We start from the raw sequence: 115,343 nt of genomic DNA, 5'->3' as shown, positions 1-115,343 counted from the left end.
TTCGCGCTTGCCCGGCCCCGCCTTGTCGCCGGCCTCCATATAGCCGTGGGTTTCGATATTGGCTTCGTCGAGCACGTACATGCCGTATTCGTCGGCCAGGTCGTACCAGCGCGGATCGTTCGGATAGTGCGAGGTGCGCACCGCGTTGACGTTGGCCTGCTTCATCAGCTCCATGTCCTTGCGCATGGACTCCATCGACATCACGCGGTAGGTGACGGGGTCGTGCTCGTGCCGGTTCATGCCCTTGATCATCACGCGCTTGCCGTTCACGCGCACTTCGCCGTCCTTCACTTCCACCGTGCGGAAGCCGATGCGGCTGGACGTGGCCGACAGCAGCGCGCCGTCCGCGCCCTTGTACTCCACCACCAGGCGGTACAGGTTCGGGGTCTCGGCCGACCACGGCTTGACGTTCCTGATCACGCCCGTGATGGGCGCGGCGCGGCCGTCGGCGACGGCGCCCTTCCCGGCCAGCACGGCGCGTTCGCCGTCGTACACGGTGACGGCGATTTCGCCCTTGGCAGGCAGGCCGGCCATGTCGGCCTGGAAGGCGAATTCGCCGTCCGCGTAGCGCTGCTTGTCGAGCAGCGCCGTCACGCTGTAGTCGCGCAGGCGCGACTTCGGCTCCGCATAGGCATACACGCTGCGCTCGATGCCGGACACGCGCCAGAAGTCCTGGTCTTCCAGGTAGGAGCCGTCCGCCCAGCGGTACACTTCGATGGCGATGGTGTTCCTGCCCGGCTTGACGTAGCGGCTCAGCTCAAATTCGGACGGCAGCTTGGAGTCTTCCGAATAGCCCACCTTCTGGCCGTTGACCCACACGTAGTAGGCCGCGCCGGCCGCGCCGATGTGCAGGAACACGTCGCGCCCGTCCCAGTTGGCCGGCACCTCGAAGTCGCGCCGGTAGGAGCCCACCTCGTTCATGCCGTGCGGGATGAAGGGCTCGTTCATCGGGAACGGGTACTGGATGTTGGTGAACACCGGCAGGCCGTAACCCTGCGCCTGTATCATGCCGGGCACCTGGATCGACTTCCAGCCGCTGACATCGTAGCCCGGCTCGTAGAAGCGCACCGGGCGCGCTTCCGGCGTGGGCGAGTAGGCGAACGACCAGGCGCCGTCCAGCGAGCGGTAGTACTTCGAAGCCGCCATGTCCCCCTTGATCGCCTGCTCCCGGGTTTCGAAGTTGAAGAAGGTGGTCTTCATCGGTTCGCGGTTCACGGCGAAGACTTCGGGCTGCTCCCACTCGGCTAGGGGCTGCTGCGCTGCTGCATGCGGCGCCAGGGTGGAACACAGCATCAAAACGGCTAAGGCGATCGGGCTAAGTTGCTTGGACATGGGCGTCTTATTCAAAGAGTTCGATGGACGATCAAACTTATGATCAAATTTTTGATCAAATTCATGATCAAATTGGACAAATGGATGGAGGGCCGAAGCCGTCCATCCATTTGTGCGTTTAGACTACCAGATATTACTGGCCAAATTTGTAACGCAGCGCCAGGCTGTAGGTACGGCCGTTGCCGTAGTGCTGCAGCTCGATGCCGGTCTTGTGGGCCGGCTCGCCGATGTAGCGGTGCAGCGCCTTGTTGGTGATGTTGTTGGCGTTGAACGACAGCGTCACGTTGTCGGCGATTTCGTAGTTGATCGAACCATCCAGGATGCCGTAGGCGTCGATGGAACGGCTGTCGATCGGGTTGACCGCCACGTCGTTAAACAGGGACATCGAACGCCACGTGTAGACCAGGCGCCCCGACAGCTTGTTGTCCTCGTACATGCCGGACAGGCTGTAGTTGTGCTTGGACTGGAACGGCTGCGGCATGCTCACCACGCGCGGCGCTGCGGCGGTGCCGAAGTTGAGCGGGTTGGAGGTCTTCACATAGGTGTACGAACCGGCCACGCCGAAGTTCTGCAGGAAGCCTGCCGAGCTGTCGAAGAAGTACTGGCCCGCCACTTCCACGCCGCGTGCGTAGCCTTTTTCAGCGTTGACGCGCTTGCTGACGGAATATTGGCCGCCCGTGCAGCCGTTGCTCGGGGCGGTTGCCGGGTAAGGCGCGGCGACGGCAGCGTCCAGCGTCTGGCACGAGATCAGGGAGTTGAAGAAGCCATCGATCTCCTTGTCGAACACCGCAACCGACGCATAGTTGGTCTTGTTGAAGTAGTGTTCCAGCGACAGGTCGAAGCTGTCCGCTACCAGCGGACGCAGTTCCGGATTGCCGACGTTGGCCGTGCCGTTGGCGGTGTTCACGCCGCTGATGGACGGGTTCAGGTCGCCGATGCCGGCGCGGGTCATGCCGCGGCCATAAGCGAAGCGCACCAGCTGTTCCTTGGTGATGTCGTAAGTGGCGTTAAACGACGGCAGAGCGTTGGTGTAGCGGGTCTTGCCCACCACGTCCACCAGCGAGCCGTTCAAGCCCATCACGCGCGCCACGGCCTCGCCGGAAGTGCGCACCACGCGCACGCCGACATTACCTTTGAGGCGGTCGTCCATCGCCGAGAATTCGCCCACCAGGTAGCCGGCCAGGGTGTCTTCTTCAACGTAGCGGCGGTCGCCGGCCAGTTCAGGATAGGCGCCGTCCTGCGCAATGCCCGCATTCGGGAAGGCGGTCCGCACACCGTTGCCCAGCAGGGCGTCCGGCGAATAGACCGCGAAGCCGCCCGCATAGCCGGCATCGCCGCTCATGAAGTTGGTCGGTGCGCGCTGGATCACGCCGGGCATGGACGAGGCGTAGATGGCATTCGAACGGTTGGCCGTCAGGGCCAGGCCGTCGGTGGTCAGCGGCCTGCCGGCGAAGCGGTAGTTCTTGTACAGGCTATCCATGTGGGCGTAGCGGGTGCCGAACTTGAGCTTGTTGAACGGGCCAACGTCCAGGCTGTAGGCGCCGCTCAAGGCGGTGGCGTGGCCGCTGTCGTCCCAGCTCTGGTTGGTGCCGTTGTCGTACGAACGGAATACGAAGTTGGCTGGATCGCCCAGGTCCGGACCGTTGAAGGTCAGCTGGTGCGGCGCGCCGTCGGCGATGCGGTTGGTGGACCACAGCTTGCCCGGCGCCGAATCCATCATCACGGAGCGGTTGTCCTGAGTCTTGTCGGATTTGATGTAGGAGAAGTCGGCCTTCAGCGACAGGTCCGCCGTCGGGCTCCATTCGGCGCCGGCGGCGCCTACCCAAGTGGTGTATGGCGTGTGCTCGTCGCCACCCAGGCTGGTCACTGCTGAGTTGAGGAAAGTGCCGCTCAGCAGGCGCTTGCTCACCAGGACATCGTTGCTGCCGCCGTTGATGTTGCGGTTGGCCAGCGATTCGGTGTAGTTGAACGGCGTGGTCTGCAGGTTCTGCACGTTGGCGCCGTCCACCGAGTTCAGGCCGCGGTAGTTCTGGTGGTACAGGTAATAAACGTAGTTCGCCTCGGCGTAGAAGCGCAAGGTGTTGCTGACGCGGTAATCGCCCGCCAGGTTCAAGCCTTTACGCTCGCGCATAATGGTTTCCTGGAACACGTTGCTGGTCACGCCGGTGGCCGACATCACGTTGCTGATCTGGTCCGCGCTCAGGCCGGCCAGGTCGGGCATGTTCGCGCCGGTCGTACCCACATTCTTCAGGAAGCTGACGTCGCTGCGGCCCACATAGGCGGACATCGGCAGGAATGGGCTGTTGGCCGTGTTCTTGGCGGCCTCGGTTGCGTATTCGGCGCTGTCGCCGCGGATTGCGCGTTTCAGGCTGCCGCCGCGGTTGGCCGGGTTGTTGTCGGAACGGCCGGTGCTCTTCTGGTAGACCGCCGCGCCCATCACGCCGATGCGGCTGCCGCCGCCCAAGTCGAAGCGGTTGGCGCCCATGACGAACAGCTCGGGATCGGTCTTCTTGGCCAGGTCGTTGTTGCGCGCGCTGATCGACGCTGCGAAGGTCGGGCCCTTGAAGTCGCTCGGGTTGCGGTTGCGGATGTTAACCAGGCCGCCGATGCCGCCCTCGATATGTTCCGCCGACGGATTCTTGTAGACGTCGACGCCGGCGATCATGCCGGGAATCGCGCTCTCGATATTGAACTCACGGCCGCCGGCGGTGTTGAAGGAGCGGCCGTTGATTTGCGAAGCAGTCTGGTTGCTCAGGCCACGGATGGTCAGGCCGGAACCCGCGCCCACCGGCGAGGCGCCCTCGGCGCCGTAACGGTAGCCCTGCACGCCCGGAACGCGGGTCAGCGTCTCGGCCACGTTCAGGTCGGGCAGCTTGCCGATGTCTTCGGCGGTGATGGAATCGACCACCTCCATCGTGTCGCGCTTGATGGCCACCGACGAACGGGCGCTGGCGCGGATGCCGGTCACCACCACGGTGTTGTCCTGCGCCAGCGCGCACGGCGCCACAAACAGGCCTTGTGCCACTGCCAGCGCCATGGCGGAAATAGGCAGCGAGTGCTTCAGTTGCTTGTTCATTTCTGTCTCCAATTATTCTAATTTCGCGCTTTACAGCGCGTGTTTGCTTTGTTCAACCCCTTGCTACCGCGCATTCAAGTTATCGATAACAGAAATGATGGTAGCACAGAAAATTTTGGGCTGCTATGCCAAATCGGTATGCATTTTTTGTGAAATGCTATACGTGTTTGTGCCGGCGCCTGCCTAGAATGATTTCGCACATCTTATTGTGCCACGGGATGTTATCGATAACAAATTAAATGGAGACAGACAGATGACAGCGTTAAAATCGGAGCACATGCAGCAAATGGAACAGCAGTCGGCCGACCTCTCGCGCCGCAGTTTCCTCTATAGCCTGGGCGCCTTGGCCCTGGCCGGCTGCGGCGGTTCGGCCTTCGATGCGCGGCAGCCGGCGATGCAGTCGCCGCGCCTGCTGGGTGCGGAGGCCGCCGGCTTCACGCACCCCGGCCTGCTGCACACCCAGGCGGACTTCAACCGGATGATGCAAAAGTACAACACGCAGCCGTGGAAAGGCAGCTGGGACAAGCTGATCGCCAACTCCCACGCCCAGCTGTCGTACGTCGCCTCCCCCCAGGCGGTGGTCTACCGTGGCGACGACGGCGTGCACCCGCAGAACTACAGCAAGCTGTTCAACGACGTGGCCGCCGCCTACGCCTGCGCCCTGCGCTGGAAAATCTCCGGCGACAGCGCCTACGCGGACAAGGCGGTGCAGATCATGAACGGCTGGTCGTCCACGCTCACCGCCATCAGCGGCACCACGGACTCCCAGCTGGCGGCCGGCATCTACGGCTACGAATTCGCCAACGCCGGCGAAATCATGCGCAACTACAGTGGCTGGGCGGCGGCGGACTTCACCCGCTTCCAGGGCATGATGCGCAACATCTTCTACCCGATCAACCACGACTTCCTGATCCGCCACAACAACACCGAAGCCACGCACTACTGGGCCAACTGGGACGTGTGCAACATGGCCTCCATCATGGCCATCGGCGTACTGTGCGACGAGCAGGCGCTGTTCGACGAAGCCGTCACCTACTTCAAGAGCGGCGCGGGCAACGGCGCCATCGGCCAGGCGGTGTACTACGTGCACCCCGGCTATCTGGGCCAATGGCAGGAGTCCGGCCGCGACCAGGGCCACAACACGCTCGGCATCGCGCTGATGGGAGCGCTGTGCGAGATGGCCTGGAACCAGGGCGTGGACCTGTACGGCTACGACAACAACCGCTTCCTGATGGCAGCCGAATACGTGGCCAAGGCCAACCTGATCGAGTCCGGCACCACCTATTACACCGTGCCTTACGTTACGTACAACAACGTGGACAACGTGAACCAGACCGGCTTCTCCACCGCCGGCATCGGCAACACGCGTCCGTGCTGGGCGCTGGTGTACAACCATTACGTGAACCGCAAGGGCCTGGCGGCGCCCTGGTCCAAACAGTTCGCGCTGCTGATCCAGCCCGAGGGCGGCGGTTCCGGCTCCACCAGCGGCGGCTACGACCAGCTGGGCTACGGCACGCTGACCTGCGGCCTGGACCCCATCGCCAGCGGCGCCGCGCCCAGCGGGCTCACGGCCTACATCAGCGGCGGCGCGGTGGTGCTGTCCTGGTGGGGCAGCGCCTACGCCACCGGCTACACGGTCAAGCGCGCCACGGTGGCGGGCGGCCCGTACGCCACCGTGGCCAGCGGCATCAGCGGCCTGCTCACCTGGACCGACAGCGGCCTGGCCGCCGGCACCTATTACTACGTGGTGACCGCGTCCACGCCGTCGGGCACCACCGCCGCGTCGAACGAGGCGCGCGCCGTCACCGGCACGCCGTTGCACACCTACCTGCCCTTCGACGCCGCCAGCGGCACCGGCGCGGCGGACGCCAGCGGCAACGGCCACCCGGGCACGCTGAACGGCGGCGCCAGCTGGCTGGCGGGCAAGAAGGCCAACGCCGTCTCGCTCAACGGCAGCACCGGCTACGTCAGCCTGCCGGCGGACCTGATGACGGACGTGGGCGACTTCACCATCGCCGCCTGGGTCTACTGGAACGCGGCCCGCAACTGGGAGCGCATCTTCGACTTCGGCTCCGGCACCGGCGACTACATGATGCTGACGGCGCGCTCGAACACCGGCGTGCTGCGCTTCGCCATGACCGTCAACGGCGGCTCCGGCGAACGCTCCGTCAACGGCAGCGCCGCGCTGCCCACCGGGCAATGGGTGCACGTGGCGGTCACGCTGTCGGGCAAAAACGCCACGCTGTATGTGAACGGCGCGGCGGCCGGCAGCAACGCCGACATGTTCCTGGCGCCGTTCCGGCTGGGAGCGACGAGCCAGAACTGGATCGGCCGCTCGCAGTACCCCGACCCTTATTTCAACGGCAAGATCGACGAATTCCGCATCTACCGGGGCGCGCTCAGCGCCGCGGCGGTGGCGGCGCTGATGACCGCCTGACGGGGCAGCGTTATCGATAACTGATAAATATGTGTTGCAGGCTGTTAAAAATGGCATACGTCAGGCCTGCAACAATTGGATAGAATTGGCGAGAATCCTAGTTATCGATAACAGATGACATCCACGGATTCGTTGCACCACACAACAACTTATAAAAGAGACAGGGAAGCAAAATGAAGAGAATCGCCTCGCGAGGCACGCGCACGCCCACCCGTATTGCCGCGCTGCTCGTCGCGCTCGGCCTCATGGGGCCACTGCTGCCGCACAGCGCAACTGCGGCGGACACCATAGCAACGCTGGCCACCGCCTACCAGCCCACCATCAACGAGACCATCGATGCGAACGGCTTCAAGCACCCCGGCGTCGGGCTGACCAGGGAAATGCTGGAGAATGTGCGGGCCCAGGTGCTGGCGCAGAAGGAGCCGTGGAACACGCACTTCAACGCCATGCTGCTGTCGCCCAACGCGTCCAGGACCGTCAACTCCAGCAACCAGGGCGCGGACCCCACCAAGCCGGGCAGCCTGGCCTTCAGCAGCCAGGGCTTCAATGGCAAATTCATCGCCGATGGCCAGAAGGCCTACACGCAGGCGCTGCTGTACTACATCACCGGCGACGAGGCCTACCGCGCCAACGCCATGCGCATCATCCGCATCTGGGCCCAGATGGACCCGGCGCAGTATGTGTACTTCGTCGATTCGCACATCCACACCGGCATCCCGCTCAGCCGCATGGTGGCCGCCGCCGAGATCATGCGCTACACCAGCTGCCAGACGGCGGCGCTGGAGTGGACCGAACAGGATACCGTCAACTTCTCCAAGAACCTGGTCACGCCGGTCATCGAGACCTTCCAGCACACCAATTACCGCTTCATGAACCAGCACCTGTATCCGCTGCTGGGCGCGATGTCGGGCTATATCTTCACCGGCAACCGCGCGCGCTACAACGAGGGCGTGGAGTGGTTCACCGTGAACCGGACGGCCGAGGACCAGGGCCAGAACGGCGCCATCAAGGCGCTGTTCCGCCTGGTGGAAAAGAACGACCTGACCGGCGAGGCCGTCACGCCGGTGGTTCAGCACGTTGAAATGGGCCGCGACCAGGCGCACGGCGGCGGCGACATCACCAACGCCGGCATCCTGGCGCGCCTGCTGAACGCGCAGGACACCAAGGTCGATCCGGTCGACGGCACCGCCTCCACCGCGCCGAACGCCGTCGGTCCCTATGAATTCCTGAACGACCGCATCCTCGACGCGTCCGACTTCTTCGGCCGCTACATGACCGGCTACGACACGCCGTGGGTGCCCACCGCCTCGCACACCGACGCCAACGGCGTGCCCACCGTGGTCTACCGCAAACTGGCGGGCGGCTACCGGGGCCGCATGTTTTCCAGCCTGTGGGAACCCTACTATTACTACAAGTACGTCAAGGGCGTCGACATCGCGCAGCGGGCGCCGTACTACAGCCACATGTTCGCGCTGCGCACCAGCTACAACTGGGACGGCGTGGATGGCGGCGGCGACTACTGGCTGTTCATCCCGCCGGCGGCGGCCGATGCCGAAGGCGGCCAGCTGCTGATGAAGCCCATCGCCGATCCCTACCGCGAAGTGGAAGACCGCTTCTCGGTGCTGGACGGCGACGTGACGGCCATGCAGGATGAAAGCGCGTCCTTCCTGCAGATTAATACCACGGCCGCCGGCGCCAGACTGGCCGTGGTCGGCTACGGCCATGGATCGAAAAACATCTCCTTCAAGATCCGCACCAACGGCGTGGCCACGCTCGAAGCGTTCGATGAATCGGTTGCGCTGCCAAACACCAACGGCCAATGGCGCTACGTGAACTACGCGCTGGACGCCTACCATGGCCTGGGCGACGTGCTGTTCCTGACCGTCAGGGGCGCCGGCACCCGGGTCGACATCGATCACATCAACGTGCAGGGCAGCAGCTTCACCACGCCCGTGTTCACCGGCGGCGACGCGGACCTGAGCCTGGTGACCTACGCCAGCTCCAGCGCCGCCATCGACCACAGCTTCGCGGCCACCGACGCCGGCGCCGGCGACGTGCTGACCTACCAGGTGGACAACCTGCCAGCCGGCGCCACCTTCAACACCGCCACCGGCGCGTTCTCGTGGCTGCCGGCGCAGGCGGGCACCTATTCCTTCGTGGTCACCACGTCGGACGGCACCACCATCACCAGCAAACTGGTGAAGATCACCGTGGCCGGCGACCGCCAAGGCGCCATCGCCGCCGTCAACGCCGGCTATAAACAGGGCACGCTGTACGTGGTGTCCACGCTGGAGACCTACAACGCGGCTTACACGGACATCGTCAATGCGGCGGGCAGCGCCAGCGACGCGCTGTTCCAGCAGAAGCTGGCGGCCCTGAACAGCGCCGTGCAGGGCCTGCAGGAACTGACCCCGCTGCTGGCCGACGGCAGCATGAACTACCGCAACATGTTCAAGACCTCCACCTTCGGCACCGCCGTGCCGCTGTTGATGGACAATACGCCGACCAGCTGGTCCACCGCGCCGGGCACCTACGCGCCCAACCTGGCGCACATCATGGACTTCGGCCCGGACTTCAAGGCCTCGGCATCGAGCTTCCAGATGCAAGTGCGCGCCAGCTTCCCCGAGCGCATCGGCGGCGTGGCGATGTTCGGCTCCGACGACAACGAGAACTGGACCCAGCTGACCACCGACCTGACCGTGATCTCGGACGACATGCAGACCGTGCACGTGCAAGACAGCCTGAAGAACCAGCGCTACCGCTTCTTCAAGATGCAGATGGTGCAGCCGACCTACGCGATCTTCGAAGTGGGCGAATTCCGCATCTTCGGCCAGCGCTATGAGACCGTCAACAAGATCGCCTCCGTTTCCATCTCTTCGGCGCAAAGCCTGAAGAAGCGCATCGTTGCCGGCAACACGGTGAAGGTGACGTTCCAGTCCCGGGAAGCGATCAACAACGTCAATGTGCTGGTGCAGGGCCAGCCAGCCACGGTCGCCACCACCGACAACCTGAACTGGACCGCCACCTGGATTGCGGCCGCCAGCGCCCCGGCCGGCAACGTCAAGTTCGTCATCAACTACAAGACGGCGGCGGGCATCGACGCCGAACCGACGCTGTTCACCACCGACGACACCTCGCTGTTCATCTCCGACCAGGCCGGCTTGATCAACCCGATCGGCCTGGCCACGTTGAGCGACTCCAGCGGCAGGAACCAGGCCGACGTGCTGGCGCAAACCAACCTGCTGCTCGACAGCAATCTCGGCACCTTCACCGACTTCCGCGTCAACGGTTCGGGCAACGGCGGCTGGCTCAAGTTCGACTTCAAGGGCGGCGGACTGGCCACGCTGAACCGCGTGGAAGTGATCGGACGGCAGGACCAGTTCTCGGGCCGCATCAACGGCACCGTGGTGCAGGGCTCCAACGACAACGCGATCTGGGACACCATCTCCCCTGCCGCATCCGGCTCGGCGGACTGGCAGACGCTGAAGATCAACAGCCTCACGCCGTACCGCTACATCCGCGTGGTCAACGGCAATGCGTGGTTCGGCAATATGGCCGAAGTACGGCTGTACGGCGCGGTGGAATCGGTGAACCTGATCTCGAGCGCGTCGATCTCGTCGGCGCAGGCGCTGCGCACCCGCATCGTGCCGGGCAACACCGTCAAGGTGGCGTTCACGGCCAAGGAAGCCATCAACAGCGTCAGCGCCACCATCCAGGGCGTGCCGGCCACCGTGGCCAGCGCCGACAACGTCAACTTCACCGCCACCGCCGTGCTGCCGCAGGGCACGGCGGCCGGCGCGGTGAGCTTCGCCATCAACTACAAGACGCAGAACGGCAAGGACGGCTACCCCAACACGGCAACCACCGACGGCACCCTGCTGACGCTGGTGGACGAGGCGGACGTGATCAAGAACGTCACCGGCATCGCCACCCTGATCGACTCCACCGTGAACCGGCCGGCCGCCACCACGCTGTCCATCACGAACTCGCTGTTCGACGCCAACCTGGGCACCAGCTCCGACTACCGCACCGGCAGCAGCAATCTCGGCGCCGGCAGCTACATCACGTTCGACTTCAAGTCCGGCAACCAGGCCACGCTGACCGGCGTGGAGCTGGCTGCGCGCCAAGACCAGGCCGCGCGCGCCAAAGGCACCGTGGTCCAGGGCTCGAACGACAACGCCAGCTGGACCACCCTGACCGCAGCGGCGGTGACGACGCAGGACTGGCAAACCCTGCCCGTAGCCGGCGGCGTGCCGTTCCGCTATATCCGCGTCTTCAACGGCAACAACTGGTTCGGCAACCTGTCCGAAGTGCGCTTCCACGGCACCGTGCGGATCGGCCCGCAGGACGTGAGCGCCAGCGTGAAGATGACGCAGCAAGGCGCCCTGCTCAACCGCGCCACCGGCAAGTACAGCGGCAGCGTCACGGTGACCAACACCAGTGGCGCGGCGCTGACAGGCCCGCTGCAGCTGAAGCTGAACGGCCTGACCGCCGGACTCACGCTGGACAATGCCAGCGGCACCGACGCCGGCGCGCCCTACGTCACCGTGGCCGGTCCGTTGAACGCGGGAGCCACCATCAGCGTGCCGCTGACCTTCACCAATCCGGGCCGCAGCGTGGTCGCTTACACGCCCGCGCTCTACAAAGGCAATTTCTAAGGAGACCCAGCATGAACTTCACTATCCAACACAAGCTCCGCGCCCTGCTGCGCCGGGCCACGCGGCCGCTCGCGCTGGCGCTGGCGATGGCATTGACTCTGGCGGCCGGCAGCGGCACGGCCGGCGCCGCCACCATCCACGTCGCCATCGACACGTCCACCTTCGGCGCGGCCAGCGGCTACCTGGACATGCAGCTCAGCGCCAGCGCCGGCGTGCCGCTGGCGACCGCCGTGGTCAGCAACATGGCCGGCTTCGGCGCCATGGACCTGAACTACGGCTGGACGGCGGTGCCCGGCGGCTTCCAGCTCCGCAACGACACCTCCAACTACCTGTCGCACACCGCCACCTTTGGCGGCGTGCTGTCCTTCGACCTGACCTTCGACGGCGACTACGATCCGCTCACCAGCTACGTATCGCACTTCCTGGTGTCCGCCTTCGACGACAGCATCACGCCGCTGGGAGCGTACCACCCGGTCAGCCTGGCCCTGGCCGACTTCAGCTGGACGCCTGCGCTGGCGGCGGGCGGCAACGGCAGCATCGGCGCGCTGGTCTCCGACCCCGGCGTGACGGTGGTGCCGGAACCCGCCGGCCTGCTGCTGCTCGGCATAGGCCTGGCCGGCATGGCGCTGGCCATGCGGCGCAGGACAGGCGGCCAGCGCTGATGTGGACCGCCCCGCCTCCAAGCCGGGGCGCTTCCCCTGCCCGCCTGTTGCTTTTATCTTGAAATTTCCAATAATCATGATTGACCGTCAATTGACGGCTGACTAAGATCGGTTGCCATACGCCTCATTCGCGGGCGCTTCGATCAATCTTTCAGCCATGGGACGACAACATGTTCTTAGCCAAAAACAGCAAGTCAAGCGCCGTATTCGCACTGGGCCTGATGGCCGCCGCCGTCAGCGCCAGTGCGGCCGCCGCCGCGCAGCCGGATAGTGTGCGCGTCATCGTCGCCTTCAAGAAGGGTGCGCAGCAGAACGGCAAAGCCGCCATCGCCGCCGCCAGGGGCAGCATCAAGGAAGACTTGCCGTCCATCGACGCCGCCGCCGCCGAAGTGCCGTCCAAGGCACTGGGCGATCTGCGCAACAGCCCGCACATCGAGTTTGTCGAGGAAGACGGCCGGCGCAAGCTGCTTGCCCGCAGCCGCGCCACCGTGCCGGCCAGCAGCACGCCGTCGACTGGCGCGCCCTATCTGGCAGGCCAGCTGGTGCCCTACGGAATACCGATGGTGCAGGCCGACCAGCTGCCCGACACTTATGCCGGCAACCGCACCGTCTGCATCATCGACTCCGGCATCGACCGCGCGCACGAGGACCTGGCGGACAACCGCCTGAGCGGCCACACCAACCCCGGCACCGGCCCCTGGTACACCGACGAAAACCATCACGGCACCCACGTGGCGGGCACCATCGCGGCAGTCAACAACGCCGGCACCGGCGTGGTGGGCGTGGCCCCCAACCGCCAGATCAACCTGCACATCATCAAGGTATTCGGTCCGGAAGAATGGACCTATACGTCGACACTGATCGCGGCCGCCAACAAATGCGGCGAGGCCGGCGCCAACATCATCAGCATGTCGCTGGGCGGAGAGGTGCCCAGCCGGGGCGAGGAACGCGCCTTCAACGCGCTGGCGCAGCGCGGCGTGCTGTCCATCGCCGCCGCCGGCAACGACGGCAACAACGCCCAGTCCTACCCGGCCGGCTACGCCAGCGTGATGTCGGTGGCGGCGCTGGACGAAAACAAGCAGGTAGCGGACTTCTCGCAGTTCACGCCCAAGGTGGAAATCGCCGCGCCCGGCGTCTCGGTGCTGTCGACCGTGCCGATGGGCCAGGGCCGCGTCTCGTCGCTGAAGGTGGGCGCCACCGTCTACGCGCCGGGCAGCATGGACGGCACCCCGGCCGGCACCGTCACCGCGCCGCTGGCAGCGTTCGGCCTGGGCGACCAGGTGAATCCGGCGGTGGCGGGCAAGGTGTGCCTGATCGCGCGCGGCAGCATCACTTTCGGCCAGAAGGTCGCCAACTGCCAGGCCAGCGGCGGCGTGGGCGCGGTGGTCTACAACAACGCGCCTGAAGGGTTCAGCGGCACGCTGGGCGGCGTTGCCACCACCATTCCTTCTGTGACGGCATCCGGCGTGGAGGGCGCGGCGCTGCAGAACCAGCTGGGCCAGAGCGCGACGATCGACATCAAGGCCGTCAACTACGCCTTGTACGACGGCACGTCGATGGCCACGCCGCACGTATCGGCCGTGGCGGCGCTGGTGTGGAGCTACTTCCCAGCCTGCACGGCGGAGCAGATCCGCAGCACGCTGGACAAGTCCGCGCTGGACCTGGGCGCGCCGGGCCGCGACGTCTACTACGGCTACGGCCTGGTCCAGGCCAAGGCCGCGTATGACCGCATCCGCACCAGGGGCTGCGCCAACTAAACGGTCCAGTCTTCCGTCTTCAGCCTGGGGACCAGGCTGAAGACGGATATCCTGTCAAACCGGGCCCTATCGGATCACGCCATGCGCCCCAGCAACCACAGCAACGCGCTGAGCGTGGCAAAGGAACCGACGGTGGCCAGCACCAGCGCCGCGGCGCCGCGGCCGGCGAAACCGTAGGGCAGCGCCAGGATGGGGTAGATGCTCATCATCGGCATGGCGGCCATCAGGATGGCGGCGTTGCGCAGCTCCGGCTCCAGCGGCGCCATGCCGATCAACGGCAGGCAGGCCACGGCCAGCGCCACCGCCAGCGGATGCATCACCAGCTTGCCCAGCGCGATCGGCGCCACCTTCAGCGCGACGCCGCGCATCGGCAGTCCCACCAGCGTGCCGCCGATGACGAACACCGCCAGCGCGCCGCTGGTCTGCGCGAACATGGTGATGCTGCGGCCCAGCGGCGCCGGCAGCGGCAGCTCCAGCAAGGACACGGCCAGCCCGGCCAGCAGCGCCACAACCAGCGGATTGCGCGCCAGCTGCCACAAGGTGGTCTTCAGCGCGCCGCGCCAGCCGCCCTTGCCCTCCCCCGCCCGCCTTACGCTGGTCTCCAGCAGGACCAGCAGCAGCGGCAGTATCACCACGTTTTCCACCACCACGTTCAGCGCCAGCGAGGCCGTGGCCACCGACGGCAGCGCCAGCAACAGGATGGGATAGCCGATAAAGCTGCTGTTCGAGCTGCACATGCCCATCGCGTGCAGCAGCGCCTGCTGGTGGCCCAGCCCCGCAGCCTTGCGGCCCACGGCGTAGGCGCCGCCCAGCATGGCCAGCGCGCCGGCGGTGTAGGCCAGCAGATAGCCGGGAACGATGATGTCGGCGATATGGCGCTGCGCGACCGCGTTGAACACCAGCGCCGGCAGCGCCAGCTTGATGACGAATTTCCCGAACGTGAGCAGCTCGCCCTTGCCGAACAGCCCCGCGCGCGTGGTGGCGTAGCCGAGGAAAATGATGATGTAGATCGGACTGACGATGGCAAGGATGTCGAGCATGCGGAGGCGATGGTATCGGTGGGCAGCCGGCCATTATCCCACGCGGCCGCCAACCCTGCAGGCGGGGGCTGGAACATCGCCATCGCATGCGTTATGCTGTCTGCCCGCCTGGCTTAGCCAAGGACAGCAAAGAAAAGATGGTGAAGTCGATGTCAAAAGAGAAAAAACTGCCGCCGCTGGAAGCGTCGCGGCCTACCCGGCCGGAGGATGCCGCCGCCCGGAAGCTGGCGCGCGAGCAGAGGGACGCGCTGGTGCGCGGCGTCACGTCGATCGAAGAGATGCGGCAGGCGATCCGGCGCGCCGCGCGCAGCCTGCCCGCCATGGCCGAAGTGCCGCGCCTGGGCATGCTCGATGCGGCCGCGTTCCGCGCGCGGGCCGCGCAAGGCCTGCCCTTCCTGATCACGGGACTGGTCAGCAAGTGGCCGCTGACCGCGCTGCCGCCGGAAACGCTGCGCGAGCGCTACAGCCACCTGCCGGTGCGAGCGCGGGTGGGCGACTATATCAACACCGCCTTCGCGCCCGACCGCGCCATGCAGGACATGACCATGCTGGAGTACCTGGAGCTGGTGCAGGCCGGCACGCACGCGCTGCCGCCCTACCTGGGCAACCTGGAGCTGCGCGAATTGAACCGCCTGTGCCACTGGCCCGGCTACCTGGAGAAAATGGGGCCGCCCCGTTTCTGGATCGGCCCCGCCGGCACCGTGACGCCGCTGCATTGCGACTACGACGACAACATCTTCGCGCAGATCTGGGGCACCAAGCGCATCTTCCTGTCGCCGCCCCACCACGACGAATTCCTCTACCCCAGCGAGGCCAACGCCATCCTGTTCGGCTCTCCGTTCGACCCGGAAGCGCCGGACTTCGACAAGTTCCCGCTGGCGCGCCAGGCCGCCATGGTCGAGGTGATCGTCAACCCGGGCGACATGCTGTACGTGCCAGCCGGCTGGTACCACCAGGTGCGCGCGCTGACGTTCTCGCTGTCGTCCAACCGCTGGGCGCGCGGCGTGCCGTTCGCGCTGAAAGGCGACGCTTCCCTGTTGCGCCCCGCTTAGCCGCCGTCAGGAGAAGGCCTGCAGGCCGGTGATGGCACGCCCGAGGATCAGCGCGTGCACGTCGTGCGTGCCTTCGTAGGTGTTCACCACTTCCAGGTTGAGCAGGTGGCGGATCACGCCGAACTCGTCGCTGATGCCGTTCCCGCCCATCATGTCGCGCGCCATGCGGGCGATGTCGAGCGCCTTGCCGCAGCTGTTGCGCTTCATGATGGAGGTCAGCTCCACCGCCGCCGTGCCCTCGTCCTTCATGCGGCCCAGGCGCAGGCAACCCTGCAGGCCCATGGCGATCTCGGTCAGCATGTCGGCCAGCTTCTTCTGTATCAGCTGGTTGGCGGCCAGCGGGCGGCCGAACTGCTTGCGGTCCAGCGTGTACTGGCGCGCCTTCTCGAAGCAGTCCTCGGCCGCGCCCAGCGCGCCCCAGGCGATGCCGTAGCGGGCGCTGTTCAGGCAGGTGAACGGGCCTTTCAGGCCGCGCACGTCGGGGAAGGCGTTCTCCTCGGGGCAGAACACATTGTCCATCACGATCTCGCCGGTGATGCTGGCGCGCAGGCCCATCTTGCCGTGGATGGCGGGCGCGCTCAGGCCCTGCCAGCCCTTCTCCAGCACGAAGCCGCGGATTGCGCCCTCGTCATCCTTGGCCCACACCACGAACACGTCCGCGATCGGGCTGTTGGTGATCCACATCTTGGCGCCGGTGAGCAGGTAGCCGCCGTCGGTCTTGCGGGCGCGGGTGACCATGGAGCCGGGGTCGGAACCGTGATCCGGCTCGGTCAGGCCGAAGCAGCCGATCGATTCGCCGCTGGCCAGCCTGGGCAGGTACTTCCGGCGCGTGGCCTCGTTGCCGAATTCATAAATGGGCACCATCACCAGCGAGGACTGCACGCTCATCATCGAGCGGTAGCCGGAGTCGACGCGCTCCACCTCGCGCGCCGCCAGGCCGTAGCAGACGTAGTTCAGGCCCGTGCCGCCGTAGGCCTCCGGAATGGTCACGCCCAGCAGGCCCAGTTCGCCCATCTCGCGGAAGATGGAAGCGTCGGTCTTCTCGTGGCGGAAATTTTCCAGCACGCGCCCGGCCAGGCGGCCCTGGCTATACTCGCGCGCGGCGTCGCGCACGGCGCGTTCCTCGGCGTGCAGCTGCTCGTCCAGCAGCAGGGGGGAACTCCAGTTGAATGCGGTCTTGGTCATTTCGGCCTCGGGGTGCTCAGTACGTGGGGTGGAAGGATGGCCCGATATTAGTGGCGCCCCACCTTCCCGGCAAACGATTTATACTCATCCAGATATGAACAACGCTCATAACACGCCATGACACGCAAGATCCCCATGCTGCAATCGCTGACCTGCTTCGAGGCGGCGGCCCGGCACGAGAGCTATACCAACGCCGCGCGGGAACTGTCGCTGACCCAGGGCGCCGTGTCGCGCCAAGTGGCGGCGCTGGAAGACTTCCTCGGCGTGCGCCTGTTCCAGCGCACCCGCCACGGCGTGGCGCTCACGCCGGCCGGCACGGCCTACGCGCGCCAGGTGGCGCTGCGGCTGGCGGGCCTGGAGCGCGACACGCTGGACGCCATGGCCCGGCAAGGCGCCGGCGGCACCATCAGGCTGGCCTCCGTGCCCACTTTCGCCACCCGCTGGCTGCTGCCGCGCCTGGCCGACCTGCACGCCGGGCATCCGGACATCGTGGTGCACGTGGACGCCCGCACGCGCCCCTTCATGTTCGCCGAGGCCGAGTTCGACGCCGCGCTGTACGCCGGCAGCCCGGAGCAGATCGCCAACTGGGCCGGCACGCGCGCGGTGATGCTAATGCCGGAAACGGTGCTGCCGGTGGCCAGCCCGCGGCTGCTGGCCGGGCGCAAGCGCTGGGGGCCGCAGGACATTGCGCGCCTGCCGCTGCTGCAGCAGAGCACCCGTCCCGACGCCTGGCGCCAGTGGTTCGACGCCATGGGGGTGGAGACCGAGCTGGCCATGCACGGGCCGCGCTACGAACTGTTTTCGATGCAGGCGGTGGCCGCCGCGCACGGCCTGGGCGTGGCGCTGCTGCCGCGCATGCTGGTGGAGGCCGAACTGCTGCGGGGCGAGCTGCAGGTGGTGTGCAACAAGCCGCTGGGCGGGCAGCGCGCCTACTACCTGGTGACGCCCGAGACGGCGCCGGACACGCCCGCGCTGGAGCAGTTCCGGCTCTGGCTGTTGCACCAGGCGCAGCGGGCACTTGTCATCCCGGGCTGAAAGGACTACTGTGGTTTCAGCTCATAGCCACATTCACTGAATTACCGGCAGCCCAACGCCGGCCCAACTTGAAAGTGAGAAGAGATGAAAACCACAGCCCTTATCGCGGCCGCAGCCCTGTTCCTTGCATCGTTAACGTCAACCGCCATGGCGGAAAGCGGCGTCACCGCCACGGAAATCAAGATCGGCATGGCCAACGCCCTGAGCGGGCCGACCGCCGGGCTGGGCCTCGGCATCAAGTCCGGCAGCGAAGCTTACTTCAAGAAAGTCAATGCGGCGGGCGGCGTGAACGGGCGCAAGATCACCCTGGTCAGCGAAGACGACGGCTACGACCCGCCCCGCACCGCCAGCGCGACCGAGAAACTGATCAAGAAAGACAACGTGTTCGCCCTGTTCGGCTACGTCGGCACGCCCACCAGCAAGGCCGCCCTGCCGCTGGCCGTGGACAACGGCGTGCCGTTCTTCGCACCGTTCACCGGCGCCGAATTCCTGCGCGCGCCGGTCAACAAATTCGTGTTCAATATCCGCTCGTCCTACTTTAACGAGATCGAGATGCAGGTCGACCGGTTGATCACCGACGCCGGCGCCACCAAGTTCGGCCTGTTCTACCAGGAGGACACCTATGGCAAGGTGGGCAAGGAAGGCCTGCTGCTGGCGCTCCAGAAGCGCAAGATGAACATCGCGGCCGAAGGCCACTACATGCGCAACACCGAGGACGTCGACGCCGGCCTGGCGGCGCTGCTGGCGGTCAAGCCGGAAGCGGTTCTGATGGTGGGCACCTACAAGGCTTGCGCCGCGCTGGTGCAGAAGGCCCACGCCGCCGGCTACAAGCCGAAGTTCTTCAACCTGTCCTTTGTCGGCACGGCCAATTTCATCAAGGCCGCCGGCGATGCGGCCGAAGGCGTCTACATCACCCAGGTGGTGCCGTCGCCGTTCGACGACTCCATCCCCATCGTCAAGCAATACCAGGCCGACATGAAGGCCGCCGGCGTGAGCGAATACGACTACACCTCGCTTGAAGGCTACATCGACGCGGTGGCGCTGGTGGAAGGCTTGAAGAAGGCCGGGCCCGACCTGACCCGCGCCGGCTTCCTGGCCGCGCTGGAGAAAATGAGCGTCAACCTGGGCGGACTCGATATCGCCTTCGGCCCGCAGGACCACCAGGGCTTGAACAAGGTCTACCTGACCAAGGTCCAGAAAGGCAAGCCGGTTCCGGCCAGCAAACTTTGAGCGGCCTACTTGCCGCGCGCCATAACGGTTTCAGTGTCGCGCCAGCGCGCAAACGACCGGTCCAGCTCCCCCGCCGTCTCCAGCGCGGCATAGGCGGCGGAGCAGATGTGCGAGTGGATGCGCTTCAGGTCGCGCAGGATGTCGATGTGCAGCGAACTGGTTTCGATGCTCTCGATCCGCCCTTCCTTCAGGCGCGCGATGTGGTTCTCGGAAGCGGCGAACTCCAGCTCCCGGATGCGCGATTTCTCGCTCAGCAGGCGGCGCGCCGATTTCAGGTCTGCGGACAGGAAGACGGCCATGGCGACCCTGAGATTGTCGCGCACCACGCGGTGGAATTCCTGCAGCTCGCGCGCGCCCTCGGCGGAGAACTGCAGCTGGCGCTTGATCTTCTTGCTGGCCAGTTCCATCAGGTTCTTGTCGATGATGTCGCCGATGTGTTCCAGGTTGATCGCCAGGCTCAATACCTCCACGGCGCGCCGCGCGTCCGCCTCGTCCAGCGAGCCGTGCGTCACATTGATCACGTACAGCTTCACCGCCTCGTGCAGGCGGTCCACCGCGTTGTCCTTCTGGCTCACTTCGTAGACCAGCTTGCGGTCGTTGGTCAGGATCGCCGTCATGGCCTGCTCCAGCATGGTGTCGACGATGTCGCCCATGCGCAGCGTTTCGCGCGCGGCGCACGCCAGCGCCACCGAAGGCGTGTCGTTCACGCTTGCGCCGAGGTACAGCGGCACCGACAAATCGCTGCCGCTCTTCACGTCCGGCAGCATTCGTTCCAGCAGCCGCGCGAACGCCCCCAGCGGCAGGATGAACAGCAGCGCCATGACCAGGTTGAACAACGCATGGAAATCGGCCGCCAGCCGCACCGGGTTGGGGTCGATGGCCTGGATCAGCTGGACAATGGGGCCGAGCAGCGGCAGGAACAGCACGCAGCCTGCCACCCGGTTGATCAGGTTGCCGACCGGCAGGCGGCGGTCGGCGGGGTTGCTGCTGGCGGCGCCTTCCACCAGCGGATTGAGCGCGCTGCCGAGATTCGCGCCCAGCACCAGGGCCAGGGCGGCCACCGGGGACACGAAGTTCGACGCGGCCAGCGACATCGTCAGCAGGATGATGGCCACGCTGGAATGCGCCGCCCAGGTCAGCGCCGCGCCGATCAGCAGCGCCAGCAGCGGTTCGCCGGTAATGGCCGCAAACAGCGCGCGCACGGCGGGAGCATGTTCGGCCGGCGACAGGCTGTCGAGCAGCAGGTGCAGCGACAGCAGCACCAACCCCAGGCCGATGGCGACGCGGCCCAGGTCCTTGACGACGGTGCGGCTGCCCCGCTTGAACGCGGCCACGCCGCCTATCAGCAGCACCGGCGCGAAAGCGGAGGAATCGAACGACAGCAGCTGGACGATGAGCGTGGTGCCCACGTTCGCCCCCAGCATGACCGCCAGCGCGGGCACCAGCCCCACCAGGCCGGACGCGGCGAATGAACTGAGCATCAGCGCGGTGGCGGTGCTGCTTTGCAGCACGGCGGTCACCCCGACGCCGGCCGCGAAGGCCCGGTATCGGCTTTGCAGTATCAGTCCCAGGAAACGCCGTATTTTGCTGCCGAACGCGCGCACGATACCGCTGTGCACCATGTGCAGGCCCCACAGCAGCAGGGCCACGCCTCCCAGCAGGTCCAGCAGGACTTTCGTTCCCATCCTTGCCTCCGCTATACGCTATGCGGTGCCATCAGAGCAGCGTCACCTCGTTCGGCAGCTCGTCAGCCCCGCCGCCGCCGCGCGGCAAGTGGCGCCGCAGTTCGGCCGTCACGGCGGCGACGCCACGCAGCGCGCCGGCCCCGTAATCGCCCGCAGCGAAGGCGGTTTCCATGTCCGCCGCGATGCGCTCCCAAGCCGGCCTGCCGGCGGCGGCATGGATGCCCCGGTCGGCCACGATCTCGATGGCGTGGTCGGCGAACAGCACATAAATCAGCACGCCGCTGTTCTCTTCAGTATCCCACACCCGCAGCTCGGAGAAAACCTCCAGAGCCCGCTCGCGCGGCGCCATCCCTGCCATCAGCTGCCCCGGCTCCAGCGCCGGCTCGATGACGAAGCGGATCTCGCCCCGGTGGCCGCGCTCGGACTCGGCGATCGCAGCCTCGATGGCCTGCAGCGACGCCGGCGGAAAGTGCCGCCTGACCGCCGCGCGGGTGGTAAGCAAATGCCGCAGGAAGCGCCGGATATCCATGGCTACCACCTTCCCGACGCACCGCCGCCGCCAAAGCCGCCGCCACCACCGCCCCAGCCGCCGCCGCCGAAACCGCCACCGCCGCCCAGGCCGCCCAAACCGCCGGCGATCCCGCCGCCGTGGCCGCGCCGCGACGCCATGCCGCCCAGCCCCGAGTGCCCCCCGCCCAGCAGCGTAAACAGGAAGGCGATGCCGCCCGCCAGCGCTGCGGCCAGCACGCCCGCCATCAGGAACGCGCCGACGCCGATCACGCCGCCGGTGATCGCCGCTCCGGCGAAACGTCCCAGCACTGCGCGCAGCACGCCGCCCAGCACCACGGCCGCCACCAGCGCCACCGGCAGCATCTGCCCGATGCCCCCGGAGAAGCCGAACTGCCCTGATTGCCCCGCCCGCCCCGCCTGTCCGGCCCGGGGAGCAGGCGGCGGCAGCGGCTCGCCGTCTATCACCTTCATCATGCTATCCAGGCCGGCGGCGATGCCGCCATAGAAATCCCCGGCGCGGAAACGCGGCGTGATGGCCTCCTCGATAATGCGCTTGCTGGTGGCGTCGTTGAGCGCGCCTTCCAGCCCATAACCCACTTCGATGCGCAAGGCCCGGTCTTCCTTGGCGACGATCAGGATCGCCCCGTCATCGACCTTTTTCCTGCCGATTTTCCATTGTTCCGCCAGCCGGATGGCAAACTGCTCGATAGCCTCCGGTTTGGTGCTCTTCACGATCAGCACCGCGATCTGGCTGCCCTTGCGCTGCTCGAAGGCGCGCAGGCTTTCCTCCAGCCGGGCGGTTTGCGCGGCGTCCAGCGTGGCCGTCAGGTCCGTGACGGGCCGGTTCAGCACCGGGACGGCGGCCGGCTCCTGCGCGCCTGCGCCGTGCAGGCACTGCGCGCACGCCAGCAGCAATCCCAGCAGCCAGAACCTGAGGGCGGCCATGTCACTTCCCGGGCTGCGGCTGGGGCGGTGTGTCGAAATTGACCGCCGGCGGCTTGGAAATGGCCTTCTCGTTCTCCACCGAGAAGTTGGGCTTCACGCCGTGGCCGAACATCATCGCCACCAGGTTGGTGGGGAAGGAGCGCACCGTCACGTTATAGTCCTGCACCGACTTGATATAGCGGTTGCGCGCCACCGCGATGCGGTTCTCCGTGCCTTCAAGCTGCGCCTGCAGGTCGCGGAAGCCGGCGTCCGCCTTCAGCTGCGGATAGTTTTCGCTCACCGCAATGAGCCTCGACAGCGCGCCGGACAGCTGGCCCTGCGCCTCCTGGAAGCGCGCGAACGCCGCCGGATCGTTCAGCAGCTCCGGCGTCACCTGGATCGCGCCGGCCCTGGAGCGCGCCTCGGCCACCTGCGTCAGCACTTCCTTCTCGTGCGCCGCGTAGCCCTTCACCGTGTTCACCAGGTTCGGCACCAGGTCCGCCCGGCGCTGGTACTGGTTCACCACCTCGGACCAGTTGGCCTTCACCTGCTCGTCGCCCGCCTGCAGCGTGTTGTAGCCGCACCCGCCCAGCAGCATCGTGGCCGCCAGCATTACCAGTATTCCGAACCTGCGCATATGTCCTCCCAACTGATCCATGGTCGGCTCCAGTCTATACGCATGTGGCGCCCAGCGGCGCATGACAGGGCCGCTGGCGCGAATACAACGGCTTTGCTCGACTTGTTGAGCGATTGCATCCCGGCCCTCCCCGCATGAACATTATGCAAACTTTTTCCAGTACCTTTGGCAACGCAGGCGCAAAAAAACAATCCACTCAAGGGAGACAAAACCATGCTTCGGAAAGCAACAGCCTCGTACCTTCTACTCGCACTGATGGCCATGGCCGGCAGTGCGAACGCCGTCATCACCTCGCCCGGCAAGCAGATCGAAAACCTGAATCGCGGCGCGGTCGCCATCAAGTCCGCGGCCGGCGTGTTCGTCAGCTGGCGCCAGCTGGCCGGCGACGCGGCAGGCACCACCTTCAATGTATACCGCGGCGCCACCAAGCTGAACGCCACCCCGCTGGACGCGCTCAACTACACGGATGCCGCCGGCACCGCAGCCAGCAGCTACTCGGTGCGCGCGGTGGTGGACGGCGTGGAACAGCCGGGCTTCGAGGCCGGCGCCACCTGGGCCACCCCCTATAAATCCATTCCCGTGCAGGCGCCCGCCGCCGGCACCACGCCCACCGGCGAAGCCTACACCTACGAGATCAACGACGGCTCGACAGCCGACCTGGATGGCGACGGCAGCTATGAAATCATCATCAAGTGGCAGCCCACCAACGCCAAGGACAATTCGCAGTCCGGCTACACCGGCAACACCTACCTGGACGCCTACAAGCTGGATGGCACCCGCATGTGGCGCATCGACCTGGGCAAGAACATCCGCGCCGGCGCCCACTACACCACCTTCCTGGCCTACGACTTCGACGGCGACGGCCAGGCCGAAGTGATGGCCAAGACTGCCGACGGCACCGTGGACGGCGTGGGCACGGTGATCGGCTCGGCCAGCGCAGACCACCGCAACAGCGCCGGCTACATCCTGAGCGGCCCGGAATTCCTCACCGTGTTCAACGGCCTGACCGGCGCCGCCATGAAGACCGCCAACTACCTGCCCGCGCGCGGCACCGTGTCCTCCTGGGGCGACAACTACGGCAACCGGGTCGACCGCTTCCTGGGCGGCGTGGCCAACGTGGACGGCAGCCGCCCCAGCGCGATCTTCTCGCGCGGCTACTACACGCGCGCCGTGATCGCGGCATGGGACTGGCGCGACGGCGCGCTCACCAGCCGCTGGGTGTTCGACACCAATGAATCCGGCGCCGCCGCGCGCGGCCAGGGCGCGCACTGGTTCGCCACCGGCGACGCCGACGGCGACGGCAAGGACGACATCGTCTACGGCGCCGCCACCATCGACAGCTACGGCCAGTTCAAGTACGCCACCGGCCTGGGCCATGGCGACGCGCTGCACTTCGGTAAATTCGACCCGAACCGCCCCGGCTTGCAGGTGTACATGATCCACGAAACGCCGGCAGCCTACGGCGCCACCGGCTCCGGCATGCACGACGCGGCCACCGGCGCGCTGATCTGGGGCGCCAGCGGCTCCAACGCGGACGTGGGGCGCGGCGTGTGCTTCGACGTCGACCCCAACTACGCGGGCGAGGAATGCTGGGCCAGCCGTGGCGGCTTCCGCACCGCCACCGGCGCGCTGATCAACACCACCGCGCCCACCGCCTACATGAACTTCGCGGCCTGGTGGGACGGCGACCTGCTGCGCGAACCCATGGGCGGCACCTCGATCGACAAGTTCGACCCCGTCACCCGCACCGGCAGCAAGATCGTCGACGCCGCCCTCAACGGCGCCGCCTCCAACAACGGCACCAAGGCCACGCCGGTGCTGACGGCCGACCTGTTCGGCGACTGGCGCGAGGAAGTCATCTGGCGCAACAGCAGCAACACCGAGCTGCAGATCTACAGCACCGCCATCCCCACCGCCACCCGCATCAACACCCTGATGCACAACCCGCAGTACCGCAGCCAGGTGGCGGCGCAGAACGCCGGCTACAACCAGCCGCCGCACCCGAGCTTCTTCCTCGGCCACGGCGCCACCTCCTTCCCGCAGGAGCCGGTGCACATCCCGTATGACGGCAGCGGCACGGTGCAGGCGGAAACCGCCATCGTAGGCGGCGGCACGGCCGCCAGGACGGACCGCGCCGGCTACCGCCACACCGGCTTCCTGAGCTTCCCGGCCAGCGGCGGCAGCGCGGAGTTCGGCCGCATCAACGGCGGCGCCGGCGGCGCCAAGACCATCACCATCCGCTACGCCAACGGCAACCCGACGCCGCGCACCGGCGTGCTGAAAGTGAACGGCGTTTCACAGGCCATCACTTTCAAGATCACCGGCAGCTGGACCGCCTGGACCACCATGACCGCCACCGTCAACCTGGCTGCCGGCAGCAACAACACGCTGCGCTTCGAGTCCACCGGCCAAAGCCTGGCCAACATCGACGAACTGCTCGTGCCATAACAGGGAGACCAAATGAAAAAGTTGCACGCACTTTGCGCATGGGGCGCGCTGGCGCTAAGCCTGTTCTCGCCATCGGCGCTGGCCGCTCACATGGGCTGGTACCAGTTCGACGCCACCTGGCGCGACGGCCGGTTCAGCGGCCAGTTCCACTACGACGGCGCCTCGCCCTACGGCATCACGCAGGTCACCGGCACGCTGGTGGACCTGGCGCAGACCACCGCCATCAACAAGGTGTGGAACCTGGAGAACGCGCAGCCCGAATCGTGGCTGTTCCTCGCCAACACCAACCCGGCCGACATGGGCGGCCATGACGCCGGCTTCTACCTCACGCTGGTGGACATGGGCGCCACGCTGACGCTGGACACCTCGGCCGGCAACGGCTTGTTCGACTGGAGCAACGACGCGTTCTACAATCCGGCGCAGTTGGACGACTCGCCGCTGCAGTCCTTCGCCATCAACGCCATCCCGGTCCCGGGTACGGCGGTGCTGCTGGTGGCGGGCTTGCTGGCCATGCGTTCATCGCGCAGGACCAGGCAGCAGGCGGCGTAAACAACGCCGCGCAATGGCGGCGGCACGTGCCTGCCGCCGCCTAAGCTTGCGCCAGCCAGCTCACCATCAGCGACGCGATCGCCGCCGCAGCAGCGCCTGCGGCAACGCGGCCGCGCTGCATCTCCCTGGTAATCGCTTCCGCTGCGCCGATAATGCCCACGCATCGCAGGCGCAGCTCCTTCTTCGGCAGGCCGCAATACGGCGCGAAGACGTCGCAATAGATATCGACATAACTGTCGATCAGCTCCTGCTGGAATGCCTCCATCTGCTCGTCGCCTTTCAGCGCGGCCGAAATGGCGTGCCACTCCGGCCCCATCGACTTGTAGCAATCCACATAAGCACCACCGAGCAGCGCCGCCACGTCCTTCAGCTGCTTCGGCGTGCGCTTCAACGCCTCGTGCAGCGCCACCGCCTGCTGGTCGTCGAAGTGCTTGTACAGCGCGATGAGCAAGCCCGAGCGCGTCTCGAAATGCTCGTACGCGATCGGCTTGCTGACCCCCGCGCGCTCGGCCAGGTAGCCCAGCGTCAGCAGATCGGTTCCCTCTTCCCGCACGATACGGCGTGCCGTTTCCAGCAACTGCTCGCGCCGCATTTCCTTCGACAGCCGCTTCGATGGCGTAGTGCTCATTGAGTTTCTCCGTTAGTTCTCCGGTTCTTGACAGCCGATTATAACGTGCTATGCTACGCTTCGTAACCTACGATTAGTAACTTAACTTCAGTAGGTTGCTGCAGGTAATTTAAACATCAAGGAGCCAGCATGACGCACACACCAGTTCTCATCATCGGCGGTTCGGGCATCGTCGGCGCACACGCCGCCCGCGCACTGCGCCGCCTGCATCCCGCGCTGCCCATCGCCATCGGCGGCCGCGACATGACCAAGGCAAACCGGATCGCCGCCGAAATCGGCAACGCCATCGCCGTCGCGGTCGACCTCACCCGGCCCGGCCTGGGCATCCCAGGCGCAGACCGGTTCAGCGCCGTGGCCACCTTCCTCAAGGACGATACCCTTAACTCGCTGAAGTTTGCCCAGGCGCGCGCCATCCCCTACCTGAGCGTCTCCAGCGGCACCTTCGAGATGGCGCCCGAAGTGGCGCAATACATCCACCACCCGGACCGCTCGGCGGTGCTGATGGCCAGCCACTGGCTGGCCGGCGCCGCCGTTTTCCCTGTCCTGCACTTCGCCAAGGAGTTCGCTTCGCTCGACACCATCCGCATCGGCGTGGTGCTGGACGACGAAGACATGGGCGGCCCAGCCGCCTACGCGGACTACGAGCGCATCACCACCACCGCGCCCAACGCGCTGGTACTTGAACAAGGCCGCTTCGAATGGCTGCCGCAGGCGGACGGCGCCGGCACGCTCACCAGCATCGACGGCGTGGCGATGCCCTCGCAGGCCTACTCCCCGTTCGACATCGTCGGCCTGGCAGCGGCCACCAGGGCCAACAACATCCGGCTCGACCTGGCGATGGGCGCCTCCGCCAGCCGCCGCCGTGGCGAGCCCTTCTCGACCGAGATCATCATCGAATTGAGCGGCACCCGGCAGGACGGCGGCAGCGCCAGCGTGCGCCACGAAATCGTCCATCCCCAAGGGCAGGCGCCGCTGACCGCGCTGGGCGTGGCGCTGGGCCTGGAACGCCTGTTGGGCCTGGCCGGCGGCGCGCCGGTGCAACCCGGTCTCTACCTGCCCGAGGTGCTGATCGCCCCCAGCTACGCCGTGCACCGCATGGAAGAATTCGGCGCCCGCCTGGTCCGCAAGGCCGGAGGTGCGCAATGATGGCCGCCGCACGCCATCCCATCCTGCTGCTCGGCGGCTCGGGCAGCCTGGGCGGCAAGCTCGCGCGCACGCTGCGCCGCATGCACCCGCAGCTGCCCATCGCCATTGCCGCGCGCAATGCGGAAAAAGCCGGCCTGCTGGCCAGGGAACTGGGCAATGCAACGGTGATCCAGGTGGACATGCAGCGCGGGGACCTGGGCATTGCGCCGGGCACGCTGTTCAGCGCAGTGGTGGCCTGCCTCAAGGACCACGCGCTCAACGCCATGAAGTACGCGCAAGCGAACCGTTTCGCCTACGTCGCCCTGTCCGAGGCGGCATTCGAAATCGGTCCCATCGTTGCGCGCTACGTCCACCAGCCGGCCAGCGCCCCGGTTCTGCTGCTTGGCCACTCGATCGGCGCCGCGCCCATGCTCGCGGCCCTGCACTTCGCCGGCGGGTTCCGCAGCATTGAATCGGTCGAAATCGGCCTCGTGTTCGACCCTGACGATACGGCAGGCGCCATGACCGTGGCCGACATGGAGCGCATCGGCGCCATCGCCACGGCGCCCTTGCTGCTGCAGGACGGCCGCTGGGTGTGGCAAAGCGGCGGCGCGGCGCAGCGCCGCTTCACCAGCGTGGACGGCATCGCACGCGAAGGCGCGGCCGTCGCGCTGGTCGACACCCTGGGCATAGCCAACGCCACCGGCGCGCGCTCGGTGCGGCTCGACATTGCCGAAGGCCGCAGCGCCGGCAGCCTGCGGGGCGGGCCGGCCTCGCATGAAGTGATCATCGAAATCGTCGGCGAACGCAAGGACGGCAACACCGGCCGCTTCCGCTACGAGCTGGTCGACGACGCCGGCTACGCGGCCATGAGCGCGCGCGGCATCGCGCTGGCGGTCGAGCGCCTGCTGGGCCTCGATGGCGGCGCCCCGGCGCCGGCGGGCCTGTACCTGCCCGAGGTGCTGCTTACACCGGAAGCGATGATCAGGCAGCTAACCGCGTTCGGCGTACGCATGAGCGGGCCCGACCCGGCGACCTGAATCAACTCTGCGCAGCGCTTACTGCCAGCTATTCAGCGCAAGGTGAAGGCCGTCCCGCATGGCAAAGGCCTGGGCGTCATTTACTGGGAACCGCAAGGCGCCCGCAGCTGGAGCAAATACGCCCTCAGCGCCTGGAGCGACGAAGGCCGTCCGACCAAGGCAATGGACGCGTTCCTGGCCGAATGAGCAGAGGGCGGCGAAGCCGGGCCAGGTCCGGCATCACGCCAACTGACCCGGTGCCTGACTATTTCCGGTACACGCCGCTCAGCACGAAATAGTCGTCCATGCGCTCCAGGTACACCGAGCGGGGCTCCATTTTTTTGCTCACCGGGTTGACCCATTCGAATTCCACCCAGCCGCTGCCCTTGGTCCTGGCCACCTCCACCTGTTCGCGCACGAAAGCTTTGCCGTGCACGTCCTTGATGTCCAGCAGCGACTTGCCAACCAGCTTGGGATTGACGCCGTGCGCCAGCATCACGCCGTTCAGGTCCAGCACGGCAATGTACAGCTCACGGTCAACGAACGGCCCTTGCGGCTTGCTGAACTCCGCCAGCGCCTTGTCCTTGCCGTGCTGGCGGATGTAGCCCAGCGCCTTCTTGACGATGGCAACCGCCTCCTCCTTGGTGGCCTGCTGTTCGGCCGCCGCCGCGCTGTAGAACATGGCCATGGCAAGCAGTGCAAAGACGAATTTGAGCAATGGTGAACGCATATCAGATCCTTTTCCTGGATTGCGGCTGTGTTCAGAACGCATGGCGGACGCCGGCCGACACGCCCGACTGGCTCAGCCCCTGTCCCACCGTGCCGCCTGCGTCGAGCGAGATCGCCGCCAGGCCGGCGTTCTTCATGTGGCCGATGGAACTGTAGACGGCGGTGCGCTTGGACAGGAAATAGGTCAGGCGCAGCGCGGTCAGCGTGGAGTCGTTGGCGCTGCCTTTCACGTCGTGCCGGGCCACTTGCGCGTCCAGCGTGAGCGCCGGCGTCAGCGGGTAGCTGGCGCCCAGGTAGTACAGGTCCGTTTCGAGGTCGTTGGCGCGCGTGGCGGCCACCTTCTTGCGCGCCATGACGCCGGCGCCGATGCGCCAGTCGCCCGCCATCGCGTAGCCATTCAGCGTGGTGCGGCGGTCGCTGCTGTCGCTGGTGGTCAGCCCGGCCGCCGCGCCGGTGTTGCCGTACATGATGTCGTACGTGGCGGTGACGCCGAAGCGCTTGTTGTCGTAGCCCAGCAAGGCGGTCGCCTGGCGGCAGGCCTTCGAGTTGCCCGCCGTCTCGCCCGGACAGCCGGTGGCGGCCGGGCCGCCGGCAGTGGAGGCGTCGCGCCCGAAGCTGTAGGTGGCGCCCAGCGTGAAGTCCGAGAAAGTGCCGAAGTAGCCGATGGCGTTGTCGCTGCGCGCGTTCGGGATATACGGGTCGATGCTGGACATGCTGAACAGGTTGGGGCCCAGCACGTCCGACTTGACCGAGGCCAGGAAGGTCATGTTGATCTGCCGGCCCAGCATCAGCGTGCCGTACGCGCCCTTCAAGCCCACGTAGGCCTGGCGCCCAAACAGGCGGTTGCCCTGTCCCACCGTACCGGTGTCGACGCCGACGCCGCTCTCCAGCACGAACACGGCCTGCAGGCCGCCGCCCAGGTCCTCCGTGCCCCGGAAGCCGAGCCGCGACGGCACGCTGCCGGTCAGGCTGGGCACCTTGACGATGGAGTCGCCGGCCGCGTTGGCATGGGTGGTGTACACCACGCCGCTGTCCAGGATGCCATAGATATTCACGCTGCTTTGCGCCATGGCTGCGCCGGTGGCGAGGCTGCCGAGGCAGGCGATGGCGCAGGCGATTACTGTCTTCTTCATTACTTGGTCTCCATTATTGTAGTGGGGGGTGGTACAGGTTTTATTCGCTGTCCGGCTGGCGCGCGGGATGCGCCTGCTGGAAAGCGGGCAGTTCCAGGCAGGCCGCCTCGACGGCCAGCAAGGTTGGGAACGGCGACATGTCCATGCTGAAACGGCGCGCGGCGAACAGCTGCGGCACCAGGCAACAGTCGGCCATGGTGGGCGCGTCGCCGACGCAGTAGCGGCCCCGGTGCGCGTCGCGCGCCAGGTCCGCCTCCAGCGCGGCCAGGCCGATGCCGTGCCAGTGGCTGATCCACGCGCTCTTGGCCGCTTCGTCCAGGCCCATGGGGCCGGTGAGATACTTCAGCACGCGCAGGTTGTTGAGCGGATGGATGTCGCACGCCATGGCCAGCGACAGCTGGCGCACCCGCGCCCGTTCGCGCGCGGTGGCGGGCAGCAGCGGCGCAGCGGGATACACGTCGTCCAGGTACTCGATGATGGCCAGCGACTGGCTGATGTCGGCCGGGCCGTCGCTCAGCAGCGGCACCAGCTGCTGCGGATTGCGCCGGCTGAACGCCGGCTGGAACTGTTCGCCGCCATCGCGGTTCAAATGCACGGATACGTATTGGAACGGCAGGCCTTTCAGGCCCAGCGCAATGCGCACGCGGTAGGCGGACGAGCTGCGGAAATAGTTGTGCAGTACCAGGTGCGCGCCGTTCTGCGGCGTTGATGATGGCATTATGAGACTCCCATATATTGCTGAACAATGGCCGGATCGGCGCGCAATGCGTCCGAACTCCCCTGCCAGACCACTTTGCCCTTTTCCAGCACGAAGTGCCGGTCGGCGAACTTGAGCAGGGCGCCGACGTTCTTGTCGATGACGATCTGCGACAGCCCCTCCGCCTTGAGCGCCGCCAGCGCCGCCCAGATCTCGGCGCGGATGATGGGCGCCAGGCCCTCGGTGGCCTCGTCCAGCACCAGCAGCTGCGGATTGGTCATCAGCGCGCGGCCGATGGCCAGCATCTGCTGTTCGCCGCCGGACAGCTGCCAGCCGTGGTTGCCGCTGCGCTCCTTCAGGCGCGGGAAGAAGCGGTAGACGCGTTCCAGGGTCCACGGCTGCAGCTGCGGCTGGCCGTGGCGCGGCGCGCGCGCCGTGGCCACCAGGTTTTCCTCCACCGACAGGTTGGGGAACACCTGCCGCCCTTCCGGCACCAGCCCCAGGCCCAGGCGCGCAATGTGGTGCGAGGCCAGCCTGGCCAGCGGCTGCCCGCCGAAGGCGATGGCGCCGGACTTCAGCGGCAGCATGCCGAACAGGCATTTGATGGTGGTGGAACGCCCCATGCCGTTGCGGCCCAGCAGGGTCACCACCTCGCCGGCCCGCACGTCGAAACTGACGCCGAACAACGCCTGCGCGTGGCCGTACGATGCGTGCACGTCGTGCACTTCCAGCAGTGTGGTCATGCCACGCCCTCCTCTTCGCCCAGGTAGACGGCGCGTACCTCGGGATGGTTGCGAATTTCGTCCGGCGTACCGCAGAACAGCACCTTGCCGTACACCAGGACGGTGATGCGGTCCGCCAGCGCGAACACCGCGTCCATGTCGTGCTCGATCAGCAGGATGGAGTAGCGGCCCTTCAGGCGCGCCAGCATGGCCACCACGGCGGCCGATTCCTGCACGCTCATGCCCGCCATCGGCTCGTCCAGCAGCAGGAACTTGGGCCGGGCGGCCAGCGCCATGGCCAGCTCCAGCTGGCGGCGCTCGCCGTAGCCCAGGTCCGCGGCGGGCACGTCGGCGCGCGCGGCCAGGCCGCAGTCGCGCAAGGCTTCGTCGGCCGCGCCCACCTGCGCGCTGCGCGCCATCATCGGCTGCCAGAAGCGCCAGCCGTGTTCGCGCGCGCCGATGGCCGCCAGCACGGCGTTTTCGCGCACCGTGAAGTCCTCGAAGATGGAGGTGATCTGGTAGGAGCGCAGCAGGCCGCGCCGTGCCCGCGCATGGATAGGCAGGCCGGTGACGTCCTCGCCGTCGTACCAGACCTTGCCCTCGTTGGAGGCCAGCTCGCCGGACAGCTGGTTGATCAGCGTGGTCTTGCCGGCGCCGTTGGGCCCGATGATGGCGTGCAGCTCGCCGGGGCGGATATCGATCGACACCGAATCGGTGACCAGGATGCCGCCGTAGCGCTTGACCAGCGCCTCGGTTCTCAGGATGCTCATGCGTGTTCTCCCAGGACGCGGCCGGCCGGGGCGGCCGGGGTTGCAGGTGCAGCTGATGCAGTCGGTGCTGCAGGAACCGGGGCAGCGGCCGCAGGCGGCGGCTTGCGCGCCCCCAGTTTCTCCAGCAAACCCGCCAGGCCCGCCGTGCGCAGCAGCGCCACCGCGAAGATCACCAGGCCGAAGATGGCCGGCCAGAACTCGGTGGCCATCTTCAGCAACTCCTCCGCCCCCATGAAGGCGACCGCGCCCAGCAAGGGGCCGGACACCGTGCCCAGGCCGCCGAGCACGATCATGACGATCAAGTCGCCGGACACGATCCAGCTCAGGGTGGCCGGCGAGGCGAACGCTGTCAGGTTGGCCAAGAGCATGCCCGCCAGGCCGCACAGGATGGCCGACATGGTGTAGGCCGCCAGCTGGTAGCGCCGGGCGCGGAAGCCCACCGCATTGATGCGGCGCGCATTCTGGCGCGCGCCGCGCAGCACCATGCCGAACGGCGACACCCGCAGCCGCGCCGTCCACCACAGCACCAGGCAGAGCAAGGCAAAGGCCGCGCCGTACGCAATGGCGGGCTGGCCAAGGTCGTGACCGAAAAAGCGGCTGGTGGCGGTGATGGGCGTGCCGTCGTCGCCGCCGTACTGCTTCAGGCTGACGAACACGAAGTAGCCCATCTGCGCAAACGCCAGCGTGATCATGATGAAGCCGATGCCGGTGGTGCGCAGGCTGATGGCGCCGGTGAACAGCCCCACCACGCCGCAGGATGCGATGCAGACGGCCAGGTGCACCCAGCCGCTGTCGATGCCGTGGTAGGCCGGAATCGCCACGCTGTAGGCGCCCATGCCGAGGAACAGCGCGTGGCCCAGGCTCACCAGGCCACCGAAGCCCAGCGCCACGTTGAGCGCGCTGGCGGCGATGGCGTAGATCATGATGCGGGCGAAGAACACCACGTAGAAAGGCTGGTCGGCCAGGCTGGCGGCGAACGGCACCACGGCCAGCGCAAGGAGCAGCAGCAGCGGCAACAACGTGGCCGGCTTGCGCATGGATTCAAACAATGTCATCACGTCCTCCCGGCGGGAAACAGGCCTTGCGGGCGCAATGCCAGCACCAGGGCCATGAGCAGGTACACCAGCATCGACGCCAGCGCCGGTCCGGCGGCGTTGGCGGTGTCGCGGCTGGCCAGTTCGCGCAGCAGCGTGGGCAGGAAGGCGCGCCCCAGCGTGTCGGCGATGCCGACGATCAGCGCCGCGTAGAAGGCGCCGCTGACCGAGCCGATGCCGCCGATGACGATCACCACCAGCGCCGTGATCAGCACCGGTTCGCCCATGCCGGTCTGGATCGAGTTGATCGGACCGGCCATCACGCCGGCCAGCGCCGCCAGCGCGGCGCCCAGCGAGAACAGCACCGCGTTGAGCAGCTTGATGTCCACGCCCAGCGCCGACACCATGGCGGGGTTGACGGCGCCGGCGCGGATCAGCATGCCCAGGCGCGTCTTGTGCATCAGCAGGTGGGCGCCGACCGCCACCGCCAGGCCGACCACGATGATGGCGAAGCGGTAGCTGGGGTAGCTGATGCCGAGCAGGTCCACCGTGCTTTCCAGGAAGGCCGGCAGCGGCAGGAAGTACGGCTGCGGGCCCCAGATGATGCGCGTGACCTCGTTGAAGAACAGCACCAGGCCGAACGTGGCCAGCACATGGTCCAGGTGGTCGCGCCCGTACAGGCGCGAGATCGCCACCCGTTCCAGCACGAAGCCGAGCGCCACGCAGCCGGCGACGGCGGCCAGCAGCGCCAGGCCGAAGGAGCCGGTGTGCTGGTAGGCGGTGGCGGCGAAGTAGGCGCCCAGCATGTACAGCGAGCCGTGCGCCAGGTTCACGAAGCTCATGATGCCGAACACCAGCGTCAGCCCGGCGGCCAGCAGGAACAGCAGCACGCCGAACTGCAGGCCGTTCAGCAGCTGCGTGAGCAGGAGGTTGAGGGTCATGCCGTTCTACCTCAGCGCAGCGCGCACTTGGGCTGGTAGCTGTCGGCGTGCGCCGTCAGCGGCGTGCCGAGCAGCTTCACGGCGGGCTGGCCGCCGGCACTGGCCACCTGGAAGGCGTAGTAGTTCTGCACCGGCATATTGTTCTTGTTGAACTGGAACGGGCCGCGCACCGACTTGAACTCCGCACCAGCCGCCTTCACGGCGGCGGCCAGCGCGCGCTTGTCGCCCGCCTGCGCGCCGGCCTTGCGCAGCGCCACGTCGAGCAGGCGGCCCGCGTCGTAGCCGGTGGCGGCGTACTCGCTGGGCACGCGCTTGTATTTTGCGCTGAAGGCGGCCACGAAGGCGCGGTTCTCCGGCGTGTCCAGCGCGGCGTCCCACATGGCGCCGAAGGTAGTGCCGACGGCGGCGCCTTGCAGCGCCGGCATGGTGGTGCCGTCCACCGTGAAGACCGAGAAGTTGGGCAGCTTGGCCAGCATGCCGGCCTGGCTCAGCTGGCGGATGTAGTTCACGCCCATGCCGCCCGGGTAGAAGGCGAACACCGCGTCCGGCTTGGCCGCCTGCAGCTGCGCGATCTCGGCCGAATAGTCGGACTGGCCCACCTGGGTGTACACCTCGTCAACCACTTCGCCCTTGAAGTAGCGCTTGAAGCCCTGCAGCATGTCCTTGCCGGCCTGGTAGTTGGGCGCCATCAGGTAGACCCGCTTGTAGCCCTTCTCCTGCATGAACTTGCCCATGCTTTCGGCCGAGCCGTCGTTCTGCCAGGCCACCGAGAACACATTGGCCGCGCACAGCGCGCCGGCCACCGGCGACGGGCCGGCGTTGGTGGCGATGGCCACGGTGCCGGAATCGGCGATCACCTTGTGGCTGGCCATCATCACGTTGGAGAAGCCCAGGCCGACGATGGCGTGCACGCGCTCCTTGTCGATGAATTTGCGCGCGATCTGGTTGCCCACTTCCGGCTTGAGCTGGTCGTCTTCCTTCAGCACCGTCACGGCCTGCCCGCCGAGCTTGCCGGCGCCCTGCTCCAGCGCCAGCATGAAGCCGTCGTACTGGTCCTGGCCCACCACGGCCACCGGGCCGGACAAGGGGGCCGAGAAGCCGATCTTGACCTGGGCCCGGGCCAGGCTTGCGAATTGGGTTGTGGCCAGCAGCAAGGCGCATCCGGCGGCGATATGTTTTTTGTTCATGTCTGTCTCCTGGTTATTGTGTTTGATCAGCCCAAGTCCACGTAGACCCGGCCGTTTTCGATCTTGACGGGATAGGTGCGCACCGCCTCGGTGGCGGGCTCGCAGCTGGCGCGCCCGTCGCGGATGTCGAACTTCCCCTGGTGCAGCGGGCATTCGATCTCGTGCCCGTCCAGGAAGCCGTCGCACAGGCGCGCATTGCCGTGGGTGCACAGGTTGGCGGTGGCGTAGACCTCGCCCGCCACGCCGTACAGCGCCAGCTCCACGCCGCCCGCCGCGACGGAAGTCACGTCGTCGTCCGGCACGTCGGCCTCGGCGGCCGCGTCGATCCAGTTGTTTGCCATGGTTGTCTCCTCAAGCGTGCTCAGATTGGATAGATCAGCGAATTGGCGATCATCTCGGTGTCGTAAATGCAGTGGCGCTGCTCGAAGCGCAGCCCTGCGGGCGTGATGCGGATGCGGTCCAGGTAGCGTCCCACGTTGAACACCGTGCTTTCCTGCGACAGCTTGGTGCGGAACACGGCGTAGTTGGCCTGCGCCACGATCACGCCGCCTTCCACCTTGTCCACCAGCGGCGCGCCGGTGACGTGGCGCTGGTAGTAGGGATCGTGGAACAGCGTTTCCTTGATGCCGTAGGCGCGGTCGCGCAGCATGCCCTTGCTCAGCAAGGCCAGCGTGGCCAGCGGGAAGCCGCGCTCGTGGTTCTCGCGCGGCTGCACGCGGTAGTCGCAATCGTCCACGAACAGGTCTATCCATTTGTCCCAGTCGGCGCTGTCCACCGCCGCCGCGTAGTCCGCGTACAGGCGGTTGAGCGCGAGCCAGGTATCGAAGTCCAGGGCGTTCATACGTCCATCACCTTTCGCCAGTAGTTGTACATGCCGCGTATCAGCGTCTCGGTCACCATGTGGTCGGTGTTCTCGGCGCCGTAGCCGCCCAGTTCCGCCACCGTGCGGTGGCTGGGCTTTTGCTCGAAACCGTTCTGCGACAGCTCGATCACCTCGCCGTCGTCGGCCGACACGAAACCGGCCGGGCCGAACAGGTTGGCCTGGATCAGGCGGCGTTCGGTCATTTCGGGCGTGTCGTCCTCGAAGCCGAAGTGGGTCCAGACGAAATCGAAGGAGCCCTTGCCGTTCGGCTGGATATGGCGCGTCGATACGCTGTTGACCTGCTGCTGGAAGATCACGCTGGGGAACACCGTCATCATCACGGCGGTCGGCCCCTTCCACCACGCTTCAGGCACGATGTCGAGCAGGCGCTTGTCGCTCACTTCCATGCCGGCCTTGAAGCTGGTGACGCCGGCCGTCACCTCGCTGGTGGCCGCCTGCTGGCTGCGGGTGGAGATCATGGCCGCGTGGCGGTAGTGCGCGTCCATCTTCAGTTCCGACTTGTTATCGGCGCGCCACAGGCCGTAGGTGACGAACCAGGTGTGCAGCAGGCCCGGATGGTAAGGGTCCTTGATGTTCTCCTGCATCAGCTTCCAGTTGCCCGGGATGCGCTGGCGGTTGTAGCCCAGGATGGTGAGCTTGCGGCCGTTGAACAGGCGGTCGAAGTAGCCGCACATGTCCGGGCCGAGGAAGTCCTCCAGCGATTCCACCTCATGGTCGAACGAGGCGAACACCACGCCGCCGCGCACCGCCACCTTGAGCTGGTTCAGGCCGTGGTCCCTGGTGTCGAATTCCTTCGGCATGCCGCCGTTGACCTTGCCGTCCTGCTTCACGCCGCGCCGGAACGGCACGCCCTGCAGGTCGCCCTTGAGCGTGTAGCTCCACTGGTGGTAGGGGCAGACGAATTCCTTCTTGTTGCCGTGGCGCTCGCGGCAGAACTGCATGCCGCGGTGCGCGCACACGTTCTCCACCACGTTCACGCTGCCGTCGGCGGAGCGCGTGAGGATCACCGAGCGTTCGCCGATGACGGTGCGCTTGAAGTCGCCCGGGTTGGGAATCTCCGCTTCCAGGCCCACGTAGCACCAGTGGCCCTGGTAAAACAGGCGTTCCAGCTCGCGCTTGTAGAGCGACTCGTCGGTGTAGGCCCAGAACGGGATGCGGCTCGATCCCGGCTGCTCCCACACTGGCTTGATCGGAAACACGGCGGCCATGATTACGCTCCCCGGGCTTGGACGCGCACCGTGATCGGCGCCAGGCCTGCCACTTCGCCCACCATCACGTCGCCCGCCACCACGGCGTTCACGCCTTCCGGCGTGCCGGTCATGATGACGTCGCCCGGCTCCAGCGCCTCGTACTCGGACAGGTAGGCGATCGATTCGGCCACCGACCAGATCAGCTTGGAGATGTCCGAATCCTGGCGCGGCGCGCCGTTGACGCTGACGGCGATGCGGCCCTCGGCCAGGTGCCCGACTTGCGCCACGGTCGAAATCGGGCCGATGGGCGCGGACTTGGCGAACGACTTGCCGAACTCCCATGGGCGGCCCTTGTCGCGCGCCTCCAGCTGGATGTCGCGGCGCGTCATGTCCAGGCCCACCGCGTAGCCGAAGACGTGCTCCAGCGCCTGCTCCACCGGGATGTCGGCGCCGCCCTTGCCGATCACGGCCACCAGTTCAATCTCGTGGTGGAAATTGGCGGTCTTGGGCGGATACGGGATGGTCACCTCGGCGGCGCCGGCCTGCACCGTGGCGTTGGCCGGCTTCATGAAGAAGAACGGCTTCTCGCGGTCCGGGTCGCGGCCCATTTCGCGCGCGTGGGCGGCATAGTTGCGGCCCACGCAGAAGATACGGTTGACGGGAAAACGTTCGTCGCTGCCGGCGATGGCGAGGCTGAACACGGGAGCTGGATCGACTGCGTATTTCATGGTGGTCTCCGAAAGTAGTTTGGGATGGGTCGTCAGGCCGCGCTTTTTTCTTCCCGCCACAGGCCCAGCGCCTGCTGGATGGGACGGTCCGAGAAGCTGAACAGGATGGTGTCGCCGCCGGCGCGCAGGCGCAGCGCCTGCCAGGACGGCACCACGAAGACGTCGTTCAGCGCAAAATCGAACTGCACGCCGCCGATATCGGCGCTGCCCGAGCCTTCCAGGCAGACGTAGATGGTGCTGTCGGTGGCGCGGTACGGCAGCGTTTCGAAGCCGGCCGGCAGATACTGCGCGAACGCGCCTATGGTGGGCATGGGCGAAGCGCCGGTGGCCGGGTTCACGTAGCGCAGCTTGTAGCCGAAGTGGGCGTCGATGGCGCCGCGCGCAATGCCCAGCAGGGACTCGCGGGTCTTGGCGAACGGGTAGACGAACACCTTGGTGGGCTGCGCCGCCGTCTGCATGAAATCGACCGGCAGCATGTTGTTGCCGTAGCGGGCCAGCGCGTCGCCTTCCGGCCGCGCGGCTTCCTGCGTGGCCTGCGCGCCATGCTCGGCGAAGCCGGCGTCGAAGAAGCGCACGGTGGGAATATCCAGCCCGTCCAGCCACACCACGGGCTGGTCGCCCAGGTTGCCGTGGTCGTGCCAGGTCCAGGACGGCGTGATGATGAAGTCGCCGCGCCGCATGGTGGTACGCTCGCCGTCCACCGCCGTGTAGGCGCCCTCGCCGTCCAGCACCAGGCGCAGCGCGGACTGCGCATGGCGGTGCGCCGGCGCAACTTCGCCCGGCATGATCAGCTGCAGCCCGGCGTACAGCGACTGCGTGATCGACGAGTTGCCGCGCAGCGCGGGGTTTTCCATGATCAGCACGCGGCGCTCGGCCTCGGCGGCGGTGATCAGGCGGCCCGCCTCCATCACGTGCCCGCGCACGTCGGCGTAGCGCCACAGCGCCGCCTGCAGCGGGCTGGCGGGCTGCTTCGGCACCAGCGCGCCCAGCACTTCCCACAAAGGGGTCATGTGGTGCTGGTCTATGCGCCGGTAGAAATCCTGGCGGGCGCCGTTGTCCTTGCTCATATCGGGTCTCCTCTGTTGGCTATTGGTGGTGTTCAGATTGCGCTGGCGTAGAAGGCGTCCGCATACACGTGCTCGGGCAGCACGCCCTTGCGCTTGGCCAGCATGGCGGCCGCCTCCACCATGGGCGGCGCGCCGCACAGGTAGGCGCGCCAGCCGGCCAGGCTGCTCCAGTCGCGGCCCACGGCGTCGGTCACCACGCCGCTGCGCCACTGCGGATCGTCGTTGCCGGTGCTGACCACCACGTGCAGGTGCAGGTTGGCGTGCCGCGCGCGCAGCTGTTCCAGCCACGCCAGGCCATAGATGTCGCGCTGGGTGCGCACGCCGAAGTACAGGTGGATGGGCTGGCTCATGCCGGCCGCCAGCGCGGCGCGCACGATGGACAGCACCGGCGCCAGGCCGGTGCCCCCGGCCACGCACAGCATCGGGCCTTCGTGCTTGCGGCGCAGGTAGGCGGTGCCCATCGGGCCGCTGACGCGCACCGCGTCGCCCACCGCCAGCGCCCGCTCGATATGGCCGGTGACGCGGCCGTCCGGCACCAGGCGCACGTGGAATTCCAGCTCCTCGTCGCCGGGCACGTTCGCCATCGAATAGGGGCGGACCAGTTCCGGTCCGAACTGCAGGGTGGCGTACTGGCCGGGCGAAAAGTCCAGCGGCTTGGCCGGCTTGAGGCGCAGGCGGCGGATATCGTGCGTCATGTGCTCGACCGCCAGCACCGTGGCCTTGATGATGCGCGCCGGGTGGGTCACCACCTCGTCCGGCTCGGGCACTTCCACCACGCAGTTGGCGGTCACGCTGCTCATGCAGGCCAGCACGTAGCCCTCGTCGTTGGGACCGGTGATCTTCGCTTCGCGGCCCATCTCGTGCACCTCGCCCTGCAGCACTTTGCAGCGGCAGGTGCCGCAGCGGCCGGCGGTGCAGCTATAGGAAATGGGAACCTGGTGCTCGCGCAGCGCGGTCAGCAAATTGGCGCCGGCCTCCACGTGCAGGGTGCGTCCCAACGGTTGCACGACTAGTTCCATGACTGCTGTCCCCATCTGTCTTATTGATGGGCAAAGTATAGAAACGCGAGTAATATAAATAAATAGCATTCCGTGAATGCATAAAATCACTACCAGCAATATTACTCACGCCATGGAACTGAAAGACGTCGACCTCAACCTTCTGCTCGTGTTCAACCAGCTGCTCGCCGAGCGGCGCGTATCGAAAGTGGCGGAGGCGCTGGGCATGACCCAGCCCGGCGTCAGCAACGCCCTCAAGCGCATGCGGGTGCTGCTGGGGGATGAACTGTTCGTGCGCACCGCGCGCGGCATGGAGCCCACGCCCTACGCGCTGCGGCTGGCCGAACCGATCGGCTATGCGCTGTCGACCATCTACGATTCGCTCAACGAGGTGGCGCATTTCGATCCGGCCACCAGCAAGCGCAAGTTCACGCTCGGCATGACCGACATCGGCGAGGTCTACTTCCTGCCGCGCCTGATGAAGGTGCTGCGCCAGCATGCGCCGGGCGTCACGGTGAGCACGGTGCGCAACACGGCGGTCAATCTGCAGGATGAAATGGAGGCCGGCCACGTGGACCTGGCGATGGGACTGCTGCCCCAGCTCAAAACGGGCTACTTCCAGCGCCGCCTGTTCCGGCAGCGCTACGTGTGCATGTTCCGCAAGGGGCACCCGCTGGACAAGGAGTCGATCACCATCGATGAGTTCAGGGACGCCGACCACGTGACGGTGGTGTCGGCCGGCACCGGCCACGCCATCGCGGACGTGGCGATCGAGCGCCACGGCATCAGGCGCAACATCGGCCTGACGGTGCCGCACTTCGTGGCAGTGGGCCACATCCTGTCCAACAGCACCATGATCGCCACCGTGCCGGAGCGCTACGCCATGGCCTGCGTGGAGCCGTTCGGCCTGCGCTACGTCGCCCACCCGCTGGAGCTGCCGGAGATTAACATCAACGTGTTCTGGCACGCCAAGTTCAACAAGGACCCGGCCAACAAATGGCTGCGCAGCCTGATCTTCGACAACTTCGCGGACGGCGGCGCAAGCCCGTAGGCAAGCCTGGTCACGGCCCTGTCACATCGGCCGCCTATACTCGGGCGACTATCATCAAGCGACTGCCTGCGCCCCTTATGGACATCCAACTGAGAGACTTGACCGCACGCGTGCGCAAAGACATCGTCGACAGCTACGACGAGGAACTGGAACTGGAGCTGGACGACCGCGAGCTCGACGCCGACACCCTGCTGCCGCAGCAGGGCCGCAGCGAACAGGAAAAAGAAGCGCGCCGGGTCTATTTCCGCGAACTGTTCCGCATGCAGGCCGAACTGGTCAAGCTGCAGGACTGGGTGGTGCACACCGGCCACAAGGTGGTGATCCTGTTCGAAGGCCGCGACGCCGCCGGCAAGGGCGGCGTGATCAAGCGCATCGTGCAGCGCCTGAACCCGCGCGTGTGCCGCGTGGCGGCGCTGCCCGCCCCCAACGACCGCGAACGCACGCAGTGGTATTTCCAGCGCTACGTGGCCCACCTGCCGGCCGCCGGCGAGATCGTGCTGTTCGACCGCAGCTGGTACAACCGCGCCGGCATCGAGCGCGTGATGGGCTTCTGCACCAACGAGCAGTACGAAGAGTTCTTCCAGTCGGTGCCGGAATTCGAGCGCATGCTGGTGCGCTCCGGCATCCAGGTGATCAAGTACTGGTTCTCCATCTCGGACGAGGAACAGAACGCGCGCTTCCTGAGCCGCATCCACGACCCGCTCAAGCAGTGGAAGCTCAGCCCCATGGACCTCGAATCGCGCCGCCGCTGGGAGGAATACACCAAGGCCAAGGAGATCATGCTGGAGCGCACCCACATCGAAGAGGCCAAATGGTGGGTGGTGCAAGGCGTGGACAAGAAAAAGGCGCGCCTGAACTGCATCCACCACCTGCTGCAGCAGATGCCCTACGTGGAAGTGGAGCGTCCGCTGATCCAGCTGCCAGAGCGCGAGTACAACGACGACTACGTGCGCCGCCCGGTGCCGCAGGAAATCGTGGTCCCGGAATTCTACTAGCCTGCCCCGGGGCGGCCCTCACGCCGTCCCATCGCCGCCCCCCGCCCCGTTCCCGCCTCCCCCGGCATTCCGCCAATCCCGGCAATGAATTTGCAGCAAAACTGCGGTTTTGTTTGACATGATGAAAAGTCTCTCGGTATCATGAAAACGTTTTCATGAAATGTGAAAACGTTTTCAAGCCACCGGTAAAATAAGCTGCGAGCAGCAACGGAGACAAGCAATGCCATCGACCCGCCCCACCACCTCGCCGCTGCTATGGGTGCCCACCGGTTACTTCACCATGGCCCTCGCCTATGTGATGCTGACCAGCGTCAGTTCCATCATGTTCAAGAACCTGGGCATGGACAACGGCCAGGCCGCCGGCTATTCCAGCCTGCTGATCTTCGCCTACACCGTCAAGCCGCTGTTCGCCCCCTTCGTCGACATGTACCGCACCAAGAAATTCTTCGTGCTGGCCACCCAGCTGCTGCTGGCGCTCGGCTTCGGCGCCATCGCGCTGGCCATGGCGATCCCGAACGCGCTGGTGCTGCTGATGGTGATGTTCGTGCTGATGTCCTTCATCGGCGCCACCCAGGACATCGCCAGCGACGGCGTGTACGTCACCTCGCTCGATTCGCGCAGCCAGTCGCTGTATTGCGGCATCCAGAGCCTGTCCTGGAACGTGGGCCCCATCGTCGCCTCGGGCGGCCTGGTGTACCTGTCCGGCCGCCTGCACGCCGACGTGTTCGGGCATGATCCCAAGACCTTCGGCCCGGAGTGGATGGACGCCTGGCGCATCATCTTCATCATCGTTGCCGTGCTCACGCTGGTGATGATGGCCTGGCACATGCGCGTGATGCCGGACGGCGCGCGCGCCCCGGACACGCCCTCCTCCCCGGCCGAAGCGCGCCGCATCCTGCTGGACGCCTTCCGCACCTTGTTCGCCAAGCGCGACGTGTGGCTGATGATCGCCTTCGCCTTCCTGTTCCGCCTCAGCGTCGGCTTCCTGGAAAAGATCGGCCCCTTCTTCATGGTCGACCCGGTGAGCAAGGGAGGCCTGGGCCTGTCCAACGAGCAGCTGGGCATCATCTACGGCACCTACGGCCTGGCCGCGGTGCTGCTGGGTTCCCTGCTGGGCGGCTGGTTCGTGGCGCGGCGCGGCCTGAAATCCGCCCTGTTCACGCTGTGCTGCGCCATCAACATCCCCAACGCCACCTTCCTGGTGATGAGCGTCTACCAGCCGGACAGCGTGTTCGCCATCGCCTCCGGGGTGGTGATCGAGAAGTTCTTCTTCGGCTTCGGCGCGGTCGGCTTCATGATCTACCTGATGCAGCAGCTGGCTCCCGGCAAGTACGCCACCACCCACTACGCCTTCGGCACCGGCCTGATGGGCCTGTGCGGCATGGTCACCGGCGTGCTGAGCGGCTACCTGCAGGAGATGATGGGCTACGTGATCTACTTCGTGTTCGTGATGGTGGCCACCATCCCATCGTTTATCGTGTGCTGGAAGGCGCCCTTCCACCATGACGACGGCACGACCGAACCGGCCAGCGCGCCGCAGACCGCCGCCACCTGACGCGCCCCCATCCGGCATGCATGGCGCCACCCGGGAGCGGTGGCGTCAATTGGGCCAGAGAAGGCAATAACTCTGGCTATTCGTCAAATTAATATTTTGGCTATATATAAATCCATTTTTAAAAGCCGACTTATAACCGCTCGCCGCGCAATTCGTGTGCACCCAGTCGATACCATGGCTGGCGACCGTCTCGTTGAGCGCGTAGGGCACTTTGGACGGATTGCCGCTGCATAAATAGATCGTGCTGTTTGCGGTCAGGCTTTTCGCATAGGATGGCGGCACCACCGCCTGGTTGGGGTCATAATCCGGAGCGAACACGTTGTCTATGGCAATATCATAAATTTGACCGTCGATGCCTGACGTTATCTCGATATGCGTGTGGGTCAACGGAATCCCTTTCAGCTTTCCACCATTCTTGAAGTTCGTCACCGCCGGATAGTCGCTATCGTTTGGCGTATTAATAGTCCCGTATTGAAAGTAGCCGCCGCTGGCGGTGCACATCTGCTGATAGGTCTGCAAGTCGCTTGCCGCTCCCTGTGCGGCCGCCCCTTGGGACAGGCAAAGCAGCACTGCGGTGAAGCTTGCGCAAGACAGTGTCGATTTCAAGTTCATCTGGAGCCCCGGGAAGATTGATTAAGAAATGAAAGCCGCCGAGCCGGCACGCCCATTTCCATCGACCTCTCAATATATTCAAAAATTGGAGAATCCAGCCCGGGAATTTTCATCCATTCCCAAATTAACAACAGCTGCGGCCGCCGTTCCCGCGGCAGATAATTTTAACCTCGGGCGATTGATTTGCCATTAGCCTTCTGCTAAGGTTCTCCCGATCGCCGGCACGCGCCACGGCTTGTAAAGCGATAACTTCAAACATAGAACAGGAATTCACCATGCCCGACAGCCACAGCGTTTCCGGCGTTAGTGCCGACTTGGTATTTTATTTGAACGGCAAGCGCGTCCAGCGCCACAACGTGGACCCGAAAATGCTGTTGGCCGACTATTTGCGCTCACCCGACGTCGGCCTGACCGGCACCAAGATCGGCTGCAAACAGGGCGGCTGCGGCGCCTGCACCGTGCTGCTGTCGGAATGGGACGAGGCCACGCAAACCGTCAGGAATTCCTCCATCAACTCGTGCATGCGGCCGCTGGCGGCGCTGGACGGGATGATGGTCACCACGGTCGAAGGCACCGGTAGCGTGAAGTCCGAGGCCATCAGCACCGTCCAGAAGTGTTTGGCCGAAAACAACGGCACCCAGTGCGGTTTCTGCACGCCCGGCTGGGTCATGAACATGACGGCGGCCATCGCCGAACGCGGCCCCAAGCCCGGCACCAAGGCCGAGATCGAAGGCCTGTTCGACGGCAACATCTGCCGCTGCACCGGCTACCGCCCCATCCTGTACGGCTTCAAGAAGGAATTCGCCTCCGACTGGAATCCCGCGGTCGATGAACAAGGCAGCATGGCCTGCATCATCGATCCGGCCGAGGCGGTCGGCAAGGCGGTGCCGTTCGCGCTCGCCTTCCCGGACGAACTGCGCCGCCGCGCACGCGCGCTGGCGTTCGAGGCGCCGGCCGGCCGCTGGTTCCGCCCCACCACGCTGGACGAAGCGCTGGCCCTGCTTGGCCGGTACCCGGACCGCCAAAATGTGCGCCTGGTCGGCGGCAACACCTCGATCGGCATCTATCCGGCAACCGTGGAGGATCCGCACGTCTTCATCGACCTGGGCCAGGTGCGCGAACTGCGCGACAGCCGGGCCGCGCACGGCAGCCTGCGCCTCGGCGCCGGCATGCGCTACAGCGAACTGCTGGAACTGCTCGACCGCCAGATCGCCGACACCCCGGCCGGTGCCGCCGCCTTGCCCGGCTTGCTGGCCCTGCGCTATATGGCCGGCCGCACCGCCGGCACCATCGTGCGCAACGCCGCCACCCTGGCGGGCAACACCATGCTGGTCGTGCGGCACGGCGAACAAGGCGTGCCGTTTCCGTCCGACTGCTTCACCGCCCTGGCCGCGCTCGGAACCGACGTGCTCGCCATTGCACCCGGCTGGGAGGGCGAGCGCCGCTTCGGCCTGCTGGACTTCGCCGCGCAGTGGAACAGCTCGGCGGAGCTGGACGGCGGCTGCGTGCTGCTGCGCTACGAAGTGCCGGCCACGCGCGAAAACGAATACGCGCAGACCTACAAGACCGCCCAGCGCATCGTCAACGCCCATTCCATCGTCAATGGCGGCTTGCGGGTGCGGCTGGACGCGGACCAGCGCGTGACCGAAGCGGTGCTGGTGCTCGGCGGCATCGCGCCGGTGGCGTGCCGCTTGCCGCTGTGCGAAGCCGCGCTGCTGGGCCAGCCCTGGACCGAGGCCACGCTCGGCCTGGCGCTGGACGCGATGGGGGCCGAAGTGGACGCCATCATGCGGCGCCACGCCGCGCACTACGCGGAACTGCCGGACGAGGGATACTCCAGCGGCTACAAGCGGGCGCTGAGCCTGTCCTACCTGTACAAGTTCTTCATCGAGGTGGCGCAATGGCGCGGCCTGCCGGTGCCGGAGGCGGTGCGCTCGGCCGCGCAGCGCAGCCAGCCGCAAGAGACACGCGGCACCCAGGCCTACCAGCAGGAACCGTCGGAATACCCGGCCAACCTGCCCTACATCAAAATCGGCGCCTACCTGCAAGCCACCGGCGAAGCCCAGTACGTGCACGACATTCCGCTGCCCCGGCGCGGCCTGAACGGCGCCCCGGTGCAAAGCACCATCGCGCTCGGCACCTGCACCTACCGCGTGCCGGGCGTGGACGGCCCCGCCAGTCCGGCCCAGGTGCTCGAGGCGCTGCGCCTGCGCTTCCCCGGCGTGGTCGACTACGTGACCGCGATCGACGTGCCGGCGGCGGCGGTGATCGGCATCGGCGCCGACGAGCCGCTGTTCGCCATCAGCATCGAGCCGTCCGACTGCCCGCACGGCAGGCTGCCGGCCGGCTATGACGCCTGCGCGCCGCTGCTGTTGACCGGCTTCGGCCAATCCATCGGCATGGTGCTGGCCGAGGACGAACAGGAAGCGCAGGCCGCCGCCTGGCACCTGCAGACCGAACTGTGCCTGTTCGCGCCCGATCCGGACACGCCGCCCCTGCTCGACCTGCCCGACAGCAAGGCGGAACGCGAGAAAATCGTGTTCCCCGACCTGCTGCCCTTCCCCACCCATATCTGGCAGATCACGCGCGAAGGCAGCACGCTGCAGTGGCTGCCGCAGGCCGACACCAGCCTGCCCGATCCCAGCGAGCCGGTGGTGGCCCACGGCGTTGCCGTGCCGGGGCTGGGCACGCAGGTCGCCTGCACGCGCGTGTCGTCGAAGCAGAAAGTCGGCAGCCAGATCCACTTTTACATGGAGACCCAGTCCTGCGTGGCGGAAGTGCTGGGCGACCGCCAGCTGCGGCTGCATCCGTCCACCCAAAGTCCGGCCTCGGTGCAGAGCGCGGCGTGCAGCGTGATCGGGCTGGCGTCGAACCAGGTCAGCGTGCAGGTGCGGCGCACCGGCGGCGGCTACGGCGGCAAGTGCAATATCTCCGCGTACGCCTCCAGCATGGCCGCGGTGGCGGCCTGGAAGCAGAACCGCACGGTGCGGCTGGCCCTGCTGCGCCAGGTCGACAGCGCCATGTTCGGCCACCGCCATCCGGTGCTGGGCAATTACAACATCGCCGTCGGCGACGCGTCCAACCCCGCCACGCACGGCAAACTGCTGGGCTTCCAGGCCGACTACTGGCTGGACGGCGGCCGCACCTACGAATGTTCGCCCATCGTCAGCGACTGCCTGGCGCTGCGCAGCGATACCGCCTACAACATCCCGAACTGGAACTGCGCGGCCGACGTCTGTCGCACCAACAAGACCAGCAACACCTCGATGCGCACCATGGGCATGCTGCAGGCGGTGCTGATCGTGGAAGACGCGGTCGAGGCCGCCGCGCACAGCGTCGGCCTGCCGGCCCACACGGTGCGGGAAAAGAATCTGTACGTCCCGGGCGACAGCACGCCCTACGGCGAACCGCTGGAGTCCTGCTATATGCGCGAAGTGTGGGACTACACGATCGAGAAGTCCGATTTCCATGCCCGGCAGCGGGCGGTTGACGAATTCAACGCCAACAACCGCTGGCGCAAGCGCGGCATTTCCCTGCTGCCGGTCAAATACGGCTCCGGCTTCAATCTGACTGCGCTGGAACAGGGCGGCGCCCTGATCGAGGTCTACTCGCCGGACGGCGCGGTGCTGGTGCGCCACGGCGGTGTGGAAATGGGACAAGGGCTGGACACCAAGGTGGCGCAGGTGGTGGCGCTGACGCTGAACGTGCCGATGGCCTCCATCCGCGTGGCCGAGTGCGATACGGCCGTGGTCCCCAACCCGGAAGGGACCGGCGCTTCGACCGGCACCTCCTTCAACGGCGGCGCGGCCCAGCAGGCCTGCCAGGCGCTGCGGCAACGGCTGGAGGAGTATTGCCGCCAGCTGCAGCAGCAGCATGGCGACGCCTGGTGCGTAAGCAAGCAAATCAACTTCTGGGATTTCCCGGAAGGCTGGCGCGCCATGATGCCCCAAGCTAACGGCGCGCCGCCAAAGCTGATGTGGGCCATCATCGTCGACAGCGCCTTCAACGCCCGCGTCAACCTGTCGGCACAGGCGCGCATCGCGGTGCCGGGCGGCGACAAGCCCGACACCGGCCTGACCTTCAAGCAGGTCAGGAACGCGCAGGGTGAACTGGTGACGGCGAGCGAAGAGGTGGACTATTTCAACGGCTACACCTTCAGCGCAGCCTGCACCGAGGTCGAGATCGACGTGCTGACGGGCGAAACCACGGTGTTGCGGGCCGACGTGGTGTACGACGCGGGGGTCAGTTTGAACCCCGCCATCGACGTCGGGCAGGTGGAAGGCGGGTTCGTGCAGGGCCTGGGCTATGTGCTGAGCGAGGAGCTGACCTACCAGCCGGCCACCTCCCCGATCACGGCCTCGGCCACCCGTCCGGCGCCGGGCGCGCTGTACACGGTCAACACCTGGGAATACAAACCGCCCGCAGCGCAGTCCATTCCGCTGGAGCTGAACGTGATCCTGTTCCCGCGCAACCTGGCGCCGCAAGCGCCGGACGCAAGCGAGCTGCTGTCGTCCAAGGAGATCGGCGAGCCGCCGATGACGCTGGCGGCCACCGCCTTCTTCGCGGTCAAAAAGGCGGTCCAGGCGGCCCGCGCCGACCGTGGCCATGACGGGTGGTTCCAGATGGAATCGCCCGCCACCGTGGAACGGGTGCGCGAAGCCTGCCTGGTGCAGGGGAAGGACATGGCGACCGGCTTCTGATTCAGGCAGCCAGCGGCGGCACGGACGCCGCGCCGGCCAGCCTGCCGACGTAGTCGCCGTGGTCCGGCATGGCGTGGACGGCCCGCGCGATGGTGTTGCGCACCCGGTCGAAATGGGTGCGCAGCGCCTGCAGGTCCATCAGGTCGATCAGCGGATCGCAGGTCTTGGGCGTGATGCCCAGCCCGGCCATGATGGAAATGTGGGACGAGACCTGGAAGCCTTCCGGATCGTAGATGGCGACGCGGCCGGTTTCCCGGAACAGCTCGATCTGGTGCCGCAGCGTGTCCGGAACCGGCATGTTGGCGCAATAGCGCCAGAACTCCGAATCGTCCCGCTGCGTGATCTTGTAGTGCATGACGATGAAGTCGCGCACATACTCGTAGCGCCGCGACACCAGGCGGTTGAATTCGTCGGCCAGCTGCGGGCGGAACGCGCGGTCGGGGAAGTGCTGCAGCAGCCAGCCGACCGAATTTTCGATGATGTTGATGCTGGTCGATTCGAGCGGCTCCAGGAAGCCGCTGGACAGGCCGATGGCCACGCAGTTCCTGATCCAGGACTTGCGGCGGCGCCCCGTAGTGAAGCGCAGCTGGCGCGGGTCGTCGAGCGCCTTGGCGTCCAGGCCGGCCAGCAACACGCGCGAGGCCTCCTCGTCCGACGTGAAGCCATTGCAGTACACATGGCCGTTGCCGGTGCGATGCTGCAGCGGAATGCGCCAGGTCCAGCCGGCGCTTTGCGCGGTCGAGCGTGTGTACGGCGTGAGCGGCTCCACCCTGGCGCACGGCACCGCCTGCGCGCTGTTACACGGCAGCATGGCGCTCCAGTCGTCGTAGCCGGCCTGGTACACGCCTTCGATCAGCAAACCCCGGAAGCCGGAGCAGTCGATAAACAGGTCGCCCTCGACCCGGCTGCCGTCGCGCAGCTTGACGGCGGTGATGAAGCCGGTCTCGGGATGCTGCTCCACCGCAGTGATCATGCCTTCGATGCGCGTCACACCCCGCTGCACGGCGTAGTCGCGCAGATAGGCCGCGTACAGCCCGGCGTCGAAGTGGTAGGCGTAGCTGAAGGCGTTGGTGACGGAGGGCTGGTCGCCGTAGGGCTCCATGAAGCGGTTGGACCGGCCCATCGCCGTGGCCACCGACCACTCCTCGTACGACGGCATGTCCTTGAACTCGCGCGCCAGCCGCCGCCAGTACATATACGGCGAACGGTTCTCGATGGCGGGGCCGAAGTCGCCGAAGCCGTGAAAGAAGCGGTTGCCGATATGGCCCCAGTCCCTGAACTCGATGCCGAGCTTGAAGGTGGCCTTGGTCTTGCTAGCGAAATCGGCCGGGTCCAGGCCGAGTGCGCGGTTGTAGTAGGCGATGGTGGGCAGCGTCGCCTCGCCCACGCCGACGGTGCCGATTTCCGGCGACTCCACCAGCACGATCTCGCAGGCCTTGCCCAGCCTGAGCGCCAGCGGCGCGGCCGTCATCCAGCCGGCCGTGCCGCCGCCGACAATCACGATCTTCCGGATAGCGCCGCTGTTCATGCTTTTTTCCCCCGTACAGTGATGGCCTTGCCGTTGTAGCTGACCACGTGGTCGGCATCATCCAGAGCTTGCGAAGTGGACATGCCCGGCTTGATGAAGCGAATGCGGAACTCGCGCTTGGCCACCATGCCCTTGTATTGCCCGCTGCGCGCGCCGATGGTCACGGCGCCGGTCTTGTCGTTGTAGCTCAGCGGGATGCGGCTGAACTCACCCTTGGCATAGGCGTTGGTCACGCCGTCGTCCTCGTACAGGCTGAAGCTGCCGTCCGCGCCGGTGTAGATGTTCAGCGTGATGGGCGCATCCGGACGCTCGTCCACGTACTGCATCACCGGCCCCATCGGCAGGATGGCGCCGGCCTTCACCAGCACCGGAATGCGGCCGTACGGCGCCTTCACGGTGACGGACGAACCGCCCTGGTGCACTTCACCGGTGTCGAAGTCGTACCACGAGGCGCCCTTGGGCATGTACACGCCGCGCTCGCGCGCGCCGTACACGTGCACCGGCGCCACCATCAGGTTGTGGCCGAACAGGTACTGGTCCTTGATGTCCTTCACCTGGTCGTCGGCCGGGAAGTCCATCACCAGGCCGCGCATGATGGTGCCGGAATTGTGGTGCGTGTCCGACGCGGTGGCGTAGATGTAGGGCATCAGGCGGTAGCGCAGCTTGTCGTACCAGACCATGGAGTCGCGCATCTCCGAACCCTCCGGCGAAATGACGTGGATTTCGCGCTTGACCACTTCGCCGTGCGAGCGGAACAGCGGGCTGAAGGCGCCGAACTGGAACCAGCGCAGGTTCAGCTCCTGCCATTCCTTGAGGTCCTCCGGCTTGATCTGCACCGCGCCGGTGCTGCGGTTCTCCTGCGCCGAGCCGACGTCGCCGCTCTGGAAGCGCTCTTCCTGCGCGTAGCCGCCGATATCGTGCGTCCAGTTCGGAATGCCGGACATGGAGAAGTTCACGCCCGCCGATATCTGGTCGAACAGGTTGTTCCAGCGCGCCACCGTGTCGCCGCTCCATACCGCCACCGAGTTGCGCTGGATGCCGGCGAAACCCGAGCGCGACAGGATGAACTGGCGCTTGTCCGGCTGGTCGCGCCGCAGGCCGTCTATCATGGCCTGCGAATGCACCAGGCTGTAGGGATTGAAGGTGACTTCGCCCGCGCCGTACACGGTGGGCCCGATTAGTTGCTTGAAGTCTTCCAGCCGCGAGTTGGACAGCACGTCGGCCTCGCTGTTGTCCATCCACCATGCGTCGAAGCCCAGGTCCACCAGCTTGGTCTTGAGCTGCCGGTAGTAGATGTCGCGCGCCTCCCGGGTATAAGGATCGTAGTGGCTGTTCTTGTAGCCGGGGCCAACCCAGTCCAGCGCGCCGTCCTCGACGTTCTTGGTCCACATGTGGCCCTTGGCGGCGAACTCCTTGTAGTTGTCGGTGTCCGCGTAGAACTTGCCCCAGATGGACAGCATGATGCGGGCGTTGTTCTTGTGAACCTCGTCCACCATGGCCTTGGGGTTGGGGAAGCGCGCCTTGTCGAAGTCGTGCGAGCCCCAGCCATTCTCGGGCCAGTAGAACCAGTCCTGCACGATGGCGTCCAGCGGCCAGCCGCGCTTGCGGTACTCGCGCACCACGTCGAGCAGCTGTTCCTGGGTCTCGTAGCGCTGGCGCGACTGCCAGAAGCCGTAGGTCCATTTCGGCATCATCGGCGCCTGGCCCGTCAGGTGGCGGTAGCCGGCGATCACCTGGTCGATGCTGTCGGCGCTGATCACGTGGTAGTTGACCGCTTCCGCCACTTCGGACGACATGGTCAGAGAATGGCGTTCGGCGGCGGGCAGCGGATCGTTGTGGGTGATGGCCACCATGCCGCTGGCCGGCTTCCATTCCAGGTGCAGCTTCACCGGCGTGTCCTTGGCGAAGTTGACCTCGAAGTTGTGATACCAGGGATTCCAGCCCTGGCGCCACACATCCAGCACCTGCTTGCCGTCCACCGTCAGCGTGGCGTAGTCGGACGAGTACAACTGCATCTTGTGCACGCCGGGCTTGTCGCTGCTGAGGGTCACGTCCCACACCACCTTCACGTCCTTCAGTTCCTTCAGGTTGCCGAGCTCCTTGGGCCAGTTCTCGGCCACGTCCTTCAGGTACTGGTAGGCGATGTCCTTCTCATGGCGCGTGAGCACCAGCTTGCCGCCGACGTAGTAGCGGGCCGTCAGTCCACCCGGCTTGCCCTCGTCGTCCACCAGCTTCAGGTCGCGCACCATGGGGCCGTATGGTTTCGGGTCGCCGAAGCGGGAGATCGCGTTGTTGTCCCACAAAACGCCGTAGTTCTTGTCCGAGACCACGAAGGGCACGGCCACGTCCATATTGTGCTGCGCCAGCAGCACGTCCTCGCCGTTCAGGTTCATCTGCCCGTTCTGGTGCTGGCCCAGGCCGTAGTAGGCGTCCCTGGTGCCGTGGTTGAAGCCTTCGGTGATGGCGACGAAGGGCTTGCCGCCCACCGTCACGGGCGCGATGCTTCCCGCCGCCTGCTTGAGGAACACTTTGCCCTTGCCGTCGGCGAACTGCACCCGGCCGTCGGCCAGCGACACCGTGGCGGAGATCTTGCCCGCCTTGAGCGTGACGGCCTGGCCTTTCGCGGCCACCGTGAACTTGCAGGCGCACGGCGCGGCCACCGTCATCAGCGACGGCGTCAGGCGCTTGCCGGGCTGGTCCAACTTGACCACGTGGATGATATTGTCCCTCATAACCTCCAGCAGCACTTCCTTCGCCGGTCCCTGGTCGGGCCGGACCACCACGCCGGTGGCGGTCTTTTCAAAGCTGGCCGCGTGGGCCTGGCTGCTGGCGGCCAGCGCCAGCCATACAACTACAGTCATCGGTTTGATATGCATGATTTCCTCAGTAAGTACCCATGGTGATCCGCAGGACCACCGGTTTTCCGGTCAGGTTCAGGCCATGGTCGGCCTGGTCGCCATTCCAGTTGCGCGTCATGATCCATTTGCCCTGTGCGTCGAACTGCCCTTCCTCCACGCGCGCGTACATGGATGGCTTGCCAGCGTTGGCGCCGGCGCCGGCAAAGCGCAACCGGACGTGCTGTCCGATCACGATGAACTCGTTCTCGCCCAGCTGCGCCACCGCCACGCCGCCCGAGGGCGACTCGGTGCCCGGCGGCGCGTCCTTGCCGCTGGCCTTGTCGGCCTCGGAGCGCTCGCCGAACTGCCATTCGCGGAAGGAGGCGGTCAGGCTCCAGTTCTTGAGCGCCACCATCTGCGGCGTGCGCGCGTCGCTTTCCGCAATGCCGGCGGTGCGGCCTTCGAGCGCCCAGCCCGCCCACAGCTGCGCCATCGGCCGGAATGCCGCGTAGATCCTGCCGAACGGTTCAGCCATGCTCTTGTCCTTCAGCTTGGAACCCAGCGGATAGTTGCTGTAGTCGGCATAGTCGACGCCGAACGGCGCCACGCCGATGGCGCCGCGTCCGAGGATCTGGTAGATGTACCGCGCGTAGTTGGCCGAGTTGCCCATCTCCGGCATGAACAGCGCGTTGTCCGGGCGCTGGAACAGCTCCAGCGTGGCCGACACCTTGTTCGACTCCGGGGCGTACTGGTCGGGCGCGGCGATATCGATGTGCGGGGCGGCGGCCTTGTAGATGTCGATCACGTCAAAGGTCGGGCCGCCGCTGGCGAAATTGCCTTTCCAAGGCGCCATCGGCTCGATCGGATCGCGCAGCGCATTATTGACGAACATGGGCAGGTCGTAGACGGCGCGGCCGGCCTTGGCGATCTGTTCGATGTAGCTGGCGATGGCGTAGGCGTGGAAATACTCGTCCGCGTATGGGCCGTAGACCTCGCTCCACGAGCCGCTTGCCGCGCCGGGCTGCGGCGCCTTTTTGCGCGCCAGCACCGCCGGCGGCACCGGCTGGCGGAACGCCGCTTCCGCCTTCGGCGCAAAGTCGCGCACGGTGCCGTAGGTGCCAACCTCATTCTGGACCTGCACCATGATGACGGTGCGTTGCGCCTCGTCGATCTTCTTCAGGTGCGCCATGAAGGCGACGAAGGCGCGCTTGTCGGCCTTCAGTGTTTCCTCGCCGTGCGGCGACAGGCAATAGATCTGCTTGCCGTCCCGGTCCAGCATGCGCGGGAAGCGCGCATTGTTGAACTTCACCCATCCCGGCGTGTATGCCGGGCTGGTGTTCTTCCAGGTGCCGAACCACAGCAGCACCAGGCGCACCTTGTTCTGGCGCGCCTGCGCCACCAGCGTGTCGACGTAGCTGAAATCGTACTTGCCTTCGATGGGCTCGACCTGTTCCCAGGCCACCGGAATCTCCAGCGTGTTCGCCTGCGCGTCCCGTACGCCGGCCCAAACCTCCGGCAGCGCCGCCGGATAATTGCTCGAGTTGTGCGCCTGCACGGCCAGCATGGTGTAAGGCTTGCCGTCGACGATCAGGGCGTGGCGCCCGTCTTTCTGGAGCAAGTGGGGAATCGGGGCGGCGGCGCCGGCCTGGCCCGTGGACAAGGCCAGCGCGCACAGGACGGCAAGAAGGTGGGCTGTTTTGTTCATGTACTCATGCAAAGTGAAGGAACGAGCGGAATAAGCGGAATAAGCGAACAGGCCTCCCGTAACCTGCGGGGTCGCGGGAGGCCCTGCTGCGGAGTGCTTACATTCAGAACGAGTAGCGCGCCTGCAGCGTGAAGCGGCGGCCGGTGAAGAACGCCGAGCGGTCTTTCAGGCCGATACCCTGCTGCATGTACTGCTTGTACAGCGCGTTGTTCAGGTTCTGGGCCTCGAACGCCACGCTCAGATTGTCGGTCGCCTTGTAGTGAATGCCCATGTCAAGCTGGCCGTACGCGCCGCCCCAGGTCGGCAAGGCGTAGTTCACCGAGTAGGCCTGGCCGAAGTTCGGGCTGTCCGGGTTGCGGTCGATGCCGTCGTTGCTGGCCGTGCCGTAAGCGTTGGCCGCCTGCAGGTACTTTCCGCGCCAGCTGTAGGCCAGGCGGGTGGACAGCGGGCCATGGTCGTACAGCAGCGCCAGGTTGTAGGCGTTCTTCGACATGCCCACCATCGGCAGGCCGCCCAGCACGTGGCCGTCCGTGTCGCAGCCGGCCAGGTCGCGCGCCAGGTTGGCGTCCATGGTGTCCTTCGGCGTGCACCAGCTGCGGGTCACCGGAGAGCCCAGGTTCATGCGGCTGTCGATGTAGGTGTAGTTGGCGGACACGCCCAGGCCGGACAGCAGGCCGGGCAGCTTGTCGAAGTACTGCTGATAGCCGATCTCCGCGCCGCGCGCACGGCCTGTTGCGCCGTTCACCTGCGACGTGATCAGGAAGTCATGCGGCTGGCCAGCCGTGTCGTTCAGACGGTAGGTCGAGGTCTGGCCGATGATGATGTCCTTCAGGCGCTTGTTGAACAGCGACACGGTGAACGAGCTGCTGCGGCCAAAGTAGTACTCGCCGGTCAGGTCGAAGTTGTTCGACAGCACCGGGCGCAGCATCGGATTGCCCCGCGCGGAACCAAGATAGGCGACCGAATCGAGCACCGGCAGACCGGTCGCAGCGTCCTGGTGGGAGTTGACTTTCTGCTCCAGCGTGGTGTAAGCCTGCATCTGGTAGAAGTCCGGCCGCGTCATCCCTTTCGAGAAGGCGGTACGGAACTGCAGCTCGTTGCTGACCTTCATGCGCAGGTTCAGGCTGGGCAGCGTGTTGGTGTAGCTGTTGTCGAAGGTCTGCTTGTCCGACTGCTTCGGAATCGAAGGCACGCCCGGCAGTAAGGTGGTCGGCGGGTTGAACAGCGTGTAGCCGTCCGCCGACGAGGTGGTGCGCACCACGCGCACGCCCACGTTGCCGTCCACCGGATAGGGCAGTAGGTTTTCGAATGAGAAGCGCAGCTGGGCGAACGCCGCCTTGGTCTTTTCATGCTGCAGGTTCAAGCCCTTGTCATCGCCATACGGCGCATAATTCCAGGATTGCGTACACGGCGATTTGCAGACCATCTGCGTATAGCTGTGCAGCTTCTCAAAGCCCGCCGGCGGCGAGCCCTGCGACCAGGACAGGTCCGGCGCCACCACTTGCGGCGGGGTCGGCATTTTGCCGTTGAAGAAATTGTTGAACGTCAGCGGCGTGGTGCCGCCGGCAAAACGCGGATCGCTCAGGTAGGCAAGCTGGCTCAATGGCTGCCACGAATCGCCGACCGCCCAAGGCTGCGTGATCTGCGCCCATTCGGTGTCGTGGGTGGAGCGCGTTTGCGCCTCGCGGTCGGTGAAGCGCACGCCAAAACGCAGGTCCTGCAGCACGGGGCTGTCGAAAATGTACTTGGCGTCCAGGCGGGCCGCGGTCTGGGTCGCCTTGGCCGTGTCGCGGTGCTCCTGGGCGAAGCCCCAGTAATAATTGTTGGGATTGGCCAGGTGGGCGCGGTCCGCATCGTCAAAGATGAAGCGCGGCGGCGACTGGCTCAGGTCCAGCGTTTCCTTGGGGATGTAGCCGCCCAGGCCTACGGTGTTGTCGAAGCCGGTGGTGGTGGCCTTGATGTGCTGCAGGTCCGAGCGGAACACCCACTGGTCGCTGGCGCGCCAGGTCAGGTTCCAGGCCACGTCTCGGGTATCGGCTTCGCGGCCCACGGCCCGCGTGTTGGTGCCATGGCCCACGCCGGGCTCGGTCGGTGCGCGCAGCGTCCCTTTGAGCAGCGCGCCTTTTTCGTCGAAGGTGGCGCCCGCATCCAGCTTGATGGTGGCCGGATTGGCCGACTGGAACAGCGATCCTTCCGTGGTGTCCATTTCGTACTTCGACTTGAAGTAGGTCAGCGAGGAAGCCCACGCATCCTTCTTCCACTGCAGCGCGCCGTACATGCCCTGGCGGTCGCGGTCGAAATCGCTGCGGTTCCAGGAGCCGCCGGCCGGAATCCAGCGCAGCTTGCCGCTGGTGTCGCCGACCACGGCGTCGGTGCGGGGAATGTAGGGCGAAACCGACAGGCCGTCGCTGCGCGTCTTGATGCGAGAACCCGCCACGTCGATCAGCGCGCCGATCTGGCCTATACCGGTTTCCCAGCGGTCCGACAGCAGGGCGGAGAAGGAAGGCGCGACCTTGCCGCGCAGTTGCGAGCGGGTGGCTTCCACCGAAATGGCGCCCTTGCGGCCCTTGTAGTCGAACGGCATGGCGGTGCGCAGGTTCACCAGGCCGCCGACGGCGCCTTCGATCTGCTCAGCGGAAGGACTCTTGTAGACATCCACGCCCGCCATCAGTTCCGGCGGTACGTCCTCGAAGCTCAGCGAGCGGCCGCCGTTGGCGGAGAAGGAGTCGCGGCCATTCAGCTCGGAACGCACATAGCTCATGCCGCGGATCGAAACGCCGGTACCTTCGGCGGCAAAGCGCATGATGCCGTCGCCCACGCCCTGCTGCGGGTCGGAGCGGTTCATGGTGCGGTCGATAGTCACGCCCGGCATGCGCTGCAGCACCTCGGTCACCGACTTGTCCGGCAGTTTGCCCATGTCGTCGGCGACGATCGAATCGACGATTTCGTCCGCGTCCTGCTTGCGCTTCTGGGCCGACTCCAGCGCTGCGCGCTGGCCGACCACGAACACGGTGCTGCCGTTGCCATTGTTGGCCGCCGGGGCGGTTTGCGCCAGCGCGGCGCCGCTCGCCATCAGGGCAATCTGGGCCACGCCCATGGCGATCGCGGTTTTTCTAAAATTTTTCAATTTACTCGTCCCCATTTATTTTTTAGCATCAGATCGCCATGGCGCCGGTCCCTGGACCGTGATGGCGATGAGTTCATTGTGCGGCTTGGCCAATGCAGCCGCAATTGCGAAAATCACCAATGCAACAAACAAAAACTCCGCTCGGATCTTCAGGTGATCTTCAATGCGCTGGCATAAGCCAGCGCCGGCCTGCCGGCCGGCAGCGTCACCTGCAGGCCCTCGCCGGTCTGGCGGAAGGCCAGCGCCTGCCCGCTCCCCACCAGCTCCACGCGCCCCACGCGCCCTGCCAGATGCGGGCTGCCGCTGCGCATGGACTTGATCGACACCGTACCCGCTTCCGGCCAGCCCATGACGAAGGCGTACACCGCCTCGCCCTTGGCGGTGAAGCGGATGTCGGCCGCCGAGAACGGCTTGCCCTTGCCCTCGTTGAAGCCCGCGCCCGACAGTGGCGCGCCCGCCTCGGCCGCCACCGGCCCTTCGCCGAACATGCGCCACGGCCGGGTGTCGTAAATAGCCTCGCCGTTGACGTCCATCCAGCGGCCGATTTCCTCGACGATGGCGCGCTCCTGCTCGTCGATGGTGCCGTTGCCGCGCACCGGTACGCTGAGCAGCAGGTTGCCGTTCTTGCTGACCACATCGATCAGCGTGTGCACCACTGTCTGCGCGCTCTTGTAGCTCTTGTTGTCATACACACGCCGGTCGTAGTGCCAGCTGCCGATGCAGGTGCAGGTCTGCCACGGCAGCTCTTCGATCTTGTTGCTCTGGCCGCGCTCGATATCGAGCACCAGGCTGCGGCGCTGCTGCGCATTGAGGATTTTGCCGTTGACGACCGCTTCCAGCTTCCCCTTGGTGGCAATGCTGCGGTTGTACATGTGCGCCGCCAGGCGCAGGCCGACGTCGCTAAATGGCCACAGTGGCAGCACGGTGTCGTCGTAATACACCATGTCAGGGTCGTAGGAGTCGATCAGGTCGCGCGTGCGGTTGAAGAAGTTGTCGCAGTAGGCCTGGTTCGGAATGGAGGCGCCGCCGCCCCAGTGCCACTGCTCGTGATGCACGCCGCCGTCGCCGTCGGCCTTGCTCAGCGGATGGTTCTGCGCATACAGCGCCTGGGGATCGAGCCCTTCCCACCACTGGCCCTTGCCGTCCGCCCTGGTCAGCTTGCCGTCGTAGGGAACGCCGGCGTACGGGCCGCTCTTGTCGGCGCGCTGCGCCGTCTCGTACCAGGTCCACGCGTGCGCGGCGTGCACGCTGACGCCGAAGCGCATGCCGTTGGCGCGCGCGGCCTTGCTCCAGCCGGCGACCAGGTCCTTGCGTGGCCCCATGGCAGTTGAATTCCACTGCGGCTGGTGGCGGCTGCGGTAGAGGTCGAAGTTGTCATGGTGGTTGGCCAGGGCCATGAAGTACCTGGCGCCGGCCTGCTTGTACAAGGCCATCAGCTCGCCGGGATTCCATTGCTCGGCCTTCCACTGGCGGATCACGTCCTTGAAGCCGAACTTCGACGGATGGCCATATTTCTGCACGTGGTAGCGGTAGACGTCGCTGCCCTCCTCGTACATGATGCGGCCATACCAGTCGCCGAACTCCGGTTCGCATTGCGGCCCCCAATGCGCCCAGATGCCGAACTTGGCGTTGCGGAACCAGTCCGGCGTCTGGTACTTCTCCAGCGAATTCCAGTCCGGCGTAAACGGGCCGGGGGCAATGGCTCCCGATGGAGCCTGCGCCAGTGCGTCGGCCGCGTGCGCCACGCCGGACAGGGCGGCTGCGGGAATCGCCGCGCCCATGGACTTCAGTAAATCTCTACGCCTCATTTTGTCTCCTTTAGTTGTTGGGTTCAGCGCGCCAGCACTCTGCGCAGGTAGCTGTCATGGCTGGGCATGGCCGCCACGGCGGCGGCGATGCTGTCGCGGCGCTGGCGCAGGGCTTGCAGCGCCAGCCCGGGCGCCAGCTCGCCCAGCGCAGGATCGGCCCGTTCCGGCCAGTGCCCCATGCCGGCGTGGATCGCCAGCCAGCTGGTGGCGTCGAAACCCTCTTCGCCGTACTGGTGCAGCGTGCCGGTCTGGCGCCAGGCGTGGATCTTGAAAGCCAGTGTTTCGGGCAGTTCCATCGACGCCATGGCGCGCCACAATTCGCTGTCGCGGCGCGCCGTGAGGCGGTAATGCAGAATGATGAAGTCGCGCACGCGCGCAAACTGGCGCACCATGGCCACGTTGTAATCGGCCACCTCCTCCACGCTGGGCGCCGCCCCCGGCAGCAGTTGCTCGATCAGGCGTCCCAGGCCGCTCTGCACCAGGAAAATGCTGGTCGACTCCAGTGGCTCCAGAAAGCCGGACGACAGGCCCAGCGCCACCACGTTGCGCACCCAGAATCGCTCCCGGTGGCCGGTGGTGAAGCGCAGCAGGCGCGGCTCGGCCAGCGCCGGGCCGTCCATCTGCTGCATCAATTGCTCGCGCGCGCGGTCCTCGTCAATGTAGCGGCTGGCGAACACGTGGCCGTGGCCGGTGCGGTTGCGCAGGGGGATGCGCCACGCCCATCCCGCTTCAAGCGCAGTGGCGCGCGTGTACGGCGCAAGTTCAGTCCCGCCGCGCTCGCTGGGACAGGCCCAGGCCCGGTCCACCGGCAGCCAGTGGCTGAAATCCACAAAGGGCTCGCCCAGGGTGCGCCCCAGCAGCAGCGATGCGAAGCCGGAGCAGTCGATGAACAAGTCGCCGTCCACGGCGCGGCCATCGGCCAGCTTGAGCCGGTCCACGCCGCCATCGGCGCACCGCGCCACATCGACGATGCGGCCCTCGGTGCGCCGCACGCCGCGCTGCAGCGCCAGCGTGCGCAGGAAGCCGGCGTACAGCACGGCGTCGAAATGGTAGGCGTAGTTGAAGAATTTCTCCTGCTCGGGCGGCGCCTGGAAGCGGCCCTGGCTGGCCATCACGCTCGGCAGGCATTGTTCGCCCAGCGTTCCCAGGCCGGCCTCGCCGAGGCGGCGGTACTGGCCCCACAGGGCTTGCGGGCCGGCCAGCGCGCCGAAGTCGCCGAAGGTATGGAAGTAGCCTTCGCCCCGCACGCGCCAGTCGCGGAACTCGATGCCCAGTTTGTAGGTGCCGTTGGTGGCGCGCAGGAACTCGGCCTCGTCGATGCCGAGGATCTTGTGAAAGGCACGGATCGACGGGAAGGTCGCTTCACCCACGCCGATGATGCCGATCTCCTCCGACTCAACCAGTTCCACCGTGCTGCCCGGCAGTGCACTGGCCAGCGCCGTCGCCGCCATCCAGCCGGCCGCGCCGCCGCCAACGACCACGATGCGTTTGTATGCAGTTTCCATGCGTGTCCCCCTGAAACTGTTTTGAATTATTCTGAGTTGCTCTTCTACCTGGCAGAACATTGTGCGAGTTGCCACCGCGTGCGGCAATTGTGAAATTCGTTAAACCGGCGAACGAAATCAGCCAAGCGGCGGCGCCTCGATTGCAGCGCGGCGCGGCGGCGCGGACAATGGCCGCAAACCATTTCGAAGGGAGAAGAATGCTCACGTTGCGACACGCATGGCCATGGATTTTCCAGGCGGCGCTGATGGCGTCCTGCGCCGCAGGAAACGCACACGCCGGCGAGCAGCAGGCGCGCGCCGTCATGCCGCTGGATGCGGACTGGCTTTTCAGGAAGGCGGACAGCCAGTCATGGCAAGCCGTCACCCTGCCCCACAGCTTCGACACCGGCGACGGCGCCAGCCCGCAGCCCTACCGGGGCAAGGCCCTGTACCGGCGCACGCTGGACTTGCCGCGCCAAGGTGCGGACCGGCGCCATTTCCTGGAATTCGACGGCGCCATGCTGGTGACGGAAGTGCGCGTCAATGGCAAGCACGCCGGACGCCACGCGGGCGGCTTCGCGCGCTTCCGCTTCGACGTGACGCCGTGGCTGAAAAACGGCCGCAACGACATCGAAGTCAGTGTCGACAACGCGCCGGACGGCAACGTGGCGCCGCTGGGCGGCGATTACACCATGTTCGGCGGCCTGTACCGGCAGGTGCGCCTGGTCACCACCGGCGACGTGCACTTCGACATGCTGGACTATGGCGGCCCCGGCGTCTACTTCAAGGCGGCCGGCGTGTCGCCAAAGCAGGCCTCGCTGGCGTGGACCGCGCGCGTGGCCAACGGCCGTGGCAATGCCGTGCGCGCCGTCGTGACCGCGCGCCTGCGCGACGCCGGGCAGCGCGTGGTCGCCACGGCGCGCAAGGCGGTGACCCTGCCGCCGCGCAGCGTCACCGCCGTTGCCCTGGACCGCGTGCTGGCCGCCCCGCGCCTGTGGCAGGGCGTGCGCGATCCCTACCTGTACACCAGCGAGGCCGAACTGAGCGTCGACGGCGCCCCGGCCCGAGCGCCGGACCGGCTGTCGTTCCAGGCCGGCATCCGCGACATCCGCCTGGACCCGGCCCGGGGCCTGCTGCTGAACGGCGCGCCTTATCCGGTGCACGGCGTGAACGTGCACCAGACCGTCCTGCCCGGCAAAGGCCCCGCCGTCTCCGACGCCGACATCGATGCCGACTACCGCATCCTGGCGGACCTGGGCGTGACCGGCCTGCGCTACGCGCACTACCAGCACCCGCAGCACGCCTACGACTTGGCCGACCGCAACGGCTGGCTGGTGTGGACCGAAATGCCGCTGACGGCGGCCGTCGCCGGCACGGAAGCGTTCCAGGCCAACAGCGTGCAGCAGCTGCGCGAGCTGATACGCCAGAACAGCAACCATCCCTCCGTCATGGTGTGGGGGCTCGGCAACGAGATCTACAAGGTCGATGACGACAGCGCGCGCGTCCTGTCCCTGCTGCACCGCATGGCGCGCAGGGAGGACGACAGCAGGCCCACGGCCTACGCCAACTGCTGCGCCCCCATCGACGGCCCGCAGGCTTCGCATACGGACGCGCTGGGCTCAAACGTGTACTACGGCTGGTACGACGGCGAATTCGGCGCCCTCGGCCCCTTCCTGGACGCGAACCGCGCGCGGCGCCCCGCCGCGCCGCTGTCGGTTAGCGAATACGGAGCGGGCGGCAGTGCGCTGCAGCAGGAAGACCCGCCGCGCCGCCCCAAGCCGGACGGGCGCTGGCACCCCGAGCAGTACCAGGCGCTGTACCACGAAGCGGCCTGGCCCCAGCTGGAAGCGCGGCCGTGGCTGTGGGCGAATTTCATCTGGGTGGGGTTCGACTTCCCGTCCGCAGGCCGCAACGAAGGCGACCGGCCGGGCTTCAACGACAAGGGACTGGTCAGCTTCGACCGCAGCGTGAAGAAGGATGCGTATTTCTGGTACCAGGCCAACTGGAGCACGCGGCCGATGGTGCACATCACGTCGCGCCGCCATGCGCAGCGCCGCGAGGCCGGCGTGCAGGTGAAGGTGTACAGCAACCAGGCCAGCGCCAGCCTGCGCCTCAACGGCGTGGACCTCGGCGCGCAGCCCGTGGTTGGCCGCATCGCAACGTGGCAAGTGCAGCTGGCGGAAGGCGCCAACCGCCTCGACGTCACGGCGGGCGCGGCCTCCGATACGGTGGAGTGGCACTACCAGGCGGAGCAGGCAGCTCCGGCGGCTCGTTAGCCCGTCACGATATTACCTGGCCAGCGGCTCCAGCGTCACCAGCACGATGTCGTTGCTGCGCATCGGCACGGTGACGTCGAGGGCGCCGCTCTTGCCGACGCTGACCACGCGGTCGGACTCGGGAACGTCCCTGGTCAGCGTGTGCAGCTGCTCGACCTGCGCCGGCGTGAGCGTGTTGGGCGCGCCCATTTCGATGTATGCCGTGTAGGCGTCATTGGCCTTGAAGCCGGTGCGGCGCACCTGCAAACGGTACTTGCCCGCCTTGGCGTGGCGGAACTGCACCGCCACCGGCGCCGACGGCGTGGCCGGCAGCACGCGGCTGTAGAAGGAGCGGTTGCTGACCTTCTGGTCCGGCTGCTGGAAGTCCCACACCACCGCGCGCAGCGCATTGCCGTCCGTGGCCGCCATCACCTGCGCGTCCTTCACGGGGATTTCCTTGCCGCTCAACGCATGCAGGTACTTGTAGGCGAAGTAGGCGCTCTTGCGGATGCCCTGCGGGTTCATCAGGCCGAAGCCGCCCTCGAACGGCTTGGTGGGCGGCCCCGGCTCCTCGAACAGGTCGGTGTAGGTCCAGTAGCTCATGCCTTGCGCCAGGCCCTTGCTGCCTTGCAGCTTGCTCAGGATGTAGGGCGCGCTGATGTAGGAATCATGCACCAGGTCGCGCGGCGTGTAGCTGGTGCTCCACTCCGTGAAGTACAGCGGCAGCTTGGGAAACTTCGAGGCGGTGATCTGCTCGCGCACCCGGCGCACGTCGCCGATGACGGCGTCCGGCGACGGCGACAGCTTGGTGTCGTCCACGCCCTTCTCGTCCAGGAAGCCGCTCTCCACGCCGTAGGTGTGGGTGGTGACGAAGTCCACCGCCGCGCCGCTCTTGTCCATGTAGTCGAGGAATTCCGGCACCCAGGCTGCGCCCGCGGTGGACGGGCCGCCCACGCGCAGCGCCGGGTCGATCGCCTTGATGGTCTTGGCAGTCAGGTCGTACAGCTCGAAATAGGCTTTCTGGTCGGCGCGCTCCCAGAAGCCGTCCAGGTTGGGCTCATTCCACACTTCGAAGAACCAGGTGCGCACCTCTTCCTTGCCGTAGCGCTGCTGGATGTGGTTGACGAAGGCACCGATCAGGTCCTTCCAGCCCGCGTGCTCGGGGTGCGAGGTGTTGCCCTCCCAGTAGAAGATCTGGTTCTTCGACGTGGCCAGCGCCTTGGGCGTGAAGCCCAGTTCAACGAACGGCTTGATGTTACGCGCCAGAAGCTTGTCGTACAGCTCGTCGAGCTTGGTCCAGTCGTACACCAGCTTGCCGTTCTCCTTGCGCACGGTCTTCAGCACGTCGTGGAAGATGGCGTGGAAACGGATGTAGCGGAAGCCGGTTTCCTCGGTGAGCGTTTTCAGCTGCGCCATGCTGTCGTCGCGTATCAGCGTGCCCGGATAGTCGGAGCCGATGGACAGGTCGAAGAAGCGGTCCAGCGGCTCGCTGGCCTTGGCCGCGTCGAGCACGACCTGGCGCGGCGGCGCTTTGACGGAAGCGGCCGGCGCCGCCCCCGCCGTGATGGAAAACGCCGCGCCTAGCGCGGCGAGGCATATACGTGGCACGTGTTTCATTCCTTTGGTCCCCTCTTTTTTTCATTCGTGGAGCGGATGCTAACACCATCGTTTTCCCTCCGGAACGGCAGCGATGGGGCTTACGGCAAATCATTCGCAGCGTCGGTGATTTTCATAATTGCCGCCCATAGGCGAGTCTGTGAAGATGGAACGCCAGCAACCACAAAGGATGACACTCATGCGATCTTGGATTACGGCCCTGCTGTTCCTGGCCACCGCCGGCGCACTCGCGCAAACCGGTGTTGTCGCGCTGTGGTCCGGCGGCCTGCCGAAAGCGGGCCCGCTGGCCAGGCCGCTTGCCGGCCCGGAGCGGATGGACGGTGAGCGCATCAGCAACATCAGCGAACCCACGCTGACGGTCTACCCCGCCTCCTACGACCGCCCGGCCCGCACCGCCGTCATCATCTGCCCTGGCGGCGGCTACGAGTTCCTGTCCTTCACCCGCGAAGGCCACCAGTACGCGCAATGGCTGTCCGGCCTGGGCGTGACCGCCTTCGTGCTGAAGAACCGGCTGTCCGGCTACGGCCATCCCGCGCCGCTGCAGGACGTGCTGCGCGCGGTGCGCCTGGTGCGTTCGCAGGCCGCGAAATACGGCGTGGCGCCGGACCGTATCGGCGTCATGGGCAGTTCGGCCGGCGGCCACCTGGCGGCCAGCGCCGCCACCCTGTACGACCATCCGTCCGGCCGCAGCGGCAACGCATCCGACCCGCTCGACGCGGTCAGCGCGCGGCCGGACTTCGCCATGCTGATGTATCCCGTCATCTCGATGGAGCCGCCCGTCACGCACCAGGGTTCGCGCCATGCCTTGCTGGGCGCGGCGCCGCAGCAGCAACTGGTGGAACTGATGTCGCTTCACAAGCAGGTCAACGCGTCGACCCCGCCCACCCTGCTGCTCCATTCGCAGGACGACGGCCTGGTGCCGGCCGAGAACAGCATCCTGTTCTTCCAGGCGCTGACCCGCGCGCGCGTGCCGGCCGAGCTGTACGTGTTCGAGCGCGGCGGCCACGGCATGGCCATGCGCGCCGGCCAGGGCACGGCGTCGAACTGGCCGCGCCGCGCCGAAGAATGGCTGCGCGAACGCAAACTGATCGCAGAATAAACAACCCAACGCAGGAGTAGCAATGACAGTGCAATACAAGCGCAAGGCCCTGGCCGCCTCGATTTCCATGATGATGCTGGGCGCCGCCGCGCATGGCGCGCCGATCACCACGCTGGACCGCAACGGCGCGTGGGTCTCGGTCGAGGCCTACGGCCCGAACGTCGTCCACGTCACAATCGCCGCCGACAAGGCCGAGGCGCTGAAGGGACCGGGCTACGGCATCCTGCCGCAGAACGCCGACAACGCCGCCTTCCGCCACACCTCCGGCAAGGACGGCGACAGCTTCGCCTCGCAGGCGCTGACGCTCACCGTGGCCCCGGCGCCGCTGCCGCGCGTGCCGACCTCGGGCGAGAAGTACTTCGCGCCTCAGCTCGCGCCGGTCGCGCTGAAGGTGAAAAACGCGAAAGGCGAAACGGTGCTCGACATGACCGGCTGGGAGCTGGCGCCGCAGACCGTCAACACCGAGAAGACCTACCAGGCCGGCGCCTCCTTCAGCGCGCCGGCCGACGAGCATTACTACGGCATGGGCCAGAACCAGGAATCGACCGGCCCGCTGGACCTGCGCGGCCGCGTGCTCGACTGCAAGCACTGGTACGACGCGCCGGCCGGCGAAACGGTGTGCGTGCCGTTCATGGTGTCGTCCAGGGGCTACGGCATCGTCTGGGACAATCCTTCCGCCACGCGCTTCATCGCCGGCGTCAACGGCCGCACAGCGTTCCAGTCCAACGTGGGCGAGCGCGTCAGCTTCTTCGTCATCACCGGCAACACGCCGGAAGAGATCTACTCGGGCTATGCGCGCGTGACCGGCAAGACGCCGATCCCGCCCAAGGCCGCCTTCGGCCTGATCCAGTCCAAGGCGCGCTACGAGAGCCAGCAGGAAGTGCTGCGCGTCGCCAAGACCTACCGCCAGAAAAAATACCCGCTCGACATCATGGTGGTGGACTGGTTCCACTGGACGCGCATGGGCCAGATGGACATCGACCCGGCCCAGTTCCCCGACCCGGTCGCCATGAACAAGGAACTGCACGACCTCGGCATGCAGTCCATCATCTCCGTGTGGCCGCGCTATGAAACGGCGGGCCGCTACTTCAACGAACTCGATGCCAAGGGCTACTTCCTGAAGGACAAGGACGGCAAGACCGTGGACGGCCTGCCCTTCCGCTCCGACCGCACCGGCGCCCTGATCGACTCCACCAACCCGGCCGCGCGCCAGTGGTTCTGGGAGCGCGTGCGCGACAACATCCTGTCGCAGGGCTTCGACTATCCGTGGCTGGACGAGACCGAACCGGACCTGGTGCCGGACGGCTATTTCTATTCGATCGGTTCGGGCGACCGTTACCGCAACCTGTTCCCGCTGCTGCACGTGCAGGGCGTGGCCGACGGCATGCGCGCATGGAAGCCGAACAAGCGCGCGCTGATCCTGTCGCGCGCCGCCTACCTCGGTTCGCAGCGCAGCGGCGCCCTGTTCTGGTCTTCCGACATCCATCCGTCCTGGGAAGCGCTGGCGCGCCAGGTGCCGGCCGGCTTGAACATGACGGCGTCCGGCATCGCCTACTGGGGCAACGACATCGGCGGCTGGCAGTGGCTGCCGCAAGCCACCAAGGCGACTAAAAAACCGCTGGTCGATCCGGCCGGCGCCGCCGCCACCATCGGCCAGAACCACGACTACCCGGAACTGCTCACGCGCTGGTTCCAGTACGGCACCTTCCTGCCCACCCTGCGCGTGCACGGCGACCGCAAGCACGCGGAAATCTGGGAATTCGGCCAGCACGCCGAAACCATCCTGGCCGATTACGACCGGCTGCGCTACAAGCTGATCCCGTACATCTACAGCCAGGCCAAAGCCACCTGGGACAGCGGCGCGCCGTTCATGCGGCCGTTGTGGATGGATTTCCCCAACGATGCGAACGTGGCCAATATCGGCACGCAGTACATGTTCGGCCCCGCCTTCCTGGTGGCGCCGATCACCGAGCAGGGCCAGACCGAGAAGGACGTCTACCTGCCGGCCGGCAGCGACTGGTACAACTTCTGGACCAACGAGAAGCTGGCGGGCGGCCGCTGGGTGAAGGTGGCGGCGCCCATCGAGCAGATGCCGGTGTTCGTCAAGGCCGGCTCCATCGTGCCGTTCGGCGCGGAGATCCAGTCGACGGCGACCAAACAGGCTATCGCCGAGATCCGCGTCTATCCGGGCAAGGATGGCGCTTTCTCGCTGTATGACGACGACGGCGTCTCGTACGATTATGAAAAAGGCAAAGGCACGCTGGCGCGCCTGCAGTGGAACGACGGCGCCGGCCGCCTGACGGTGAGCGGCGACCAGGAGCTGGCCCGCAAGGCGCCAGGCCTGACCAAAGTGATCGGCAAATAGGATGGCGGACAAAAGCGACATCAAGCAGGCCGGCCGGCGCGGGCTGTTCAAGCTGGCCCTGGCCGGCGCGGGCGCCGCCGCCGCGCCGTTCACGGCGGGTGCCGCGTCCGCAGCCTGCCCCGCCGCCGGCGCGGCAGGCGCGGCGGGCGCACTGCCTGCCGCCTACGGCATCGAAGGCCAGCGCAAGGCGGACCTCGGCAACGGCACCTTCATCAACCCCATCATCTCCGGCGACCACCCTGACCCGACCATCCTGAAGGACGGCGACGACTACTACATGACGTTTTCGTCCTTCTTCTCCTACCCGGGCGTGGTGATCTGGCATTCGCGCGACCTGGTCAACTGGGCGCCCATCTGCGCCGCGCTCAGCAAGCCGCTCGGTTCGGTCTGGGCGATGGACCTGGTCAAGCACCAGGGCCGCTATTACATCTACATTCCCGCCAGCCCGAACGGCGAGAGCGGCATCTTCGTCATCCATGCCGACGACATCCGGGGCCCGTGGAGCGATCCGGTCGACCTGAAGATCGCCGGCTGCATCGATCCCGGCCACGCCGTTGGCGAAGACGGCAAGCGCTACCTGTTCATGAACGGCGTGCGCCGCATCGCCCTGTCGGACGACGGGCTGTCCACGGCCGGGCAACTGGAGCACGTCTACGACCCATGGCGCTATCCGGAAGACTGGGTGGTGGAGATGTTCGCGCCCGAGGGCCCCAAGCTGTTCCGGCGCGGCGAGTGGTTTTACCTGGTGTCCGCCGTGGGCGGCACCTCCGGCCCGCCCACCAGCCACATGATCACCGTGGCCCGCTCGCGCTCGATCCACGGCCCGTGGCAGAACTGCCCGCACAACCCCATCGTGCGCACCCGCAGCGCGGACGAACCCTGGTGGTCGCGCGGCCACGCCACCGTCATCGAAGGCCCGGGCGGCGACTGGTGGATGGTCTACCACGGCTACGAGAACGGCTTCCGCACGCTGGGCCGGCAGACGCTGCTCGAACCCATCGAGTGGACCAGCGACGGCTGGTTCCGCGCGCGCGGCGGCACACTGTCCAAGCCCATGCGCAAGCCGAAGGGGGGGCGCGCGGGGCCGGCCGGCCAGGCGCTATCGGACGATTTTTCGTCCAACAAGTTCGGCGTGCAGTGGAGCTTCTTCGATCCGGGCCCCAATGAAATGCAGCGCGCGCGCTACGACGGCAACAGCCTCGTCATCCAGGGCAAGGGCACCTCCGCCGCCGACTGCTCGCCGCTCACCTGCATCGTCGGCGACCGCGACTACGAGGCTTCCGTGGTGCTGGAAACGATCGGCGGCGCCCAGGGCGGCCTGCTGCTGTACTACAGCCAGCGCGGCTTCTGCGGCATCGGCTTCAGCGCCGGGCAGATGTTCACCTACCATTGCGGCGAAGAGCAAAGCTGGATGCGGGAAAGGATGGACGGCGGGACCGTGCACGTGAAGGTCGCCAACCGCGCCAACATCGTCACCTTCCACTACTCGCGCGACGGCAGGCAGTGGATCAAGCACCCCTGGCAGATGGAGGTGTCCGGCTTCCACCACAACGTGTTCGGCGGCTTCCTGAGCCTGAAAGTGGGCATCTACAGCGCCGGCAAGGGCGAGGTGCGGGCCACGCAGTTCCGCTACCGGGGCCTGCCGCCCGCCTGACGGCCGGCCTGGCCGGCCTGGCCGGCTAAGCTTCCAGCGACAGCCGGTAGACCGTGGTCTGCCGGTACGCTTTCCCCGGGTGCAGGATGACATGCGGCCAGGCTGCGCTGGTCAGGCCTGGACGGGCATTGGCGTCGAGGCAGAAGCCGTCCGGCCCCGGGCCCAGCGCAGGGCTCTGGCCTTGGATCTGAGCCTGGACCTGGCCGCGCCCCGGGGGGCGCATGCCGGCGCAAAACTGCACGGCGGCTTCGGTGGTGTACATCTGCAGGCAGCGCCCGGAGCCGGGATCGACCACGCGCGCCACTTCCCGCAGCGCGCCCTGCCCGCCGGCATAGTGGCTGCCCACGAACAGGCAATGATCGAAGCCGCCGGCCAGGTGGATCTGCCTGTCGGGCCAGCTCAGGCGCGGACCGATGGGCGCCGGCTGGCGGAAATCGAACGGCGTTCCCCCTACCGCGGCCACCCCGGCCGGCGTGCCCTCCGCATCCATTTCCACGTAATAGTCGGCGTCGATCTGCAGTATGTGGTCGCCGACGTCGGCGGCGCCTCCGTTCAGGTTGAAACAGGTATGCGGCTTGGCCTCCAGGCGGGCCGCCGAACGGGCCGTGGCGTGGTAGTCGATGGTCAGGCTGCCGTCGTCGTCAAGGCGGTAATCGAGGCGGTAGTCGACCAGCAGGCCGGGTGCGCCGCCGGGCGCCGTCAGCAGCATGGCCACGCCGGCGCCGGTCTGGCGGCCTTGCCAGAGGGCCACGACGCCGGCCCCGCTGCGCCCGCCCAGCAGCACGTCGGCCATGCGGCCGTAACGGTCCGGCGTGCGCCACGAGCGCAGTGCGCCGCCGCGTTCGCTGATCGTCACCGCCATGTCGCCGGCGTTCTTGAGCGTAAATACGCGGTATTGGTCCGGCTCGGCCACGGTGCCGGGAAAGGGATTGGTCATCATTGAAATGCGGGGCTTCCTGTACGAGAACGGCACCATGCCATTCTGCAATCGCCGGCACAGCCTATCAATTACGAAAATCACCAAGGGGCGGAACGATTCTGGCTAACTGCCCCGCAAAGGCGTTTACGGGGGCCGGTCTTGGGCAATAATGCGAGCGCAGCGGGTTGCTTGAACGAGCTGATCCATGCCGAAACAATATAGCTGCATGCAAAAGTCATATTGGAAATCACAGGCCCATGTCGTCTAAGATTTTCCCTTTGCCGATTTTACAAAAGGGGCCCGGTGCACAGCACGGCCGCCCGCCCAGAGACAACCTATTCACCGTGAGCATTTCATGAGCACCTTTTCAACAGTCGACCTGATCGTCTTCCTCTTCTACTTTGTCCTGGTGGCCGGTTACGGCATCTGGGTTTACCGGCGCAAGCAAGCCGGCTCCGGTTCGGCCTCGCACGACTACTTCCTGGCCGAAGGCTCCCTGACCTGGTGGGCGATCGGCGCCTCGCTGATCGCCTCCAACATCTCCGCCGAGCAGTTCATCGGCATGAGCGGCTCCGGGTTCAAGATCGGCATGGCCATTGCCGTGTATGAGCTGATGGCCGCCGCCACGCTGGTGATCGTGGCCGTGTTCTTCATGCCGGTCTACCTGAAGAACCGCATCTACACCATGCCGCAGTTCCTGGAGCAGCGCTACGGCAAGGCCGTGGCCACCACCATGGCGCTGTTCTGGCTCGGCCTGTACGTGGTGGTCAACCTGACCTCCATCCTGTACCTGGGCGCGCTGGCCATCAGCAGCCTGTCCGGCATCGCCCTGCTGCCCTGCATGCTGTTCCTGGCGGTGTTCGCCGCCGTCATCACGCTGGGAGGCATGAAAGTGATCGGCTACACCGACGTGGTGCAGGTGACCTGCCTGGTGATCGGCGGCCTGGTGACCACCTGGCTGGCGCTCGACATGGTGGCCGCGCTGGCCGACAAGCAGGGCGCGATCGCCGGCTTCTCCGAACTGTTCGTGCGCGCCGGCGGCCACTTCGACATGGTGCTCGCGCGCGACAACCCGAACTACATGGACCTGCCCGGCCTGTCGGTGCTGATCGGCGGCATGTGGATCGTCAACCTGAACTACTGGGGCTGCAACCAATACATCACGCAACGCGCGCTGGGCGCCGACCTGCCGACCGCCCGCAAAGGCCTGCTGTTCGCGGCCTTCCTGAAACTGCTGATGCCCATCATCGTGGTCCTGCCCGGCATTGCCGCGTATGTACTGGACCAGGCCGGCGTGCTGGGCACCGCGATGCAGCACGGCGGTGAAGTCAATCCCGACCGCGCCTACCCTGTCCTGCTGAACCTGCTGCCATCGGGCCTGAAGGGCATCGCCTTCGCCGCGCTGACGGCGGCCGTGGTGGCATCGCTGGCCGGCAAGGCCAACAGCATCGCCACCATCTTCACACTCGACCTGTACAAGAAAAACTTCAACAAGGAAGCCAACGAACAGCGCATGGTGTGGATCGGCCGCGTGAGCGTGGTGGTGGCCATGGCGCTGGCGGTGTTCATCGCGCCGATGCTGGGCATCGACAAGAAAGGCGGCTTCCAGTACATCCAGGAATACACCGGCTTCGTCTCGCCCGGCATCCTGGCCATGTTCCTGATGGGCTTCTTCTGGAAGAAAACCACCGCCGGCGCGGCCATGTTCGCCACCGTGGGCGGCCTGGTGGGCTCCATCGTGCTGAAGTTCCTGCCGACGATGATGGACCTGTCGTTCCTGATCCCGATCGGTTTCGCCAAGGTGACCGATGCCGGCGTGGCCGAGATCCCCTTCCTGGACCGCATGTTCATCGTGTTCTTCTTCGTCGTCGCCGGCATGGTGCTGATCAGCAAAATGGCCGAAGCGCGCCGCGAAGGCGTGTCCAGGCACCTGCATATCGACACCTCGCTGTTCCGCGTGGACGGCGCCTTTGCGCTCGGCTCGGCGGTCATCGGCGTGACGCTGGCGGCGATCTACAGCGGCTGGTGGTAAGCGCGGGACGCGGGCAAGGCGGCCGGCAAGCATCATGAATCCGTTCCGCAGGAAGCTGCTGGCCGCCGCCCTCATCGCGGCGGCCGGCTGCCCTGCCCCGGCTGCGGCTGCATCATCCTCAGCGCTGGTGATCGGCTTCGCGCAAGCCGGAAACGACAGCGCATGGCGCAACGCCAACAGCGCCTCCATCAAGGCCGCCGCCGCCCTGGAAGGCATTACCCTCAAGTTTGCCGAAACCGGGAACAGGCAGGAAAGCCAGATCGCGGCGATCCGCTCCTTCATTGCTCAAAAAGTCGACCTGATCGCGTTCTCGCCGGTGGCCGAATCGGGCTGGGACGAGGTGCTGCGCGAAGCGAAAGCCGCCGGCATCCCCGTGCTCGTCACCGGCCAGGCCGTGGCGCCGGGCGACATGGGCCTGTACGCCGCCTTCATCGGCTCGGACTTTGCCGAGCAGGGCCGGCGCGCAGGGCGCTGGCTGGCCGCGCGCGCAGCCGCCGCGCCGAACACCCTGTTCAACATCGTGGAACTGCAGGGCGCACCGGGTTCGCCCGCCGCCCTCGCCCGCAGCAAGGGCTTCGCGCAGGCGATTGCCGCCCATCCCAAACTCAAGCTGCTGCATGCGCAGGGCGGCGGACTGTCGCGCGCGCACGGCAAACAGGCCATGGCGGCCTGGCTGAAAGCCGGGGGCAGGCATATCAATGTGCTGTATGCGCACGGCGACGAGATGGCGATGGGCGCCATCGAGGCCATCGAGGAAGCGGGCCTGAAGCCCGGGCGCGACGTGCTGGTGGTGGCGATAGGCGGCTCGCGGGCCGTGTTCGAAGCCATGGCCGCCGGCAAGCTCAATGTGGCGGTCGAATGCAGCCCGCTGATCGGCCCCCAGCTGATGCAGCTGGCGCGCGACGTGGTGGCCGGCCGGCGCGTGCCGAAATGGGTAACCACCGAGGAGTCGGTGTACCCGTCCGGCGCGGCGGCCGGGGAGCTGGCCAGGCGCCGGTACTGACGCAGGCGCGAATGCGGGCGCCGATGTCGGCGCCCGCGCGTCAAGCCGCTGCGCTCTCGCCGAGCGCGCGGTCGCGGTAGGCGCGCGGCGTGCAGCCCAGCTCGCGCTTGAACACCAGGTGCATATACTGGGTGGACGTGAAGCCGCAGCCCAGTGCCACGTCGGCGATGCTGCGCTCCCCGCATTCCAGTCCGGCCTTGGCCGCGTCCAGCTTGAAGCGCAGGATCACGTCGTGCACGCTGCAGCCCAGCTCCTGGCGGAAGTAGGCTTCCAGCGACGAGCGCGACACGCCCACGTATTCGGCCACCTGGTGCGTCTTGATGCCCTGGCAGGCGTACTGGCGGATGAAATGGCGCGCCCGCATCACGTGCGGATGCTTGACCGGCTGGTGCTGGCTGGAGGCGAACACGTTGATGCCGGCCGGCGGCACCTGGATGCGGGTGTCCGCCAGGCGCACCCCGTGCAGCATCTGGTCCAGCAAGTGCGCCGCCGTGCGGCCCATCTCCTGCGCGCCCTGGATCACGGAACTGAGCGGGATGCGGGTGAGCATGCGCACCAGCGGATCGTTGTCGATGCCGATCAGCGCCACCTGCTCCGGCACCTCGATGCCGGCGATGGTGCAGGCCTGCAGCAGCTGGCGCGCGCGCGCATCGGTGACGGCGATGATGCCGACCGGCTTGGGCAGGCTGCGCAGCCAGGCGATCTGCCCTTGCACCGCTTCGTCCCACGACGACGCGCTGGTTTCGCAGCCCCTGAAAATCTCCGCTTCCATCTGGTCTTCCTGCATCAGGCTGAGGAAGGCGTTTTCGCGCTCCTGCGCCCAGCGGTTTTCCCTGGCCTTGGGCAGGCTGAACATGGCGAAACGGTGCAGGCCGACGTCGATCAGGTGGTCGCGCGCCAGTTTGATGAGTTTGAAATTGTCGGTCGCCACATAGGGCACGCCGCGCGGATAGTCGGCGTTCTCGGCGTAGGAGCCGCCCACCGCCACCACCGGGACGCTGCAGCGCGACAGCGCCTCCGCCACCGCCGGATCGTCGAAATCGGCGATGATGCCGTCGCCCTGCCAGCGCTCGATGCCGGCCAGGCGCAGGCGGAAATCCTCTTCCAGGAACAAGTCCCAGGCTGCGCGCGTACTTCCCAGGTAAGCGGCGATGCCGGCGGTGACTTCACGGTCAAAACTCTTGTTTGCATTGAACAGCAGGGCAATCCGGTGTGCTTTCGTTTTCATGGTCTTGGTCTCCGGTCTGAATTTCTATTCTTTTTTTATAAAGCTGGACCCGTCCCTATCGCGGTGACGGGCACGTCGCCATCCGTGCCGGCTGTCCTGCCGTACACGATGCCCCGGCCCGCCGTTGTCATGTAGACGGTGCCGTAGGTATTCATATCGCCGGCAACCAGCTGTCCGTTGCCGGGGCCGCCGTACTGGTGGGCGCCGTCGTTGATCCGCACCCAGCTGGCGCCCTTGTCGGTGGAGCGCAGCATGCCGCGCACACCGCCCACCGTGCCCCACATATAGAGCGTGGGGTAGCCGGCGCCGGGCGCGGCCTTGCCCAGGCCGACCGCGCCGCAGCCGCCGACGGCGGCGATCTTGCGGAAGCTGGCGCCGCTGTCGGTGGTGTGCGCCAGTCCGCCGCCGGCCAGGCAGGCCCACACGTCGCCCTCGATGCCCGGCGTGGCGGCCAGGATCTTCGAGCCGCCGGCGGCCAGGCGGCCCTGCGGGGCGAAGGAGGCGCCGCCGTCGGTGCTGACCAGCATGCGGCCGCCGGCGCTGTCGTAGGCGTAGAACTTGAGCGGGTTGACCGTGTCCGCCACCGGGCGCGCTTCGCGCATGCCCAGCCCGGCGACGGCGCTCCAGCCGGCGCCCTGGTTGTCGGAGCGGTAGGTGGCGGACATGCCGGCGGGGCTGTGCAGCAGCACGCGGCCGTCGGCGGACAGGGCCAGCTGGCCGAAGCCGCCCTTGACGGCCGGCGCCTTGCTCCAGCCGGCGCCGCCGTTGGCGGACAGGTAGATGGCGTTGCCGGCGCGCGCCAGCACGCGGCCGTCGGCGCTGGCCACCAAGCTGGTGGTGGTGCCCATGGCCGGGCTGTGGCGCGCACCGTAGTGCGCCGGGCTGCTGTGCATGAAACCGTCGTAGTCGCCGATGGCGGTGGCCAGCTGCCGGCTGGGCAAGGCGATCACCGAGAACGGCACGGTCTCCTCCATGCCGGCGGTCTCGAAGCGCCAGGCGGCGGCGGGAGAGTCGATGGCGGTGGTGCGGAACACGCCGTTGCCGGAAATGACCCAGGCGGTCTTGCCGTCGAAGGGATCGAACTGCACGTCGCCGGTCCAGTGGATCGAGCTGCCGGCGATCCAGTCCTTGCCTCGCGGGTCCATGGCGAAACCGCGCGCCACCACGTCGGTCCAGCTGCGGCCCGCGTCGCGCGTGGTGTAGATGCGGTCGCCCTGCGCCGGCGCTTGCCCGTTCCCCTGCCCCTTGCCCTGCGGCTGCCAGACGTTGGTGGTGGCCAGCACCAGGCGGCGCGGATCGGCCTGGTCGATGCTGATGCCGCCGAACGGGCCCTTGGCGCCGGCCGGCGTGATGTCGGTCCATTTGCCGTTGGCGCCGTCGTACTCCCACACCTGGCCCCGGTCCATGGCTTCCCCGCCGTAGGGATGGGGGCCAGCGCCGTTGGCGTACGTGATGTACAGCTTGCCCTCCGGCGACTGCGCGGCGCGCTGCGGCATCAAGCCGGCCGGCCCGCCCTGGACGGGTTCGAAACTGGCGCCGCCGTCCTGGCTGAGGTACAGGTTCGGCCCCACGCTATCGGGCCGCGACACGCTGGCGACCACGCGCCGGCCGGGACCGGCCAGCACGAAGTTGACGCCGTTGCCGTTCGGCGTGGACGTTACCGGCAGGGACGCCAGGCGCTTCCAGCTTGCGCCCGCGTCCGTGCTCCTGAACAGGCCGTCGCTGCGGGTGCCCGCGTACAGCACATTGCTGTCCAGCGGATCGACCTGCAGCCGTTCGCCGCCCTGGCGCCCGATGCCGTTGCCGTGCGCCTTGAACTGTTTTGTCACATCGACAATGTCGAAGGTACGGCCGTAATCGCGGGAACGCAGGATGGCGGTTTTCCCGCCGTTCAAATAGGACGTGCCCGCCATCATGTAAATATGGCCGGCGTTTTTCGGATCGACCGCCACCGATTCCACGCCCAGGTAGCCGACCTGCGCTTCCGACACCCAGTCCAGCAGCGGCACCCAGCGCTCGGCGCGCGCATCCCAGCGGTAGGCGCCGCCGACGTCGGTGCGCGCATAAATAATGCCGCGTTCGGATTTACTGGGAATCAGGCCGGATACAAATCCGCCGCCGCCCATGGCGACTGAATCCCATTGATAGGTTTCCGCCTGCGCGGAAAATGCATGCAATAACGCCGTGGACAGCAGCGCGCATATTGGCTTGAGATGCAACGTCTCCTCCTCTACTGCTTTTTTTATGCCGGGCGCTTTATGGCAGCGCCTCGTCGGTAAAACATTTATTCGCGGCGAGTTCACGCCGCCCGCTGGCGCGGGGATGCATAATTGGGGGAAAGGCGTGTTTTACAGGCGCGAGCGCGCAGGATACGGTCGATCATCGGATATCACCCTTGTATAGTGGACCGGCAGCAGGTAGCGGAAGCTAACCCACGACCAAAGCATATTGCCTGGGGCGGCAGGGGCGATAACGCCTATACAAGGATTTCTATCACAGTGCAGAAATTGCGATTACTTCTGCAGGGAGTGCAAGGAGTGCAAACCCGCTAGCTGGCGGCGTCCACGGGCGGGAGCGGCAGTCCGGACGGATGCTCGGCCGGTTGTGCTTGCTGATTAGCAAGAGAGCGGAAGGCTTTCGGCGTGCAACCGTATTCTTCCTTGAACAGTTTATTAAAGTAGGACACGTTGGCATAGCCGACCGAATAAGCGATTTCCGCCACCGCCGCGCTGTTTTTCTCGGCCAGCAGCCGGGCCGCTTCGGTCAGCCGCAGTTTATTCAGGTAGCTGGTGAAAGTCATGCCGAGTTCGGTCTTCAGCAATTCATTCACCTTATTCCGGTTTGCGCCTGTTCCATTGACCACGCACTCCAGGTCCAATTCGGTATTCGTGTAATTGGTGGCGATAAAGCGCAGCACCGACGCCTTTTCCTTGTCCTTATATGGCTCCAGCGTCAATTGACGATAGGCTACCAGCGGCAAGTCTATTTTCAGCCGGGAATCCAGGCTGGCAATCAGTGCGCGGGCGTGGGCCCGGAAAAACCAGATGCCGAATGCGCTCCACCCCGCCAGCAGAATAACGCCCAGCGCGGCGATATAGCGGTAATCCCGGCCGCGCAGCGTGAGTTCGCTTATTTCCACATGGGAATCAACCAGGCGGGGGCTGCTGGAACTGGTGCCGAACAGCAGTTTGCCCACCTTGTTCAGCGAGTAGCCCTGGTGCGTCAGGTCGAGCTTCATGTTGGAAAACCACCAGTCGGGTATGGTCAGCCGCGTCATGTCCAGCGACACCGGCACGCCGCGGCCATTGCAAGAAAAATAAGTTCCGGGCGAGCGGTAGGTATGGAATTCGCCCAGCCTTGAAACGTTGTCGTCGAAGGTCGACACGGCGAACACCATGGAATTGGACGGTGTGCACTTGGCAAGGAAGGTGACGGTGGAGTACCTGGTCCAGTCCGCCAGGGCCGGCTTGCCCTTGCCATCGTCCAGCTCCAGCCCGACGGAAGCGAAAGGATAGGTCGCGGTGTTGGTCACCCGCAGGTCGAAGCGCAGCACGTCGCCCGTGGGATCGCCGACGCGGACGCTGGAGGTGCCGTCGTCCGCATGGCCGACATAGCGCCAGTGCACGCCCCCCTTGTGCGCGGGCAGCAGGGTGACGGTCTGGTAGCTCTGATAAATGAAAAAAGCCGCAACCAGGGCGTCGGCAACCAGCAGAAGAACCAGTGCCTGGAGCGCCTTCTTATAGAACTCTTGCATATGGTGCGTATGATGCGTGCGTTAAGGTCTCAGTGCCACACCTCTAGCGGGCGGGCTGACTGCATCATACCAGCACAGGCCGGCTGTGGCGTTTTCTATCGGGCATCTTTACGAGCTGGCCTGCCGCAGCAGGCCCGCATGGGCCGCGCGGTTCAGCCTGGGGTGGACGACGGGCACGGTCAGCATGGTGCTGGCGCAGGCCATCAGCAGCAGCGCGGTGAAGGTTTCGCTGCTGATGATCTGCTTGTCCAGCAGGATGTTGGCGAAGATGATCTCGATCAGCCCCTTGGTCTGCAGCAGCCAGCCGATAATCGAGGCCTCGCCCTGCTTCCAGCCCAGCGCTTTGCCGGCCAGGCGGGCGCCCGCCAGCTTGCCGCCCACGGAGGCCAGCAGCATCAGCCCTGCCGCGAAGAAGACCGGATAGCTGCCGATGTCCCACTGGGTGCGCAAGCCCGTGCTGAGGAAGAACACCGGCATCAGCACCAGCAGCACGTGCTTGAACAGCATGTCCATCTTGCGCTGCTCGAACCAGTGCGCGTCCATCACCACGCCGGCCAGGAAAGCGCCGACCATGTAGTGCAGGCCGGCCCAGTCCGCGCCGAAGCCGCAGGCCGCCAGCCAGATCAGCGACACGTACCAGCGGTCGCCCTCCTCCAGCCGGACCATCAGGCGGCGGAACAGCACCGTCAGCACGGCGAAGGCGAGCAGGAAGCCGGCCTGGCGGCCAACCCGCTCCCAGTCCAGCAGGATGATGGCGAGCACGCCCCAGATCGCCACGTCGTCCAGGCTGGCGTAGCGCAGGATGCGCTGGCCCATCGGCTGGCGCAGGATCTCCAGCTTTTCCATCAGCAGCACCAGCACCGGCAGCGCGGTCACCGCGCACGCCATGCCGATACCGAGCAGGAATTGCCAGTCCTTGCCTTTCGGGCCGATCCAGCCCGGGTAGGCCAGCAGCAGCAAAGCGGCGCCGCAGCCGAACAGCAGCGGCACGCCCAGCGCAAAGCCCGCCGTGGCGGCACTCTCGCGGCGGTATTGCCACACTTTTTTCAGGTCCAGTTCTATGCCGGCGATCATCACGAACAGCATGACCGCCCACCAGGCGATGCCGTTCAGCGATTGCATGACGGCGGGCGTGAACACGAACCGGTGATATTCCGGGAAGGCCGCGCCCAGCACGCCGGGACCGAGCAGCACGCCGCCGATGATCTGGACGATCACCAGCGGCGCCACATAGTCGGTCCTGCCGAGCCGCCACACCAGGTAAGGCACGGTGAAAATCAGCAGCATGGCCAGCAAGAATATTTCAGTCGTGTTCATCGCGCTCTCCCAGCGGTTTTGGCTACTTCAGCGGCTTGCCGTTCACGTCGTAGACGGCGGCCTCCAGGTGCACCACCTTGCTGACGGCCTTGCTGCCGGCCGCTGCTGCGGCGTCGGCCGCGAGAATCACCTTGTAGTCGCCCTTGGCCACTTTCCACGTCTTGCTGGCCGGGTCATACATGGCCAGCAGGCGCGGATCGACCGTCACGGCGCCCTTCACGCTGGCGCCCGGCTTCACGTCGACCTTCTGGAAGCCGGCCAGGCGCCTGGGCGCTTCCCAGCGCGCGTTGAGCGGCGCCACGTAAACCTGGGCCACCTCCTTGCCGGCCAGCTTGCCCGTGTTCTTCACGGTGAACGAGGCGCGCAGCAGGCCGTCCTTGACGCCGGCGGCCAGGTCCGACATGGCGAACTCGGTGTAGGACAGGCCGTGGCCGAACGGGAACAGCGGTTTCAGCCCCTTCAGGTCGAACCACTTGTAGCCGACCGCCGCGCCTTCGTGATAGTTGACATCGAAGCGCTTGTCGGCCACTTCGGGATAACCGTCCAGCGCGGGACGGGGCAGCTGCGATTCGGACGCCGGGAAAGTGGCGGGCAAATGGCCGGACGGATTGGCTTCGCCGAACAGCACGCCGGCAATCGCCTCGCCGCCGTTGGTGCCCGGGTACCACGCTTCCAGCACCGAGGACACCTTGGGCAGCCACGGCATGGTCACGGGGCCGCCGGTTTCCAGCACCACCACCGTTTTGGCGTTGGCCGCCGCCACCGCGGCGATCAGCTCGTCCTGCTTGTTGGGCAGCGACAGGTTGGGCATGTCGAAGCCTTCGCCGGTCCACTGGGTGGCGAACACCAGCACCACGTCGCTTTCGCGCGCCAGCCTGGCCGCCGCTGCGGGATCGGTTCCATCGTTGTAGGCCACCACCGCCCTGGGCAGGCGCGCCTGGATGGCTTTCAGCGGCGAGGACGGGTAGATCATCACCGGGCCGGGCCAGGTCTTGGGCGTGAGCTCCGGCGCGGCGTTGCCGCCGGCCGGATACACCAGCGAGGAACCGCCGCCCGCCATCACGCCCCGGTCCGCGTAGCCGCCGATCACGGCGACGCGCTTGACGGCCTTGTTCAGCGGCAGCAGGCTGGCGCTGTTCTTCAGCAGCACCATGCCCTCCTGCGCGTCCTTCAGCGACACGGCGGCGTTGGCCTTGAAGTCGATACTGTCCAGGGCCGGCTTCACCGGGTGGTCCACCACGCCGTGCTCGAACATGGCGTGCAGGATGCGGCGCACCATGTCGTCCAGGCGCGCCTGCGGCACCCAGCCGTTCAGCACCGCCTCTTTCAGCGGCGGGCCGAAGTAGTCGGCCAGGTCGAACGGCATGCCTGACTGCTGGTCCAGCCCCGCGTTGGCGGCCGGTATGGTGCTGTGCACCGCGCCCCAGTCCGACATCACCCAGCCCTTGAAACCCCAGTCCTTCTTCAGCACCTCAGTCAGCAGGTAGCTGTTCTCGCAGCCGTACTCGCCGTTGATGCGGTTGTAGGAGCACATGACCGAACCGGGATTGCCCTCCTCGTAGGCGATCTGCAAGGCCAGCAAGTCCGACATGCGGTTGGCCTGGTCGTCGATCTTCACGTTGAGCGTGGTGCGCCCGGTCTCCTGGTCGTTCAGCGCGAAGTGCTTCAGCGTGGAAACCAAGCGGTTGGACTGGATACCCTTGATCTGCGCGCCCACCATCTTGCCGGCCAGCAGAGGGTCCTCGCCTCCGTACTCGAAATTGCGGCCGTTGCGCGGCTCGCGCATCAGGTTCACGCCGCCCGCCAGCAGCACGTTGAAGCCGTATGCGCGCGCTTCCGCGCCTATCATGGCGCCGCCCTCGTAGGCGGTTTTCATATCCCAGGTGGCGGCCGTGTTCAGGCCGGACGGCAGCGCCGTCGCGGTGCGCACATTCGGCCCGCCCTGGCTGGCCACGCCCAGGCCGGCGTCGGTTTCGCGCAGGTGCGGAATGCCGAGGCGGGGCACGCCGTAGATGAAGCCGGCCGATTGAATGTGCGCCTCCTCGGGGCGCTTGGTCTTCTTGTTCTCCATGTCGTTGCCCAGGTAGCCGTAGACCAGCTTCAATTTCTCGTCCAGCGTCATGGCGCCCACCGCCAGGGTGGCGCGCTGCGCCGGGTCCAGCTGCGCGTTCATCCACGGCTGGGCGTCTGCGTCCGCAGCCAGTGCGGAGCCGTAGCACATGGCCACTGCGGCCGCCAGAATACCGATCTGCTTTTTGAATCTCATGTTTGCTTCCATTGATGTGAATATCGGGTAAAAAAGCGGGCGGCCGAAGCCGCCCTAAAACTGCCGTTCAGACAGTCGGACACAACGGACTACGAAGAAAACTTGTGCTGCGGCGCCGCAGCGCCGCAGCGAACCACTATCCCTACTTGGCCGCGTTGACGATGGCGGCTGTCACGTCGGGGAATGCCTGGGTGCCGGCCGCGCGGTTGAACAGGCCGGACTGGTGGTTGGACGTGTAGCCGTTATCCCAGTACATCGGCACCACGCCGCGCGTGAAGGCGGCGTGCGTGATGTACTGGTCCCAGTACTTGCGGTAGGTGCCGGCCGGGTCGTATTCGGTGCGCAGGCTGGCCGCGTACTCGCCCAGGATCACCGGCACGCCCTTGTCGATGAAGCCGGTCTTCATTTTCTGGAACTGGCTATCGGTATAGGACTCGTTGGCCCAGCCCGAGGGATTGGCCGCCTGGCCCCACTTCCAGGCGGTGCTGTTGGTGTCCAGCGTGAAGTCGAACGGGTCGTAGTAGTGCACTTCCATCATCAGCCGGTTGGCCACCCAGTCGCTCGGCATGGCCGCGTTGCAGCTGATCGCGTTGTCGATGTTGGTGTTGAAGGCTTGCACCACCAGGTGGCGGCTGGCGTTGTTGCCGCCGGTGGCGCGCACGGCCGTGATGAAGGCCTGGTTGAAGCCCTTCTGCACCGAGCAGTACTCCGCAGTCGGCGGATTGTAGTTCCCGTCCACCATCACCTCGTTGGTGCCGGCGAACAGCAGTGTGTCGTCGTGGTTCTTGAAGTTGTTGGCGATCTGGGTCCAGAACTTGGTCAGCCTGGCGTTGGCCGCGCCCTGCTGGGCGTAGGTCGGCTGCATCCAGCCGCCGTCCCAGTGGATGTTGATCATGGCCGCCAGGCCCGCATTGTGCGCGTAGTTCACCACTTCGGTGACGCGGTCCATCCACTGCGGGCTGATATTGTCGTTGGCATCGGCGTACTGCTTCCACGATACCGGGATGCGCACGCTCTTGAAGCCGGCGGCCTTGATGCCGTCGAACAGCGCCTGGCTCGCCTTCGGGTTGCCCCAGTAAGTCTCGTTGAAAGTGGTGCTGCCCCACACGTAAGGAGTGCCGATCGCCTCCAGCGTGTTGCCGAGGTTCCAGCCGGGCGACATCTGCCCGGACAGCTGCATGCTGGTGAGGTTGCGCATCACGCCCACGCGCACGGCCTTGGCGGCGCCGGAGTTGTAGCTGCCGCCGCCGGCGCTGAACTTGACCCAGTACCAGTAGGCGGTGCCGGGCGCCGCGCTGTTGTCGGTGTAGCTGGTTGCACTCTTGTTCAGGACCGCAACGCGGCTGCGGCCGTTGGCGTCGGTGTCGGTGTCGCGGTAGATCTGCACGCCGCTGACCGCGCCGCTGACGGTCCAGCTCAACTGGACGCCGCTGCCGGTGCCGGAAGCCGTCAGGCACACGGTCGCGCCGCCGCCCGTGCCGCAGTTCTGCGCCTGCGCAAACGGCGCCGAGCACAGCGCAGCGGAGAACAAGGCCTTCGATAACACTGAGTTCATTTTCTTCCACCTTTCTTAGGGCAGCAACCGTTGCAACGTATTGTGGAAGCAGCGCCCAGGCGCCGCAATTGCAAAATTCGTCAACGGCCAATATGAAATTGCGCAGGCGCGCTCGGCGACAAATCATACGCGGCGCTAGTCATTTTCATAATTGCGCGGACACGCCGCGCGTGCCCACAATAGGCTACCCGCCACTACGTCAACTATCTGAAAGAGATCGAATGCTGAAACGGACAGTACTCTCGTATGCCCTGACGCTGGCGCTCGCCGCCGTGGCGTGCGCGCCGGCAGCCGCGCAAACGGCGCAAACTGCACAAACTGCGCCGCCGGAATTCCCCACCATCCTGTATGGCGCAGCCTACTACCACGAATACATGCCCTACGAGCGGCTGGAAAAGGACGTGGCGATGATGAAAGCCGCCGGCTTCAACGTGGTGCGCCTGGGCGAATCGACCTGGAGCCTGTGGGAGCCGGAGGACGGCCGCTTCGAGTACGCGTGGATGGACCGCGTGATCGACGCCATGGGCAAGGCCGGCATCAAGGTCATCATGGGCACCCCGACCTACTCCATACCCGCCTGGATGGCCAAGCAAAACCCGGAAATCCTGGCCCGCAAATTCAACGGCGTACAGAACACCTACGGCATGCGCCAGAACATGAACACCGACTCGGCCGCCTACCGCTTCTACGCCGAACGCCTGATACGCAAGATCGCCGCCCGCTACAAGGACAACCCCAATGTCATCGGCTGGCAAGTGGACAATGAAACCAGCACCTACGGCGCCGCCAACGACGACGTGTTCATCCGCTTCCAGCACTACCTTGAGAAGAAGTTCGGCACGCCGGAAAACCTCAGCAAGGCCTGGTTCCTGAACTACTGGGGCCAGAACCTGCACAGCTGGGTGGACCTGCCGCGCCCGGACGGCGCCCAGAGCACCGGCTACAAGCTTGAATGGTCGCGCTGGGGGCAGATGCGGGTGACCGACTTCCTGACCTGGCAGGCGAAACTGATACGCGAATGCGCTTCGCCGCGCCAGTTCGTCACGCACGATTTCGCCGGCTCCATGCACGGCGACGTGAACGAGGTGGCCGTCTCGCGCGCCATGGACATGCCGTCCGTGAACATCTACCACTGGGGCCAGCGCGAGCATTACAACGGCGCCGGCCAAACGCTCGACGCCGACTTCACGCGCTCGCTCAAGCGCGGCAATTTCCTGGTCACCGAGACCAATGCGCAGAGCACGGACTGGAGTTCGTCGTTCCAGTACCCGCCGTACGACGGCCAGTTCCGCCAGGACGTCTACACCCACCTGGCCAACGGCGCCAACATGGTAGAATACTGGCACTGGGCCTCGGTGCACGCCAACCAGGAAACGTACTGGAAAGGCGTGCTGTCGCACGATCTGGAGCCGAACCGCGCTTACGCCGAAATGAGCCGCACCGGCCGCGAACTGCAGAAGATCGGCCCGCGCCTGGTGAACCTGAAGATCCGCAACGACGTGGCCATCCTGTGGAGCCGCGATTCGCTCAACGCCCTCAACGACATGCCGTTCGCAAAGGAATCGCAATGGGGCGGCTCGGGCACCAAGGCGGACTACGGCTCGCAGGTGCGCCAGATCCACCGCCAGCTCTACGACATGAACGTCGGCACCGACTTCGTGTTCGACGACACGCAGGACTTCTCGTCCTACAAGCTGCTGGTGGTGCCTTCGCTGTACGTGGCGGACGAGGCGCTGCTGCGGCGCATCACGGAATACGTGCGCAAGGGCGGCCACGTGGTGATGACCTTCAAGAGCGGCTTCGCCAACGAAAACGCCGCCGTGCGCTGGACCATGGCGCCCGGGCCGCTGCGCGAGGCGCTCGGCTTCCACTACCAGGAATTTTCCAACCTGGCGCAGCCACTGGCCCTGAAGGGCGATCCATTCCAGGCGGGCGCGGACAACAAGGTGCAGCACTGGGCCGAATTCCTGGAGCTGGACACGGCCAAGGCCCTGGCCTGGTACGACCACCCCTTCTTCGGCCGCTGGCCCGCCATCACGTCCAACCAGTTCGGCGCGGGCAAGGTGGTGTATGAAGGCACTTACCTGTCGGACAAGCTGCAGAAGGCGGTGCTGCAGTCCTCGCTGCAGGAGCTTGGCGTGACGGGACCGGACCAGCAGCTGCCGGCCAGCGTGAAGACGCGCACCGGCACCAACGGCTACCAGCGCGCGGTGCACTACTACTTCAACTATTCCGGTACGGAAGTGAGCTTCAGCTACCCGCGCAAGCCGGGCGCCAATCTGCTGGGAGGCCGCCGCGTGGCCGCTGGGGAAAAGCTGACGCTGGCGCCGTGGGACGTGGCCATCATCGAAGAAGACGCCAAGTAAGCCGCCCTGCCCTCCGCTCGCGCACCCGCCGGACGCCGCACGGCGCCGGCGGGTGGCAAGCGCTCAGTCGGCCACGCGCACCGGAGCGATGGCTTCGGCCGGCGAGTCCAGCTCGAGGGCGATAACGGTGTCGATATCGCTGCGCGCGGCAGGCGGCACGGACAGTTCGATGCCGCGTTCGGTTTGGGTAAAGACCGCCTTGCCGCCGCCCAGAACCGAGGCGCCAACGATCTTCTCCGGAATCGCCGGCAAGGCCAGCTTGTCCTTCGGCCAGCTCAGCACATGCACATAAACCGTCTTGCCGCGGTGCGTGGACGCGCCGTACTCCGCAGGCAGGAACGGGCCGCCACGGGTTTCGTAGATGCTCTGGCCATACTTGCCGAGCCAGGCGCCGATTTCCCGCAGGCGCGCCACCTGCGGCGGATCGATGCGGCCGTCGGCGCGGGGGCCGACGTTCAGCAGCAGGTTGCCGTCGCGTCCAGCCACCTTGGCCAGCAGCTGGATGTAGTGCTTGAGCGGCTTCACTTGCGCGTCGCTCTGGTAGCCCCACGCGCCGGCGATAGTGGTGCACAGCTCCCACGGACGCTGGTTGTCGAAATCGCCCAGCGCCCCGTCGCCCTCGCGCGAACCGAAATCCTCAGGCATGTCGGCGCGGCCGTTCATCAGCACTTGCGGCTGCAGGCGGCGTATCGTCGAATACAGCTTGTCGTGCTGCCAGCTGAAGCCGCCCTTGTACTGCTGGCCGCGCGGGCGCGCCACCCACTTGGGATTGGCGCCGGCATCTTTCCAGTCGGCGCCGAAGTTCAGCCAGTTGGCCTCGCCCCCGTCGAACCACAGCACGTCGATCTTGCCGTAGCCGGCCATCAGCTTCTCGACCTGGCGGTGATACTGCTCGCGCATGGCTTCCGCGCTGTCGCGCTGCAAGTCGGGGAAGAAGTAGCCAGGGAAGCGCCAGTCCATCGGCGAGTAGTACAGGCCGACACCCAGTCCCGCTTTGCGCACCGCCTTCACATAGCCGGCGACGAGATCGCGGCGCGCGCCGGTGTTGACGCTGGTGAACGGGTTGGCGCCGTCGTCGAACAGGGCGAAACCGTCGTGGTGGCGCGCCGTCATCACCATGTACTTCATGCCGCCGGCCTTGGCGATTTCGGCCCATGCATCGAAATTCACGTCGCCGGGGTTGAACTGGTCTGCCAGCCTGGCGTACTCCCCGACCGGAATCTGTTCGTTCCACTGTACCCATTCGCCACGGCCGGGCACGGAATACAGGCCCCAGTGTATGAACATGCCGAAGCGCGCCCCGCGCCACCACTTGATGCGCGCAGCCGGGTCCTCGCCCTCGAGCCGCTCCATGGGCCGCTCGGGCGCATACCAGGCCTGGGCCTGCGCGCCGCCGGGCGGAAGCGACAGTGCCGCTGCCAGCGCCGCCCCCAATACCGTGGCGCCTTTGAAGAAATGGATAACCGTCATGGCAGGCGCTCCAGCACCACGGCGGCGCCGCCTGCGGCCGCCAGATGCAGCGTGAGCGTGTCGCCGCCCGTGACGTCGAGTTCGCGGCGCCGCAGCTCGTTGGGCGCGCCGCCGTCCTCCCATACCGTGGCGCGGTAGCGCCCGGCAGGCAGGAAGCGCAACGGCACGTTGCCGGTTTTGCGTCCCTCGCTGTCGCCGGCCGCCGTCATTGCGCCGACGTACCAGGTGCTTCCCTGGCGCCGCGCCAGCACGATGTCGCGCCCCGGCTCGCCCGCCAGGAAGCGCGTCTCGTCCCAGGCGGTCGGCACGCGCCGGATGAAATCGAAACCGGCGGCATTGCGGTAGGCTTCCGGGGCGTCGGACACCATCTGCAGCGGGCTGTCGTACACCACATACATCGCCAGCGCCTGGCCACGGGTAGACTGCGTCAGCGGCATCACCTCGCGCACCTTGAAGCCGGCCGGCGTTGCGTTGCGGAAGCCGCCCGGCGTGTAGTCCATCGGCCCGGCCAGCATGCGCGTGTACGGCAGCATCAAGTTGTGCTGCGGCGTGACGCGGGCATCCATCTTGTTCCACTCGGCGCCCAGCACGCCCTCCTGCGTGATGAAGTTGGGCCAGGTGCGCTGCAGGCCGGCCGGGACGTAGGCGCCGTGCAAATTGAGCAGCAGGCGGTGCCTGGCGGCGGCTTCCGCGGCGCGGTGATAGAAGCCGACCATGTCCTGGTCGTCGCGGTTCATGAAGTCGACCTTCACGCCCTTGACACCCCAGCGCGCGTAGGTGTCGAACACTTCGTCCATGTGCGGGGCCACGTGTTCCCAGTGCGCCCACAACAGCAGCCCTACGCCCTTCTCCGCCGCGTAGCGCACCAGCGCCGGCATGTCGATGCCGTCCTCGGCGCGGGTAATGTCCGTGGTTGGCAGCGCCTCCCAGCAGTTGGGCCCCGAGCCCTTGGCCCAGCCGGCGTCGATCAAGTAGTAGGGGAAGCCGGATGCGGCGGCGAAATCGATGAAACGGCGATAGGCCGCCATGTCCGGCTTCATGCCGGCCAACGGCCCGGACCACCAGTCCCACGCCGCCTTGCCGGGTTTGACCCAGCTGAAGTCTCCCGCCGGCGCAGGATTCAGGTTGCCGATCAGGTTGGAAGCGATCATGTCGCCGGCCCGGTCGCCCAGCATGACCACGCGCCAGGCCGTCCGCAGCCCGGCAGCGGAATGGAATGCCGGCGCGGGCCGGGTCGGCACAGCCGACAGCCGCACCCGCAAGGCATCGCCCTCGCGCCACAGCGAGGCGCCGGTGTAGCCGTCCAGGTAGGCTTGCGTGATCGCGTACGAAGTCCGTCCGGAAGGCGTGGCGCAGACCACCGGCACATCGTAGGCAACGCCGTTGCTCAGCTGCGAGATCTTCTTGCGCTCGAACGGCAGCTCGTGCGCGCCCTCCACCAGCGAAACCAGGCAGGCTGGATCGCCGGCCGGCACGAAAGCGGTGCGTTCGCCGCGCAGGCGTACCGGATTGGCATCGGCGATGCGGTAGCGGAAGGCCACGCCATCGTCGTAGGCGCGCACGTCGATGAACAGCCGGCGCGCGGCGGGCGCGCGTTCGCGGAACACCAGGGTCGCGCCGCGATAGTGATCGCGGGCGGCGGCAGCCTTGGTGGCCACCAGCGGGATGGTGCGGTCGACCGCCGTGTTTTCCTGCTTCTCCAGCACCAGCGGGCCGAAATCCGCGGCGCCGTCGAATTCAAGGCCCAGCGGCGACGCCGCGATCACGGCTTCGCCGCCGCGCGAGACCGAGAACCGGCCGGCGTCGCGCGCGATCGTGATGGCGGAGCGGCCGTCCGGCGACGTCACCACCACCGGCGCCACGGGCGCCGCCAGCGCAACCTGCACCGCCGTGCTCCATGCTGCCGCAACGCCCGCCGCCAGCCGCATGCGCCGCGCCCTCATGTTCCCATCTCCCGGCGCTGCCTTGTCCATGCAAGGGCAGCCACACCCAGGCCCAGCAGCGCCATGCTGCCCGGCTCGGGCACCGTTGCGGCGCGGCTGAAGGCCAGGTCGTCCATGACGAACCAGCCCTTGTCGCGCGCGATGTCGATGCGCGCGACGTTGCCGGAATTGGCCGCGATCAGCGCGTAGGTGGAGGAAATGGCGATGTTGCCGGTGCGGCCGATGAGCTGATTGGCGCAGTCGTACGCTGTGATGTTGATCCAGCTTGCCTTGGCGCCATTGGTATTGGGCGTGGCGACCCAGGCGCCGGTGAAATCGAACGGGGTGGCGCTGCTGATGCCCAGGTGGGCGGACAGCGACATCAACAATGCTGCGGACAGCAGCGCACCAATTGGTTTCAATAGCATGCTCCCTCTCCTTTTTTGTGCTGCCGAATGGCAGGCTACTTCGCCGGGGCGGCGCCGTTTCCGCTTGTGGGCGACAGCACCGCCACCGCGCCGCCGGAACCGGCCAGCGACAGCTTGATGCGGCTTCCCGCCGTCACCTGCGCCTGGCTCGATACCAGCTGGTTGCGGTCTTTGCCGTCCTGCAGGATCTCCGCGCGGTACGTCACCCCGCCTTGCACAAAGGCCAGCGGGATCTCGAGCGTGCGCGCCGCTTCATTGGTCATGGCGCCGATATACCACTGGCTTCCCTTGCGGCGGGCGGTCACGATGTACTGCCCGATATCGCCTTCCAGCACGCGCGTCTCGTCCCACGTGGTGGGCACCTTCGCAATGAAACCGGCGCCGTCGGCCCAACTGCCATCGGCGTTGCGGTAGGCGTCCGGACTGTCGGCCACCATCGCCAGCGGCGAGTCGTACACCACGTACATGGCGACGGCCTGCCCGCGCGTGGTCTGCACGAACGGCCTGGCGGAGCGCACCTGCGCCGGGAACTGCGCCGGCGCCAGCGAGCGGAAGCCGCCGGGCGTGTAATCGATCGCCCCCAGGATCATGCGTGTGAACGGCAGCGTGACGTTGTGCGTCGCCGTAATGCGCTTGCTCCACTTGTTGTACTCCGCTCCCAGCACCCCTTCCTGCGTCATGTAGTTCGGATAGGTGCGCGCCAGGCCGTCCGGCGGATAGGCACCGTGCAGGTTGACCATCAGGCGGTGCGCGGCGGCCTTGCCCAGCAGCTTGTGATAGAAGCCGACCATGTCCTGGTCATTGCGGTCCATGAAGTCCACCTTGATGCCTTTGATGCCCCACGACTGGTACAGCGCCAGCGCGTCGTCCATCTGCCGGTCGAGCTGCTTCCACTGCAGCCACGCCCACACGCCGATCCCCTTGCCGCGCGCGTACGCAATAATGCCCGGCATGTCCATTTGCGCGATCGGGCGCAGCACGTTGGCCGGCGCCGGCGCCTCCGAGCTGCCTTCGTACCAGCCCTCATCGATGAGGATGTAGTCGAGGCCCATGGCGGCGGCAAAGTCGATATAGGCGCGGTAGGTCGCCGTATTCACGCCCGCATCGGGAATGCCGGCGGCCCAGCCGTTCCACCAGTCCCAGGCGGCCTTGCCCGGCTTGATCCAGCTGGTGTCCGCAATGGCGGACGGGCTGCCCAGCGTGGCGATCAGGTTCGACTCGGCCAAGCCGCCCGGCGTGTCGGCCAGCATGATCACGCGCCACGGCGTGGCCAGCGCACCGCCGGCCAGCGACACGCGCACGGCGGGCCGGTTCGACGCCCCTTCCCCGCCTGCGGCCGGGAGCGGCGACAGCGCCACCTGCACGCCCCATCCCCCTTCCCCGCGCCCGGTGTAATACGCGCCGGCATAGTTGCGTTTGTCCGCTTCGGCAATCGCCAGCGTGGTGTTCTTCACGCCGGTTTTGCACACCAGCGGCGCATCGAACAGGTGGGCCGGGCGGATGGCCGATGCCTGCACCGGGTCGAATTCGCCTTCGTGCGAATTCTCGTAGCGTCCGGGATTGAAACCCCAGCACGTGTAATCGGCGGGGAAATGGAAGCCCGTCGCCTCGTCCCGGATATCGAAATCCTTCGCCTGCGCCTGCTGCGGCAAGACGTAGCGGATCGCGACGCCGTTGTCGTACACCCGCGCCACCAGGTTGACCTTCATGGCCGTGCCCTTGCCTGCCAGTTGCAGTTCGATCTGGCTGTAACGGTCGGCAACCTCGGCAGCCTTGCCGGCCACCGGCCGGTAGACCTCGTTGACGCTCTTGCGCTTTACCCCCGTCACCTGCAGCGAGTTGCCGTCCAGCGCACCCTGGCTGGTGTGCAATCCGAGCGGCGAAGGCGCGATCACGGCGGCGCCGTCGCGCGTGACCGCGTAAGCCAGTTTGCCGTCGCGGGCGATCAATTCCACCTTGGTGCGCTGGTCGGGCGAGACTGCCGTGTACGGCGATTGTGCGTGCGGCGACGACGACGACGCCAGCGCGACCAGCGCCGCTATGGCATTGCGGGATAGTTGCATGAGCTGTCCTTGGTGTGATTACCTCAATAGTTGTTCGATGTCGGGACGGATCGCCTCGGCGAGGATCCGGTACCCCTGCTCCGACAAGTGCAGGAAATCGGGCTGCAGCTGCGCCGACAGCTTGCCGTCCGCGCCGGCGAAGCGCGAACCATAGTCATGGAAAAACACGGTCTTGCCATCGTCCAGGGTCTGAACCATCTTGTTGAGCGCGGCCACGTGGCGGCGCTCGGGCGCGTCCGGCAATGCGCCTTCGGGCAATACCGCGTTGAGCAGGATGCGCGCGGCCGGATACTGCTTGCGCAGCGCCGCCACGACCGCCTGGATGCCGGTGAATACCTGCTCCGGCCGTTCGCCGCACAGGTTGATGTTGTTCACGCCGATCATCAGCACCACCAGCTTGGGCTGGAGCGCGGCAATCGCGGGATGTTGCAGGCGCCACAGCACATTGCCCGTGTGGTCGCCGCCGATGCCGAAGTTGGCGGGCTTGAAGCGGCCGAAGTGCGCGTCCCACAGCGCTTCCGGCCACATTTCGGTGAGCGAGTCGCCGACGAACATCACGCCGACATCCCCCTGCGCGGCGCGCGCAACCTGGGCTTCATGCATCTCGCGCCAGCGCGCCGTCGACATCCATGGATAATCGGCGGCGCGCGGCGCGGCATTGGTGGCGCACGCCGGCCGTGTCGCCGCTGCGGGCGCGTCGCCGGCCCAGGCGGCGGACTGTTTGCCTGCGACGCAGGCGGCACAGGCAGCGCAGGCAGCCAGCAATACCCGGCCTGCGGCCCGGTGCATGGTGTTTTTCATAGGTCTACTCCGACAGCAGCTTCTTCAGGCCCGGCTCCAGCGCGCGCGCCCATATCTCATAACCTTTTTCACCCGGGTGCAGCAAGTCGGGCATGACATCGCGCGGCAGCGTGCCGTCCGGGTTCAGCATGGCGGCGTTGAGGTCGGCGAAGAACACCTGCCGTCCGTCCGCATAGCCGGCGATGATACGGTTGACGCGTTCGTTGAGGCGGCGCAGCGATGCCGACGGCTGCTCTTCGCGCGGGAAAATCGCCAGCAGCAGCACCTTGGTGCGCGGCAGGCGGCGCTGCAATTCATCGATGATGGCCTTGACGCCGGCGGCCGTGGCCTCGGGTTCGTCCTGCCGGTCGCCCGCGTTGTTAGTGCCGATCATCAGCACCGCCACCTTGGGCGCAATGCCGTCGATCTCGCCGTGCTGCAGGCGCCACAGCACGTTTTCCGTATGGTCGCCGCCAAAGCCCAGCGCCACCGCGTTGTGCTGCTCGTAGTAGCGCTTCCATACCGGCAGGCCGGCCTTTTCCCAGCCCTCGGTGATGGAATCGCCGATGAAGACGAGTTCGGGATTCTTGCCCGCCTCCTTGAGCTGGCGGAGCTCCGCCAGCTTCTGTTCGTGGCGTGCTTCCCACTTGCCCAGTGCCCACGCGTGCGTCAGCGGGGCCGGCGTGGTGGCGACGGTGCGGTAATCCGGGCATTCCGCGTTCGGTTTGCCGTGCGGTACCAGCTTGATGTTGGCCACCGCCACTTCGCCGGCGCCGTTGCCTTCCAGCGCGAACGGCATGGACACCTTGCTGAAGTCGTCCTGCGCGCGGGCGAAGCACGCCAGCGAAAACGACAGGCGCTGCCAGCCCTTGCCCTGCAGCGCGCGGCCCTGCAGCACGTAAGGCACTTTGCGGTTGCATTCCGGGCCGCAGCGCATCGTGAAGTAGATGCCGCCGTCGGACAGGTCGGTCACGTGGATGTCGAATTCCAGCGTGCCGCCGCCGTCGCCGCCGTCGCCGATATACGGACGCAGGTCAAGCGGCGCGCCGCCGTCCAGGCGCAGGCTGGCAAACCACGCGTCCTTCCAGCGCAGGGTGAGCGCGCCGTCCCTGCCTGCGGCATGGCCCGCGCGGGCGCGCACCATGCCGTTGGGTGCATGCGAACCGGCCGGCTTGGGCAGGGTCAGGTCATCTCCCGTCAACACCTGTTCGGGGCTTTCGAAGCCGGCCACGGTCACCTGCCATGAAGGCGACGGCTTGCCGGCATACAGGGAAATGGGACGTTCGCCGGCGGCATGGGAGGACAGCATCCAGGCCGACAGGGACACGGCTGAGAGAAGTCGTATGCACTGCTTCATCAACGGGCTTTGTTTGATTGGACTGCCCCGATTGTGCAGGCAGCACGCAAGCAGTGCAATTACGAAAACGGCCAATCGCGGGAACGAAATTTCCGCTGGCCGCTTTTGCCGCCAGGCCCGCTTACCGCGCGCGGCCCGCTTCCCTGCGCTGGCCGATCAAGCCCGGCGAACCGGCCTGCCGGGCGGCCGCCGAGAACGGCAGCACGCGGCCGCCGGGCCGCGTGGCCGGCGGCGTCAGCTTGAACACCGCGATGGCCGCGCGCAGGTGTTCGGCCTGTTCGCGCAGGCTGTTGGCGGCCTGTGCCGACTGCTCCACCATGGCGGCGTTCTGCTGGGTGTTGCGGTCCATGTCGGCCACGGCGTGGTTGATCTGGTCGATGCCGCTGCTCTGCTCCGCGCTGGCTTCGGCCATGTCGGCCATGATGCCGTCCACCTGGCGCACCGAGGCGACGATGCTTTCCATGGTCTCGCCGGCCTCCGCCACCTGGCGGTTGCCCGCCTCCAGACGCTGCACGGTGTCGTCGATCAGGCGCTTGATCTCCTTGGCCGACGCGGCCGAGCGCTGCGCCAGCGCGCGCACCTCGCCCGCCACCACGGCAAAGCCCCGTCCCTGCTCGCCCGCCTTGGCCGCCTCCACCGAGGCGTTCAGGGCCAGCAGGTTGGTCTGGAAGGCGATGCCGTCGATCAGGCTGATGATGTCCTCGATGCGCTTGCCGGCCTTGCTGATCTCGGCCATCGTGGCGCCCACCCGCGCCACGGCTTCGCCGCCGCGCGCGGCCACCGCCGTGGCCTGCCCCACCAGCTGGCTGGCCACCTGGGCGTTGCCTGCGTTCTGGCGCACGGCCAGCGCCAGCTGCTCCATGCTGGAAGCGGTGTCCTCCAGGCTGGTGGCCTGCTGCTCGGTGCGCGCCGACAGGTCCATATTGGCGTCGGCGATTTCGCGCGTGGCGACGGCCATGGTGTCCACGTTGCCGCGCACGTCGCCCATCATGGCCACCAGGTTCATATTCATCTGCTGCATGGCGCGCAGCATCTGGCCCACGTCGTCGCCGCGCGTGGTGGCGATGTTGCCGCTCAGGTCCCCGCCGGCGATGGCGCGCGCGGCCACGATCGCCTCTTGCATCGGGATGCCGACCGTGTGCCGCACCGTGTACTCCAGCACCGCGATGACCAGCACGCCGAGCGCGCCTGCGCCGGTGATGAAGGCGCCCACGCGCCCTTCCAGCAGCGTGGCCCCGGCCACGCCGATGGCGGCAAACAGCATGGCGATCGATGCCAGCGCGGCCACGATGGGCCAGCGCAGCGAGGAGCCCAGCAGCCGCGCCGTCAGTCCGGCCAGCCCGGTGCGAACCACCTGCCCCTGGCGCATCGCCAGCCGTTCCGGGTTGCCGCGCCGGATTGCGCGGTAGACTTCTTCGGCGCGCGCCACGTCGGCGGCCGCCGGTTTGCGGCGCACCGACAGGTAGCCCGTCACCACACCGCCCTCCTGCAGCGGCGTGGCGCTGGCCTCGACCCAGTAGTAGCCGCCGTCCTTGCGGCGGTTTTTCACCAGGCCGTTCCAGGGCAGGCCGGCGCGCAGCGTGCGCCACATGTCGTGGAAGGCTTCGGTCGGCATGTCCGGGTGGCGCACCAGGTTGTGCGGCGCGCCGATCAGTTCCTGTTCCGTGAAGCCGCTCACTTCGATGAAATACGGATTCACATAGGTGATCCGGCCCTTGAGGTCCGTCTTGGACACGATGTACTTGCCATCGGCCAGGTGGTGTTCGTTGCTGTAGATGGGGAGATTGAGTCGCATGCTGCTCTCTCTTTATGAATTCGGATTGATGACGGGCGGCGCAGGCTCGCCGGCTTCGGCCTGGACCGGCCGCGCCGGCCGGGCCGGCGCCGGGTTGCGGCCGACATCGAGCCGGAAAAAATCGATGGCGGCCTGGAACGCTTCGCTCTGGCGTTCCCGCTGGCGGCCGGCCTCGCGCCCGCCGCGGGCCTGCTGCGCGAGCTGTTCGATGATCATCTTCATGTGATGCCCCTTGCTTCCTGAACCGCCTTGATCGGTCGGCGCAGCCGCCGGCGGATGCTGCGGGCTGACACCGGTAATGCCGAGGTCCGCGCCGCCGCGGACGAGCTTTAGCGCTCCAGCCAAGGGCCGAGGCCGCGCAGGCTGTCTTCGTCCAGTTCGCCGACTGCCTGCGCCAGGCGCAAGCGGCCCAGCAGGTAGTCGGCCCGGCCCTGCACCAGGTCCAGCTCGGCCGAGAACAGGCGCTGCTGCGCATCCAGCACGTCCAGCGCGGTGCGGGTGCCGACGTCGCGGCCGCGCGTGGTGGCGTCCAGCGCGCTGCGCGCCGACGCCAGCGCCTGCTCCTGGGCCGCCACGCGCGATACGCCCGTGGTCACGGCCAGGTAACCTTCCTGCACCTGCAGGCGCACGTCGCGCTGCGCCGCCGCCAGTTGCAGCTCGGCCTGGCCGAAGCGGGCCACCGCTTCGCGCTGGCGCGAGTCGAGCGCGCCGCCGGCGTACAGCGGCACGTTCAGCACCAGCCCCACCGAAGCGGTGCGGTCGCCGTCCGGCGCCACCAGCGGCGAGAGCCCGCCGCGCTGCTGCTTGGCGCCATAGCTGGCCACCAGGTCCAGCGTGGGACGGCCGGCCAGGCTGTGCCTGGACAACTCGGCGTTGGCGATAGCCTGCTCGGACTGGCGCGCCATCACCAGCGAGCTGCTGGCGGCCGCGCGCGCCTGCCAGTCGGCCAGCGCGGCCGGCTGCGGCGGACGCGGCACGAAGCGCGCGGCCAGCGGCGCCAGCTGGTTGGGCGGCGTGCCCGTGGTTTCGCGGAACTGCGCCCGGCGCAGCTCCAGCACCGACTGGGCCGACACTTCACGGGTGGTGACCGCGTCCAGCCGCGCCTGCGCTTCCTGCACGTCGGTGATGCGGTCCTGGCCGACGTCGAAGCGGGCCTGGGCGCGTTCGCGCTGCTGGCGCACGGCGGCCAGTTCGGCCTGCACCACGCGCACGGTTTCCTCTGCCACCAGCACGCCAAAGTAGGCTTGCGCCACGCGCAGCGCCAGCTGCTGGCGCGCGGCCGTGAACTGGGTCTGCGCCAGCGTGGACTGCTCGCGCAGCTGGCGCCGGCTGGCCTTGGCGCCCAGGTCGTACAGCGGCTGCACCAGCTGCACGCTGGCCTGGGCAGCGGTACCGGTGCTGCTGCCGCCGCTACCGAGGCTGCCCAGGCTGCCCAGGCTGCTGCCCGCGCCCGCATCGGACACCGGCAGCGCAGCCAGCGCGTCCGCATCGCCGCCGCTCTGGCGGTTGTGCAGCCGGTTCACGCCCAGCTGCAGGTTGACGCGCGGGCGCAGCAAGGCGTCGCCCTGCACCGATTTCTCGCGTCCTGCCGCCAGCGACTGCTCGTCGGCCAGGCTGGCCGGGTCGTTGCGCAGGGCCTGGCGGTACGCTTCCGCCACATCCATGCCCATGCCCATGCCGTGCGCCGCGCCGCCATGCAGCGCCAGCAGCAGGCCCAGGCCCAGCGCCGCCGGCAGGGTTTTCAAAGTCATCTTCATTTCATTCTCCTCAGGCTGCCGCCGGACGCTGGACGCGATAGCACGCCGCGTACAGGGCTGGCAGGAAAAACAGGGTCAACAGGGTTGCCACGGCCAGGCCGCCCATGATGGCCCAGGCCATCGGGCCCCAGAACACCGAATGGGTCAGCGGCACCATGGCCAGGATGGCCGCCAGCGCGGTCAACACGATGGGGCGCAAGCGGCGCACCGCCGATTCCACGATCGCGTCCCACAGCGGCGTGCCGTGGGATACGTCCTCGTCGATCTGCACCACCAGGATCACCGAATTGCGGATGATCATGCCGGCCAGCGCGATCACGCCCAGCATGGCCACGAAGCCGAACGGGATCTGGAACGCGGCCATCACCAGCGCCACGCCGATCAGGCCGAGCGGCGCGGTCAGCAGCACCAGCCCCATCTTCTTCATGTCCTGCAGCTGCACCATCAACAGCAGCAGCACCACGATGACGGTGACCGGCATCACGGCGAACACCGAGGCCTGGGCCTTGGCGCTGGACTCCAGCGCGCCGCCGATCTCGATGCCATAGCCCATCGGCAGCTCCTTGTTCAGCGCTTCCAGCTTGGGCCAAATGGCGTTGGTGACGTCCGGCGCCTGGGCGCCGGCGATGTCGGCGCGCACCGTCAAGGTCGGGATGCGGTTGCGGCGCCACATTTCGCTTTCCTCGCTGTCCAGCGTCAGGCGCGCCACCTGCGACACCGGCACGAATTTGCCTTCGCGCAGATAGATCTTGGCGTCCTTCAGGTTGTTCAAGTCGGTGCGTTCTTCAGCCACCAGGCGCGCCAGCACGGCGATCGACTGGTCATCCTCGCGGTACTGGGTGATCGGCGTGCCCGACAGCGACGCCTGCAGCGCGGCCTTGATCTGCACCGAACTCACGCCCAGCGCGCGGGCCTTGTCCTGGTCCACGTCCACCCGCACGCGCTTCACGCGCTCGGCCCAGTCTTCATTGACGGCGCGCACGTGCGGCTCGCTGCGCACGACGGCGCTCACCTTGGTGGCGATCTCGCGCACCTTGGCCGGTTCGTTGCCGTACACGCGGAACTGCACCGGATAGCCGACCGGAGGCCCGTTCTCCAGGCGGTTGACGCGGCCGCGCACATTGGCGAAGCGCTCGTCGAGCAGCTTGCGCAGCTTGACCACCACGCGCTCGCGCGCCTCGCCGCCCTTGGTCATCACCATCAGTTCGCCCAGGTTCAGGTTGGGCGTCTGCACGTCCAGCGGCAGGTAGAAGCGCGGCGCGCCTTCGCCGACGAAGCTGGTGACGGCCTCGATGTCCGGGTCGGCCTTCAGCTGGCGTTCCAGTTCGCGCACTTCGCGCTCGCTGGCCTCGAAGGTGGACGCCTTGGGCATCCACAGGTCCACCATCAGTTCGGGACGGTCGGAGGACGGGAAGAACTGCTGCGGCACCGCCTTGAACACCAGCAGCGAGCCGACGAAGGCGGCCAGCGTGAAGGCGATCACCCAGCCGCGGCGGCGCAGGCACCAGTCCACCAGCTTGCGGAACTTGACGTAGAAGCCGCGCTGGTACACCGCGTTCTCGTCGTGGTGCGCGTGCGGTTCTTCCTTGAGCAGCTTGAAGCCGATGTAGGGGGTGAACAGCACCGCCACTACCCACGACAGGATCAGCGCGATGCCCACCACCTGGAACAGCGAATACACGTACTCGCCGGTGCCGGACTTGGCGAAGCCCACCGGCAGGAAGCCGGCGGCCGTGATCAGGGTGCCGGTCAGCATGGGGAAGGCGGTGGCCGTGTAGGCATAGGTGGCCGCGCGCGTCTTGTCCCAGCCCTGCTCCAGCTTGAGGGCCATCATTTCCACCGCGATGATGGCGTCGTCCACCAGCAGGCCCAGGGCGATGATCAGCGCGCCCAGCGAAATGCGCTGCAGGTCGATGCCCAGGATCCACATGACGAGGAAGGTCATGCCCAGCACCAGCGGGATGCACAGCGCCACCACCAGGCCGCTGCGCACGCCGAGCGAGAAGAAGCTCACCGCCAGCACGATGGCCACCGCCTCGGCCAGGCTGCGCTTGAATTCATGCACCGAGTGCGCCACCACGCGCGGCTGGTCGCTCACGGCGTGGATCTGCACGCCGACCGGCAGGCTGGCCTGGATGCGCTTGACGGTGTCGTCCAGCTGCTGGCCCAGGCGGATCACGTCGCCGCCCTTGCGCATGCTGACGGCCAGGCCCAGCGCGGGCTGGCCGTTGTAGCGCATGCGCGCCACGGCCGGATCGGCGAAGCCGCGCCGCACTTCGGCGATGTCGCCCAGGCGGAAGGTGCGCTGCCCGGCGCGGATGCCGATGGCGCGGATGCCTTCCACCGAATCGAACTCGCCGCTGACGGTCAGGCGCACCTGCTCGGCGGCCGTCTGCACGGTGCCGGCGGCGGCCACCGTGTTGGCCTGGGCCAGCGTGGCGGCGATCAGCGCCGGATCCACGCCCAGCGAGGCCAGCTTGGCGGTCGACATTTCGACGAAGATCTTTTCTTCCTGCTTGCCGACCAGGTCCACCTTGTTGACGTCGCCCACGCGCAGGAATTCGTTGCGCGCCGCGTCGGCCATCTTGCGCAGGTCGGCGTAATCGAAGCCGTCGCCGGTGAGCGCGTACATATTGCCGAAGGTGTCGCCGAATTCATCGTTGAAGAACGGCCCCTGCACGCCCTGCGGCAGCGTGTGGTTGATGTCGGCCAGCTTCTTGCGCACCTGGTACCACACCTCCGGCACGTCGGACGGCGGCACCGCGTCGCGCAGGTTGATCTTGATCTGGGTCTCGCCCGGCTTGACGTAGGTCGACATGTAGTCGATCGCCGCCACGCCCTGCAGCTTGCGCTCGACCGGGTCGGTCACCTGGTCGGCCATCTGCTGGGCCGAGCTGCCGGGCCAGTTCACCTGCACCACCATGGTCTTGATGGTGAAGTCCGGGTCTTCCTTCTGGCCCAGGCTGCCGTACGCCAGGATGCCGGTCACGGTCAGCAGCAACAGCAGGAAAGCGATCATCTGCTGGTGCTTGAGCGCCCATTCGGACAGGTTCACGCCCTTCATTTCGCGCCTCCGGCCAGCAGCACGCGCTGATCGGGCTGCAGCATGTGCACGCCGGCCGTCACCACGGTTTCGCCGCCTTTCAGGCCGGACGTCACCAGCACGCTGTCGTTCTGCGCGCTGCCCAGCTTGACCTCGCGCGCGGCCACGCGCTGCGATTTCGCATCCACCACCCACACTTTGCGCTGGCCGCCGGCATCGACGATGGCCGTCAGCGGCAGGCGGATGGCGCGCTGGCCTTCCACGTCGGGCGCCTGCACGGACGCGGTCATGCCCAGGCGCAGCAGCGCCGGATCCGGCTCGGCGATGGCGATGCGCGCCGAATAGGTGCGCGTCACGCTGTCGGTATCCGGGGCCAGTTCGCGCAGCGTGCCGGTCCAGCTCTTGCCCGGATGGGCCCACACCGTCACCTGCAGCTGCCTGGCCTTGCGCAGCTCGTCGAGGCGCGATTCGGGAATGCTGATGACCACTTCGCGCTCGCCGTCGGCGGCCACGGTGGCCACCTGCTGGCCGGCGGACACCACCTGGCCGGCCTCGGCGTGCAGCGCCGTGACCACGCCGTCGCGGTCGGCCGTCAGCGTGGTGTAGCCGCGCTGGTTGGCGTTGAGCTGGTGGCGCGCCTGCGACGCGCGCAGCTGCGCCTCGGCCTGCTGCAGCGCCAGGCGCTGGTGGTCCGCTTCGGCCTGCGAGGCGAACTGGCGCGCCAGCAGCGTTTCGGCGCGCTGCAGGTCCACCTTGGCCTGGGCCACGCGGCTGCGGGCGGCGTCCACCTCGGCGCCGGTCGCGGCCAGCTGCAGGCTTTCCTGCGCCGTGTCGAGCTGCATCAGCGGCTGGCCGCGCTTGACGTAGCTGCCCACCTCCACCATGCGCGCCACGATCTTGCCGCCGGAGCGGAAGCCCAGCTGGCTTTCATAGCGGGCGCGGATCTCGCCCGAATAGGTGGCGTCGACGGTGCCGTTGCTCTCGCCGGCCACCACGGTGCGCACCGGGCGCACTTCCTCGTGCCGGGCCGGCTGTTCTTTGGCGCAGCCTGCCAGCAGGGCGGCAGCGGCGACGGCCAGGGCCGCCTTCTGAAAATTCTGGTTCACTTAAAAGTCCTCCAAGGTCAGGTTTAACCGGAATATACACCATACCGACGTATTTGTCATTATGACGTTTAATTCACAGTGACATTGCATACATTTTGAGCGCGCAGCAGCACGCGGCCGGCGCCGCAGGGCGCCCGCCGGAAGGACAGGGAGGGTGAAAACGGGGGGAAGGGAGCGGGAACGCCCGCAGACAAGCGCCTGCGGGCGGGCAACCGCCTCACGCGCCGCTCAGGCGCGCGGCTAGCCTCAGGCGCCGGACGGCGCCTGGGCGGCGGCGCGCGCCTGGGCGCGCGCCAGCAGGGAATCGGCGGCCGGCGTCAGCCTGGGCAGCGGGCCCGCCGCCAGCTGCGCGGCTTCGGCCACGCCCATGCCCAGCATGCGCATCATGGCCGCCGCGATCTGGTCCGGATAATCCTTGGACACCCGGCCGCGCGCCATGCGGTCGAGCGCGGCCATGCCGGCGCCGCCCACCAGGTCCAGCATGATCTCGAGCGGCCCGGCGGCGAACACGCCCTGCTGCTGCCCCTCCTCCAGGTCGGCCGGCAGGTAGCGGAAGGTGGCGTTGTTCTGCACCAGCATGCGCATGCCGGCCGCCGCCAGGAAGCGCGCCAGCAGGCGGTTGGTGCGCGCCAGGTGCAGATAGCAGCGGAAGGCCGTGACCACGCGCGCGGCCGGGTCGGCCACCCCGCCCACCACCGGTTCGATCAGCTGCACCACTTCGCCGCTGAGTTCATCGGCCACCGCCACCAGCAAGTCTTCATTGGTGCGGAAATAGTTATAGAACGAGCCCTGCGACACTTCGGCCGCCGCCACCACGTCGGGAATGACGCTGGCGCCGACGCCCTTGTCGGCAAACACGATCATGGCGCTCTCGATCAGGCGCCTGCGCATGCGCTCGCGCCGCTCGGCGGCCACGCGGGGCCGGTGGTCAACAGCTTTTTCGGACATAAACGCTCCGGTATCAGGTTGTAGGTTAATTAATCAGCTTGCTTAGGTTGAACTGCGTGTCATCCTGACAATCGGCGCGATCATACCAGATCCGGCTGGCCGGCGAACAAGCGCGTGCGCCGCAGCAGCGAGGCGGGCGGCAGCTCGAAGGCCGGCAGCGGCAGCGCCGTCAGGCGCACCGCCTCCGCCTCGTCCAGTCCCAGCGCGCGCAGCATGGCGCGCGCGCTGGCGTCCGGATAGTCCTCGGCGAGCGGCTCGCGCACCGCGGAACAGGCGGCGCTGAGCATCACGCCCACCAGCATGTCGCCGCCGACGCCCGGGCCGATGTCGCCGAAACGGCCCGCCGCCACGCCCTGCTCCACGTCGCGCGCCAGGAAGCGCGCCCCCAGCAGGCTGCTGTTGGCGGCCGGGAACGGCAGGCGCGCCATGAAGCTGCCATACAGCGGGAAGCTGCGCACCGCGTGCAGCAGCAGCCGGGTGCCGCAGGCGATGCGCTCGGCCGGGTCGTCGCAGCGCAGCACCACCGGGTCGATGGCGAGCAGCAGCTCGTCGTTGATTTCATTGGCCACGGCGGCCAGCAATTCCTCATTGGTGCGGAAGTAGTTATAAAACGAGCCGCGCGCCACGCCCGCCTGGGCGATAACGTCCTCGATGACGGCATTGGGGCCTTTCTGCGCGAAAACCAGCAGCGCGCTCTCGAGCAATTTGGCGCGCGTCTTCTCGCGCCGCTCGGCGGCCACGCGGGTGCGGTGGTTCGGGGTGTCTGCTGTAGTCATATTCGTCCTTCAGGCCCATTGTACGCAAATTTTGATTGACACACCAGTCATTCTGACGTTACTGTCACTATCACAAACGAGCCGGCAGCCTTTCTGTGCCGCCGGATGAGACAGGAGACCCCTATGAAACAAGCATCCCTAGCTGCGCTGCGCACGCCGCCGGCTTATCCGCAAAGCGCCCTGCCGGCAGGCGTCCAGCAGCTGCAGCGGCCGGCGCCGCTGGTCAAGGCCCAGTCGCTGGCCTTCCTGATGTTCGAGAAGCCCGACCTGGCCGCCGCCGAAGCCTTCCTCACCGACTTCGGCATGCTGCGCGTGCCCGACAGCGGCGGCCGGCTGCTGATGCGGGGCCACGGCAGCGCCCCCGCCATCTACCTGGCGCGGCGCGGTCCCCGCTCGCGCTATGTGGGCGCCGCCTTCACCGTGGCCACGCAGGCGCAGCTGCAGATCCTGCAGGCCCAGGCCGGCGCGCGGCCGCTGGACGCGGCCGAGATTCCCGGCGGCGGCATGGGCGTGGAACTGGTGGACCCGGCCGGCAACCTGCTGTGGCTGATCACCGGCCAGCGCCCCGCCGCGGCGCTGCCGCTGCGCGCGCCGCTGCACCCGTACACCAACTGCCACGGCGACGTGCGGCGCGTGAACGCCACCGTGCGCCCGCCGCTGGAGCCGGCCGCGGTGGCCAAGCTGGGCCACGTGGTGCTGCAGACGGTGGATTTCCCCGGCATGGCGGCGTGGTACATGCGCCACCTCGGCCTGATCCCCACCGATGTGCAGTACCTGGCCGACGGCTCGCCCAACCTGGCCTTCATGCGCCTCGACCTGGGCGCCACCCCGGCCGACCACCACAGCTTCGTGCTGGCCGGCGGCATCGAGGAAAAGTACGAGCACAGCGCCTACGAGGTGGTCGACCTGGACGCCCTGGGCCAGGGCCAGAACGTGCTGCGCGCCAAAGGCCACCGCCATATGTGGGGCATCGGCCGCCACATCCTGGGCAGCCAGCTGTTCGACTACTGGTACGACCCGGACGGCATGGAGTTCGAGCACTACACCGACGGCGACATGTTCACCGCCGGCCACGAAACCCATTACGTGCCGCTGGAGCTGTCCGGCATCTGGGCCTGGGGCGACGACGTGCCCGCCTCGATGGGCGTGCAGCGCAACCTCGGCACCGTGCTCAAGATCGTGCGCCTGCTGTGGCAGCGCCGCCTGTCGCTGGGCCGGCTCAAGCTGCTGGGCAGCGCTATGGCCAATCCGCGTCCCTGGCTGTAGGCCGGGCCGCATTTAATCCACGCATCCAACCGAATTCTCAAGGAGTACATCATGGCAGTTCAAGTCGTCCACTTCATGCATGAAGGAGCGCCCGCCTGGGGCGTGGTGCACGGCCGGCGCGTAGCGCCGCTGGCGCGCCGTTACGCCGGCACCGCAGGTTTCGTCGGCGAAGGGATCGATGAAGCCTGGGCCAGCACCCCGGCCCAGGCCACCCTGGAACTCGACGCGCTGGACCTGCTCTCGCCGGTCAGCGCCGACCGCCAGTTCCTGTGCCAGGGCACCAACTACGCCAGCCATGTGCGCGAGTCGGGCATGGATCCGGACAAGATCCCGTTCAACACGCTGTTTACCAAGGCGCCCTCCTGCCTGGCGCCGGCGCAGGCCGACATCGTGCGCCCGGCCCACGTGCGCCTGCTCGACTACGAGGTGGAACTGGGCCTGGTGCTGCGCCGCCCCATCACCGGCCCGGTCACGGTGGCGCCGGACACGCTGCACGAATGGCTGGCCGGCGTGACCATCGTCAACGACATCTCGGCGCGCGACGTGCAGCTGCCGCAAACGCAGTTCTACAAGGGCAAGAGCTACCGCGGCTTCGGCCCCACCGGGCCGTTCCTGCTGCTGCTCACGCCGGCCGAATGGCGGCGCTGGCCGGAACTGCGCATGCGCCTGCAGGTGAACGGCCAGCTGCGCCAGGACGCCTATTGCGGCGACATGATCTTCAAGCCGCACCAGACGCTCACCGAGCTGTCGGCGCTGCACGACCTGCAGCCGGGCGACCTGATCGCCACCGGCACGCCGGCCGGCTGCGCCGCGCGCGCGCCCGGCAAGCTGGCCATGTGGGTGATGCGCCATCTGCTGTCGGACGGCGCCAAGTGGCGCCTGTTCATCCAGAAGGGCCTGAGCAACCCTGCCTACCTGAAGCCGGGCGACGTCATCACGGCCGACATCCGCAGCGACGACGGCGCGCTCGACCTCGGCCTGCAGCGCAACCGCGTGGTGGCGGCGTGAACGGCTCCTGCATGGCGGCCATGCTGGGCCAGTTCGGCGGACCGGAACAACTGAAGCTGCGCGAGATGCCGCTGCCGGCGCCGGGGCGCGGCCAGATCGTGGTGCGCGTGCGGGCGGCCTCCGTCAACCCGATCGACACGCGCCGGCGCGGCGGCTACGGCCGCCGCATGCTGTCGGTGGTGGGCGCGGCGCGCCTGCCGCTGGTGCTGGGCAATGACTTCGCCGGCACCGTGTGCGCGGTCGGGCGCGGCGTGACCGCCTTCCGCGAAGGCGACGCCGTGTTCGGGGCCAAGCCGCCGTCCAGCCAGGGCAGCCACGCCACCCACGTGGCGGTGGACGCCGGCCTGGCGCTGCACCAGCCGCAGGGCATGGCGGCCGAGCAGCTGGCCGCGCTGCCCTACAACTTCCTCACCGTGTCACGCGCGCTGGCCGGCGCCGGCATCACGCGCAGCGCCGTGCACGGACGCGAGGTGCTGGTGCACGGCGCCTCCGGCGGCCTTGGCCTGATCGCGCTGCGCCTGCTGCACGCCATGGGCGCGCGTGTCACCGCAGTGGCCGGCGCGCGGCGCGAAGCCTGCCGCCAGGCCGGCGCGGCCAGCGTGCTGGACCGCCACAGCACGCCGCTGCGCGCGCTGCCCCGCCACTTCGCCGCCACGCTGAACTTCGGCAGCTGGGAGGACGAGGCGGCGTTGCTGGACCTGCTCGCCCCGCGCGCGCTGGGCCACGCCACCACCGTCCATCCCCTGCTCGGCCAGCTCGACCGCAACGGCCTGGCCGGCGGCCTGGCCGGCGCCTGGCTGGAGAAGCGGCGCATGGCGGCCCGGGTGCCGGCCGGCGCGCGCTACGCCTGGACCGTGTTCCGGCCCGATCCCGCCGCGCTGGCCCACCTGGCCGAGTTCGCGCCGCAGCTGCAGCTGCCCACGGAGCTGGTGCGCTTCGCGCTGCCGCGCGCCTGGCAGGCGCACTGCCACGTGGAACGGCAGCAGCCGGGCCGCGCCATCCTGCTGCCCTACATGACCTGAACAAGACTTGAACAAGACTTGAACAAGCAACACGACTTGAACGACAAACCAAGGAGACATCATGCATGACCAAAACCCTTGCGCCGCGCCGGCGCGCGCCCCCGTGCGCTCGCTGGCCGACGTGCACCTGCTGGAAGAAACAAGCTGGCAAGACCAGCTGCCGGCCCACACCACCTACGAGCTGCTGCGCCAGGCCAGCGCGCGCCACCCGCAGCGCACCGCGCTGCACTTCCTGCTGCGCGGCGAGGCGGATGCGCCGGCACCCGCCGTCAGCTACCAGCAACTGTTCGAACGCGTGACCCAGGCCGCCAACGCCTTCCACCAGGACGGCATCGGCAACGGCCGCGCGGTCACCCTGCTGCTGCCCAACCTGCCCGAAACCCACTACGCGCTGTGGGGCGCGCAGGCGGCCGGCATCGCATCGCCGGTCAATCCGCTGCTGGACGTGGCCCATATCGCCTCCATTATCGACGCCACCAAGGCGCAGGCGCTGGTGACGCTGGGTCCGCAACCCGGCAGCGACGTGTGGCAAAAAGCCATGGCCGTGCTGGAGCACTGCCCGACCCTGGCCACCGTGTACGTGGTGGGCCTGGACGCCGACGGCGTGGCAGCCGCGCGCGCCGCGCTCCCGGGTCTGCGCGCCGGCGTGCGCCTGCTGTCCTTCTCCGACGCGATGGCGGAGCAGCCAGCCGGGCGCCTGCTGTCCGGACGCCTGATTTTGCCGGACGACGTGTGCGCCTACTTCCATACCGGCGGCACCACCGGCCTGCCCAAAGTGGCGCTGCACACCCACCGCAACGAAGCCTTCGTGGCCGCCATGCTGGCGCGGCTGCAGCCGGACCCGCACGTGGTGCTGTGCGGCCTGCCGCTGTTCCACGTGAACGGCGCCATGGTCACCGGCCTGGGCGCCTTCCATGCCGGCTGGGAAGTGGTGATGCTGACGCCGCAGGGCTACCGCGGTCCCGGCGTGCTGGCCAATTTCTGGCAGCTGGTGCAGCGCTTCCGCGCCACCACCTTCAGCGGCGTGCCCACCATCTTCGCCACGCTGGCCGGCCTGCCGAAAGGCGGCGCCGACATCTCGTCGCTGCGCCAGGCCTTCTGCGGCGCCGCCCCCTTGCCGCCGGAAGTGGCGCGCCGCTTCGAGGAAACGGCCGGCATTTCCCTGTGCGAGGGCTACGGGCTGACCGAAACGGCCTGCATCGCCACCATCCACCCGGTGGGCATCGCGCGCCGCGAAGGCAGCGTCGGCCTGCGCCTGCCGCACCAGGCGCTGCAGGCGTGGCAGGTGGACGCCAACGGCCTGGCCACGCGCGCCTGCCACGAGGGCGAGGTCGGCGTGATCGGCGTGTGCGGACCGAACGTATTCCCCGGCTACCTGAACCAGCGCGACAACGCCGGCATCTGGCTCAAGCCCGGCTGGCTCAACACGGGCGACCTGGGCTACATCGACGGCGAAGGCCACCTGCACCTGACCGGTCGCGCCAAGGACCTGATCATCCGGGGCGGCCACAATATCGACCCGGCCATGATCGAGGACGCGATGCTGCGCCACCCCGCCGTGGCGCTGGCCGCCGCGGTGGGCCAGCCCGACGCCCACGCCGGCGAGCTGCCGGTGGTGTACGTGACGCTGAAGCCGGGCGCCCTGGCCACGCCGGAAGCGCTGCAGGCGGCCGCGCGCGACCTGGTGCCGGAACGCGCCGCCGTGCCGGTGCGGGTCGAGGTGCTGGCGCAACTGCCGCTGACGGCGGTGGGCAAAGTGGCCAAGGCCGAACTGCGCCTGCGCGCCGCCGAGCACTTGCTGGGCCAGTTGCTGGCGCAGCAAGGCATCGCCGCCGCGCTGGCCGTGCAGGCCGATCCGGCGCGCGGCACCGTGGTGCGGCTGCGCTGCGCCCCGGCCGACGCCGCCCAGGCGCGCAGCCTGCTGGCGCCCTTCCCCTTCCTGGTCGACCTGCTGCCGCCGGCGGACAAGGAGCCGGCATGAATCAGCAATCGAGTGAGCAAATGAGTGAGCAAATGAGTGAGAAAACGGGCCAGCACCTGCCATTGAACGTCGACGTGCTGCTGGCCGGCATGGGCCCGGTCGGCGCCACCGCCGCCAACCTGCTGGGACGCTACGGCCTGCGCACGCTGGTGATCGACAAGGCGCCCGACATCTTCATGGCGCCGCGCGCCATCGTGCTGGACAACGAGGCGCTGCGCATCCTGCAGATGGCCGGCCTGGAGGACGGCGCCTTCGCCACCAAGGCCATCGCCGAAGTGCAGATGCACTCGCCGCTGTTCGGCAAGTACGCGCGCGCCAACACCGCCGGCCAGATCGACTGCCACCCGCAGCTGGTGACCTTCTACCAGCCCGAGCTCGAGCGCGTGCTGCGCGACCGCCTGCGCCAGTACGACTGCGTGCAGACCGTGCTGGGCGCTGAGCTGGTGGACTTCACCCAGGACGAGCACGGCGTGCGCGCCACCATCCGCCAGGCGGACGGCACGCTGGCCAAGGTGCAGTCGCGCTTCCTGGTGGGCGTGGACGGCGCCAGCTCCTTCGTGCGCCGCCACCTCGGCATGGGCTTCGAAGGCAAGAGCTTCACCCAGGACTGGCTGGTGGTGGACGTGCTCAACGCCCCGGTGCCGATCGAGCACATCGACTTCTTCTGCGACCCGCGCCGTCCGTCGCCCCACATGCCGGCACCGGGCAACCGCCAGCGCTGGGAATTCATGCTGCTGCCGGGCGAAACGCGCGAGCAGATGGAACACCCGGACACCATCCGCACCCTGCTGGCGCCGTGGTGCAAGGCCAGCGACTGCACCATCGAGCGCACCGCCGTGTACCGCTTCCATGCCCGCATCGTCGACCGCTTCTCGCAGGGCCGCGTGTTCCTGGCCGGCGACGCCGCCCATATCACGCCGCCCTTCGTCGGCCAGGGCCTGGTGGCCGGCCTGCGCGACGTGGCCAACCTGTGCTGGAAGCTGGCCTGGGTGGCGCAGGGCCGCGCGCCGCTGTCCCTGCTCGACAGCTACGACGCCGAGCGCCGCCCGCACGCGCGCGCCATCATCAACATGGCGCGCCAGATGGGCGCCCTGGTGATGCCGCGCAACCGCGTCACGGCGCTGCTGGTGCACGGACTGATGGGCTTGCTGCACCGCGTGCCCGTCACCCGTAGCGTGTTCGAAGAGCTCAAGTTCAAGCCGGCCAACCGCTTCCGGCATGGCCTGTTCCGGCGCGGCCGCGGCGGTGCGCGCCTGCAGCGCGGCGCCCCGCTGCCGCAAGGCTGGCTGCGCCGCGCGCATGGCGCGCCCTGCGTGGCCAGCGACGACGGCCTGGGCAGCGCGATGATACTGCTCGGCTTCGGCTGCGACCCCGCCGCGCAGCTTGAGCCGCAGCTGCAGGCCGCGTGGCGCGCGGCGGGCGGCCAGATCGTCACGCTGCGCCACCGCGGCCAGCCCGCCAACGCCGGCACGGGCAACGGCGCCTGGGAGGACATGAGCGACAGCCTGGTGCCCGGCGCCGCGCCGGTGGGCTGGGTGGCCGCCGTGCGGCCCGACCGCGTGGTGCTGCACGACGGCCCGCTGGCCGGCGTGAACGCCATGGTGCGCGAGACGCTGGACCTGCTGGGCCGCCCCGGCCCCGCCACTGCTCCCTTGGCCTCCGCCGTGACCGGCTGACATCCGGCGGAGGATTTTGCCCGCCCTTCGCGGGGCGGGCTTTTTTTAGAAGAAACTATAAAGGAGACCTGCATGAAACCAATAAAAACGGCAAGGAAAGCCGCCGGCCTGCACAGCCTGTCCAGCCTGGCCGGCCTGTCGCTACTGGCCGCCGGCATGGCGGCGCACGCGGCCGAAGGCTTCGAGCCGCGCTACAACATGGCCGGCAGCCTGGGCGGGGAAATCTTCGCCCCGCCCGACCAGACCGGCTGGGCCTTCGTGACGGCCATGACCCGGGTGCAGGTGCGCCGCGTGTCCGGCGACGACGGCAGGGACCTGGCCGTGCAGCTGCCCGGCGCCACGCTGGCCGTGCCCGGCCTGCCCGATGCGCTGCAGCCGTCCTACGGGCCGGCCCACGCCACCGTGCACGGCCACGGCGCCATGAACCGCTGGGACGTCGCCGTCGGCTATCTGAGCGCCGGGCAGTACGGCGGCGGGCGCCTGGTGGCCGCCTTCGACCTGCCCTTCATCCGCAAGGACCAGCAGATCGGCCTGGGCGGCGCCACGCCGCCGCTGTCCTGGCCGGGCGCGGTGCCGCCGGCGGTGCAGGCCGGCGTGGCCGGCCAGTTCGACAGCCAGTACCAGGCCGCCCTGGCCGGCCAGGGCGCCGCCTCCTCGGGCGTGCTGCACGGCGTCGGCGACGCCGAACTGATGGGCGGCTGGCAGTATGTCGGCGAGCGCTGGAGCATGCTGGCCGGGACCTCGCTGGTGCTACCGACCGGCAAATACGGCGCCGACCCCAAGCCGGACGCCGGCACCGGCAATTTCCGCACGCTGCGCCCGGCGCTGCAGCTGGCCTACCTGCCCGCGCCGCGCGTGGCGCTGGGCGCCAAGCTGTCGATAGGCCTGAACACCCGCAACCGCGACAACCAGCTCCGCAGCGGAAACTGGTTCGGCCTGGAACTGGCGGCCGGCTACATGACGCCGATCGGCGTGATCGGCCTGCACGCGCTACGCGTGCAGCAGTACCAGGACGACGAGAACAACCCCTTCGGCGCCAGCCGCTTCCGCTCCACCAACGCCGGCGCCTTCTTCACCACCAAGGTGCCCGGGCTGGACGCCGTGCTCACGCTGCAGTACATCGACACCACCTCTTCGCGGCACGCCAAGCACGGCAGCTTTACGCAGCTGCGCCTGATCAAGCTGCTTTGAGGACGGCCGGCTGCGGCGGTTCGTCGGCCAGGCTGAGCGCCACTTGCTCGCAGCTTGGCAGCACGCGCAGGAAGGCGTCCACCACGGCCGGGTCGAAGTGGGCGCCGCGCCCGCGCACGATGAATTCGGCCGCCTGCGCGGCCGTCATCGGCTCCTTGTAGGGACGGCGCGCCATCAGCGCGTCGAACACGTCGGCCACCGCCATCAGGCGCGCGGCCAGCGGGATCGCCTCGCCGGCCAGGCCGTTCGGGTAGCCGGAGCCGTCCCATTTCTCGTGGTGGCCGCCGGCGATCTGCATCGCCAGTTCCAGGAATTTTCCGCGCGCGCCCATCTGGCGCCCGGCGCGCGCCAGAATGTCGTGGCCGCGCTGGGCGTGCGTCTGCATCACGCTCCATTCGTGCGGCTCGAACTTGCCCGGCTTGAGCAGGATATGGTCCGGAATGGCGATCTTGCCGATGTCGTGCAGCGGCGCCGACTTGGCCAGCAGCGCGATGGTGGCCGGCGTGAGCTCGGCCGCATAAGCCGGCAGGCGCGCCAGATCGCACGCCAGCAGGCGCACGAACTCCGAGGTGCGGCGCACATGGTTGCCGGTGTCCTCGTCGCGGAACTCGGCCAGCGAGACCATCACGCCGATGGCCGCGTCCTGCAGCCGGTGGATGTCCGCCAGGCCTTCGCTGACGCGCTGCTGCAGGTGGTCCTGCCAGGACTTGACCGCCAGTTGCGCCTTCACGCGCGCCGCCACGATGGGCGGGCTGATGGGCTTGTGGATGAAGTCGACCGCGCCCAGCGCCAGGCCGAGCTCCTCGTCCTGCAGCGCGGCGCGCGCGGTCAGGAACAGCACCGGCACCCGCGCCAGCTGCGCATCGGCCTTCAGGCGGCGGCACACTTCGTAGCCGTCCAGGCCCGGCATCATCACGTCCAGCAGCACCAGGTCGGGCGCTTCGGCGCGGGCCAGCGCCAGCGCCTTCTCGCCGTTGTTGGCCAGCAGCACGCGGTACTCGCCCTGCAGCAGGCTGGCCAGCAGGCTGAGGTTGGCGGGGGTGTCGTCCACCACCAGCACGGTGGGGCGCGGGGACGGGTTAAGCGCGGTAGTCATGGAGTGGGCTCCTGTAGCGGCGCGGCGGCGGAAAGCGCCGCCAGCGCCTGGTCAAAATCAAACTGCTCGAGCGCGCTGCCGAGGCGGCGCGCGGCGGCGCGCCCCAGCAGGCTGGCCGCCTGCGCCTGGCACAGCGGCCACAAGGCCAGCGCCTCGCTGTCGCACGCGGACAGCATGGCGCGCAGGCGCGGCAGCCAGTCGGCGGGCGCCGCGTCCGACGGCAAAGCGGCGCCGGCGGACAGTGCAGCTGGCTGCACTGCGGCCGGCACGGAGTGCAGGCAAAACGCTTCACCCGGCCTTGCGCCGCGCAGCGCCGCAGTCGCGGCGGGTACGGCGGGTGCGGCGGCGGCTGCGGGTGCTGCAGGTACGGCGGGTTCGCCGGACGGCGCGGACTGCGCCAGGGCCGGCGGCAAGGCCGCCGCCAGTTGCCGCAGCGGCGGCGCCAGGCGCGCCAGGCTGGCCGAAGCCGCTTCGGCGTCGGCGGCGCGGCAATCGCGCTCAAGCTGGGCGGCCAGTCCGGCCACCGCGTCCGCCCCCAGCGTGGCGGCCAGGCCGTGCAGGCTATGGGCCAGGCGTTCGGCGCCCGGCCAGTCGCCGCAGGCCAACCGGCCGGCCACGGTGTCCGGCATGGCCGCGTATTCGGCGGCGAAGTCGCCCAGCAGGCGGCGGTACAGCCCTTGCTGGCCGCCGGCGCGCCGCAGCCCCGCCGCCGCGTCCAGCCCCGGCACGGATGGCCACTCCCCGGCCGCCGGCGCGGA

82 protein-coding genes (2 of these 82 cut by a window edge) are annotated in these 115,343 nt (G+C 67.2%); 29 read left to right on the top strand and 53 right to left on the bottom strand.

What is annotated here, in order from left to right; translation table 11 throughout:
- On the bottom strand, nucleotides 1–1,332 hold the beginning of the coding sequence (locus AC56DV_RS11265; RefSeq protein WP_496314362.1) for a glycoside hydrolase family 2 TIM barrel-domain containing protein. The gene continues 1,800 nt to the left of window position 1, outside the view; 1,332 of the gene's 3,132 nt are visible here — the first part of the coding sequence; it begins with the start codon at nucleotides 1,330–1,332; the stop codon falls past the left edge of the window.
- A gap of 133 nt (nucleotides 1,333–1,465) precedes the next feature.
- A complete protein-coding gene (locus AC56DV_RS11260; protein ID WP_496314361.1) occupies nucleotides 1,466–4,408 on the bottom strand; it encodes a TonB-dependent receptor in 2,943 nt (980 codons plus the stop codon).
- Nucleotides 4,409–4,661: 253 nt separating this feature from the next.
- On the opposite strand from AC56DV_RS11260, the gene AC56DV_RS11255 reads away from it, so the two are divergent.
- The 4 genes from AC56DV_RS11255 to AC56DV_RS11240 all read left to right on the top strand — a co-directional run bounded on the left by AC56DV_RS11255 (nucleotide 4,662) and on the right by AC56DV_RS11240 (nucleotide 13,922).
- Complete coding sequence (locus tag AC56DV_RS11255) at nucleotides 4,662–6,845, top strand: LamG-like jellyroll fold domain-containing protein (RefSeq protein ID WP_496314360.1); 2,184 nt, start codon at nucleotides 4,662–4,664, stop codon at nucleotides 6,843–6,845.
- Nucleotides 6,846–7,018: 173 nt separating this feature from the next.
- Complete coding sequence (locus AC56DV_RS11250; RefSeq protein WP_496314359.1) at nucleotides 7,019–11,503, top strand: discoidin domain-containing protein; 4,485 nt, start codon at nucleotides 7,019–7,021, stop codon at nucleotides 11,501–11,503.
- Nucleotides 11,504–11,514: 11 nt separating this feature from the next.
- On the top strand, nucleotides 11,515–12,165 hold the full coding sequence (locus AC56DV_RS11245) for an NF038129 family PEP-CTERM protein (RefSeq protein WP_496314358.1): 651 nt from the start codon (nucleotides 11,515–11,517) through the stop codon (nucleotides 12,163–12,165).
- Between the two features lie 170 nt (nucleotides 12,166–12,335).
- Nucleotides 12,336–13,922 carry a S8 family serine peptidase gene (locus AC56DV_RS11240; RefSeq protein ID WP_496314357.1) on the top strand — a complete coding sequence of 529 codons (1,587 nt, stop codon included), beginning with the start codon at nucleotides 12,336–12,338 and terminating at the stop codon, nucleotides 13,920–13,922.
- A gap of 74 nt (nucleotides 13,923–13,996) precedes the next feature.
- Here the strand turns inward: AC56DV_RS11240 and AC56DV_RS11235 are convergent, their stop codons facing one another.
- Nucleotides 13,997–14,962 (bottom strand): AEC family transporter, encoded by a 966-nt coding sequence (locus AC56DV_RS11235; RefSeq protein ID WP_496314356.1) that lies wholly within the window; start codon nucleotides 14,960–14,962, stop codon nucleotides 13,997–13,999.
- Between the two features lie 149 nt (nucleotides 14,963–15,111).
- Here AC56DV_RS11235 and AC56DV_RS11230 point away from each other — a divergent pair, with 149 nt between their 5' ends.
- On the top strand, nucleotides 15,112–16,014 hold the full coding sequence (locus tag AC56DV_RS11230; RefSeq protein ID WP_496314355.1) for a cupin-like domain-containing protein: 903 nt from the start codon (nucleotides 15,112–15,114) through the stop codon (nucleotides 16,012–16,014).
- A 6-nt stretch (nucleotides 16,015–16,020) separates the two neighbouring features.
- On the opposite strand, the gene AC56DV_RS11225 is transcribed toward AC56DV_RS11230, so the two are convergent.
- Nucleotides 16,021–17,199 carry an acyl-CoA dehydrogenase gene (locus AC56DV_RS11225; protein ID WP_496314354.1) on the bottom strand — a complete coding sequence of 393 codons (1,179 nt, stop codon included), beginning with the start codon at nucleotides 17,197–17,199 and terminating at the stop codon, nucleotides 16,021–16,023.
- Between the two features lie 117 nt (nucleotides 17,200–17,316).
- Between AC56DV_RS11225 and AC56DV_RS11220 the strand changes: the two genes are divergently transcribed.
- Together AC56DV_RS11220 and AC56DV_RS11215 are read left to right on the top strand one after the other, a co-directional pair.
- Nucleotides 17,317–18,234, top strand: a complete 918-nt coding sequence (locus AC56DV_RS11220) for a LysR substrate-binding domain-containing protein (RefSeq protein ID WP_496314353.1) — start codon at nucleotides 17,317–17,319, stop codon at nucleotides 18,232–18,234.
- Nucleotides 18,235–18,318: 84 nt separating this feature from the next.
- Nucleotides 18,319–19,464 carry an ABC transporter substrate-binding protein gene (locus AC56DV_RS11215; protein ID WP_496314352.1) on the top strand — a complete coding sequence of 382 codons (1,146 nt, stop codon included), beginning with the start codon at nucleotides 18,319–18,321 and terminating at the stop codon, nucleotides 19,462–19,464.
- A 5-nt stretch (nucleotides 19,465–19,469) separates the two neighbouring features.
- Here the strand turns inward: AC56DV_RS11215 and AC56DV_RS11210 are convergent, their stop codons facing one another.
- The 4 genes from AC56DV_RS11210 to AC56DV_RS11195 are packed head-to-tail and all read right to left on the bottom strand — an operon-like array spanning nucleotide 19,470 to nucleotide 23,196.
- Entirely contained in the window at nucleotides 19,470–21,149 is a 1,680-nt protein-coding gene (locus AC56DV_RS11210) for a Na/Pi cotransporter family protein (RefSeq protein WP_496314351.1), read from the bottom strand.
- 31 nt (nucleotides 21,150–21,180) lie between these two features.
- Nucleotides 21,181–21,678 carry a TPM domain-containing protein gene (locus AC56DV_RS11205; RefSeq protein WP_496314720.1) on the bottom strand — a complete coding sequence of 166 codons (498 nt, stop codon included), beginning with the start codon at nucleotides 21,676–21,678 and terminating at the stop codon, nucleotides 21,181–21,183.
- A gap of 2 nt (nucleotides 21,679–21,680) precedes the next feature.
- A complete protein-coding gene (locus AC56DV_RS11200; RefSeq protein WP_496314350.1) occupies nucleotides 21,681–22,604 on the bottom strand; it encodes a TPM domain-containing protein in 924 nt (307 codons plus the stop codon).
- 1 nt (nucleotide 22,605) lies between these two features.
- A complete protein-coding gene (locus AC56DV_RS11195) occupies nucleotides 22,606–23,196 on the bottom strand; it encodes a LemA family protein (RefSeq protein ID WP_496314349.1) in 591 nt (196 codons plus the stop codon).
- Nucleotides 23,197–23,433: 237 nt separating this feature from the next.
- Between AC56DV_RS11195 and AC56DV_RS11190 the strand changes: the two genes are divergently transcribed.
- Nucleotides 23,434–25,668 carry a rhamnogalacturonan lyase family protein gene (locus tag AC56DV_RS11190; protein ID WP_496314348.1) on the top strand — a complete coding sequence of 745 codons (2,235 nt, stop codon included), beginning with the start codon at nucleotides 23,434–23,436 and terminating at the stop codon, nucleotides 25,666–25,668.
- 12 nt (nucleotides 25,669–25,680) lie between these two features.
- Nucleotides 25,681–26,217 carry a hypothetical protein gene (locus AC56DV_RS11185; protein ID WP_496314347.1) on the top strand — a complete coding sequence of 179 codons (537 nt, stop codon included), beginning with the start codon at nucleotides 25,681–25,683 and terminating at the stop codon, nucleotides 26,215–26,217.
- Between the two features lie 40 nt (nucleotides 26,218–26,257).
- Here AC56DV_RS11185 and AC56DV_RS11180 read toward each other — a convergent pair whose 3' ends face one another.
- Nucleotides 26,258–26,845, bottom strand: a complete 588-nt coding sequence (locus AC56DV_RS11180; RefSeq protein ID WP_496314346.1) for a TetR/AcrR family transcriptional regulator — start codon at nucleotides 26,843–26,845, stop codon at nucleotides 26,258–26,260.
- A gap of 129 nt (nucleotides 26,846–26,974) precedes the next feature.
- On the opposite strand from AC56DV_RS11180, the gene AC56DV_RS11175 reads away from it, so the two are divergent.
- From AC56DV_RS11175 to AC56DV_RS11165, 3 genes are read left to right on the top strand one after another with little or no spacing between them, the layout of a single operon-like run.
- A complete protein-coding gene (locus AC56DV_RS11175) occupies nucleotides 26,975–27,991 on the top strand; it encodes an NAD(P)-dependent oxidoreductase (RefSeq protein ID WP_496314345.1) in 1,017 nt (338 codons plus the stop codon).
- Nucleotides 27,988–29,010 carry a hypothetical protein gene (locus AC56DV_RS11170; RefSeq protein WP_496314344.1) on the top strand — a complete coding sequence of 341 codons (1,023 nt, stop codon included), beginning with the start codon at nucleotides 27,988–27,990 and terminating at the stop codon, nucleotides 29,008–29,010. The genes AC56DV_RS11175 and AC56DV_RS11170 overlap by 4 nt, the downstream gene beginning before the upstream one ends.
- A gap of 42 nt (nucleotides 29,011–29,052) precedes the next feature.
- Entirely contained in the window at nucleotides 29,053–29,196 is a 144-nt protein-coding gene (locus tag AC56DV_RS11165) for a hypothetical protein (RefSeq protein WP_496314343.1), read from the top strand.
- A 58-nt stretch (nucleotides 29,197–29,254) separates the two neighbouring features.
- Here the strand turns inward: AC56DV_RS11165 and AC56DV_RS11160 are convergent, their stop codons facing one another.
- From AC56DV_RS11160 to AC56DV_RS11095, 14 genes are read right to left on the bottom strand one after another with little or no spacing between them, the layout of a single operon-like run.
- Nucleotides 29,255–29,719 carry a cache domain-containing protein gene (locus AC56DV_RS11160; protein ID WP_496314342.1) on the bottom strand — a complete coding sequence of 155 codons (465 nt, stop codon included), beginning with the start codon at nucleotides 29,717–29,719 and terminating at the stop codon, nucleotides 29,255–29,257.
- A 31-nt stretch (nucleotides 29,720–29,750) separates the two neighbouring features.
- Nucleotides 29,751–30,851, bottom strand: coding sequence for a porin (locus AC56DV_RS11155; protein WP_496314341.1), 1,101 nt, complete (start codon nucleotides 30,849–30,851; stop codon nucleotides 29,751–29,753).
- A 40-nt stretch (nucleotides 30,852–30,891) separates the two neighbouring features.
- Nucleotides 30,892–31,569 carry a maleylacetoacetate isomerase gene (gene maiA, locus AC56DV_RS11150; protein WP_496314340.1) on the bottom strand — a complete coding sequence of 226 codons (678 nt, stop codon included), beginning with the start codon at nucleotides 31,567–31,569 and terminating at the stop codon, nucleotides 30,892–30,894.
- On the bottom strand, nucleotides 31,569–32,291 hold the full coding sequence (locus tag AC56DV_RS11145) for an ABC transporter ATP-binding protein (protein WP_496314339.1): 723 nt from the start codon (nucleotides 32,289–32,291) through the stop codon (nucleotides 31,569–31,571). The genes maiA and AC56DV_RS11145 overlap by 1 nt, the downstream gene beginning before the upstream one ends.
- Entirely contained in the window at nucleotides 32,288–33,040 is a 753-nt protein-coding gene (locus AC56DV_RS11140) for an ABC transporter ATP-binding protein (protein ID WP_496314338.1), read from the bottom strand. The genes AC56DV_RS11145 and AC56DV_RS11140 overlap by 4 nt, the downstream gene beginning before the upstream one ends.
- Entirely contained in the window at nucleotides 33,037–34,095 is a 1,059-nt protein-coding gene (locus AC56DV_RS11135; protein ID WP_496314337.1) for a branched-chain amino acid ABC transporter permease, read from the bottom strand. The genes AC56DV_RS11140 and AC56DV_RS11135 overlap by 4 nt, the downstream gene beginning before the upstream one ends.
- Complete coding sequence (locus AC56DV_RS11130) at nucleotides 34,095–35,015, bottom strand: branched-chain amino acid ABC transporter permease (protein ID WP_496314336.1); 921 nt, start codon at nucleotides 35,013–35,015, stop codon at nucleotides 34,095–34,097. The genes AC56DV_RS11135 and AC56DV_RS11130 overlap by 1 nt, the downstream gene beginning before the upstream one ends.
- 11 nt (nucleotides 35,016–35,026) lie before the next feature.
- Complete coding sequence (locus AC56DV_RS11125; RefSeq protein ID WP_496314335.1) at nucleotides 35,027–36,202, bottom strand: ABC transporter substrate-binding protein; 1,176 nt, start codon at nucleotides 36,200–36,202, stop codon at nucleotides 35,027–35,029.
- 26 nt (nucleotides 36,203–36,228) lie between these two features.
- Nucleotides 36,229–36,543, bottom strand: a complete 315-nt coding sequence (locus tag AC56DV_RS11120) for a non-heme iron oxygenase ferredoxin subunit (RefSeq protein WP_496314334.1) — start codon at nucleotides 36,541–36,543, stop codon at nucleotides 36,229–36,231.
- Between the two features lie 20 nt (nucleotides 36,544–36,563).
- Nucleotides 36,564–37,043 (bottom strand): aromatic-ring-hydroxylating dioxygenase subunit beta, encoded by a 480-nt coding sequence (locus AC56DV_RS11115; protein WP_496314333.1) that lies wholly within the window; start codon nucleotides 37,041–37,043, stop codon nucleotides 36,564–36,566.
- Nucleotides 37,040–38,293 carry an aromatic ring-hydroxylating dioxygenase subunit alpha gene (locus AC56DV_RS11110; RefSeq protein ID WP_496314332.1) on the bottom strand — a complete coding sequence of 418 codons (1,254 nt, stop codon included), beginning with the start codon at nucleotides 38,291–38,293 and terminating at the stop codon, nucleotides 37,040–37,042. The genes AC56DV_RS11115 and AC56DV_RS11110 overlap by 4 nt, the downstream gene beginning before the upstream one ends.
- Nucleotides 38,294–38,295: 2 nt before the next feature.
- Entirely contained in the window at nucleotides 38,296–39,003 is a 708-nt protein-coding gene (locus tag AC56DV_RS11105; RefSeq protein ID WP_496314331.1) for a fumarylacetoacetate hydrolase family protein, read from the bottom strand.
- Nucleotides 39,004–39,035: 32 nt separating this feature from the next.
- The gene (gtdA, locus tag AC56DV_RS11100) at nucleotides 39,036–40,070 is read right to left on the bottom strand and encodes a gentisate 1,2-dioxygenase (protein ID WP_496314330.1); all 1,035 of its coding nucleotides are present in this window, start codon (nucleotides 40,068–40,070) and stop codon (nucleotides 39,036–39,038) included.
- Between the two features lie 32 nt (nucleotides 40,071–40,102).
- Complete coding sequence (locus tag AC56DV_RS11095; protein WP_496314329.1) at nucleotides 40,103–41,089, bottom strand: 2Fe-2S iron-sulfur cluster-binding protein; 987 nt, start codon at nucleotides 41,087–41,089, stop codon at nucleotides 40,103–40,105.
- A 112-nt stretch (nucleotides 41,090–41,201) separates the two neighbouring features.
- On the opposite strand from AC56DV_RS11095, the gene AC56DV_RS11090 reads away from it, so the two are divergent.
- From AC56DV_RS11090 to AC56DV_RS11080, 3 genes are all read left to right on the top strand, one after another.
- Nucleotides 41,202–42,119 (top strand): LysR family transcriptional regulator, encoded by a 918-nt coding sequence (locus AC56DV_RS11090; RefSeq protein WP_496314719.1) that lies wholly within the window; start codon nucleotides 41,202–41,204, stop codon nucleotides 42,117–42,119.
- Nucleotides 42,120–42,196: 77 nt separating this feature from the next.
- Nucleotides 42,197–43,114, top strand: coding sequence for a polyphosphate kinase 2 (ppk2, locus tag AC56DV_RS11085; RefSeq protein WP_496314328.1), 918 nt, complete (start codon nucleotides 42,197–42,199; stop codon nucleotides 43,112–43,114).
- Between the two features lie 220 nt (nucleotides 43,115–43,334).
- Entirely contained in the window at nucleotides 43,335–44,669 is a 1,335-nt protein-coding gene (locus tag AC56DV_RS11080) for an MFS transporter (RefSeq protein WP_496314327.1), read from the top strand.
- 45 nt (nucleotides 44,670–44,714) lie between these two features.
- Here the strand turns inward: AC56DV_RS11080 and AC56DV_RS11075 are convergent, their stop codons facing one another.
- Nucleotides 44,715–45,281, bottom strand: coding sequence for a hypothetical protein (locus tag AC56DV_RS11075; protein WP_496314326.1), 567 nt, complete (start codon nucleotides 45,279–45,281; stop codon nucleotides 44,715–44,717).
- A gap of 275 nt (nucleotides 45,282–45,556) precedes the next feature.
- Between AC56DV_RS11075 and AC56DV_RS11070 the strand changes: the two genes are divergently transcribed.
- A complete protein-coding gene (locus AC56DV_RS11070; RefSeq protein WP_496314325.1) occupies nucleotides 45,557–49,981 on the top strand; it encodes a molybdopterin cofactor-binding domain-containing protein in 4,425 nt (1,474 codons plus the stop codon).
- 1 nt (nucleotide 49,982) lies between these two features.
- Here AC56DV_RS11070 and AC56DV_RS11065 read toward each other — a convergent pair whose 3' ends face one another.
- The 6 genes from AC56DV_RS11065 to AC56DV_RS11040 form a co-directional block, all read right to left on the bottom strand.
- Nucleotides 49,983–51,509 (bottom strand): tryptophan halogenase family protein, encoded by a 1,527-nt coding sequence (locus AC56DV_RS11065; RefSeq protein ID WP_496314324.1) that lies wholly within the window; start codon nucleotides 51,507–51,509, stop codon nucleotides 49,983–49,985.
- On the bottom strand, nucleotides 51,506–54,385 hold the full coding sequence (locus tag AC56DV_RS11060) for a glycoside hydrolase family 31 protein (RefSeq protein ID WP_496314323.1): 2,880 nt from the start codon (nucleotides 54,383–54,385) through the stop codon (nucleotides 51,506–51,508). The genes AC56DV_RS11065 and AC56DV_RS11060 overlap by 4 nt, the downstream gene beginning before the upstream one ends.
- A 7-nt stretch (nucleotides 54,386–54,392) precedes the next feature.
- Complete coding sequence (locus tag AC56DV_RS11055; RefSeq protein WP_496314322.1) at nucleotides 54,393–56,051, bottom strand: DUF5597 domain-containing protein; 1,659 nt, start codon at nucleotides 56,049–56,051, stop codon at nucleotides 54,393–54,395.
- Nucleotides 56,052–56,154: 103 nt separating this feature from the next.
- Complete coding sequence (locus AC56DV_RS11050; RefSeq protein WP_496314321.1) at nucleotides 56,155–59,178, bottom strand: TonB-dependent receptor; 3,024 nt, start codon at nucleotides 59,176–59,178, stop codon at nucleotides 56,155–56,157.
- A gap of 149 nt (nucleotides 59,179–59,327) precedes the next feature.
- Entirely contained in the window at nucleotides 59,328–60,986 is a 1,659-nt protein-coding gene (locus AC56DV_RS11045) for an alpha-L-fucosidase (RefSeq protein WP_496314320.1), read from the bottom strand.
- A gap of 23 nt (nucleotides 60,987–61,009) precedes the next feature.
- Complete coding sequence (locus AC56DV_RS11040; protein ID WP_496314319.1) at nucleotides 61,010–62,491, bottom strand: tryptophan halogenase family protein; 1,482 nt, start codon at nucleotides 62,489–62,491, stop codon at nucleotides 61,010–61,012.
- A 197-nt stretch (nucleotides 62,492–62,688) separates the two neighbouring features.
- Here AC56DV_RS11040 and AC56DV_RS11035 point away from each other — a divergent pair, with 197 nt between their 5' ends.
- On the top strand, nucleotides 62,689–64,746 hold the full coding sequence (locus AC56DV_RS11035; RefSeq protein ID WP_496314318.1) for a glycoside hydrolase family 2 protein: 2,058 nt from the start codon (nucleotides 62,689–62,691) through the stop codon (nucleotides 64,744–64,746).
- A 12-nt stretch (nucleotides 64,747–64,758) separates the two neighbouring features.
- On the opposite strand, the gene AC56DV_RS11030 is transcribed toward AC56DV_RS11035, so the two are convergent.
- Nucleotides 64,759–66,333: a GH39 family glycosyl hydrolase gene (locus AC56DV_RS11030; RefSeq protein ID WP_496314317.1), complete on the bottom strand. Its 1,575-nt coding sequence runs from the start codon at nucleotides 66,331–66,333 to the stop codon at nucleotides 64,759–64,761.
- 187 nt (nucleotides 66,334–66,520) lie between these two features.
- On the opposite strand from AC56DV_RS11030, the gene AC56DV_RS11025 reads away from it, so the two are divergent.
- Genes AC56DV_RS11025 through AC56DV_RS11015 form a run of 3 tightly spaced genes read left to right on the top strand, consistent with a single transcriptional unit; the run spans nucleotide 66,521 to nucleotide 71,460 of the window.
- Nucleotides 66,521–67,441, top strand: coding sequence for an alpha/beta hydrolase (locus AC56DV_RS11025; RefSeq protein ID WP_496314316.1), 921 nt, complete (start codon nucleotides 66,521–66,523; stop codon nucleotides 67,439–67,441).
- Nucleotides 67,442–67,463: 22 nt separating this feature from the next.
- Complete coding sequence (locus AC56DV_RS11020; RefSeq protein WP_496314315.1) at nucleotides 67,464–69,806, top strand: glycoside hydrolase family 31 protein; 2,343 nt, start codon at nucleotides 67,464–67,466, stop codon at nucleotides 69,804–69,806.
- A gap of 1 nt (nucleotide 69,807) precedes the next feature.
- Nucleotides 69,808–71,460: a family 43 glycosylhydrolase gene (locus AC56DV_RS11015; RefSeq protein ID WP_496314314.1), complete on the top strand. Its 1,653-nt coding sequence runs from the start codon at nucleotides 69,808–69,810 to the stop codon at nucleotides 71,458–71,460.
- Nucleotides 71,461–71,485: 25 nt separating this feature from the next.
- Here AC56DV_RS11015 and AC56DV_RS11010 read toward each other — a convergent pair whose 3' ends face one another.
- Nucleotides 71,486–72,400 (bottom strand): aldose epimerase family protein, encoded by a 915-nt coding sequence (locus AC56DV_RS11010; RefSeq protein ID WP_496314313.1) that lies wholly within the window; start codon nucleotides 72,398–72,400, stop codon nucleotides 71,486–71,488.
- Between the two features lie 334 nt (nucleotides 72,401–72,734).
- On the opposite strand from AC56DV_RS11010, the gene AC56DV_RS11005 reads away from it, so the two are divergent.
- Both AC56DV_RS11005 and AC56DV_RS11000 read left to right on the top strand, forming a co-directional pair.
- On the top strand, nucleotides 72,735–74,411 hold the full coding sequence (locus tag AC56DV_RS11005) for a sodium:solute symporter family transporter (protein WP_496314312.1): 1,677 nt from the start codon (nucleotides 72,735–72,737) through the stop codon (nucleotides 74,409–74,411).
- 34 nt (nucleotides 74,412–74,445) lie between these two features.
- Nucleotides 74,446–75,414, top strand: a complete 969-nt coding sequence (locus AC56DV_RS11000; RefSeq protein WP_496314311.1) for an ABC transporter substrate-binding protein — start codon at nucleotides 74,446–74,448, stop codon at nucleotides 75,412–75,414.
- A 40-nt stretch (nucleotides 75,415–75,454) separates the two neighbouring features.
- On the opposite strand, the gene AC56DV_RS10995 is transcribed toward AC56DV_RS11000, so the two are convergent.
- The 6 genes from AC56DV_RS10995 to AC56DV_RS10970 all read right to left on the bottom strand — a co-directional run bounded on the left by AC56DV_RS10995 (nucleotide 75,455) and on the right by AC56DV_RS10970 (nucleotide 85,534).
- Entirely contained in the window at nucleotides 75,455–76,642 is a 1,188-nt protein-coding gene (locus AC56DV_RS10995) for a XylR family transcriptional regulator (RefSeq protein ID WP_496314310.1), read from the bottom strand.
- Between the two features lie 35 nt (nucleotides 76,643–76,677).
- Nucleotides 76,678–78,861 carry a WD40/YVTN/BNR-like repeat-containing protein gene (locus AC56DV_RS10990; RefSeq protein WP_496314309.1) on the bottom strand — a complete coding sequence of 728 codons (2,184 nt, stop codon included), beginning with the start codon at nucleotides 78,859–78,861 and terminating at the stop codon, nucleotides 76,678–76,680.
- Between the two features lie 329 nt (nucleotides 78,862–79,190).
- The gene (locus AC56DV_RS10985; protein ID WP_496314308.1) at nucleotides 79,191–80,396 is read right to left on the bottom strand and encodes a helix-turn-helix domain-containing protein; all 1,206 of its coding nucleotides are present in this window, start codon (nucleotides 80,394–80,396) and stop codon (nucleotides 79,191–79,193) included.
- A gap of 108 nt (nucleotides 80,397–80,504) precedes the next feature.
- Nucleotides 80,505–81,713, bottom strand: coding sequence for a cation:proton antiporter (locus AC56DV_RS10980; RefSeq protein ID WP_496314307.1), 1,209 nt, complete (start codon nucleotides 81,711–81,713; stop codon nucleotides 80,505–80,507).
- A gap of 22 nt (nucleotides 81,714–81,735) precedes the next feature.
- The gene (locus tag AC56DV_RS10975; protein WP_496314306.1) at nucleotides 81,736–83,979 is read right to left on the bottom strand and encodes a glycoside hydrolase family 3 C-terminal domain-containing protein; all 2,244 of its coding nucleotides are present in this window, start codon (nucleotides 83,977–83,979) and stop codon (nucleotides 81,736–81,738) included.
- 142 nt (nucleotides 83,980–84,121) lie between these two features.
- Nucleotides 84,122–85,534, bottom strand: a complete 1,413-nt coding sequence (locus tag AC56DV_RS10970; RefSeq protein WP_496314305.1) for a glycoside hydrolase family 5 protein — start codon at nucleotides 85,532–85,534, stop codon at nucleotides 84,122–84,124.
- 221 nt (nucleotides 85,535–85,755) lie between these two features.
- On the opposite strand from AC56DV_RS10970, the gene AC56DV_RS10965 reads away from it, so the two are divergent.
- Nucleotides 85,756–87,900, top strand: coding sequence for a beta-galactosidase (locus AC56DV_RS10965; protein ID WP_496314304.1), 2,145 nt, complete (start codon nucleotides 85,756–85,758; stop codon nucleotides 87,898–87,900).
- Nucleotides 87,901–87,963: 63 nt separating this feature from the next.
- On the opposite strand, the gene AC56DV_RS10960 is transcribed toward AC56DV_RS10965, so the two are convergent.
- The 13 genes from AC56DV_RS10960 to AC56DV_RS10900 form a co-directional block, all read right to left on the bottom strand.
- On the bottom strand, nucleotides 87,964–89,370 hold the full coding sequence (locus AC56DV_RS10960; RefSeq protein WP_496314303.1) for an alpha-L-fucosidase: 1,407 nt from the start codon (nucleotides 89,368–89,370) through the stop codon (nucleotides 87,964–87,966).
- Nucleotides 89,367–91,313: a glycoside hydrolase family 97 protein gene (locus AC56DV_RS10955; protein ID WP_496314302.1), complete on the bottom strand. Its 1,947-nt coding sequence runs from the start codon at nucleotides 91,311–91,313 to the stop codon at nucleotides 89,367–89,369. Before AC56DV_RS10955 ends, AC56DV_RS10960 begins: the two co-directional genes overlap by 4 nt.
- Nucleotides 91,310–91,720 carry a PEP-CTERM sorting domain-containing protein gene (locus AC56DV_RS10950; protein WP_496314301.1) on the bottom strand — a complete coding sequence of 137 codons (411 nt, stop codon included), beginning with the start codon at nucleotides 91,718–91,720 and terminating at the stop codon, nucleotides 91,310–91,312. The genes AC56DV_RS10955 and AC56DV_RS10950 overlap by 4 nt, the downstream gene beginning before the upstream one ends.
- Nucleotides 91,721–91,755: 35 nt before the next feature.
- Entirely contained in the window at nucleotides 91,756–93,783 is a 2,028-nt protein-coding gene (locus tag AC56DV_RS10945) for a glycoside hydrolase family 97 protein (protein ID WP_496314300.1), read from the bottom strand.
- A gap of 18 nt (nucleotides 93,784–93,801) precedes the next feature.
- Entirely contained in the window at nucleotides 93,802–94,584 is a 783-nt protein-coding gene (locus AC56DV_RS10940) for a GDSL-type esterase/lipase family protein (RefSeq protein ID WP_496314299.1), read from the bottom strand.
- A 4-nt stretch (nucleotides 94,585–94,588) separates the two neighbouring features.
- Nucleotides 94,589–95,890, bottom strand: a complete 1,302-nt coding sequence (locus AC56DV_RS10935; RefSeq protein WP_496314298.1) for a GDSL-type esterase/lipase family protein — start codon at nucleotides 95,888–95,890, stop codon at nucleotides 94,589–94,591.
- Between the two features lie 151 nt (nucleotides 95,891–96,041).
- Nucleotides 96,042–97,715 (bottom strand): methyl-accepting chemotaxis protein, encoded by a 1,674-nt coding sequence (locus AC56DV_RS10930; protein WP_496314297.1) that lies wholly within the window; start codon nucleotides 97,713–97,715, stop codon nucleotides 96,042–96,044.
- A 12-nt stretch (nucleotides 97,716–97,727) separates the two neighbouring features.
- Nucleotides 97,728–97,937, bottom strand: a complete 210-nt coding sequence (locus tag AC56DV_RS10925; protein WP_496314296.1) for a hypothetical protein — start codon at nucleotides 97,935–97,937, stop codon at nucleotides 97,728–97,730.
- 107 nt (nucleotides 97,938–98,044) lie between these two features.
- The gene (locus AC56DV_RS10920; RefSeq protein WP_496314295.1) at nucleotides 98,045–99,472 is read right to left on the bottom strand and encodes a TolC family outer membrane protein; all 1,428 of its coding nucleotides are present in this window, start codon (nucleotides 99,470–99,472) and stop codon (nucleotides 98,045–98,047) included.
- Nucleotides 99,473–99,482: 10 nt separating this feature from the next.
- On the bottom strand, nucleotides 99,483–102,536 hold the full coding sequence (locus AC56DV_RS10915) for an efflux RND transporter permease subunit (protein ID WP_496314294.1): 3,054 nt from the start codon (nucleotides 102,534–102,536) through the stop codon (nucleotides 99,483–99,485).
- The gene (locus AC56DV_RS10910) at nucleotides 102,533–103,621 is read right to left on the bottom strand and encodes an efflux RND transporter periplasmic adaptor subunit (RefSeq protein ID WP_496314293.1); all 1,089 of its coding nucleotides are present in this window, start codon (nucleotides 103,619–103,621) and stop codon (nucleotides 102,533–102,535) included. Before AC56DV_RS10910 ends, AC56DV_RS10915 begins: the two co-directional genes overlap by 4 nt.
- A gap of 246 nt (nucleotides 103,622–103,867) precedes the next feature.
- Nucleotides 103,868–104,569 (bottom strand): TetR/AcrR family transcriptional regulator, encoded by a 702-nt coding sequence (locus tag AC56DV_RS10905; RefSeq protein ID WP_496314292.1) that lies wholly within the window; start codon nucleotides 104,567–104,569, stop codon nucleotides 103,868–103,870.
- Nucleotides 104,570–104,649: 80 nt separating this feature from the next.
- Nucleotides 104,650–105,345: a TetR/AcrR family transcriptional regulator gene (locus AC56DV_RS10900; RefSeq protein ID WP_496314291.1), complete on the bottom strand. Its 696-nt coding sequence runs from the start codon at nucleotides 105,343–105,345 to the stop codon at nucleotides 104,650–104,652.
- A gap of 123 nt (nucleotides 105,346–105,468) precedes the next feature.
- Between AC56DV_RS10900 and AC56DV_RS10895 the strand changes: the two genes are divergently transcribed.
- The 6 genes from AC56DV_RS10895 to AC56DV_RS10870 all read left to right on the top strand — a co-directional run bounded on the left by AC56DV_RS10895 (nucleotide 105,469) and on the right by AC56DV_RS10870 (nucleotide 113,489).
- Complete coding sequence (locus AC56DV_RS10895; RefSeq protein ID WP_496314290.1) at nucleotides 105,469–106,611, top strand: VOC family protein; 1,143 nt, start codon at nucleotides 105,469–105,471, stop codon at nucleotides 106,609–106,611.
- Between the two features lie 51 nt (nucleotides 106,612–106,662).
- Nucleotides 106,663–107,619 carry a fumarylacetoacetate hydrolase family protein gene (locus AC56DV_RS10890; protein ID WP_496314289.1) on the top strand — a complete coding sequence of 319 codons (957 nt, stop codon included), beginning with the start codon at nucleotides 106,663–106,665 and terminating at the stop codon, nucleotides 107,617–107,619.
- The gene (locus tag AC56DV_RS10885) at nucleotides 107,616–108,641 is read left to right on the top strand and encodes a quinone oxidoreductase family protein (RefSeq protein WP_496314288.1); all 1,026 of its coding nucleotides are present in this window, start codon (nucleotides 107,616–107,618) and stop codon (nucleotides 108,639–108,641) included. Before AC56DV_RS10890 ends, AC56DV_RS10885 begins: the two co-directional genes overlap by 4 nt.
- A gap of 61 nt (nucleotides 108,642–108,702) precedes the next feature.
- Nucleotides 108,703–110,622, top strand: a complete 1,920-nt coding sequence (locus tag AC56DV_RS10880) for an acyl-CoA synthetase (protein WP_496314287.1) — start codon at nucleotides 108,703–108,705, stop codon at nucleotides 110,620–110,622.
- Nucleotides 110,623–110,654: 32 nt separating this feature from the next.
- Nucleotides 110,655–112,298, top strand: coding sequence for a bifunctional 3-(3-hydroxy-phenyl)propionate/3-hydroxycinnamic acid hydroxylase (locus AC56DV_RS10875; protein WP_496314286.1), 1,644 nt, complete (start codon nucleotides 110,655–110,657; stop codon nucleotides 112,296–112,298).
- Between the two features lie 72 nt (nucleotides 112,299–112,370).
- Nucleotides 112,371–113,489, top strand: a complete 1,119-nt coding sequence (locus tag AC56DV_RS10870) for a transporter (RefSeq protein ID WP_496314285.1) — start codon at nucleotides 112,371–112,373, stop codon at nucleotides 113,487–113,489.
- Here the strand turns inward: AC56DV_RS10870 and AC56DV_RS10865 are convergent.
- Nucleotides 113,476–114,585, bottom strand: coding sequence for an HD domain-containing phosphohydrolase (locus AC56DV_RS10865; protein WP_496314284.1), 1,110 nt, complete (start codon nucleotides 114,583–114,585; stop codon nucleotides 113,476–113,478). The two genes, AC56DV_RS10870 and AC56DV_RS10865, sit on opposite strands and share 14 nt — an antisense overlap.
- Nucleotides 114,582–115,343, bottom strand: partial view of a response regulator gene (locus tag AC56DV_RS10860; RefSeq protein WP_496314283.1) — the 3' end only. The gene runs 2,562 nt beyond the window's last position; the window shows 762 of its 3,324 coding nt (coding positions 2,563–3,324); its start codon lies beyond the right edge, outside the window; its stop codon occupies nucleotides 114,582–114,584. The genes AC56DV_RS10865 and AC56DV_RS10860 overlap by 4 nt, the downstream gene beginning before the upstream one ends.

It is taken from the genome of Massilia sp. BGA-UO-ETr-WB1, from assembly GCF_059567845.1.
Note: the sequence above shows the minus strand (reverse complement) of the source record. Positions and strands in the feature narration are given on the sequence as shown.

Bases quoted from the DNA above. Each gene is read 5' to 3' on its own strand.
- AC56DV_RS11260 (WP_496314361.1), bottom strand. From the start codon at position 4,408: ATGAACAAGCAACTGAAGCACTCGCTGCCTATTTCCGCCATGGCGCTG.
- AC56DV_RS11255 (WP_496314360.1), top strand. From the start codon at position 4,662: ATGACAGCGTTAAAATCGGAGCACATGCAGCAAATGGAACAGCAGTCG.
- AC56DV_RS11250 (WP_496314359.1), top strand. From the start codon at position 7,019: ATGAAGAGAATCGCCTCGCGAGGCACGCGCACGCCCACCCGTATTGCC.
- AC56DV_RS11245 (WP_496314358.1), top strand. From the start codon at position 11,515: ATGAACTTCACTATCCAACACAAGCTCCGCGCCCTGCTGCGCCGGGCC.
- AC56DV_RS11240 (WP_496314357.1), top strand. From the start codon at position 12,336: ATGTTCTTAGCCAAAAACAGCAAGTCAAGCGCCGTATTCGCACTGGGC.
- AC56DV_RS11235 (WP_496314356.1), bottom strand. From the start codon at position 14,962: ATGCTCGACATCCTTGCCATCGTCAGTCCGATCTACATCATCATTTTC.
- AC56DV_RS11230 (WP_496314355.1), top strand. From the start codon at position 15,112: ATGTCAAAAGAGAAAAAACTGCCGCCGCTGGAAGCGTCGCGGCCTACC.
- AC56DV_RS11225 (WP_496314354.1), bottom strand. From the start codon at position 17,199: ATGACCAAGACCGCATTCAACTGGAGTTCCCCCCTGCTGCTGGACGAG.
- AC56DV_RS11220 (WP_496314353.1), top strand. From the start codon at position 17,317: ATGACACGCAAGATCCCCATGCTGCAATCGCTGACCTGCTTCGAGGCG.
- AC56DV_RS11215 (WP_496314352.1), top strand. From the start codon at position 18,319: ATGAAAACCACAGCCCTTATCGCGGCCGCAGCCCTGTTCCTTGCATCG.
- AC56DV_RS11210 (WP_496314351.1), bottom strand. From the start codon at position 21,149: ATGGGAACGAAAGTCCTGCTGGACCTGCTGGGAGGCGTGGCCCTGCTG.
- AC56DV_RS11205 (WP_496314720.1), bottom strand. From the start codon at position 21,678: ATGGATATCCGGCGCTTCCTGCGGCATTTGCTTACCACCCGCGCGGCG.
- AC56DV_RS11200 (WP_496314350.1), bottom strand. From the start codon at position 22,604: ATGGCCGCCCTCAGGTTCTGGCTGCTGGGATTGCTGCTGGCGTGCGCG.
- AC56DV_RS11195 (WP_496314349.1), bottom strand. From the start codon at position 23,196: ATGCTGGCGGCCACGATGCTGCTGGGCGGGTGCGGCTACAACACGCTG.
- AC56DV_RS11190 (WP_496314348.1), top strand. From the start codon at position 23,434: ATGCTTCGGAAAGCAACAGCCTCGTACCTTCTACTCGCACTGATGGCC.
- AC56DV_RS11185 (WP_496314347.1), top strand. From the start codon at position 25,681: ATGAAAAAGTTGCACGCACTTTGCGCATGGGGCGCGCTGGCGCTAAGC.
- AC56DV_RS11180 (WP_496314346.1), bottom strand. From the start codon at position 26,845: ATGAGCACTACGCCATCGAAGCGGCTGTCGAAGGAAATGCGGCGCGAG.
- AC56DV_RS11175 (WP_496314345.1), top strand. From the start codon at position 26,975: ATGACGCACACACCAGTTCTCATCATCGGCGGTTCGGGCATCGTCGGC.
- AC56DV_RS11170 (WP_496314344.1), top strand. From the start codon at position 27,988: ATGATGGCCGCCGCACGCCATCCCATCCTGCTGCTCGGCGGCTCGGGC.
- AC56DV_RS11160 (WP_496314342.1), bottom strand. From the start codon at position 29,719: ATGCGTTCACCATTGCTCAAATTCGTCTTTGCACTGCTTGCCATGGCC.
- AC56DV_RS11155 (WP_496314341.1), bottom strand. From the start codon at position 30,851: ATGAAGAAGACAGTAATCGCCTGCGCCATCGCCTGCCTCGGCAGCCTC.
- maiA (WP_496314340.1), bottom strand. From the start codon at position 31,569: ATGCCATCATCAACGCCGCAGAACGGCGCGCACCTGGTACTGCACAAC.
- AC56DV_RS11145 (WP_496314339.1), bottom strand. From the start codon at position 32,291: ATGACCACACTGCTGGAAGTGCACGACGTGCACGCATCGTACGGCCAC.
- AC56DV_RS11140 (WP_496314338.1), bottom strand. From the start codon at position 33,040: ATGAGCATCCTGAGAACCGAGGCGCTGGTCAAGCGCTACGGCGGCATC.
- AC56DV_RS11135 (WP_496314337.1), bottom strand. From the start codon at position 34,095: ATGACATTGTTTGAATCCATGCGCAAGCCGGCCACGTTGTTGCCGCTG.
- AC56DV_RS11130 (WP_496314336.1), bottom strand. From the start codon at position 35,015: ATGACCCTCAACCTCCTGCTCACGCAGCTGCTGAACGGCCTGCAGTTC.
- AC56DV_RS11125 (WP_496314335.1), bottom strand. From the start codon at position 36,202: ATGAACAAAAAACATATCGCCGCCGGATGCGCCTTGCTGCTGGCCACA.
- AC56DV_RS11120 (WP_496314334.1), bottom strand. From the start codon at position 36,543: ATGGCAAACAACTGGATCGACGCGGCCGCCGAGGCCGACGTGCCGGAC.
- AC56DV_RS11115 (WP_496314333.1), bottom strand. From the start codon at position 37,043: ATGAACGCCCTGGACTTCGATACCTGGCTCGCGCTCAACCGCCTGTAC.
- AC56DV_RS11110 (WP_496314332.1), bottom strand. From the start codon at position 38,293: ATGGCCGCCGTGTTTCCGATCAAGCCAGTGTGGGAGCAGCCGGGATCG.
- AC56DV_RS11105 (WP_496314331.1), bottom strand. From the start codon at position 39,003: ATGAAATACGCAGTCGATCCAGCTCCCGTGTTCAGCCTCGCCATCGCC.
- gtdA (WP_496314330.1), bottom strand. From the start codon at position 40,070: ATGAGCAAGGACAACGGCGCCCGCCAGGATTTCTACCGGCGCATAGAC.
- AC56DV_RS11095 (WP_496314329.1), bottom strand. From the start codon at position 41,089: ATGGAACTAGTCGTGCAACCGTTGGGACGCACCCTGCACGTGGAGGCC.
- AC56DV_RS11090 (WP_496314719.1), top strand. From the start codon at position 41,202: ATGGAACTGAAAGACGTCGACCTCAACCTTCTGCTCGTGTTCAACCAG.
- ppk2 (WP_496314328.1), top strand. From the start codon at position 42,197: ATGGACATCCAACTGAGAGACTTGACCGCACGCGTGCGCAAAGACATC.
- AC56DV_RS11080 (WP_496314327.1), top strand. From the start codon at position 43,335: ATGCCATCGACCCGCCCCACCACCTCGCCGCTGCTATGGGTGCCCACC.
- AC56DV_RS11075 (WP_496314326.1), bottom strand. From the start codon at position 45,281: ATGAACTTGAAATCGACACTGTCTTGCGCAAGCTTCACCGCAGTGCTG.
- AC56DV_RS11070 (WP_496314325.1), top strand. From the start codon at position 45,557: ATGCCCGACAGCCACAGCGTTTCCGGCGTTAGTGCCGACTTGGTATTT.
- AC56DV_RS11065 (WP_496314324.1), bottom strand. From the start codon at position 51,509: ATGAACAGCGGCGCTATCCGGAAGATCGTGATTGTCGGCGGCGGCACG.
- AC56DV_RS11060 (WP_496314323.1), bottom strand. From the start codon at position 54,385: ATGCATATCAAACCGATGACTGTAGTTGTATGGCTGGCGCTGGCCGCC.
- AC56DV_RS11055 (WP_496314322.1), bottom strand. From the start codon at position 56,051: ATGAACAAAACAGCCCACCTTCTTGCCGTCCTGTGCGCGCTGGCCTTG.
- AC56DV_RS11045 (WP_496314320.1), bottom strand. From the start codon at position 60,986: ATGAGGCGTAGAGATTTACTGAAGTCCATGGGCGCGGCGATTCCCGCA.
- AC56DV_RS11040 (WP_496314319.1), bottom strand. From the start codon at position 62,491: ATGGAAACTGCATACAAACGCATCGTGGTCGTTGGCGGCGGCGCGGCC.
- AC56DV_RS11035 (WP_496314318.1), top strand. From the start codon at position 62,689: ATGCTCACGTTGCGACACGCATGGCCATGGATTTTCCAGGCGGCGCTG.
- AC56DV_RS11025 (WP_496314316.1), top strand. From the start codon at position 66,521: ATGCGATCTTGGATTACGGCCCTGCTGTTCCTGGCCACCGCCGGCGCA.
- AC56DV_RS11020 (WP_496314315.1), top strand. From the start codon at position 67,464: ATGACAGTGCAATACAAGCGCAAGGCCCTGGCCGCCTCGATTTCCATG.
- AC56DV_RS11015 (WP_496314314.1), top strand. From the start codon at position 69,808: ATGGCGGACAAAAGCGACATCAAGCAGGCCGGCCGGCGCGGGCTGTTC.
- AC56DV_RS11010 (WP_496314313.1), bottom strand. From the start codon at position 72,400: ATGATGACCAATCCCTTTCCCGGCACCGTGGCCGAGCCGGACCAATAC.
- AC56DV_RS11005 (WP_496314312.1), top strand. From the start codon at position 72,735: ATGAGCACCTTTTCAACAGTCGACCTGATCGTCTTCCTCTTCTACTTT.
- AC56DV_RS11000 (WP_496314311.1), top strand. From the start codon at position 74,446: ATGAATCCGTTCCGCAGGAAGCTGCTGGCCGCCGCCCTCATCGCGGCG.
- AC56DV_RS10995 (WP_496314310.1), bottom strand. From the start codon at position 76,642: ATGAAAACGAAAGCACACCGGATTGCCCTGCTGTTCAATGCAAACAAG.
- AC56DV_RS10985 (WP_496314308.1), bottom strand. From the start codon at position 80,396: ATGCAAGAGTTCTATAAGAAGGCGCTCCAGGCACTGGTTCTTCTGCTG.
- AC56DV_RS10980 (WP_496314307.1), bottom strand. From the start codon at position 81,713: ATGAACACGACTGAAATATTCTTGCTGGCCATGCTGCTGATTTTCACC.
- AC56DV_RS10975 (WP_496314306.1), bottom strand. From the start codon at position 83,979: ATGAGATTCAAAAAGCAGATCGGTATTCTGGCGGCCGCAGTGGCCATG.
- AC56DV_RS10970 (WP_496314305.1), bottom strand. From the start codon at position 85,534: ATGAACTCAGTGTTATCGAAGGCCTTGTTCTCCGCTGCGCTGTGCTCG.
- AC56DV_RS10965 (WP_496314304.1), top strand. From the start codon at position 85,756: ATGCTGAAACGGACAGTACTCTCGTATGCCCTGACGCTGGCGCTCGCC.
- AC56DV_RS10960 (WP_496314303.1), bottom strand. From the start codon at position 89,370: ATGACGGTTATCCATTTCTTCAAAGGCGCCACGGTATTGGGGGCGGCG.
- AC56DV_RS10955 (WP_496314302.1), bottom strand. From the start codon at position 91,313: ATGAGGGCGCGGCGCATGCGGCTGGCGGCGGGCGTTGCGGCAGCATGG.
- AC56DV_RS10950 (WP_496314301.1), bottom strand. From the start codon at position 91,720: ATGCTATTGAAACCAATTGGTGCGCTGCTGTCCGCAGCATTGTTGATG.
- AC56DV_RS10945 (WP_496314300.1), bottom strand. From the start codon at position 93,783: ATGCAACTATCCCGCAATGCCATAGCGGCGCTGGTCGCGCTGGCGTCG.
- AC56DV_RS10940 (WP_496314299.1), bottom strand. From the start codon at position 94,584: ATGAAAAACACCATGCACCGGGCCGCAGGCCGGGTATTGCTGGCTGCC.
- AC56DV_RS10930 (WP_496314297.1), bottom strand. From the start codon at position 97,715: ATGCGACTCAATCTCCCCATCTACAGCAACGAACACCACCTGGCCGAT.
- AC56DV_RS10925 (WP_496314296.1), bottom strand. From the start codon at position 97,937: ATGAAGATGATCATCGAACAGCTCGCGCAGCAGGCCCGCGGCGGGCGC.
- AC56DV_RS10920 (WP_496314295.1), bottom strand. From the start codon at position 99,472: ATGAAGATGACTTTGAAAACCCTGCCGGCGGCGCTGGGCCTGGGCCTG.
- AC56DV_RS10915 (WP_496314294.1), bottom strand. From the start codon at position 102,536: ATGAAGGGCGTGAACCTGTCCGAATGGGCGCTCAAGCACCAGCAGATG.
- AC56DV_RS10905 (WP_496314292.1), bottom strand. From the start codon at position 104,569: ATGTCCGAAAAAGCTGTTGACCACCGGCCCCGCGTGGCCGCCGAGCGG.
- AC56DV_RS10900 (WP_496314291.1), bottom strand. From the start codon at position 105,345: ATGACTACAGCAGACACCCCGAACCACCGCACCCGCGTGGCCGCCGAG.
- AC56DV_RS10895 (WP_496314290.1), top strand. From the start codon at position 105,469: ATGAAACAAGCATCCCTAGCTGCGCTGCGCACGCCGCCGGCTTATCCG.
- AC56DV_RS10890 (WP_496314289.1), top strand. From the start codon at position 106,663: ATGGCAGTTCAAGTCGTCCACTTCATGCATGAAGGAGCGCCCGCCTGG.
- AC56DV_RS10880 (WP_496314287.1), top strand. From the start codon at position 108,703: ATGCATGACCAAAACCCTTGCGCCGCGCCGGCGCGCGCCCCCGTGCGC.
- AC56DV_RS10875 (WP_496314286.1), top strand. From the start codon at position 110,655: ATGAGTGAGAAAACGGGCCAGCACCTGCCATTGAACGTCGACGTGCTG.
- AC56DV_RS10870 (WP_496314285.1), top strand. From the start codon at position 112,371: ATGAAACCAATAAAAACGGCAAGGAAAGCCGCCGGCCTGCACAGCCTG.
- AC56DV_RS10865 (WP_496314284.1), bottom strand. From the start codon at position 114,585: ATGACTACCGCGCTTAACCCGTCCCCGCGCCCCACCGTGCTGGTGGTG.